The 93918-nt window shown below is 46.7% G+C and carries 78 protein-coding genes and 1 pseudogene; 32 read left to right on the forward strand and 47 right to left on the reverse strand.

Translation table 11 applies throughout. From position 1 onward, the window contains the following. Both ACED36_RS17270 and ACED36_RS17275 read left to right on the forward strand, forming a co-directional pair. Window positions 1-125, forward strand: a pseudogene (locus ACED36_RS17270) (prevent-host-death family protein); the annotation flags it as partial. Next, entirely contained in the window at window positions 113-412 is a 300-nt protein-coding gene (locus ACED36_RS17275) for a type II toxin-antitoxin system RelE/ParE family toxin (protein ID WP_371733575.1), read from the forward strand. The pseudogene ACED36_RS17270 and the gene ACED36_RS17275, both read left to right, overlap by 13 nt. Before the next feature lie 52 nt (window positions 413-464). Here ACED36_RS17275 and ACED36_RS17280 read toward each other — a convergent pair whose 3' ends face one another. Then, window positions 465-740, reverse strand: a complete 276-nt coding sequence (locus ACED36_RS17280; RefSeq protein WP_371733614.1) for a helix-turn-helix transcriptional regulator — start codon at window positions 738-740, stop codon at window positions 465-467. Between the two features lie 213 nt (window positions 741-953). Then, on the reverse strand, window positions 954-1916 hold the full coding sequence (locus tag ACED36_RS17285) for a transposase (RefSeq protein ID WP_029486402.1): 963 nt from the start codon (window positions 1914-1916) through the stop codon (window positions 954-956). 417 nt (window positions 1917-2333) lie between these two features. Between ACED36_RS17285 and ACED36_RS17290 the strand changes: the two genes are divergently transcribed. The 4 genes from ACED36_RS17290 (at window position 2334) to ACED36_RS17305 (ending at window position 4176) form a co-directional block, all read left to right on the forward strand. Further along, the gene (locus ACED36_RS17290; protein ID WP_371733576.1) at window positions 2334-2708 is read left to right on the forward strand and encodes a VOC family protein; all 375 of its coding nucleotides are present in this window, start codon (window positions 2334-2336) and stop codon (window positions 2706-2708) included. Window positions 2709-2816: 108 nt separating this feature from the next. Continuing rightward, a complete protein-coding gene (locus tag ACED36_RS17295; protein WP_371733577.1) occupies window positions 2817-3470 on the forward strand; it encodes a hypothetical protein in 654 nt (217 codons plus the stop codon). Between the two features lie 161 nt (window positions 3471-3631). Then, window positions 3632-3889, forward strand: a complete 258-nt coding sequence (locus ACED36_RS17300; protein WP_016959857.1) for a type II toxin-antitoxin system Phd/YefM family antitoxin — start codon at window positions 3632-3634, stop codon at window positions 3887-3889. Continuing rightward, a complete protein-coding gene (locus tag ACED36_RS17305; protein ID WP_017005568.1) occupies window positions 3877-4176 on the forward strand; it encodes a type II toxin-antitoxin system RelE/ParE family toxin in 300 nt (99 codons plus the stop codon). The genes ACED36_RS17300 and ACED36_RS17305 overlap by 13 nt, the downstream gene beginning before the upstream one ends. Window positions 4177-4223: 47 nt before the next feature. Here the strand turns inward: ACED36_RS17305 and ACED36_RS17310 are convergent, their stop codons facing one another. Next, window positions 4224-5096, reverse strand: a complete 873-nt coding sequence (locus ACED36_RS17310; protein ID WP_241819169.1) for an AraC family transcriptional regulator — start codon at window positions 5094-5096, stop codon at window positions 4224-4226. Between the two features lie 156 nt (window positions 5097-5252). On the opposite strand from ACED36_RS17310, the gene ACED36_RS17315 reads away from it, so the two are divergent. Continuing rightward, window positions 5253-5423, forward strand: a complete 171-nt coding sequence (locus ACED36_RS17315; RefSeq protein ID WP_017005567.1) for a hypothetical protein — start codon at window positions 5253-5255, stop codon at window positions 5421-5423. Window positions 5424-5609: 186 nt separating this feature from the next. On the opposite strand, the gene ACED36_RS17320 is transcribed toward ACED36_RS17315, so the two are convergent. Further along, window positions 5610-6068 (reverse strand): RidA family protein, encoded by a 459-nt coding sequence (locus ACED36_RS17320; protein WP_371733578.1) that lies wholly within the window; start codon window positions 6066-6068, stop codon window positions 5610-5612. A gap of 151 nt (window positions 6069-6219) precedes the next feature. Here ACED36_RS17320 and ACED36_RS17325 point away from each other — a divergent pair, with 151 nt between their 5' ends. After that, window positions 6220-6471, forward strand: a complete 252-nt coding sequence (locus ACED36_RS17325; protein ID WP_371733579.1) for a VOC family protein — start codon at window positions 6220-6222, stop codon at window positions 6469-6471. A gap of 43 nt (window positions 6472-6514) precedes the next feature. Here the strand turns inward: ACED36_RS17325 and ACED36_RS17330 are convergent, their stop codons facing one another. From ACED36_RS17330 to ACED36_RS17345, 4 genes are all read right to left on the reverse strand, one after another. Beyond that, window positions 6515-7819, reverse strand: coding sequence for a hypothetical protein (locus tag ACED36_RS17330; RefSeq protein ID WP_371733580.1), 1305 nt, complete (start codon window positions 7817-7819; stop codon window positions 6515-6517). A gap of 227 nt (window positions 7820-8046) precedes the next feature. Next, complete coding sequence (locus tag ACED36_RS17335; RefSeq protein ID WP_371733581.1) at window positions 8047-8490, reverse strand: DUF3015 family protein; 444 nt, start codon at window positions 8488-8490, stop codon at window positions 8047-8049. Window positions 8491-8495: 5 nt separating this feature from the next. Then, entirely contained in the window at window positions 8496-10319 is a 1824-nt protein-coding gene (locus tag ACED36_RS17340) for a DUF4105 domain-containing protein (RefSeq protein WP_371733582.1), read from the reverse strand. Window positions 10320-10682: 363 nt separating this feature from the next. Then, on the reverse strand, window positions 10683-10856 hold the full coding sequence (locus ACED36_RS17345; RefSeq protein ID WP_198928792.1) for a hypothetical protein: 174 nt from the start codon (window positions 10854-10856) through the stop codon (window positions 10683-10685). A gap of 99 nt (window positions 10857-10955) precedes the next feature. Here ACED36_RS17345 and ACED36_RS17350 point away from each other — a divergent pair, with 99 nt between their 5' ends. After that, complete coding sequence (locus tag ACED36_RS17350) at window positions 10956-11222, forward strand: hypothetical protein (RefSeq protein ID WP_371733583.1); 267 nt, start codon at window positions 10956-10958, stop codon at window positions 11220-11222. Between the two features lie 114 nt (window positions 11223-11336). Here the strand turns inward: ACED36_RS17350 and yghU are convergent, their stop codons facing one another. After that, window positions 11337-12197, reverse strand: a complete 861-nt coding sequence (yghU, locus tag ACED36_RS17355; protein WP_371733584.1) for a glutathione-dependent disulfide-bond oxidoreductase — start codon at window positions 12195-12197, stop codon at window positions 11337-11339. Window positions 12198-12667: 470 nt separating this feature from the next. Here yghU and ACED36_RS17360 point away from each other — a divergent pair, with 470 nt between their 5' ends. Continuing rightward, complete coding sequence (locus ACED36_RS17360; RefSeq protein WP_371733585.1) at window positions 12668-12874, forward strand: hypothetical protein; 207 nt, start codon at window positions 12668-12670, stop codon at window positions 12872-12874. A gap of 174 nt (window positions 12875-13048) precedes the next feature. Then, complete coding sequence (locus ACED36_RS17365) at window positions 13049-13519, forward strand: hypothetical protein (RefSeq protein ID WP_016959845.1); 471 nt, start codon at window positions 13049-13051, stop codon at window positions 13517-13519. Between the two features lie 18 nt (window positions 13520-13537). On the opposite strand, the gene modF is transcribed toward ACED36_RS17365, so the two are convergent. From modF to ACED36_RS17405, 8 genes are all read right to left on the reverse strand, one after another. Continuing rightward, on the reverse strand, window positions 13538-14992 hold the full coding sequence (modF, locus tag ACED36_RS17370) for a molybdate ABC transporter ATP-binding protein ModF (protein WP_371733586.1): 1455 nt from the start codon (window positions 14990-14992) through the stop codon (window positions 13538-13540). A gap of 1009 nt (window positions 14993-16001) precedes the next feature. Then, a complete protein-coding gene (locus ACED36_RS17375; protein ID WP_371733587.1) occupies window positions 16002-18065 on the reverse strand; it encodes an EAL domain-containing protein in 2064 nt (687 codons plus the stop codon). Between the two features lie 11 nt (window positions 18066-18076). Then, complete coding sequence (locus ACED36_RS17380) at window positions 18077-18910, reverse strand: substrate-binding periplasmic protein (protein ID WP_371733588.1); 834 nt, start codon at window positions 18908-18910, stop codon at window positions 18077-18079. Between the two features lie 431 nt (window positions 18911-19341). Then, window positions 19342-19605, reverse strand: a complete 264-nt coding sequence (locus ACED36_RS17385) for a glutathione S-transferase N-terminal domain-containing protein (protein ID WP_016959840.1) — start codon at window positions 19603-19605, stop codon at window positions 19342-19344. 172 nt (window positions 19606-19777) lie between these two features. Further along, window positions 19778-22891 carry a beta-galactosidase gene (locus tag ACED36_RS17390; RefSeq protein WP_371733589.1) on the reverse strand — a complete coding sequence of 1038 codons (3114 nt, stop codon included), beginning with the start codon at window positions 22889-22891 and terminating at the stop codon, window positions 19778-19780. Between the two features lie 44 nt (window positions 22892-22935). Further along, the gene (locus tag ACED36_RS17395) at window positions 22936-25080 is read right to left on the reverse strand and encodes an alpha-galactosidase (RefSeq protein WP_371733590.1); all 2145 of its coding nucleotides are present in this window, start codon (window positions 25078-25080) and stop codon (window positions 22936-22938) included. Window positions 25081-25143: 63 nt separating this feature from the next. Next, window positions 25144-26175, reverse strand: coding sequence for a substrate-binding domain-containing protein (locus ACED36_RS17400; RefSeq protein WP_371733591.1), 1032 nt, complete (start codon window positions 26173-26175; stop codon window positions 25144-25146). A gap of 94 nt (window positions 26176-26269) precedes the next feature. Beyond that, complete coding sequence (locus ACED36_RS17405; RefSeq protein WP_371733592.1) at window positions 26270-27397, reverse strand: ABC transporter ATP-binding protein; 1128 nt, start codon at window positions 27395-27397, stop codon at window positions 26270-26272. A gap of 235 nt (window positions 27398-27632) precedes the next feature. Between ACED36_RS17405 and ACED36_RS17410 the strand changes: the two genes are divergently transcribed. From ACED36_RS17410 to ACED36_RS17425, 4 genes are all read left to right on the forward strand, one after another. Further along, complete coding sequence (locus tag ACED36_RS17410; protein WP_016959835.1) at window positions 27633-28535, forward strand: carbohydrate ABC transporter permease; 903 nt, start codon at window positions 27633-27635, stop codon at window positions 28533-28535. Beyond that, entirely contained in the window at window positions 28535-29386 is an 852-nt protein-coding gene (locus tag ACED36_RS17415) for a carbohydrate ABC transporter permease (RefSeq protein WP_371733593.1), read from the forward strand. Before ACED36_RS17410 ends, ACED36_RS17415 begins: the two co-directional genes overlap by 1 nt. A 31-nt stretch (window positions 29387-29417) precedes the next feature. Beyond that, window positions 29418-30650 (forward strand): ABC transporter substrate-binding protein, encoded by a 1233-nt coding sequence (locus tag ACED36_RS17420; RefSeq protein WP_016959833.1) that lies wholly within the window; start codon window positions 29418-29420, stop codon window positions 30648-30650. 199 nt (window positions 30651-30849) lie between these two features. Further along, window positions 30850-31209 carry a hypothetical protein gene (locus ACED36_RS17425; RefSeq protein WP_371733594.1) on the forward strand — a complete coding sequence of 120 codons (360 nt, stop codon included), beginning with the start codon at window positions 30850-30852 and terminating at the stop codon, window positions 31207-31209. Window positions 31210-31510: 301 nt separating this feature from the next. On the opposite strand, the gene ACED36_RS17430 is transcribed toward ACED36_RS17425, so the two are convergent. Continuing rightward, the gene (locus tag ACED36_RS17430; protein WP_016959831.1) at window positions 31511-32410 is read right to left on the reverse strand and encodes a DMT family transporter; all 900 of its coding nucleotides are present in this window, start codon (window positions 32408-32410) and stop codon (window positions 31511-31513) included. Between the two features lie 188 nt (window positions 32411-32598). On the opposite strand from ACED36_RS17430, the gene ACED36_RS17435 reads away from it, so the two are divergent. The 3 genes from ACED36_RS17435 to hppD all read left to right on the forward strand — a co-directional run bounded on the left by ACED36_RS17435 (window position 32599) and on the right by hppD (window position 35266). Beyond that, entirely contained in the window at window positions 32599-33501 is a 903-nt protein-coding gene (locus tag ACED36_RS17435; protein WP_371733595.1) for a helix-turn-helix domain-containing protein, read from the forward strand. A gap of 113 nt (window positions 33502-33614) precedes the next feature. Further along, window positions 33615-33974: a DUF2750 domain-containing protein gene (locus ACED36_RS17440; RefSeq protein ID WP_371733596.1), complete on the forward strand. Its 360-nt coding sequence runs from the start codon at window positions 33615-33617 to the stop codon at window positions 33972-33974. A 188-nt stretch (window positions 33975-34162) separates the two neighbouring features. Then, complete coding sequence (gene hppD, locus ACED36_RS17445; RefSeq protein WP_371733597.1) at window positions 34163-35266, forward strand: 4-hydroxyphenylpyruvate dioxygenase; 1104 nt, start codon at window positions 34163-34165, stop codon at window positions 35264-35266. Between the two features lie 85 nt (window positions 35267-35351). Here hppD and ACED36_RS17450 read toward each other — a convergent pair whose 3' ends face one another. Next, window positions 35352-36032: a flagellar brake protein gene (locus ACED36_RS17450; protein WP_016959827.1), complete on the reverse strand. Its 681-nt coding sequence runs from the start codon at window positions 36030-36032 to the stop codon at window positions 35352-35354. Between the two features lie 53 nt (window positions 36033-36085). Beyond that, window positions 36086-36868: a hypothetical protein gene (locus ACED36_RS17455; protein WP_016959826.1), complete on the reverse strand. Its 783-nt coding sequence runs from the start codon at window positions 36866-36868 to the stop codon at window positions 36086-36088. 82 nt (window positions 36869-36950) lie between these two features. Between ACED36_RS17455 and ACED36_RS17460 the strand changes: the two genes are divergently transcribed. Further along, the gene (locus ACED36_RS17460) at window positions 36951-39272 is read left to right on the forward strand and encodes a response regulator (RefSeq protein ID WP_371733598.1); all 2322 of its coding nucleotides are present in this window, start codon (window positions 36951-36953) and stop codon (window positions 39270-39272) included. 166 nt (window positions 39273-39438) lie between these two features. Here the strand turns inward: ACED36_RS17460 and ACED36_RS17465 are convergent, their stop codons facing one another. The 6 genes from ACED36_RS17465 to ACED36_RS17490 are packed head-to-tail and all read right to left on the reverse strand — an operon-like array spanning window position 39439 to window position 45396. Then, window positions 39439-41172, reverse strand: a complete 1734-nt coding sequence (locus ACED36_RS17465; RefSeq protein WP_016959824.1) for an ABC transporter substrate-binding protein — start codon at window positions 41170-41172, stop codon at window positions 39439-39441. 25 nt (window positions 41173-41197) lie between these two features. After that, window positions 41198-41470: a DUF2160 domain-containing protein gene (locus ACED36_RS17470; protein ID WP_016959823.1), complete on the reverse strand. Its 273-nt coding sequence runs from the start codon at window positions 41468-41470 to the stop codon at window positions 41198-41200. Window positions 41471-41509: 39 nt separating this feature from the next. Next, window positions 41510-42307: a carbohydrate ABC transporter permease gene (locus ACED36_RS17475; protein WP_016959821.1), complete on the reverse strand. Its 798-nt coding sequence runs from the start codon at window positions 42305-42307 to the stop codon at window positions 41510-41512. Between the two features lie 3 nt (window positions 42308-42310). Next, a complete protein-coding gene (locus ACED36_RS17480) occupies window positions 42311-43180 on the reverse strand; it encodes a carbohydrate ABC transporter permease (RefSeq protein WP_016959820.1) in 870 nt (289 codons plus the stop codon). Next, the gene (locus tag ACED36_RS17485; RefSeq protein WP_017003883.1) at window positions 43170-44306 is read right to left on the reverse strand and encodes an ABC transporter ATP-binding protein; all 1137 of its coding nucleotides are present in this window, start codon (window positions 44304-44306) and stop codon (window positions 43170-43172) included. Before ACED36_RS17485 ends, ACED36_RS17480 begins: the two co-directional genes overlap by 11 nt. Window positions 44307-44316: 10 nt before the next feature. After that, window positions 44317-45396 carry an ABC transporter ATP-binding protein gene (locus ACED36_RS17490; RefSeq protein WP_371733599.1) on the reverse strand — a complete coding sequence of 360 codons (1080 nt, stop codon included), beginning with the start codon at window positions 45394-45396 and terminating at the stop codon, window positions 44317-44319. A 267-nt stretch (window positions 45397-45663) separates the two neighbouring features. On the opposite strand from ACED36_RS17490, the gene ACED36_RS17495 reads away from it, so the two are divergent. The 3 genes from ACED36_RS17495 to cqsA all read left to right on the forward strand — a co-directional run bounded on the left by ACED36_RS17495 (window position 45664) and on the right by cqsA (window position 50824). Further along, a complete protein-coding gene (locus ACED36_RS17495; RefSeq protein WP_017006465.1) occupies window positions 45664-47553 on the forward strand; it encodes a sigma-54-dependent Fis family transcriptional regulator in 1890 nt (629 codons plus the stop codon). A 448-nt stretch (window positions 47554-48001) separates the two neighbouring features. Next, complete coding sequence (locus ACED36_RS17500; protein ID WP_016959816.1) at window positions 48002-49075, forward strand: porin; 1074 nt, start codon at window positions 48002-48004, stop codon at window positions 49073-49075. A 582-nt stretch (window positions 49076-49657) separates the two neighbouring features. Further along, complete coding sequence (gene cqsA, locus ACED36_RS17505) at window positions 49658-50824, forward strand: alpha-hydroxyketone-type quorum-sensing autoinducer synthase (protein ID WP_016959814.1); 1167 nt, start codon at window positions 49658-49660, stop codon at window positions 50822-50824. A 54-nt stretch (window positions 50825-50878) separates the two neighbouring features. Here the strand turns inward: cqsA and ACED36_RS17510 are convergent, their stop codons facing one another. From ACED36_RS17510 to ACED36_RS17520, 3 genes are all read right to left on the reverse strand, one after another. Further along, window positions 50879-52939 (reverse strand): hybrid sensor histidine kinase/response regulator, encoded by a 2061-nt coding sequence (locus ACED36_RS17510; RefSeq protein ID WP_029486394.1) that lies wholly within the window; start codon window positions 52937-52939, stop codon window positions 50879-50881. Window positions 52940-53412: 473 nt separating this feature from the next. After that, window positions 53413-53721 (reverse strand): DUF496 family protein, encoded by a 309-nt coding sequence (locus ACED36_RS17515; protein WP_016959812.1) that lies wholly within the window; start codon window positions 53719-53721, stop codon window positions 53413-53415. Between the two features lie 204 nt (window positions 53722-53925). After that, the gene (locus ACED36_RS17520) at window positions 53926-54849 is read right to left on the reverse strand and encodes a chemotaxis protein (protein ID WP_371733601.1); all 924 of its coding nucleotides are present in this window, start codon (window positions 54847-54849) and stop codon (window positions 53926-53928) included. A gap of 334 nt (window positions 54850-55183) precedes the next feature. Between ACED36_RS17520 and ACED36_RS17525 the strand changes: the two genes are divergently transcribed. Next, window positions 55184-56128, forward strand: a complete 945-nt coding sequence (locus tag ACED36_RS17525) for a chemotaxis protein CheV (RefSeq protein WP_016959810.1) — start codon at window positions 55184-55186, stop codon at window positions 56126-56128. Between the two features lie 391 nt (window positions 56129-56519). After that, a complete protein-coding gene (locus ACED36_RS17530; protein WP_017003876.1) occupies window positions 56520-57878 on the forward strand; it encodes a hypothetical protein in 1359 nt (452 codons plus the stop codon). Between the two features lie 24 nt (window positions 57879-57902). Here the strand turns inward: ACED36_RS17530 and ACED36_RS17535 are convergent, their stop codons facing one another. From ACED36_RS17535 to imuA, 3 genes are read right to left on the reverse strand one after another with little or no spacing between them, the layout of a single operon-like run. Further along, window positions 57903-61007, reverse strand: a complete 3105-nt coding sequence (locus ACED36_RS17535) for an error-prone DNA polymerase (protein WP_371733602.1) — start codon at window positions 61005-61007, stop codon at window positions 57903-57905. Between the two features lie 11 nt (window positions 61008-61018). After that, on the reverse strand, window positions 61019-62425 hold the full coding sequence (locus ACED36_RS17540) for a DNA polymerase Y family protein (protein ID WP_371733603.1): 1407 nt from the start codon (window positions 62423-62425) through the stop codon (window positions 61019-61021). Beyond that, the gene (gene imuA / locus ACED36_RS17545) at window positions 62425-63105 is read right to left on the reverse strand and encodes a translesion DNA synthesis-associated protein ImuA (RefSeq protein ID WP_371733604.1); all 681 of its coding nucleotides are present in this window, start codon (window positions 63103-63105) and stop codon (window positions 62425-62427) included. Before imuA ends, ACED36_RS17540 begins: the two co-directional genes overlap by 1 nt. A 182-nt stretch (window positions 63106-63287) precedes the next feature. Here imuA and ACED36_RS17550 point away from each other — a divergent pair, with 182 nt between their 5' ends. Continuing rightward, on the forward strand, window positions 63288-63611 hold the full coding sequence (locus ACED36_RS17550; protein ID WP_371733605.1) for a DUF4156 domain-containing protein: 324 nt from the start codon (window positions 63288-63290) through the stop codon (window positions 63609-63611). Here ACED36_RS17550 and ACED36_RS17555 read toward each other — a convergent pair. From ACED36_RS17555 to ACED36_RS17595, 9 genes are all read right to left on the reverse strand, one after another. Further along, a complete protein-coding gene (locus ACED36_RS17555) occupies window positions 63602-65110 on the reverse strand; it encodes a glycosyltransferase (RefSeq protein ID WP_371733606.1) in 1509 nt (502 codons plus the stop codon). The genes ACED36_RS17550 and ACED36_RS17555 overlap by 10 nt on opposite strands. Next, entirely contained in the window at window positions 65107-66693 is a 1587-nt protein-coding gene (locus ACED36_RS17560; RefSeq protein ID WP_017003870.1) for an HlyD family efflux transporter periplasmic adaptor subunit, read from the reverse strand. Before ACED36_RS17560 ends, ACED36_RS17555 begins: the two co-directional genes overlap by 4 nt. A gap of 385 nt (window positions 66694-67078) precedes the next feature. Then, window positions 67079-67417 carry a hypothetical protein gene (locus ACED36_RS17565; RefSeq protein WP_016959802.1) on the reverse strand — a complete coding sequence of 113 codons (339 nt, stop codon included), beginning with the start codon at window positions 67415-67417 and terminating at the stop codon, window positions 67079-67081. Between the two features lie 180 nt (window positions 67418-67597). Continuing rightward, a complete protein-coding gene (locus ACED36_RS17570) occupies window positions 67598-71560 on the reverse strand; it encodes a response regulator (protein ID WP_371733607.1) in 3963 nt (1320 codons plus the stop codon). Window positions 71561-71573: 13 nt separating this feature from the next. Beyond that, entirely contained in the window at window positions 71574-72572 is a 999-nt protein-coding gene (locus tag ACED36_RS17575; RefSeq protein ID WP_017003868.1) for a response regulator, read from the reverse strand. Window positions 72573-72699: 127 nt separating this feature from the next. Beyond that, complete coding sequence (locus ACED36_RS17580; protein ID WP_016959799.1) at window positions 72700-73005, reverse strand: AzlD domain-containing protein; 306 nt, start codon at window positions 73003-73005, stop codon at window positions 72700-72702. Next, window positions 73005-73739, reverse strand: a complete 735-nt coding sequence (locus ACED36_RS17585; RefSeq protein ID WP_050979876.1) for an AzlC family ABC transporter permease — start codon at window positions 73737-73739, stop codon at window positions 73005-73007. Before ACED36_RS17585 ends, ACED36_RS17580 begins: the two co-directional genes overlap by 1 nt. Before the next feature lie 14 nt (window positions 73740-73753). Beyond that, window positions 73754-74614, reverse strand: coding sequence for an AraC family transcriptional regulator (locus tag ACED36_RS17590; protein WP_017003867.1), 861 nt, complete (start codon window positions 74612-74614; stop codon window positions 73754-73756). A gap of 148 nt (window positions 74615-74762) precedes the next feature. Continuing rightward, window positions 74763-74969 carry a cold-shock protein gene (locus ACED36_RS17595; RefSeq protein WP_016959796.1) on the reverse strand — a complete coding sequence of 69 codons (207 nt, stop codon included), beginning with the start codon at window positions 74967-74969 and terminating at the stop codon, window positions 74763-74765. A gap of 581 nt (window positions 74970-75550) precedes the next feature. Between ACED36_RS17595 and mak the strand changes: the two genes are divergently transcribed. The 3 genes from mak (at window position 75551) to ACED36_RS17610 (ending at window position 78130) form a co-directional block, all read left to right on the forward strand. Continuing rightward, entirely contained in the window at window positions 75551-76450 is a 900-nt protein-coding gene (mak, locus tag ACED36_RS17600; RefSeq protein ID WP_016959795.1) for a fructokinase, read from the forward strand. A gap of 238 nt (window positions 76451-76688) precedes the next feature. Continuing rightward, window positions 76689-77636, forward strand: a complete 948-nt coding sequence (locus tag ACED36_RS17605) for an SPFH domain-containing protein (protein WP_016959794.1) — start codon at window positions 76689-76691, stop codon at window positions 77634-77636. Further along, the gene (locus ACED36_RS17610) at window positions 77636-78130 is read left to right on the forward strand and encodes an NfeD family protein (RefSeq protein WP_016959793.1); all 495 of its coding nucleotides are present in this window, start codon (window positions 77636-77638) and stop codon (window positions 78128-78130) included. The genes ACED36_RS17605 and ACED36_RS17610 overlap by 1 nt, the downstream gene beginning before the upstream one ends. Before the next feature lie 31 nt (window positions 78131-78161). Here ACED36_RS17610 and ACED36_RS17615 read toward each other — a convergent pair whose 3' ends face one another. Beyond that, window positions 78162-79109, reverse strand: a complete 948-nt coding sequence (locus tag ACED36_RS17615) for a LacI family DNA-binding transcriptional regulator (RefSeq protein WP_241819164.1) — start codon at window positions 79107-79109, stop codon at window positions 78162-78164. Window positions 79110-79335: 226 nt separating this feature from the next. On the opposite strand from ACED36_RS17615, the gene ACED36_RS17620 reads away from it, so the two are divergent. The 3 genes from ACED36_RS17620 to ACED36_RS17630 all read left to right on the forward strand — a co-directional run bounded on the left by ACED36_RS17620 (window position 79336) and on the right by ACED36_RS17630 (window position 83386). After that, entirely contained in the window at window positions 79336-80913 is a 1578-nt protein-coding gene (locus ACED36_RS17620; protein WP_017006973.1) for a sucrose-6-phosphate hydrolase, read from the forward strand. 8 nt (window positions 80914-80921) lie between these two features. After that, a complete protein-coding gene (locus ACED36_RS17625) occupies window positions 80922-82310 on the forward strand; it encodes a PTS transporter subunit EIIC (protein WP_371733608.1) in 1389 nt (462 codons plus the stop codon). A 134-nt stretch (window positions 82311-82444) separates the two neighbouring features. Next, a complete protein-coding gene (locus ACED36_RS17630; protein ID WP_371733609.1) occupies window positions 82445-83386 on the forward strand; it encodes an aminoimidazole riboside kinase in 942 nt (313 codons plus the stop codon). A gap of 122 nt (window positions 83387-83508) precedes the next feature. On the opposite strand, the gene ACED36_RS17635 is transcribed toward ACED36_RS17630, so the two are convergent. Next, window positions 83509-86136: an ATP-binding protein gene (locus ACED36_RS17635; protein WP_371733610.1), complete on the reverse strand. Its 2628-nt coding sequence runs from the start codon at window positions 86134-86136 to the stop codon at window positions 83509-83511. A gap of 21 nt (window positions 86137-86157) precedes the next feature. Continuing rightward, on the reverse strand, window positions 86158-87033 hold the full coding sequence (locus ACED36_RS17640; RefSeq protein WP_371733611.1) for a phosphate/phosphite/phosphonate ABC transporter substrate-binding protein: 876 nt from the start codon (window positions 87031-87033) through the stop codon (window positions 86158-86160). A gap of 279 nt (window positions 87034-87312) precedes the next feature. Between ACED36_RS17640 and metC the strand changes: the two genes are divergently transcribed. After that, window positions 87313-88500 (forward strand): cystathionine beta-lyase, encoded by a 1188-nt coding sequence (gene metC, locus ACED36_RS17645; RefSeq protein WP_016959786.1) that lies wholly within the window; start codon window positions 87313-87315, stop codon window positions 88498-88500. 74 nt (window positions 88501-88574) lie between these two features. Here metC and ACED36_RS17650 read toward each other — a convergent pair whose 3' ends face one another. The 3 genes from ACED36_RS17650 to ACED36_RS17660 form a co-directional block, all read right to left on the reverse strand. Further along, a complete protein-coding gene (locus ACED36_RS17650) occupies window positions 88575-88883 on the reverse strand; it encodes an antibiotic biosynthesis monooxygenase (protein WP_371733612.1) in 309 nt (102 codons plus the stop codon). Between the two features lie 69 nt (window positions 88884-88952). Further along, window positions 88953-89582: a thiol:disulfide interchange protein DsbA/DsbL gene (locus ACED36_RS17655; RefSeq protein WP_017003864.1), complete on the reverse strand. Its 630-nt coding sequence runs from the start codon at window positions 89580-89582 to the stop codon at window positions 88953-88955. Between the two features lie 173 nt (window positions 89583-89755). Beyond that, window positions 89756-93918 (reverse strand): VCBS domain-containing protein (locus tag ACED36_RS17660; RefSeq protein WP_371733613.1); only part of this gene is annotated, 4163 nt, incomplete at its 5' end.

Genomic DNA, 93918 nt, shown 5'->3' on the forward strand with positions numbered 1-93918 from the left:
ACGAGTTCATGCAAAATCGCCTTGCGCTATTGGAAGGTATCGCTCGTGGCGAAAGGGCTGTTACTGAAGGAAAGGTAACCGCACATTCAGAAGCCAAGGATAAAATGTCGAAATGGCTCAAATAGTTTGGACTGATTCAGCGCTTTCCGATCTTAACGATATTGCTGAATATATCGCGCTTGACAACCTTCCTGCTGCAAAGCTAGTTGTTCAGTCCGTTTTTGATAAAGTAGAACGACTAGAAACTTTCCCTGAATCGGGTCGAACTCCCCCTGAACTGCCACATTTGAATTATCGTGAAGTGGTCGTCAGCCCTTGCCGAGTATTTTATAAACAAGAAGCTGAGACTGTATTTATCTTGTATGTCATGCGTGAAGAGCGTGAACTGCGGAAGTTTCTTTTGAGTAAGTAAAGCAGCAGGTGTAGACCTTGAGCATCATCGCTTTAAACATCTGCTTCCTTTGCTAAGACGCTCCCCGCTTAAACTGCCCTCTATATTCTCTCGGGGTCAGTTGCTTGTACTGCTTAAATTGGCGATTAAAATTCGACAGGTTTCTGTACCCAATGCTCTCTGCGATTAACCCAATGGGCTTGGTCGTCATTTGCAATTCACTGCATGCATGCCCTAAACGAAGCTTTTTCAAATACGATGAAAAGCTTTCGCCAAAGTGATCGGTAAAGAGGCGTTGAATACTGCTATCGCTGGCGTGGAACGCCCCGCCGAGATCGGCGAGAGTGATGGTTTTCGCGAACTAACGGGACACACATCCTTAAAATGGCAGAAAACCACATCACTTGTCTTTCTACCATTGTGCCCAAATAACACTTCTCCCCTAGGTTTTAGGCAGGAAAGTAGAAGAACCCGCTGAAATTACTGGGAATGGGTGTTTTGCAGGAAGGCGAAAACCACCAGTAAGGTGGTCATTCAAAAATCGGGAGTGGTTTTGGCGATTCTAGCTGGCTGGGAGTCGAAATCCACAAAGTCGCTTTCTCCCGAGTAAAGATAAAGCGCGCTTAATGGATGACTTTGTGCCAATGAGAGTTCCTTTTTGAGCATGTTTGTAGGCATCAAGCCATTCAGCGGAATCAAACCCTAAGCGGTTGAGTATTGGAGGCGTTCTGCTATCAATTTGACCACGCTTATCCTCTCGGCATTGGCGACCTGTCCAATCGACAAGTTCTAGATAATCCATCAACCGAAAAGGGATGCCCTCTGACATGTTTTCTCTCGGGTTTCCAACAAAGGGGAACAATCCTTTTGTGGCAGTTTTCTCATTTTCAATGGCGTTAATTCGCGCTTTGATACTCGTGAAATCGGACGTTTCTGGTGTGGCTGCAATCGCAGCCCTAACAGGGTTTAAATCCACATAGGCCATCGCCGCCGCAAGGGCTTTTTCATCGAGTAACGCTTGGCTTTTGAACCGCCCCTCCCAGAAATGACCTGTGCATTTGTCTTCTCGGTTGGCTTCAGATGCGATGTGTTGATTCAGTAGACGCATGAACCAACTAATCGACATTAATCGCTCACGCCACGTTTCAATCACCGTATGGCAACGCTCAGTTTCTGAGTCGGTGAGTGTATCTTGCGCCAGAAAACGGTGAATCAATGTTGGACCTTGATGAAAAGCCAACCAACGCTCGGCAACGTCATGTGCTGTCAACTGTTTAGATTTGTCAGCATTAATATGGAGCACCACATGATAGTGATTACTCATGATGGCATAGGCACAAATATCAATACAAAATGCGCCTGCTAGCGCGAGTAGCCGTTCTTCAATCCAACCACGACGATGTTCATAGTTTTGCTTAGCAAGTTCATCATATCCACAAAGGAATGAACGACGCACACAACGCGAGACGCAGTGATAGTAAGGCGTAGCGTCAATACTAATGAGGGATGAGCGAGCTTTAGTCATTGAGATATAAGTGACGAGTCGTTGAACAATACGGGGATCATATCGTTCAGCAACGCGGCATTCATCTTGGAGACCTGCCTTTGAGCCTTGAAGCACTATCGTATGAAATTGACAAATTAAAGCTTTTCTTAAAGTGTGTGTCCTATTTGTTCTATGTCCTATTTGTTCTGCATCAAGTGAGGATTTAGTTGCAAGTATCAGAAAGTGAAGCCGCTTTTTATGAATAGTGGGACACTGACTTTGTAGAGTATCTTGTAGAATTTGAATATCGCGCATCGTTCATTCCTTTTGGTGGAATGTGTTTTTTGGCGAAATTCATTAGTTCAAAAGGGTCGATGTGCGCCCTTCTCATTGTTTAGAAAAGAGATTTTGAGGGGGTCAGCTAGAAGCGGGCGTTAAATGTACAAAGGGAGTCGGATGAAAATATTAACGAATATATGTTCTAATGACCTACAGGAAAGCAAAGATTTCTATGCAAATCTTTTAGGTTTAAAAATAAAGTACGAAAGTGATTGGTATATGCAACTTTGCGTGCCAGAAGATTCAGAAGTTGAATACGGAATTATTCAGTGGGATCATGAGCTTGTACCGAAAGAGTATCAAAATTCTCCAACAGGTATGTACGTCACCTTTGTAGTAAGCGATGTTGATGCGACTTATGAGAAAGCACTAAATATGGGACTATCGATTTTGCAAGCACCCCGTAACGAGTTTTACGGTCAACGCCGTTTTCTGGTAAAAGACCCAAACGGCTGCCTCATTGATATATGTACCCCTTGGGAATCCGAGTAATTGCAGTTAATCAAGGCGCTGTTGTCGGATAATTTTTCCGGCACTTTGTGCCACCAAAATCACCGCAAAGCGCGACGTTAGCATTAGCAGAAACCGGAATTTAGTCGAATGAGAAACCTGCAAAAACTGGCTGGAGTTTCAGCTATTTCTGAAGCTTTTATCTATATTCTTGCTTTTATATACTTCGGTGCTTTTTGGTCATACCCATCCACTGGTAGCCCAACAGAAAAAATGGCTTACCTTGCAGAAAACCAACAAATATTTTCAATCATCTATTTCCTAATGTATGTAATATTCGGCGTTTTCCTTGCGGTGCTGGTTATCGGTTTACACGAAAAGCTAAAAGCTACAAAAGACCCAGCACTCGCAATTGGCTCCCTATTTGGTGTTATCTGGGTAGGCTTAGTGATTGCGAGTGGCATGATCTCAACGATTGGTCTTGATCATGCAATCGATCTAATGGATGCAAACCCACAAAAAGCGTTTGATATATGGTCAATAGTTTTTTTGATTACAGAAAGTCTCGGCGGTGGAAATGAGTTGGTTGGGGGGCTTTGGGTTTTATTACTTAGTGTAGTTGCCTTACAAGCTGGGGAGTTTTCGCGAAATCTAAATTATCTTGGTTTGCTTGTAGGCATAGCGGGTATTACTACAGTTTATCCCGACGAAATATTTACCGAAATATTCGGTGTTGCCCAAATTGGCTGGTTTATTTGGTTGGGTATATGTTTGCTACGCCAAGACAATGCAATCGACCGCTAACGCGTAGGCTGAATGAGGTGTTATCCGTCAGTTCTTTTCAGTGTTTAAAATGGGTTAGAGGGAATGGGTTAGAGGGGACAGGCACTTAAAAATCTCCCAACCTTGCTATACTCAAAGTGATAGAATAGTATCACTTTGAGTATATCTTCGAGGTAACACAGATGAAAGTAGAACTGGTAACGTCGTTGAAACGCCAAGCGACCAAAATCTTGTCGGAACTGCACGATAGCAAAGAGCCTGTACTCATCACTGAGCATGGCAAACCCTCTGCTTATCTGGTGGATGTTGAAGATTACGAGTTCATGCAAAATCGCCTTGCGCTATTGGAAGGTATCGCTCGTGGCGAAAGAGCTGTTACTGAAGGAAAGGTAACCGCACATTCAGATGCCAAGGACAAGATGTCAAAATGGCTCAAGTAGTCTGGACTGATTCGGCGCTTTCCGATCTTAACGATATTGCTGAATACATCGCGCTTGACAACCTTCCTGCTGCAAAGCTAGTTGTTCTGTCCGTTTTTGATAAAGTAGAACGCCTAGAAACTTTCCCTGAATCGGGTCGAACTCCCCCTGAACTGCCACAGTTGAATTATCGTGAAGTGGTCGTCAGCCCTTGCCGAGTATTTTATAAACAAGAAGCTGAGACTGTATTTATCTTGTATGTCATGCGTGAAGAGCGTGAACTGCGGAAGTTTCTTTTGAGTAAGTAATGCAGATGCAGACCTTGAGCTTCGCTTCCAACCTCTGTTTTCTTTGGCTATGACGCTCCCCGCTTAAACTGCCCTCTATATTTTCTCGGGGTCAGTTGCTTGTACTGCTTAAATTGGCGATTAAAATTCGACAGGTTTCTGTACCCAACGCTCTCTGCGATTAACCCAATGGGCTTGGTCGTCATTTGCAATTCACTGCACGCATGTCCTAAGCGAAGCTTTTTCAAATACGATGAAAAGCTTTCACCAAAGTGATCGGTAAAGAGGCGTTGAATGCTGCTATCGCTGGCGTGAAATGCCCTGCCGAGATCGGCGAGAGTGATGGGTTTTGCCATATTACGTGCCAAGTAATCACAGATTTTCTCTATCTTGGCGCGTTCTGCATCATCGATTTTGGTTTGACCCAAAGCGGTCGGCAGCAGCGTTTTACTTTGGCTGTCTTGCGCCAATACCGACAACACTTGAAGAAAGGTCGCTAACTGGTCGATTGGGCTGGTGTTGGGGCAATCATCTAAAAGCTGAAAGACGTCTTCTGCCGTTCGTTCCGAGAATTCAATGCAGAGCTTGGAGCGCTCAAGCAATGGGGTGAGGTTTCTCAGTTCCTCACAGCTAGCCATCAATTGTTTAATCCACGACTCGCGAAACCAAACCACATGAGTTTCACATTGCTGTCCTTCAATGTCTTTTGATGTCACGGCATGGGGCAGATTAGGCCCTATCAACATAAGATGGTTGTGAGCGACGGGAGATTCATGGTGCGATACCGCAGCCGTTCCAACAAAATTTCGGTGCAGAGCAAGCTCGTACTCTTCATGACAGTGCCAGAGTGTCGGCTTTTGTACTTGCTTTATCTTTCTATAGCGCCATGAAAAACCTTCACGTCTTGGTGGCTTTTCTAATGCGGTTTTCTTATGTCTCACGGTGATCACTCGGCCTTATTGCTACTGGCCAATTTTAACAGTCTTTCAGACGAGAAAAACTAAGTTGCGGCAAAAGTACCAGTACCTGCCGTCATCGTATCAATCTGCTTTTTTCATCTCGCTATAGTGTTGTTACTCCCACTAAAACGAGGCGAAATGATGCTTAAAAATATCATTCAACTGATTGAAAAAAATAAAGAATACTGGCTTAAAGACCTCACAGGGTTCTATGGAAAAGAATATGGGCTGGGTTGGACAAGTGTCGGTTTTAGCAACGAGAGTGCATTGAAAAGTGCGTTGTACCAACAAGAAAAACAAGACGCGTAGAGTCAAATTCAACGCATCCGATTCGACGAGAGCTAATCACACCTATGGGGATAGTTCGGAGTATCACTGCTTTAATAGCGACCCGATGGGCGCGTTTACTGGCGCGATGCTAGGTGTCGTACCTTTTGCGTGGGGGCGCAACACCTAGCAAATTACCGTGACGGTCACTTGATAACGTTCTCCCTATCAATCAACCGCTGCAATACATTCCACTTCTACTTTTGCACCCAATGCCAACCCATTGGCACCGATTGCACTTCTCGCTGGGTATCGGTCAGAAAAATACGTTTTGTAGATGCCGTTGAACGTCTGCCATTCAGACATGTCTGCGAGTAAGACGGTGCACTTCACCAGATCGCTCATGGCATAGCCATTTGCGCTGAGCGATGTTTTGATGTTTTCCATCGTCTGCTTTGATTCCGCTTCTATTCCGCCCGGAGCTAAGGTGAGTGTGCCCGGCAAAATACCGATCTGCCCCGACAGGTAGAGGGTTTTACCCACTCTTACGGCCTCTGAAAAAGGAAGTGTCTTAGGAAGCACAGCGCCGGAGTTAAGAAACTCGATACCTTCATGCTGTTTTGCCAATACAGGTTGAACAGTGAGAATGCTGAAACCGACCGTGAATAAGATGAAGAGATGTCGCATGTTAGTTTCCTTACGTTTGACTATCGATGCGCGTCGCGGATTAAGCGAGTAAAAACCGACGCGAGAATGACAGCTATCAGCGAGTAAAGAGATGAGATAGCTGGAAGTGAGACGAAATAAGGCAGGGTTTGGATGCAACAGCAGCGTTGAGATGAAAGCCTTCAAAACTGACATGGAGCACTATGGCGCTGGCGGCGCATTGGTTAAACGCGAAAACGCTAGCCCTGTGACTGGCGGCACTATCGTTTACTTTGGCGTTGAAGATTGTGCTGTCGAAGAATCTCGAATTGAAGCGTCTGGCGGTCAGGTGATTAAACCTAAAATGTCGATCGGTGAGTTTGGCTTTGTCTGTGTATGCATGGATACCGAAGGTAACTTGTTTGGGTTGAGTTCCATGATCTAGGCAGGGTGAAAAAAGCGCACTTAAAGTGCGCTTTTCATGTCTGCTACCGCAAAGGTTTATCTACAGAAAACCAGGTAAATACCTTCAAGGGTGCCAATACCTTGCTCTCGGCTTTCTTCTTCAAAAACTGGAAGCTGATATAAACCGTGATGGGCAAGAGATACATAGCAAACGCCAATGCCACTGTGATGATATTTGGATTCGCTGCACTCGCGCTGAGCAGCAATAGATCTATCAAAAACGCAGCGACAAAACAGTAGTAAGTCAGTTTCGCGACGATGGGGAATAACATGCCCTGCTTCTTACACTTTTTAGCGCCGTAATCGACAAGTTGATAGCCAGCCATAACCATGACAACCAAACCCATGAAGGCATACTTCATGTTCCCCCACAGCGAGAAGTAGTGCTGCAGTATCGATTGCTTCGCGCTAATGAAAGCGTCCATGAATGGCTCGATCGCTGAAAGAAAACCTGCCGATGTTCCGTTGCTTAATATCAGATTAAACATGAAAAATAGCGACACAGACACGGCCAATGCGCTTGGAACGGCCAACAGCATGACGCGTTTTGCTGACACTGCCTCTTTCATTGCTTTTTGAACAAGGTATCGAGACTTGTCGATTTCATTTCTTATTTTTTGAAACGTTAGCGGCGAGAGAAAGGGAAATTGCTTGAACAGCACATCATCGTCTTGCTGCGACTCGACAAGGGCTAAAAACGGCATGTTTTCTAGCGACACACCCGCGTGGGGTTGTTCGCTGTTTTTACTTTGCGCACAGCGTTCACCAAAGCGATGGAGGGCGTTATCGATAGAGCGTGATGCCGTCAATTCCAATTTTTCATGGCCGTTTACATACACCGATAGGTTGCCTTTCTCATCACGCATACCGCAAATATGAAAGACGCGCTCTTCGCCTCCCATCTCTAACACCATCCGATTCACGGGCAACACACCTTGACCAGCATCGCCTAGCGGCGCATCCCAAATGACGTGATCAATAAATGCATCTTGGTCCAAAATCGCCATGGCATCATGTGAATTTCGGCGGGCAAGTGCGATTCTTCGCCCTTTACCGGCCATGTTAATCGCCCAAACGTCAGCGTCTCGCGCGGTGCAGTGAAAATGCTTTTTTGCCGCGGCATCCTCATCGTTGTTTGGCAGCACAACCCAACTTTCTTTGCTTGTTCGCTGGGGAGGTTGAACGCCCATACCAACGCCGACGTATTTCCACGCTTGCAAAGACACGAGACGGATTGACGTTTCAAAGTACGCTTCATGTGTTGCTTTTAGCGCACTAATAAATGCATTGAATGCGTCACTTAACTGAATATCTAAGCCCGATTTCACGACTGCTCCACGCTGTATTCCGGCAATAAAAGTGGGGGCATCATGGGGCAAGGAAGGAGAAAAAACAAAAGCTAAAGGCTGACAATTTGCTGTAAAAGCATAGTGATGAAGAAATACACAGGAAATGGCTATGGTTCAACCGCCAAAAACAAGAAAAGCACGCAGCGTGCAGGTAACCCCACGTGGATGAGAGCAAGCAGGGAACAAAGGCTCCCTGCTGAATGCGACTACAGGCTTGCTACAACAGCATTGTAGTATGACTGAGGTGTTACCTCGTCCACTGCGAGTTGACCTGCAACATTGGCACGAACAGACGTGATTACGCCTTCTTGGTTCGCTGCTTCTACTTCTAGAATTTCCAACATAGCATTAATGTGTTCGCCAGAACCTTTAGAGGTGTCTTCCATCATTTGGTCAAAGTTGTTCTGGATGAACATGGCAGCTTTCACTTCGCTACCTTCACATGTTCCTTGCGAAGAGATATTAGACGATACAGCCGTTGTACCCAAATCCCAGATAACGTTTGAGATACCTGCAGCAGCAGGAATATCGTTAAAAATCATTGCTCCAATACCACATTGTGTCCAAGGGTTAATTCTTTCTTTGTCCTCGGCAGCAACATTACCCGACATAAAAGCAGCAGCGACAGCTAATAGCGCAATTTTTTTCATATTATTCACCAATAAATAGATAAGTTAGCGGCATACTCAAATCCTTCGTCATAACGAACAGTGGTTCTGAGATCAAACGCTTGATGATCAAAGAAACGTTGTTCCCACGCTAAATGATTATTGTATTGCCATTTTTTGTTTATATTAAAATAACCGCCTAATTTCATTGAGGTAACCCAATAAGGAGTCACGGTTAAGACTCCCCCAATTTCTGGTCCGCTAAACAGATTGATATCTTTTAGTGAATTAATTTGTATATCTCCCGCTAACGCCAAATGGCTAACGAGACTGTCAAAGGTTTTCCAGCTTTTACCGACAAAGCCTTTGAATGAGGTATCTGAACAATTTATACAATTTAGTGCCGTGGGCTTGTAGCCAGCGGATATCCCCCAAGCCAATTGACTATCACCAGGTAGCCCAGTTTGGGAGACATTTAAGTTGATAATATCGATGAGAGTAAACTCTCGTAGTCGAACCGAATTATCCTCTTTGGTATAGAGAAATGTCAGGTCAAAGGTATTCAGGGCTGAGTCTGGAATCCTTGCGGAATTCATGTTTAACAGGTCGTAATAGTTGGCGCGGAACCTAAGTGCCAATGCTTCTCCAAACGCCTCGTTGTAGATTGCTGAAGCTTGAAGCATTGTCGTATTCTGGGCGTTGTGAGGTGGCGTTTGTTTGGGTTCAATCCACTCAGTTTCTGATGCAGGCAGGCTAAACCGTAACGCTAGGAGTGCCTTGAGTTTTGCCGTTTGAACATCGTTGAGACCCTCATTTTTTACATCGATAAATGCGTAATAGTCATAGAGCGTATCGACGATCTGTATGACTTCATTGTGTGAATGATCATCAAATTGCTGTTGAATCTCTGATGTCGGAGTGTCAACGATACGAGCGATCGTTTCCTGCTGGTCTTCATTGAGTTGAGCAAAGCGCTGATAGAGTTGCTCTTGGCGTGATTTGTGATAGATAACGTCATCAACAAATGCGTTTGTTTGGGGTTTGTTCAACATCATGACAATATCGAATGGCATTACCCAGAGTTTTCCCTCGGCGATCAATGGTTTCTCCATCACCATCTCTAAAACTTTAGCTAGCTGATACGCACAGTTTTCTGTGAAGAAATAGTACGTCATGCTGCTATTTTCCAACTCCCAGAGATGGGCAAGCAAGAAGTTAACCTTTTGCTGTGAAAGGCGTAGCCGATACTCCCACAAGTCTCTCAGCTCAGATTCGTTGTATGTGAGGTTTTGGTGATGGTATTTCTGGTTAGTAAACTGGCCTGAATAGCCGCCAGTAATGCCCTTGTAGATATAAACAAGCTTGTTATCTTCATCCGGTACACGAGCGCCATAATTGAATGTGTTGTCGAGAAACTCGTGATTTTTAGCGCTGTTAAACTTCAGTAATACGTGCCCGTACATAGAGGCGGGATTGCCGAGATAACCACTGGCATAAACCAAACTGACGCTTTCTGCGGAGAATGCCTGCATATACGTTTCGTATTCACGGCAATCGACCTTTGGGAACGGGATGTTGGGCAATACCTGCTCAAGCCACATTTTTCTCGCGGGAAAGCGGCACTGTGTTTGAGGCTCTAACGTGAAGGCGTCTAACGTCGCGGAAAGTTCCGCTGCTGCATTGTATTTTCCATCAGGTGATAGAAAGAAATCAGCACTGTTTATCAGGCTTTCTGAGCCGAACCAGCTGGGTTCATGATGTAGAAGATTTTGCCATGTCGGATTTTTGTGGAGGTTAAAGATATGACGAGGTTCACGGCCATCTGCACTGGCTGTGAAAGAGGCAAGAAAATGTAACGCAATGAGACTCATATATACAAAATATTGCTTGATATGCTGCTTCTTATTCGTTCGGCAGATTTCTCCTGAGTAAAACACAACACGCATGTTTTTTCGAGGTTTTAACGCTGTTATCACACATTTTTTTACTAAATTTGTCGTCAAAATAGCTATATTTTCGCTTCATACCCAAGGCAGAGTACTGACCCATCTAGGGTAGGATCGTAGAAAGCCCATTGAGGGTAATATGCAGCTTGTTCATTTTACTCGTTATGGGGCTTGATATGCATGGCAGCAAAAGCTCGCTATACCAGCTTGCCTATATGAACCCGACTAACTTGAAATCTACCGCTACCGCAGAGCATGTAGCTGGACCTAACCGTCTCATTGCTCTACTCAGATGGAACAACGGGAACAGCCGCCATTTCCTCGACGCTGATTGAAATTACCTTGCCAGAATGCATCGTCAGTGCGCATCGCTATTTCTACTGTGAACGACAGCACAGCTGAAAACAGTGAGACTTTCACCATCGATGCATGGTCAAAAGAAGACAAGAGTGACCTCAGCACTCTCTCATTCCAAATATCTTTAACTAGATCAATATCTTGGTATTGAAATTTATATTATTTGATAATGAGTCGAACACCTATTAATCATCAGGGAAAAGTATGGTATCGCAAAAAATAGAGTTGTTAGCGCTGTTATCAAAAGAGTGTGAAGCTTACGCATCCATTCCCACCAGTGAGGATCGAAAAAAGCGCGAGAAAAAGTGCTTTATAAATGGCCTAATGACAGCATGCAGATTCGTTGGCATCAGTTTCGAAGAACTAACGACAATCGTCGAATCCATGCCCAAGCAAGCAGAGTTCAATGACCTTGATGAGCAACTGGCTATCCCAACATATGTGCGAAACAAGTTGGACATTAAACTTTAGTCGTCGGCTGCTCCGAGATCGCGGTGTTTAGGTGAGGGTTCTATCTGTCATTTAAGCGTTAGATCAGAAAAAAGCGCACCTAGAGGGTGCGCTTTCACTGTCAATCCACAGAAACTACGGGCGCAGTTTCAGCACCTTATCAATGTCTTCAGCTGAATGACGTTCAGGGACTTGTTCCCATGCTTCACCAAAAGAACGATTCACAACCCGGCCACGCTGCACACCCTCACGGGCATCTAACTGTTTTGCCCAACGGACCACGTTGGTATACGTGTTCGCTTCCAAGAACTCAGCGGCATCATATAAGCGGCCAAGCACGAGGCTGCCATACCAAGGCCAAATAGCCATATCTGCAATCGTGTATTCTTCACCAGAAATATAAGTGTTGTTAGCAAGCTGCTTGTCCAATACATCTAACTGGCGCTTCGCTTCCATCGCAAAGCGATTAATTGGGTACTCTTGTTTCACATCGGCGTACGCATAGAAGTGACCAAAGCCACCACCAAGGAATGGCGCTGAACCTTGCGCCCAGAAGAGCCAGTTCAAGGTTTGCGTTCTTGCAGGGCCACTTGCTGGCAGGAATTGACCGAACTTTTCAGCCAAGTGCACAAGAATAGAAGCGGATTCAAACACGTTGATAGGATCTGTACCTGTTTTATCAACCAGTGCGGGTATTTTTGAATTGGGGTTTACACCGACAAACCCTGATGAGAATTGCTCTGAGTCACCAATGTTGATCAGGTACGCATCATATTCCGCTTCTGTAATGTCAAGTGCTAAAAGCTCTTCAAGCATGATGGTGACTTTCTGACCATTCGGGGTGCCGAGCGAGTAAAGCTGAAATCCATGTTCACCGACAGGTAAATCCCGATCAAACCTTGCGCCTGAAACAGGGCTGTTAATATTTGCGAATTTGTTACCCGTGCTTGCTTCATTTGCCCAAACTTTTGGCGGTGTATATTGGTTATCGCTCATGGTTTTTCCTTAAACATCAATGATAGGCTAGTTAACCGACGAGCCTCAAAGTATGGTTTGGTTACCGAGAAGTTCTCGTTGAACGAGCACTTTGAGGTTGCGCTGGTCTAGTTCTTTAATCTCCAGACAAATCACACTCTAGCATTAGCTTTCCCTCAATAACAAAACGTAAGCGTGATATTACAACGTTAGGTGACTAGGTATCGCAGGGAGAGGAAGTCGGCACGGTTGGACGAACGGGAAGTGCCATCAACAAACTCGCTCACCTCAATGATTCTGTGCTTACTGTCGCGCCTTACCCTTGGCGAATAACCACCGACGCCCAAGGCTGGATGTGGATGTTTTATCTTGATCCTGCAAGTGAATTCAAAGCGTGTCGCGAGCAATGTATGCCTCGACGCGTTAAAAATCTTGGAAATTCGAATGTCGCGGTATGCTTGTGATATCAACCTAACACGGAGTGTTCAGTCATGTTTTTTCGCATTACAAGCCTGTTAGTGGCTGCGGGTGTCATCGCGCTCATTGTTCTCCCCGACGCGCCTGATTCTTTTCGCTGGATGGCATGGGTTTATCTTATGGTGATGTGTGGCATTGGTATGGTTGCCATGAATGCGCCGAGACTCCTTCGCTGGTTAGACGAAAAAAAAGCTGAATTGAAATCGAGGCTTAAACGCTAGCTATTTCACACCATTAGCCATGTTTCGCATTGATGATGCATTCCATGTAGAGAAACAAAGATATCCTATAAATGATTGTCTTAAGGCTTCAACTTGTTGAATATAGACCAATTTATTATTTTTTGTTTGTCACAAAGATCGGCGTGTTATCAACGCGGAAAATGGAGCGATACATTGAGTTTTGCAAAAGTCTTAGCCTTTTTTGGACTGATGTTTTTGAATGGCTGTGTGGGTATCACGGATAACACAGATAAAAAAGTCGATGATTTTTATGGGCGCTTTCACGACAATGACGTGAAAGAAAAGTATCCGTACTTAAAGGATGAACAGCGCAATAAAGTGGGTATAAGAGAAGCATGGGGAGAGCCTTTGTTGATCGCCAAAAATGCGCATGGTGGAGAACGATGGATTTATCCTTACAAAACCTTTTATAAAGGCATTGTTGTTTGGGCGGTTGTCATCCCCATCCCTCTCAAGCTCCCAATGGGGGATCTAAGTGTTCTGGTTGATTTCGAACAAGACAATGTAAAAACGATGAGCAGAGAACGAATAGCGGGTGACACTTATGCTTGCGGTCCCGGTATTTGGATCGCGTCGGCCTTATCACCAAGCCACGATAACAAGTTTTGTTGGTGGGACGAGTAGCCCTATTCATCAAGCCAATTAACACCCTGAAATCTTCGCCCGATAACACTTACTCGCCTCATCAAACACAAACGTTAGCGTGTTTCGAATGCTTGCCAGTTCATCATCCTGATAGTGTGAAACATAGAGCAATTGGCTGAGGTTTTCTTTGGCGATCAATTCCAAGGTGTTTTTCATGAGCCTGCGGCCGAGGTAATCCAAGCCTTGGTAGGGTTCGTCCAAGATCAGCAAGGTGGGGTGTTTTACAATGGCGCGGGCGATGAGTAGCAAGCGTTGTTGACCGTATTCCAATTGGCGAAACGGGGTTTTGACGTACTGGCCCATATGGAGGATATCCAGCCATTCTTTGGCAAGCTCTCGCTCTTTGCGTGTGGGTTGGTTGTACAGGCCGATAGAATCATAGAAACCCGAAATAATCACTTCTAACGCGCTGCAATTAACCCGATATTGCAGGTGCAAGGCTGACGACACCATGCCGATGTGCTTTTTGATTTCCCAGATGGTTTCGCCAGAACCACGCTGCTTACCGAAAATGTGAATGTCATTGCTGTAGCACTGCGGGTGATCACCAAAGATCATGCCGAGCAGGGTACTTTTGCCACAACCATTCGGGCCTTTCACTTGCCAATGTTGGCCTTTATCGATGCGCCAATTCACCTCGGTAAAAATGGTTTTTGCGGTGTATTCCACGTGTCCGTGTTTGAGCTCAAAGATGGGGTTCTCAAAGGGAGAATTGTGCTGATGACGGCGAATCAACGTCATCATGTCATCGCTTTGTTCTTTCGATTGGGCCTTGATTTGCGTGATCACTGGGTGAGTGTTCCACGCGTTCTTGTCCATTAGGCCTTCTAGCTTGCCGTGGTTGAACAGAGCAATGTGGTCGACCCATTCTGGCATGTCTTCTTCGCGTGAAAATGTCACCATCATTGGTACGGTTTGCGACAGGGTTGTGAGGTAGTGTGCTAATGCCGCGCGATGCGCCACATCTAGGCCGCTGAAAGGATTATCCAATACCAGAAAATCAGGTTGGGTTGCCAGTGCACGCGCCAGCATCACGCGTCGGGTTTCTCCGGTCGACAATACCCGAAAGCCGCTGTCTGCAAGATGATAGAGATCCAAATCGTCGATCAGTTGCTGCGTCAGCGCTTTATTATTCAGGCTGTTGGCGTAGATCAGATCGTACACCGTGGTGCCTGTGTCGATGCGGTCCAGGAAATCAGTATCGTCGTGGGCGATCTCGTCATCCAGCAATCGCTGCTGCGTGACTAACGAAACTTGGGCAATGTTGCCTGCGCCTTTTTCTAGCGTGCCGGAAAATGGCAATTCGTCACATAGTAAGCTACCGAGCAGCGATCCAATGTCGCCCTCTGTGCTGAAAACGGCCCAGGATTGCTGATCGTCAATCACCCAACTGCCAATGTTCAATGTCGATGTTGCGCCGCTTGCGTGAACGAGTTCAAACCTGAATTCCATGGTTAACGTGCATCCTTTATAGTGCTTTGTTTTTTGCGTTAAGTAATAGGTGTTGCTCAATACAGACTACAGTAAACATTCTCTGCGCCCATGGCTATGTGCCAGTGTCCTAACATAACAGACGTAACATACAAAGAAGCCATGACGAGGAAGAGTGGATTGTTTGAAAGTGTGTATTAGAGGGTTTATGTAAGAGATTGGGCGTGGCTAGAAACAAAAGACAGGGAAGCGGTGGCGAAAATGACATGAAAGGGGGGAGAGAAAAATAAAAGGACAGGCAAGATAGAGTCCGCATAGAAATAACCCTTACCTGTCCTAAATGCAAAGTGCATTAAAAATGTTTCACTTATTGCAAAGGACTTCCCTGTGGATTTACCAAAATGTCATCAAGGTACAACATGATGTCAGTAAATTCTTTGTGGTAATGAATGGAATCAGTCGATTCATTACTGGTTTAATCGCGCTACGTTACTTATTTATGAGTAAGTGAAAGTTTCTTTCTGTCAATGATATTGATGGAAAGATTACTTTTATGCGTATCGAACAAGCGATTGTTTAATAAAGATTTCATGGTTAATTCCGTTTAACATGAATAGCGATGCTATCGTCCAGTAAATGCACGAAAAAAGTGCGCACTTACGTAATAGGTTGCCAGCGAAGAAATAATACCGATAACTGCAACAACAAACCCGATTAACTGTTACTACAAAATACAGATGATCGGTACAACATATACAGTTAGCTGTTACGACAATTTCTCCGCCAGCGTTTTTCTTTGTGATTAACTCTCGTTGCTATGGGTTAATCTTTATTCAATTCCCGATCTATTAAAAGCGATTTCTATCTCAATATGGCGATAGTGTATTCAGATTGAAACACCACTGTCGGGATATTTAATACATTTATTGGTGTTATACGTTGTATTTCCAAAAGATGTGGGGAGGGGGCTCCCCATTATCTATATGATTTATTTGTAATTAATGGTTCTATCGAGAATGATCAAGTGGTTTCAGGAGGCATCAACACATATTTGGTTGGAAAGCTGGCGTTTCACGAGAAACAACAACAAATCACGAACCGATAGTGGGGTTGAGTAGAAGTAGCCTTGCGCACACTCAAAACCTTGGTTGAGTAAGTAGGCTACTTGCTCATGGGTTTCCACGCCCTCTGCGACAACCGCCATGTTGAGCTTGTCGGCAAGGTACTGCACCACATTGAAAATCGCTTTAGCGTCTTCATCAATGGGTAATGCCTGAGTGAAGTGTTTGTCGATTTTGATTTGGTCAAAGCCATAAGTCATCAAGTATTCAAGCGAAGCAAAGCCAGTGCCGAAATCGTCCAAGGTCACTGTCACACCTGCGTTTTTGAGCCATTGACGGGTTTGGCTGCTCGATGCTGTGTCAAACATCTGGGTGGACTCTGTAATTTCAATATCCAGATATCGCAGCGGCACATTGTATTTTGTCGCCGTGGCCAAAAGATCAACGATAAAGCCTTCGGAAACAAGCTGTCGTGGGGATACGTTGACGCTGAATCTAAAGTCTTCTGGCAGTTTATCGAGCACTTGACTCATGTCAGAAAAAGCGCGATGCATCACTTCTCTTCCCAGTGCCACTATCAAGCCGTTTCGTTCAGCCTCTTCAATGATTTCAACATGTGTGTGTGTTGTATTGTTCAGTCGAAGTAGGGCTTCACAGCCAGTGATGCTTCCTGTTCTCATGTTGACCTTGGGTTGGTAAAGCAGATTGAAATCTTTGTTTTCTATCGTCTGTTGTAGTGCTTTGCGGACGGCTTCTTGCCGAGTTCTGGCTAAATCTGCTTGTTTGTCATAGAAACGAATGCATTTTCGGCCTGCGTCTTTGGCGACATATAACGCGATGTCAGTGGCATGAGAAAGCTGTCGTGGGTTTTGGCCATCAGTGGGGAAGAACGCGACGCCCAATGAGCAAGAGATATGGTGTGTGCCTCCGGGTAACTGCTCGCTCAGTGAAATAGTCAGCAGGGGACTCAAAAGCTTCAGCACAATGTCATGGTCCTTTTTGTTTGGCAAAATAAAGACAAACTCATCGCCCCCTGTTCGGCTAATCGGCGTGCCTTTGGGTAAATGTTCTTTGAGCGTGTTGGCGAGGGTCACCAAAAGGGCATCGCCGGTTTGGTGTCCGTAGGCATCGTTGTAACTGCCAAAGTCGTCAATATCGAGTGACACGATGGCGAATGGCAATGCTTGATCGCATCGCTTGGTCAGTTCAGCAAGAAGAGCGCGACGGTTTGCCACATTGGTTAGGGGGTCAATTTCCGACAGTGACTTCAACTCGGATTTCGCGGCTTCTAGATCTGTCATGTAGCTCGTCGCTTGCATGACAGAGTTGTTGTAGGCATCCACCAAACGACCAAATTCGTCGCGGTCATGGCCTTTTACTTTCTGGATAGTGGTGTTTTTTTGTTGACCAATTCGGGCACTTTCATCGATAGATTCGATAATGCTGGAGAGGGGGCGGCCTATCTGTTTATGGAAGAAAATTGTCAGAATGATCGCGACCAGCAACACTTCGCCCAGCGTCGATAGCCCGATGGTCCACAGCAGTTGAAGAAATTCACGATGCGTTATTTGATAGTTGACGTTGCCGATAAGGTAGCCCACGGGCTCATCGACATATTGATTGTCTCTGTGTATTTGGAAAATCAGAGGATAGGTCACTTCGCCATTCGGCGGCGTTGATAAGAAAACGTCCGTCCATGACGCGTCAGCGGAACTGTTGAGCGGTACTATATCCGTAATGGTATCTTTGTAATTATCGAGTAGCGCAATCCCATGAAACAGTGTGTCATTTTGAAAGCTCTTCAGTAGTGAATAGCCCTGTGCCGAGTCTAAGTTGAATGCGGCATAAGCGGCACTGTCTAGGATGTTTTCAATCCGCAAGCGCGCAGTTTGTTCTTTCTGATCATGGAGTCGATTAAGTTGTACTGAAGCAATAATGACGCTCAATAGAGTACCGCCAATGATGCTTACTAACATCACGGATGTGACAAACCGTCTGAGAAGCGGTGTGCTGGCGTTCGATATTTTCTGCATTATTGCTGCACCTATTTGGACGTGGGTAAGGTCGCTTTACAAGAACGCTCGTAGAGTTTCGCTGAATCGTTACCGATGCAAATGCGATGGAGCTCGCCATTTTCTCTTAGGGTTTTGTATGCCGTTTTCAGATTATCAATGACTGCTTGATCAGAGTTCAGGCTCATCGCCAAATGCAGTACCAAAGGTTTGCTGGGTTGTCCGAGATAGAAAAATGGCTTCAGACTCTGATCGGCATTTTCGCTGTAGGCATAAATCGACCAAAGTCCTGTCACATAGTCACATTTTTTTGCGTTGAGGAGCGTGAGATTGAGAGCCGGACGTGCGATACCGCCATTATCGGTGCGATAAGTCGCCAGCACGCTTCTGACGGATAAAAGATTCTTGTTGGGTTCGTAGCCAAGGCTTTTTAGATATTGATACGAGTGCGTGTCAAGCTCTGAGCAAACTCGAAATTTTTTGGCCTCTTCAAGGGTCGGTACATTCAGATCGTCACGGCGTTTTAGGCCGATTAACGAGGATCGCTCTAACGCATACAATGCGCCAACCCAGTGGAAAAGCGCGGCACGCTCTTCGGAATAGGCCAAAGAGAAAATGGCGACATTCGTTTCTTTCTGTGCTTTTTTGTAAGCACGCGCCCAAGGCATCACTGCAATGGTGGCTTCGTTATAGCCTGCTTTGTCCAAAATGGCGTTAACCATATCAACGGCTTTTCCCTGAAACTCACCGCCGTCATTGATGGTTTGAAAGGGTGGCAGTATTTCGGACACAACACGCAGTGGATGGGGTTCACCGTTCACCAGTGTTGAAATTAAAAACGTTAGCGATAGTAGAAAAATTCTCATAAAAGGTAGCTTGTCTGTCCCCGTAATTTGACGAGCAAAGTCTTGATAATATGGCGTCAAATCTTGCTCGCTGGCTTTCGTATCCCGTAATAGTAAAGATCCATCCCGTTTTGAATTGTCTCGTTTTCGGTAAATACCACAAACTTAATTCACGACGCGATAAAAGCGATTAAGGCAGAGGAATCAATATTGAGACTTCTTTCATTGCTGGCATTTAATATTGATTATGCATCCAAGATTTTGTCGATGAGGGAAGATAGAAATGTGAGATAACAAGGCGAGAGATAGAAGACAAAAGACAGCGAGAAAAAAGAAAGGAAGCCAAAAAGGCGACAAAAAAGATAAGAAAGATAAGAAAGATAAAAGTATGACGATGTGACATTGAAAAAGAAGCAATCAGCGCCACGAGAACGTAGCGCTGGAGGATTGGCTTACTTCGAAAAGTTCTCTTTGAAGTAGTCGATGATGTCGTCTGACTCATACATCCATTCAACTGAACCATCATCATGGGCAATACGAAGGCATGGCACCATGCCTCGTCCACCTTGCGTCACCAGTGTGTTGTGCGCTTCTCTGTCTGCGCCAACATCAACCAGGTCAACGTCTAGGCTCATCATTTTCAGTGCCGCACGTACTTTGACACAGTATGGGCAAAAGGTTTTGTGATAAAGGCTATGAGCGCTTAGGTTTGGCATTCTTGTTCCTTAAGGTTTGATAGAGCAATTTGTGGGTGACTCCGAGTGCCTCGAAGCGATCAAGATATAATCAAGGCGCATTCAAGGCATTGCGGTTTTGTCGTACAAACGTTTATCTTGCCTATGTTTAGACCTGCCATCGAGCACTTTCTTTTCATGCCAATCGTTCACACTATTCCTGCTTCATGGTCAGGGTGAGCGAATATCGATAATGCAGCGCATTGAGTAAGTATTCTGGGTGCACACTGGGGCTCCAAGAGTCGTCCCCGCCTACACCCATATGATGGCCGTCGATACGTAAATACAAGTGGTCATCTTGTACCAATTCATGTTGATGCTTGGCGTCGGCGAGGCTCTCTTGGCTGTAGCGGCTCACCGAGAAATGGAATAAGCCCAGGATGCGCAGGTTGTCGATATCCATTTGGCGTACATCGCATCGCAGTCCGTTTTCCGACGGAAAAATATAGGGGGTGTGCATGTCATCAATATGGGCGAGGTATCGGCTGACCATAGCGGCTGATTTACGGTCAGGGTAATTCTCAAATGGTCCTCGCCCGAACCACGCGACAGAATCGGTGAGCGGCAAGGCAAGTTCTAGTCCAACGCGAGGCAGCGGGGGCATACCTGGTGCGACGTTCACGTCAACGGTCAGCAATATTTCTCCAGACACATTCACTTCATAGCGCCAAAGGGTGGTGATCACCATCGTGTCGCCAGAAAAATAGCCATGATGAGAGCGGATCTGAATTTGGTCGCTGAGGACATCAACGGTGTTAAATAGGTTTTCATGACGCAACGAAAATAGCCCTGCCTCTTTCCACTTATTGAGCCAAGCATGGGGGTCGGGGTTATCGGCTTCACTCGCACCGATATCATTGTCGATAGGTGGACGAATGAAATTGTCTTTGGGCGCATCGAGTAACTGTTCTTCACCATCAATGAGCCATTGCACTAAATGCCCACTTTGTTTGTCGAACCCTAGCTCAAAATGCTCGCCGCGAATCGTCCAATGATCGGTATCTTCGAACACCTCTGGCAGCCGGTCTGGTGAAATGTCGGGTAGCGGTATGCTTGAATTAACCGGTAAGGCGAGTTGAAACCAACCAATCAAAGTGCCTTTGTCCGCCCAAGGTTCTGGTTCTGACAGTACAACCTCGAGATTTACAAAGTAGGCTTTGCCAGGCTTGGCATCGGGCAGGTGTTCTAAAAGTGTGTGTTGGCTGTCTTCACCAAGATGCAGGTGGAGGGCCTCTTCCCCGTTAGCGATCTGCTTGCCATTCTCTTGCAATGTCCAACGAAGGGAGAGTGCTTCCGGTGGATGAAACACGTATTCATGGCGCAAGGTAACGCTCAGAGGCGAAGCGCTGTTGAGCGTGTAGCCAAAGCGTTGCTGATGGTATTTGGCTTCAAAAGCGGACGGATGAGGGGTTCTGTCTGGAAACATGAGTCCGTTGATACAGAACTGCCTGTCGTTGGGTGTGTCGCCAAAATCGCCGCCGTAGGCCCAATGCTCTTGATCATGTTTCTGATTTGAACCTTGATCATCTTTCCGCAAAAGGCCTTGATCGACCCAATCCCAAATAAACCCGCCTTGTAGGCGTGGGTAGCGTCGGAATGCATCCCAATATTTGTCGAAACTGCCAAGGCTGTTTCCCATGGCGTGGGCATATTCGCATAAGATCAACGGGCGATCTTCGTTCGGTAATCCGATCCATTTTGGCAATGCCCACTTGGGCAACGTGATGTTGTCTTGATCTTGTTCGACTCGCGCATACATAGGGCACACAATGTCGGTGGCTTTTGTGTTTGCACCGCCACCTTCATATTGCACGGGTCGACTAGGATCGCGATGTTTTACCCACTGGTACATGGCATGGTGATTGGTACCAATGCCGGACTCATTGCCCAGCGACCAGATAATAATACAGGGGTGGTTTTTGTCACGCTCGACCATGCGAGTCATGCGCTCCATGTAGGCACTCAGCCATTCGGTATTGTCAGACAACTGGCACATGGGCACTAAGCCGTGCGTTTCGATATTGGCTTCGTCGACCACGTACAAACCGTATTTATCACACAGTTGATAAAAAGCGGGGTGATTGGGGTAGTGCGAAGTACGTACAGCGTTGAAGTTGTATTGCTTGATGAGTTTGATGTCGCTTTCGATGTCTTCAACGCGTTGAACGTAGCCGTGTTCGTGATGAAATTCATGACGGTTTACGCCACGAATAAGCGCAGGTTGTCCGTTGATCGTGAGTTGCCCGTTGATGATCTCAACCTGACGGAAGCCAACGTTACACGCTTCAATGTCGATAGCTTCGTCGTTCTCGTCCAGTAAGGTGACAACCAGTCGATACAGGTGCGGATCTTCATCGCTCCAAAGTCGAGGGCAGGAGATGGTGATTTGATGCTCAACGCGGTTAGACCAACTGCCTCGCTCGTCGATCGGGCGCTCGCCACAGCGTGATATGACAGGGCCTGAAATATCAACACCCTCATCAAACAGCTGAATAGCGACGCGATCATGGATACCACGCAAGGTGGTGGTGACTGACAATATGCCGATTTGATGAGTAGGGTCAAGGCGAGTGTTAACGTCGAAATCGACAATTTGATTTAAGGGTTTTAACCGAAGAGTGACATCGCGAAAAATACCACTCAGCCACCACATGTCCTGATCTTCAAGGTAACTGCCGTCGCTCCAACGTAGCACGACAGCGGTAAGTTGGTTTTCTCCGGCGGTGGCATGTGGGCCTAAATCGAATTCTGCGGGTAAACGGCTGTCTTGGCTGTAGCCAACAAAGTGGCCGTTGCACCATAAATAAAAGGCAGCGCCGACACCTTCAAAACACACAATAATCTGAGATGTTAGCCGTGATTCTGCCAGCGAAAACGTGGTGCGATACACCCCTGTCGGGTTGTGCTCTGGCACGATGGGAGGAATGGATTCAAACGGATATTGCACATTGGTGTAGATAGGAATGTCGTCTGTTCCCTGACGTTGCCAATTCGACGGCACGGGCATGTTTCGCCATTCTGAATCATCAAACTCGCGGCACACGGACAACGGTGGCACAGACTCAGGCATATCAAACAGAGCAAATTTCCATTGTCCGTTCAGTGATAGGCGGTTTCGCGAGACAGGAATGGCGTTGCCTTGATCGTCTAATGCGGCCTCTATGCTGGGGTAGGAGGACATCGGGCAATGGGCAGGTAGCCGATTCAGGTGAGTGATCGATGGGTTTTCCCAGTGACGACGGCGTATCAACTCTGTATAGCGGGTCATACTGTGCTTCTCTTTATCTAATGCGTCATGGTTCGTGTTCAAAATCATACCAAGGTGAAGGACAACAGCATGGCACTTTCCGGGTCCATTAATGGCAAGCTTAGTCCAATTTGGATCAGCTGATCACCTTGAATCGTCAATGGTTTATCCATCCAGACAGGCTTATGCTTCATGGTGTGGGAAAATGCGGCAGGTGAATCGAGCACTTCGACACGGTAGCGTTTGTTCGCGCACAACACAGGTAAACGAAGTTGTCCGCTAAGGGCGTATTGCGGCATAGCAAGTTGCGCGACAGCGAGCAGTGTGACGGAATCATCCATCACGCCATAAATGCGGGTGTTGGGATCGTGTGACGGCAGGTTGAAGCATTTACCATGATGCAGTAACGGTCGGTATTGCTTGTGTAAACCTATATAGCGGGCAAAAGCGCGCAATTCGTTGTCTTCCAGCCCGATGGGGTCAAGTTCTGCGCCCATATGACCGAACAAAGCGGTGATACCGCGAAGTGACATATCGTGGCAACGACGTGTGGTGTGACTTTGGCGCGGACCAATGTGACTGCCCATCACTTCTGGCGGGAAGAACAGTTGCATGCCCTGCTGAATACGTTGGCGTTCAAGCGCATCATTGCAATCGGATGTCCAAAATCGGTGGGTGCGCTTTAACACTTCATAGTCAATGCGACCCCCGCCAGATGCGCAGGATTCGATTTCCACATAGGGGTGACGCGCTCTCAAGTCATCGATGAGTTGATAAAGCGCGAGTGTCTGTAAGTGATAGGCTGGACGAGAATCATGGCCTGCCTGCACGAGTTCACGGTTCATGTCCCACTTCAAGTAAGCAATGTTGTGTTCGGTTAGCAGGGCATCGAGCGATGACAAGAGATAGTGGTAGGCGTTCTGATTTTGCAAATCGAGCACAAATTGATAGCGGCCTGAGGGTTGTGTGTACCCCAATGTATCAAGCCCTAGCATCCAATCAGGATGGTTGCGGAACAGTTCGGAGTCTTTGCTGACCATTTCCGGTTCTACCCATAAACCAAACTCCATCCCAAGCTGATTGATGTGATCGATCATGGGCGTAAGACCATCTGGGTATTTACGTTTGTCGACTTGCCAATCACCGAGCGCGCGGGTGTCGTTATCGCGGTTAATAAACCAACCATCATCAAGAATAAAGCGCTCGACGCCGAGACGTGCAACTGCGTCGGCCATTGCCATAATTCGCCTTGGCTGGTGGTCGAAGTAGATACCTTCCCATGTGTTGAAATGCACTGGGCGAGCGCTAGATGGCGGAAATTGCAGCAGCGATGAACGTACATATTGATGGAATTTTTGCATCATGCCGTTTAAGCCATTAGCAGAGAAAACGGCGTACAAGGTGGGCGTATCAAAGGCTTCTCCGGGTGGGAGTATCACTTCGCCGGCGGCTAATAACGCTTCAGCTTGTATGTAACGTCGTCCGTCACTTTTCACTTGGGCTTGAAGGCGATGGTTTCCGCTCCAGCCAAAGTGCATGCCTATCACGTCACCGCTGAGGTCGTTGCTGTTGGGGTGCAACGCAATCATGCCTGGAAAAGACTCGTGTGAGGTGCGACCACGGCGATTTTCTTGAATAAATCCACTGTGCTCGAGCGGGGTGCGCTGCATTTGAAATTCGTGCGACCAGCGACCATGAAAGGAGATGATGTCTGAAAATGTCTCTGCCAGCGGCAAGGTCAAGGCAAAACGATTCACGGTGTAGTCGGCGCTGCCTGTGTTGATTAATCGCTGTTTAAGCGTCAACACATCGCTGTCTTCATCCAAGGCGAGTTCAATCATGATCTCAAGCGAAGCGCGAGGATCAGAGATGGTCAAACGCGCAGAAGATAAGCTTTCGGTAACGGAGATCAGTTCGAATACGGGGGCCCAATCTTTCCCGTTCCTGTGGCCTTCAATACCGGGGCTGCCGAAATCACCGCGCCCTTGTTCGGGGCAAAGTGCCAACGGGATGTGGCTATCTAATCGTGCTTGTCCGACGGGGGCGTCAAACAAGGCGGCTGAAAGCGGCTGTTCACGGCTAAATTTGTTGCCCCAGTAAACAATGGCAGGGGCAGGTTCAAGCTGGACAATCAAACTGTTGTTCGCAGACTGCAGATGCAAGAAACGCTCTGCTGGCGTCTTATTTAATGAAGTTGGGGTTGTCACCATGTTTGTCATCCCTTGAGCGGGCGCACTTTTTCGATGTTTGCGCCACTGCTTGTGAAATATTCATTAAGGCTTTGAGCGATCCACGTTTCGAACAGAATCTCGCTTTATCAATATAGGTTGGTAGCGACCATTTTTGGCTGGCGTTTCACTGTGCAGTAACCGCGAAATGGCAATTTCGGCTGCTTCCGTTGCCATTTCTGCAATGGGGTAGCGCACCGTGGAGAGTTTTGGGTGTAAATAACGAGCAACAAGACTGTCATCAAAACCAATCACAGACACGTCTTCCGGCACGTGATAACCCTTATCCGTCAGTGCGGTGATGACCCCAACCGCCATGCCGTCGTTGTAACAAAAGATGGCACTGACCTTTTGATTGCGGCTTAGCAGTGCGTTGATCGCGGTTTCGCCGCCTTGTTCGTCGGGCGGGGCAAAAGCCATTGAGCTTTGTGTGTCGTCTCCGTTATTTGGTTTTTCCAAATGGTGGACGGTTAAGGCGTCAAGATAGCCCTGTTGACGTTGCCGAGTATCTTCAATGTGATGGTCTGAGCCAATGTAGGCAATATGGTGATGGCCTTGCTGGATAAGATGTTCGGTCGCCAAATAGGCACCTCGATAGTTATCAAGATACACGCACCGATCTTCTAACCCTTCGATGAGACGATTGATAAACACCATGGCGGGGAGTTCTTGTGCGTAAGCGCGAAGGGTGTCGTCGTCCAGTGCTTTGCTGTGGACGATTAGTGCGCCAACCTGGTTCTGGATCAGCGATTCAATGGCTTGTTTTTCTCGTACGGCATCGTGATAACCATTACCAATCAACAGTTGATGCCCGCGATAATGCGCAATGGTATCGACCTGTTTAACCAGCGTACCAAAAAAGGGGTCGGACACATCTGCCACCACAACACCAATGGTGAGGCTTTTTTTACTGACCAAAGTACGGGCAGCTGCATTGGGGCGATAACCCAATGTCACCATGGCCTGTTTAACCAGTGAAACCGTATCTGGTCGCGTCTGCGGTGAACCATTGAGTACCCGTGATACCGTGGCAACAGAAACACCTGCATGTTTGGCTACATCTTTAATGGTTGCCATAGGCTTTGCTCATCATTGATATCTCCGAAATATCGATCACGGTTAGCTTCATGGTGATGAGTGGCTGGTTCATCGCTTATCGGCTATTTACGAGCTACGCATCAGATTCAAGGCTGGCGCTGTTGGTGACCGTTGGCTCACGAAACGTTAAGGCTTGCTCATGGCTATCGAACAGGTGGATATCGGCTGGAGAGCAATGCAAGGATACGGTTTGGAACGCTTTTACCGCGTTGTCGCCAGGAATGTGTACTTTGAAGCTATCTACGCCGCTATATTGCCCAAACAAATAGGTGCTATTGCCGAGTCGTTCAACCACTTCACTGTGAAATTCAACGTTGAATCCGGGGCCTTTGCCAATTTGAATATGCTCGGGGCGGATCCCCACGGTAACGGCTTCACCTTCGTTGACAGGTTTCGCCACCGGCACAGTTAATGATTGGCCGTCAGGCATGGTGATGGTCGCCTCTGAACCATTAGTGACCGAAACCGTACCCGACACAAAGTTCATTCTTGGTGAGCCAATAAACCCAGCGACAAACAGGTTGGCGGGGTTGTGGTAAAGCGCAAGCGGTGAACCGACTTGTTCGATGTTGCCGTCTCTCAACACCACGATTTTGTCGGCGAGCGTCATGGCTTCGACTTGATCGTGGGTGACATACACCATGGTGTTTTTGAGTTCTTGGTGGAGCTTGGCAATTTGCAGTCGCATCTCCACGCGCAATTCGGCGTCAAGGTTGGAAAGGGGTTCATCAAACAAAAACACTTTAGGGTCACGCACAATGGCACGACCAATGGCCACGCGTTGACGCTGACCGCCGGACAAAGCTTTTGGTTTGCGATCGAGCAAAGGGTCGAGTTGCAAGGTCTTCGCAGCGCGATCAACCTGTTTGGCGATGTCATCTTTATCAACGCCATTCATTTTCAAGCCAAAGCCCATGTTTTCACGCACTGTCATATGCGGGTACAAAGCGTAGGATTGAAACACCATCGCCACACCGCGATCAGCCGGATCTACGTCGTTGACTTCGACGCCGTTAATGGAGATCTTTCCGTCTGATATGGTTTCCAATCCAGCGATCAAACGCAGAAGCGTCGACTTGCCGCAGCCGGATGGCCCAACAAAAACCACAAACTCCCCGCCCGAGATATCCAGATCGATGCCGTGAATTGTTTCTACTTTGCCGAAGCGCTTAATAACGTTTCTAAGTGTAATGTCCGCCATGCTGCAAGTCCTATGCTACGAGTTGCTTTTGATGAATTTGGATTTCGTTGTTCACTTCACCCTTTAATTAAAATAGTGCTTTTTTTGTGCAATGGAAACGTTTACATGAGATATTTTTTAAACTAGATTAAATTTAAACACAACAGTGCATTTACATTAAAGCAACAAGTTTCAGGGTGTATCAGCGCTTTCTCTCCCTTTTTCAAAACAAGGGATAAACGGACAGGACGTACTTATGACAGGGCTTTCCTCTACTGCATCTCCTACCGTAAGGCCTAAGCGAAGTCGGCTTATCGCAGCGCCTTGGTTGTTTCTCGCCCCCGCTATTGTGATTTTCTCGCTCTATGTGCTGTATCCCATCATGCAAAGCGTTTGGTTGAGCTTTTTTGAGTGGGACGGCCTTGGCGAAAAAACGTGGGTAGGATGGGGCAATTACATCGAATTGTTTGATTCTGATGCCTTCTACACGGCGTTGGTGAACAACTTCATTTGGATGGTTCTGTTCATGCTCGCTCCGCCTATTGGCTTACTGATTGCGTTGTTTTTGAATCAGAAAGTCAAAGGTATTCGCCTCATCAAGGCATTGTTTTTCTTTCCCTTTGTTATTTCACAAGTGGTCGTCGGTTTGGTGTTTGCGTGGTTCTATGACCCATCATTCGGGTTGTTAACGCAGATGATGGTGGCAATGGGCTTTGATCCTGTTTCCATCTTGGCTGACGAAGATTTGGTGACTTACGGCATTATCGCCGCCGGTCTTTGGCCGCAAGTTGCCTATTGCATGATCTTGTATCTCACGGGATTAAATAACCTCGACCCAGAACAGCTAGAAGCCGCGCGCTTAGATGGTGCGAAAGGCTGGCGGATGCTTTGGTATGTGGTCGTGCCACAACTGAAACCGGCAACCTTTATTGCCGTCGTCGTCACCGTGATTGGCGCACTGCGCTCGTTCGATTTAGTCGCGACCATGACAGCGGGTGGCCCTTGGGGCAGCTCAACAGTCCTTGCATACCTTATGTATGAAGAATCTATTTTTAACTATCGAATGGGCTACGGCGCTGCGGTCGCAGTCGTACTGTTTCTGATTATGCTTGTTTATATCGCCTGGTTCTTATGGCGCATGCTGAAAGGAGAGCGCTAATGTTCCCAAGACCGATAGAGCATCGCGGAGCGGTCGCTAACGTGACGTATCGTATCGCTCTGTATGTTGCGGTTTGCTTGTGGTTGATCCCACTTGCCGCCGTGCTGATGACCTCAGTGCGATCGATTGCCGACATTAATGCTGGCAACTACTGGGGCATGCCCGATGAGCTGCAACTGGTGGAAAACTATACTCAAGTGTTTATCGCCACCCCAATGGGGCGTTATCTGCTCAACAGTTTACTGATCAGCATTCCTGCTGTGGCGGGTGCTGTGGCGCTTTCTACGTTGGCGGGTTTCGCGTTGGCGAAGTATAAATTTCGCGCCAATGTGTGGCTGTTTGCCCTGTTCATTGGCGGTAACTTTGTCCCCTTCCAAATTCTAATGATCCCTGTTCGCGACCTCACCATTGACCTCGGTCTGTATGACACACATTGGGCGTTGATATTTTTCCATGTTGCTTTTCAGGCGGGTTTTTGCACCTTATTTATGCGCAATTTCATCGTCGGCATTCCGGATGCGCTCATTGAAGCGGCACGTGTTGAAGGGGTGAGTGAGTGGCGAATTTTTTGGTATGTGGTTCTCCCTTTAGTGAGGCCCGCACTGGCCGCTTTGTCCGTTTTGGTCTTTACCTTTATATGGAACGACTTTTTCTGGGCGTTAGTGCTGGTGCAAAGCGATGAGGTTCGCCCAGTTACGGCAGGGCTGAATGCATTGCAAGGACAGTGGTTAGCATCGTGGCAGTACATGTCTGCAGGGGCGGTGATTGCCGCACTTCCTCCTGTGGCTTTGTTTTTCACCATGCAGCGACATTTTATTGCCGGGTTAACGCTGGGCGCGACAAAAGGCTGATCTCGGTTTGACGACAATAAGGAAGACGAAAATGAGAACACTTGCGAAAAAAGGGTTGGGCGCACTTTGCTCCCTATTGCTTGTGCTAAGTGGCTCGGTTGCGGCTGGGACGCTGGTGATTAACTCAGATGCCTCTGATCCTGCGCCGAAAAAAGCGTGGGCAGAAGTGATCGCCAAGTTTGAGCAGGAAAACCCTGACATTGAGGTGAAATATAACCTTTATGATCATGAAGCCTACAAAACAACGATTCGTAACTGGCTGGTGACCTCTCCGCCGGATGTGGTTTTTTGGTACGCAGGCAATCGCATGAAAACCTTTGTCGATCGCGGTTTGTTTGAAGATGTCAGCGACATTTGGACAGCTAACGGCATGGTCGAAGATTTCGCCAGCGCAGCCCCAGCCATGACCATCAAGGGCAAGCAATATGGGGTGCCTTACACCTATTACCAATGGGGTATTTACTACCGTAAAGATTTGTTCGACAAATACGGTATTGCCGTACCGAAGACGTGGGAAGATCTGGTTGCCGCATCGAAGACACTGAGTGACAACGGTGTGACGCCATTTACCATTGGTACCAAGTACCTTTGGACAGCAGCGGGCTGGTTTGATTACTTGAACATGCGCGTGAACGGGCTCGATTTTCATATCGACTTGATGGACGGCAAAATCCCTTACACGGATCCGCGCGTCAAAGCCGTGTTTGAGAAGTGGAATGATCTGGTTGAGCCGGGTTACTACCTCAAAAATCACGCGTCTTACTCTTGGCAAGAAGCACAACCTTTCCTCTACAACGGCGAAGCGGCCATGTACCTGATGGGTAATTTCTTGGCAGCGAACTTCACCGATGAAGTGCGTCCGAATATGGGTTTCTTCCAATTCCCAGTGATCGATTCGACGGTGCCAATGGCAGAAGATGCGCCAATGGATACCTTGCATATTCCAAGCAAAGCTAAAAACAAAGAAGATGCGCGTAAGTTCCTCGCGTTTGTGGCTCAACCTGAAATCCAGACCATGATTAACGCAGCGATGCTGCAAATTCCCACCAACAACAAAGCAACGCCGAAAGATGATGAATACCTTAATGCAGGTGTTGTGATGCTGGGTGAAGCTGAGGGGACAGCGCAGTTTTATGACCGCGATACTGACCCTGCGATGGCGAAAGAAGGGATGAAGGGTTTCCAACAATATATGGTGCACCCTGATCGCATTGATGCCATTTTGAAGAAGTTAGAGAAAACGCGTCAACGGACGTTTAAATAGTATTATTTCAAAGAGTTAAACGCTTCTGTATCTCTATAAGCAAGCATCATTCATTTGATGCTTGCTTATTTTTTGTGATATTGAGCAGAAAAACGCTTCGGATAAGAGGGGGCTGTACTAGAGTTAGGAGTACGTTGGCAAGAATGCTGACAGGTGATATTCATCGACATAGCCTGCAACATAGAAAGTGGGAAATGCAATGCCAAACCTGATTAACACCAGTTATTCGACCAATAGCTTGATGACATCTCGCCAGAAAGAACGCGAAGATGCCAATGCTGTGCGTAATGACGGTGTGACATCAGCGAAAGAGCAATCAATCAGCGAACGCGCTGAGGTTTTGCGTAAAGAGCGTGAAGAGAAAAAGCAGGCAGAAGCGGCTCAAGAAGAGGCACCACAACGCGGTGATTATCGTGGTTTGATTGACCGTGTTGCCGAGCAAGAAGCTAAAATGGCGAAGTATTCCGCCTACAGCCAGGGTCAGCAGCAACTGTTGCAACAAGTAGAAAAAACCATTACCCCGCAAAATGGCGAACGCAGCTACGATTTCAAGGTGTAGTCATCACACCACCACACGCGCTAGATTAAGTGCTTTGCCAGATTTCCGCCACCATTGCTCGCCACATTGCCATTTGTCTTCCCCGCTAGCGCCCATTTGATGGGGTTTAATTGTCCTTAGTGAACAGAGCGAGGACAAACTCATGGACAACAATAATAAACAAAATCCCCACGCGATGAATCGATTTTCACTCGGCATACCCAGTTGGTTATGGCCGGTGTTGGTCTGCATTGTGTGGGTGATTCAACTTGCGGCGGAGTAGCTCGCTCTGTGCGAGCTACGTGAGATTATTAAGGAATCGTTATCGGTGCGCGAGATACCAGCGCTTAACGGGTTCGGGTACGCCAAACACACGAAGGTTTCCGGCAATCACTAACATTACGCCAAGGGCAGACATCCACGTCCATTCGTAGCCTTCAAACACGGTGGAAAGTGATAGGGCAACCAAAGGGAACAGCACGGTACAGTAAGCCGCTTTGGCCGCCCCTATGCGGCCGACTAAGGCAAGGTAGGTGTTGAAGCCAACCACAGAGCCAATAATCGCGAGATAGACCAGTGCAGAAACGTACAAAGGTGTGGTAGAAATGGCGAATGAATGCCCCATGAACAGTGCGATAGCAAATAGGTAGATTGCGCCGTATCCCATTGCCCACGCCGTGGTCGGCAACAGCGGCATGTTTTTTTTCTGAGCGCGGGCTGAGACCAAATTGCCCATCGAAAAGAAGTAAGTGCCCACCAAAGACAAGCCAAGGCCAAGGAAAATGGTGATATCCATATCGGCATTTAAGAACTGCGAGCCGAAAAGAAAGACAACCCCGGTAAAACCCATCAATGCGCCTTGGACGAAGGTGCCTGTCGGGCGACGTTTATCAAGCCACCAAAGATTCAATGCGTTCAAGATGGGAGCAAGTGAAAACACCACGGCGTTTAGCCCACTGGGCAGGTATTGTGTTGCGGCGTAAAAGCACAGAAAATTGTTGGAAAACAGACACAAGGCCAGCAGCGCTGCCATTTTGTGGTTTTCACGGGTTAATTTGGGCAGCGCGTTACGCGCTATTAATATGAAAAATAGGGCGAGGGATGCCAACCCAAAGCGCCAGCCAACAGAGACGACAACAGGTGTGTCGCCGATCTGATATGCGATAGCCAGCCAAGTTGACCCCCAAATAAACACAGTTACTGCATATAATATTGCATTCATTTGCCACTACTCCTTTTTCTTACTAGCCAGATGACATTGTTGTTTTTATGCCCACACCTTATTCCGAAGATTGTCGGCTGACTTTCATATTCCTGCTGATTTTATAGATTCTTGCGCTTTTCTCCTGCACCTAGTACCCACAACCTCTCACTCGGGATATATTGAAAAGAGACAGGAGTAGGAGTGGTATGGACAAGGATTCACCTCAGGGGATGAAAAGGCAGCGTGTTTACAACGTATTGCGAGAGAATACGGCAAAGCTGCATGGCGATATCTGGCTAGACAATGGCATGGGTGCGGCGGTGTGGAGCAACAGCCACGGCAGCGCGAGCTATGACAAGCCGGGTCATCACACCCTGAGTTTTTATGTCGCGGGTGGACAAAACACCAAACGATGTTCAGGCGCAGGTGACTTGTATGGCGGTGAAGACAAGCTTTGTTTGATGCCGAAAGATCATCGTTCCGACTGGGCGTTTTCTGACCCTTTCCGTTTCTTTCATTTCTATTTTGAGCAAGCGCACCTGCAGCGCTTTGCTGAGCAGGTGTTCGATAAAGAAGGCCGTCATATTGAGCTGAAAGAATGTACCTTTGTTGATGATCCGTTTGTCAGTCAACTGGTGCGTCAAACCATGTTGAAACTGGATTGGTCGCAAAGCACCGACAGGCTCATGTTGTCTCACGCACAGCAAATGTTGCTGCTACACATGGTCAGACAATATTGTCATCAACCGTTGAAACTTACGGTCGCTTCAGGGGGCTTGTCGCCACAAAACCAGCGGCGAGTGATTGAATATGTAGAAGAAAGCTTATCCGTGTCTTTTTCGCTCAGTGATTTGGCGACCTTGACGCAGTTGAGTGAATTCCATTTTGCTCGTATGTTCAAAACCAGTTTCGGCTGTACCCCGCATCAATACGTGCTGTTTCGACGTGTGGAACTGGCGAAAATTCTGCTTACCCAAAATAGCCTGTCATTGGTCGATGTCGCTTCTGCATGTGGTTTTTCATCTCAACAACACCTCTCTCAACAATTCAAATTGAGAGTGGGCGCTACGCCTGCCGCGTTCCGTCGAGAGCAAGCCAGCGGTCACTAATACCAAATCCTCAATCTTGATACACAACGCCCCATTTCTACTGCATAAATTGAAGTGTTAGCTTGCCATATGTTGGCGTCATAGAAGACTTTGCGCAAATCAGGAGAAAGGGCATGACAACCATTGAAGCGACACCCGTAGAGCGGTTCGTTGCCAATTCCCGCCATCACGGTGAGGTATGGGGTTTACAATGTAAAACAGGGTGGGTGATCTGTGATTCATCCATTTATGAAGATACTGATGTCATGCCGTTTTGGTCTTCAAGAGATGCGGCGGCCATTCATTGTGTTGACGAGTGGGAAGATTTTGCGCCAATGGCCATTACCATTCCCGAATTTGTTGACGAATGGCTGGTGGATCTCGCGAAAGATGCAGTAATGTTGGGGCCAGATTGGGGGGCTGATCTTTGTGGAGAAGAAGTTGAAGCCGCTGAAATGGTTGCACGATATTTACAGGTCAGCTTGCCCAATTAACAGCGCGCCATCACGTACTGTCAATCTCCTTGTACACAACTTCCTTTACAGTGTGCTTCCTTGTGAAGGCACGCTTGCGTTGCTGTTTGTGCTTACAGACTGCTATCCCTTTAAAGGCATATCCCAGACTAAGCATCATTGATTTGGGATGATCTGCACATGGTTCGGTGCATTTAAGAGGGACGCCAATGGCTGATGGCTTGGCAGGAGGAATGAAGATGGCAAAGACAACAATCAATCCAATGGGGACAGATGGCTTCGAGTTTGTTGAATACACGGCGCCCAATGCAAAAGGCATTGCCGATCTGAAAAACCTTTTTTCGCTGATGGGCTTCGCGGAGATCGCCAAACACAAACATAAAGACGTGTGGCTTTATCGTCAGGGCGACATCAATTTCATCGTTAACGGCGAACATGATTCACAAGCGGAAGGTTTTGCGAAGCAACATGGCGCCAGCGTGAATGCCATGGCGTTTCGGGTCAATGATTCTAGCCACGCTATGAGCTATGCGGTGAAGCAAGGCGCAGAAGCTTGTGAACCTCGCATCGGTTTGATGGAGCTGAACATCCCAGCCATTCATGGTATTGGCGGTTCGTATCTCTATCTTGTTGATCGATACGGTGACAGTGAGATATACGACATTGATTTTACTTACTACCCTAATTGGCAGGAAACGCTTAAGGCAGCGGATGCGGGGTTGAAGGTGATTGATCATCTCACGCACAATGTCGAAAAAGGTAACATGGATGTGTGGTCGGATTTTTACGATCGTATCGCCAATTTTAAAGAAATCCGCTTTTTTGATATCGAAGGGAAGCTGACGGGATTGAAATCTCGCGCGTTAACCGCCCCTTGTGGAAAAATCCGTATCCCCATTAACGAATCGAGTGATGATAAATCGCAGATTGCGGAATACCTTGATGCCTATAATGGCGAAGGTATTCAACATATCGCATTGAGCACTGATGACATATACCAAACCGTTCACACTTTGCGCTCGCGCGGCATGCGTTTTATGGATACGCCTGACACCTATTACGAGAACGTCAATGGGCGAGTAGAAGGACACGATGAAAGCCTGAATCAACTTCGCGAACTGCGTGTATTGATTGATGGCAATGAGAGTACCGGTATTCTGTTACAGATATTTACCGACACCGTCATTGGTCCTGTGTTCTTTGAAATTATTCAGCGTAAAGGTAACCAAGGGTTTGGCGAAGGGAATTTTCAGGCATTGTTTGAATCGATTGAAATGGACCAGATACGTCGAGGCGTGTTGGACGCAGGATGATGACGAGATAATAGAGATCGAACCAGGCAGTCGTTCTTGCTGAGAGTGACAGCCTGTTGGACGGTATTTGTTTGCAAGTGCTTAGTCAGACGTCCAGCGATTTGTCGTTTTTACGGATATCAAACAGCAGTTGATAGAAAAACTCTTTTCGCAGTGAGGCGCCGCTTTCGTCAAACCGAAGACCTGCCGTGGGTGGGTCTTTCTCGTTATTGACTGCTACAACAGTGCCTTTGATTTTACCGCTCAAATCACTACCGTAATCAATGATGATTTCTAACGTTTCATCTTCAAACAGCAAATGCTCATCGGCAGTGATTTCTAAGCAGCACCCTGACACTGAATAGTCAGTCATTCTTCCGCTAAAGATACCTTCACCGCCTTGGATGCGAATAGACATGTTTGTGTCTATGCGGGGCTCTTGGCGGATTTGTCGGTGTGCAATGTTCTCAGGAATGGAAACGATAAGCAGCCGGATGGGCTTTTGTATGACGCCCATGACTAAACAACGAAACGCGATGACATCCCGAAATTCACTATCCGTGATAGCACGAACGATGATTTCGTTGTTGGGAATATAGAATCGTTCGATAAAAGGGTCTTTTCCCGTTGGGCAGTCAATCAAAAGAAACTGCTCTTTTCGATAACCCACTAGCCGAGAAGCAACCTGCATTTTCTTTGGATCATCAGAAAGCTCAATATTGAGTCGGGCACCGATCTCCATCAGTTTGTAGAAGCTATCGGAACCCTCAGTTTTTAGTGATTGCATAGCCATTTTCCATTACTTGTTGGGTTATGCGATAAACCAGTGCATGAATATCTCTACTGATATTTGTCTACAATCATGCTGATCTCATTGTTTTCAACCAATTGCGTTAGACGCATGTCGAGGAAGCGTTGTATCTCGGGATCAATGCCTGGCGAATAGGCCAAATGAATAGAGTAGTTGGGGATCAAGTTACTAATTTTACGAAGATCGTAATCGTCAGGTGTAAACCCGAGGCGCTTCAAATGATATTTGAGGCGAATATCCATTTCGACAAAACCCCCTGTGCCTTTAAGGCGATCGACTACTCGAAATGCTGCGTCATAGTTTTTTACTCGCACTTCGCTTACCACCCCTTTGTGTATTTTTGCATCGAGCCCAGGGTAATCAAACCCAAACAGCAACACCGCTATTTTTCCATCGAGATCGTCAGGGTTGTCATAAGGCAAAACGTTGTTGGCGTTGCTGAGAATACTGTGTTCAACCTCAAATAGAGGCAGTGACGAAAGGTTTGCTGCTTGCATTCCGCCCCATAGCGGACTGCCATAGGTAACCCAATTCTGTTTTTGAGATTCTGTGAGTTCAGCGAGCATGCGGTTAAATGGATAGGTATGGATTCGGACCTGATGCGACGTTCCTTCCAGCGCCTTGTAGAGTACGTCCGTTATAATGCCACGGTGATTTTGGCCTTCCTCTTGAATTTGCAGAGGTTCTGATTGGTCTTGAACAACATAGTAATCAAGTGTCCAAGCGGTGGCGTTGGTACTGAAAAAAAATCCAGCCAAAATCAACAAAGGTATTGTGGGCAGAGAAGAGAAAAATGGTTTTTTTCTGGACATGGTAATCGTCATCCAAGTTTGTGTTTTATGACTATTATTAGAGAAAGATGATCCATATATAAGACACCCATAAGCCTAGACTATGTTGAATCAAAAAGAGAATCTTCGTCAGCCTTCCAGCATGGCCGCCAGATTGGTGGGGCGCATTTTGTTCGTCTGCAGTTTATTGGCATTTCTAGTCGCGGCCTTTGCGTTGTATTTGGATTATCAGGCACGCACTGAACTGTTACGAGAAAATACGTTGCTGATCCAAGAAACGGATTTACCAAGTATTACGAACAGTTTGTGGCAAGAGGATGTGGACCAAGTGGGCGTGATTACGAAGGGGATCTACCAACACCCCGCCGTTAGCTATATTCGCGTTTTCGATGCAAGTCGACTGGTTGCTGAAGAAGGTAAAAGCCCGCCTGAACCCAAAATTTCCTATCAATGGCCCTTGATTCAGAACCAATTTGGCAAAGAGTATGAACTTGGTTTTGTGCAAATTGAGGTCAGTCTACAAGATGTCTACAACGCGCTGACTGAGCGATTTGTGATGCTGTTGCTGTTTTTAGGTGGCGCCACATTGATTTTGGGTGGCTTGGTGTTTTTCATTGTTTACATGGATGTTGTGAGGCCATTGATTTGGATTTCTCAGCGTGTGACCAAATTTGATGTTGATAATTTGCCATTAACCATTGACCCGCCAAAAAGTAAAATGGGCGAAGAGCTGGTGACGCTTTACACCCAGTACAACACCACGGTGGAAAAAATGCGTGAGTACAGCGCAGATCTTCATGAAGCCAAGGCGCATGCTGAAGGTGCCAATCTTAAGAAAAGTGAGTTTCTGGCTAACATGAGTCATGAAATCCGCACGCCGATGAACGGCATTATTGGCATGGCGTCACTGCTTAAAGGCACCAAACTGGATGATGAGCAGCAAGAATTCATCGATATGCTCGAGACGTCATCGCTATCGTTGCTAGACATTATTAATGACATTCTGGATTTCTCAAAAATTGAAGCAGGCAAGTTCGAACTTGAAGTGCTGGAGCTGAATCTGTTTGAGCTCAATCGAGACATAGAACATCTTTTCCGCCTAAGAACCAAAGAAAAAGACCTCGAGTTTAAGTGCGAGGTAGAGGATAGCTTGGCACCTATTTTGATGGGCGACGCAGCTAGGTTGCGTCAGGTGATGATCAATTTGGTAGGGAATGCAGTGAAATTCACTCAGCATGGCAGTATTCATGTTGGCATCAGGCAGCTCGAAGATGTTGGTGAACAGTGCACGGTATTGTTCGAAGTCCGTGATACCGGAATTGGTATCCCGGCGGATAAGCAAGATACAATTTTCGAAAAATTTGAACAGGCTGATGGCAGCATGAGCCGCAACTTTGGTGGCACAGGTTTAGGGCTGGCTATTTCCAGCCAAATTGTTGACCTGATGGGTGGACGCTTGCTGTTAGAAAGTACCGAAGGGGAGGGCAGCCGCTTTTACTTCGTTTTGACTTTCGACCGTGCGTCGATCCCTGAAGGTATACCCGTTGATTCTCAATTATTTGCTGACGCAGCCATGCTGTTGGTGGATGACAGCAGATTGAACATGCGCATTACCAGCGCGCAGCTTGGCAATATGGGGTCTCAGATTTCTTGTTGTGTGCATCCCGAAGATGCAGAAGACATGATTGCCGAGCGTATTGATACCGCGAGACCGTATAAGATAGTGATTCTCGATAAATTGATGCCGAATACAGATGGATTTTCAATTGCATCAAAATTGCGTAACCGCTTTGGTAAGCGGTGCCCAAGTTTAATTATGATCACCGCAGCCCCAGAAATGCATGACAGCGTAAAATTGGAGAGTTTTCATATTGAAGGCTATCTATCTCGCCCTTACAAGTTCAATGATCTTCGGAATATCTTAGCGAAAATCCTGCGAAGTCACCAAGCACAGCTAGGGGTGATCTCGATGACTGGAGAAAAAACGGAAAAGACACTTCCTGTTCGACATGCAGAAGAATCTGATTCTTATGAAGGACGCGTGTTAGTCGTCGAAGATACCTTGGTTAATCAGCGCGTGGTACAGGCGATGTTGGCGCGCTTAGGGGTTGAAGTTGTTGTGGCTGAAAATGGTAAAATCGCGTTAGATATGTGTGAAGACGAATGCTTTGATTTGATCTTTATGGACTGTCAAATGCCGATAATGGATGGTTATCAAGCGTCAAGATTGCTTCGAGAACACGGCTATGCACAGCACACACCCATCGTGGCATTGACCGCAAATGCGACGGCTCAAGACAGAGATGATTGCTTAAAAGCGGGTATGGATGACTATATTGCTAAGCCAGTGAGAAAAGATGACTTGGAGCGCATGATAAAAATGTACATGCCAGGTTCTGCGCAGGAAAAAGCCAAGACTAGCTAACACAGAGCCTTGTGTGCTGGAGAATCACGAGCACTGATGATGGGTCAATCATTGATGATGAATAAAAAACGCCTGCGGATCTCTCGCAGGCGTTTTGCGTCATGTCGTCCAACGAGAAACGCTGGGTTAACACTTCCGGTATGAATAGGAAGTGGCCGTCATGTCGTTAAAGTGCCGATTTCCACTCTTCAAGCAGCGCATCGTAATTGATGGTTTGCCCTTTTGGTTTTTCGTTCTGCAGTTTCGCTTTCGGTGCACCTGGCAGGTTTAGCCAGTATTCAGCATCACGCGGTTTGTTCAGCTTAGGACCACACTCGCCTTGCACGTTGGCACGCTCAAGACGTTGTAATACTTTGTCTTGTGCCGCTGCCAATCCGTTTAACGCTTCTTGTGGTGTTTTCTCACCGTTTGCTGCTTCAGCAATGTATTGCCACCAAAGCTGTGCCAGTTTTGGATAATCAGGCACATTGGTACCGGTCGGTGTCCACTGCACGCGCGCGGGGCTACGGTAGAACTCCACAAGACCGCCAAGGGTAGGTGCAACGTCTGTCATTGCCTGAGAGTTAATGTCAGACTCACGAATTGGCGTTAAACCGACCAGTGTTTTCTTCAGTGACACGGTTTTGGCAACCGTGAACTGTGCATACAACCATGCTGCCATACGACGCTTAGGCTCGGTGGACTTCATCAGTGTCCATGAACCTGTGTCTTGGTAGCCAAGCTTCATGCCTTCTTCCCAGTAAGGGCCGCGTGGCGATGGTGCCATGCGCCATTTCGGGGTGCCGTCAGGATTAACGACGGCCAAACCTGGCTTGGTCATGTCTGCCGTAAATGCGGTGTACCAGAAGATTTGCTGTGCAATTGACCCTTGCGCTGGCACAGGTCCCGCTTCAGAGAAGGTCATGCCTTGTGCTTCTGGTGGCGCATATTTTTGCAGCCAGTCCACGTATTTGGTGGTCGCAAACACGGCAGCTGGGCCGTTTGTGGCACCGCCACGTTCAACGCTTGAACCGACTGGCGAGCAACCATCGACACGGATGCCCCACTCATCGACAGGGATCCCGTTTGGAATGCCTTTGTCACCTGCACCTGCCATGGAGAACCATGCATCGGTGAAGCGCCAGCCAAGTGATGGGTCTTTCTTACCGTAATCCATATGGCCGTAAACGCGTTCACCATCGATGTCTTTAACATGAACGGTAAAGAACTCAGCGATGTCTTCATAGGCTGACCAGTTGACGGGCACACCTAACTCATAGCCGTATATTTCTTTGAACTTGGCTTTGAGATCAGCACGAGCAAACCAATCGGCGCGGAACCAGTAAAGGTTGGCAAACTGCTGATCAGGCAGTTGGTAAAGTTTTCCGTCTGGGCCAGTGGTAAAACTGAGGCCGATGAAGTCATTAAGGTCCAGCGTTGGCAGCGTGACATCTTTGCCTTCACTTTCCATGTAGTCACTGATTGGGAACACTTTACCGTAACGGAAGTGAGTACCAATCAAGTCAGAATCATTGATGTAGGCATCATAGATACTGCGGTTTGACTGCATTTCAGTTTGTAGCTTTTCTACCACATCACCTTCTTGTATAAGATCGTGCGTGACCTTAATGCCCGTGATTTGCTCGAAAGCCTTTGCCAGCACTTTTGATTCATATTCATGGGTCGTGATGGTTTCGGATACGACCTTGATTTCCATACCGCGGAAAGGTTTGGCAGCGTTAGTGAACCACGCCATTTCCTTCAGCTGTTCATCTTTGTTAAGCGTTGAAGGGGTAAATTCATCATCGACCCACTTCGTTGCCGCATCGCTGTACTGGTCGGCGAGCGCCGCCGGTGCCAGTAACAGCCCGATCATGAACCCGAGAGGGGTCCACTTGGGTACAGCAGACAATTGCTTCATAGTTTCGCTCCTTTGTCGTTTTTCCCTAACCCCAGCGAATAACGGCCACTAACCACACGATTGACATCCCGAAGGGATACCAGATGGGTAGATCTGTCATTCCGATGAAGAAAAGGTGGATATAAGCGCTGCTAAGCAGGCCTATAAATAATCGATCACCTCGGGTTGTGCTGATAGGCAAAAATCCTTTCCTTTCTACACAAGGCCGAAGTACTTCGAGTACGGTCATTGCTGTCAACATGCAGCCAATAGTGATAAAAAACAGTGTGCTTGGGAGTGTCCAGGCCATCCAACTCATCGTATTTCTCCTTAAACCAATTACTTACGCCGATTGGTATTACACACGTCCTAATGCAAAACCTTTCGCGACATGGTTTCGAACAAACCAAATCACCAATAATCCGGGAACAATGGTTAACACGCCCGCGGCTGCCAGCACGCCCCAATCGATACCAGACGCACTCACGGTACGGGTCATGGTGGCAACGATGGGCTTGGCGTTCACTGACGTGAGCGTTCGTGCCAAGAGCAGTTCCACCCAACTAAACATAAAGCAGAAGAATGCGGTGACGCCGATACCCGAGCGGATCATGGGAAGAAAAATCCGAACAAAGAAGCGGGGAAAGCTATAACCATCAATGTGTGCGGTTTCGTCGATTTCTTTCGGTACGCCGGACATAAAGCCCTCCAATATCCATACCGCCAATGGCACGTTGAACAAGCAGTGCGCGAGGGCGACAGCAATGTGGGTATCAAAGAGACCGACAGAGCTATAGAGCTGGAAAAATGGCAACAGAAACACAGCAGGAGGCGCCATGCGGTTGGTGAGCAACCAAAAGAACAGGTGCTTGTCGCCAATGAACCGATAGCGTGAAAATGCGTAAGCGGCAGGCAAAGCGACGGAAAGCGACAACAAGGTATTGATGGTGACGTAAGTCAGTGAATTCAGGTAACCGTTATACCAACTCGGATCAGAGAAGATAACGATGTAATTATCCAAGGTAAAAGAATGTGGCCAGAAGGTGAGGCCACCCAATATTTCCTCATTAGTTTTGAACGACATCATTAGCAACCAATAAATCGGTAGCATCAAGAAGAGGATGTAGGCAGATAGGCCAATCGATTTTTTTGTCATGGCTTAGTTCCTCGCGTCCATGCGGGTCATGGCGGTGTAGAACACCCAACAAACCAGCAAAATGATCAAAAAGTAGATAATGGAGAAAGCGGCTGCGGGGCCGATATCAAACTGACCGACTGCCATTTTTGTGAGTGCTTGTGACAAGAAGGTGGTGGAGTTTCCGGGGCCCCCACCCGTAAGCACAAACGGCTCGGTGTAGATCATGAAGCTGTCCATAAAACGCAGCAGGACGCCGAGCAACAGTACGCTTTTAAGCTTGGGTAACTGGATATATCGGAACACTGCCCAGTTAGATGCGCGGTCGATTTTCGCCGCTTGGTAATACACATCGGGAATAGCGCGTAAGCCTGAGTAACACAAAAGTGCGACCAGTGAGGTCCAGTGCCACACGTCCATGACGAGCACAGTGATCCACGCATCAACGGGATCGGACGCATAGTTGTAACTGACGCCAATGTTGTTGAGAAACCAGCCCAGTAAGCCAATGTCGGCACGCCCGAAAATCTGCCAAATAGTGCCCACTACGTTCCAAGGGATCAGCAGCGGTACAGCCAACACAATCAACACAATGGAGGCTTTTAAGCCTTTTGCTGGCATGGTCAACGCCACGGCGATACCCAGTGGGATTTCTATCGCCAATACGCAGAAGGAGTAGATAAACTGGCGTACTAACGAATCGTGGAGGCGGGGGTCATTAAGAATTTCGCGATACCATTCGGTGCCGACAAAATAGCGGGTGTTTTGGTCGAAAATGTCCTGAATCGAGTAGTTCACCACCGTCATCAGCGGAATGATGGCGGAGAAGGCAACCAGCAGGAACACGGGCATCACCAGCAACCATGCGCGATTGTTTTCAGTTTTAGTCTGCATCCTGATCTCCCGTTTCCAGTGCGGTGTGTTGCGGTTCACCGGTCAGGTATTCATCCACATACAGTTTTAACCATTGCGCGGGAAAACTGATGTAGGCGTGGTCTTTTGGCTCGGGTGCTTCTTCTGCGATACGCAGCTTTAACGTTTGGCTACCAAACCGAACGGTCACGATTTTGTATGTCCCAAGATCTTCGATGTATTGCACGGGCACTTGCCACGCGTGATCGCGCTTTTCCTGCCACAGATGAACAAATTCGGGTCGTATGCCGACTTTGATGTTGTCGCTTTCTGTCGCGGCTAATACCTCGCGCTGTTCAGGGGTCAGCGGAAGCGCAATGTCTTCAAAACTGACATTGCCATCATCGGTTCTTTGCACGGTGAGAAGATTCATGCCGGGACTGCCGATAAAAAAGCCGACAAAGGTATGATTGGGGGATTCAAACAACTCGCGAGGCGTACCAAATTGCACGATGGTACCGTCATACATCACGGCAATTTCTTCTGCGAAAGTGGCGGCTTCTAGCTGATCGTGCGTCACGTAAATCATGGTGATATGAAACTGTTCGTGAATTTGACGGAGCTTGCGGCGAAGTTTCCATTTCAGATGTGGGTCGATCACCGTCAGGGGTTCATCAAACAAAATCGCCGAGACATCTTCACGCACTAACCCGCGTCCCATGGAGACTTTTTGTTTTTCATCCGCGGTAAGGTTGCTGGCCCGTTTGTCCAGCACGGACGTGAGTTCGAGAAGTTCTGCGACCTCACTGACTCGCGATCGGACTTTGGCTTCAGGGGTTTTCATGTTGCGAAGTGGAAAGGCGAGGTTGTCGTACACCGTCATGGTGTCGTACACCACAGGAAACTGGAAAACCTGCGCGATGTTTCTTTCTTGCGGCGCAAGTTGGCTGACATCCTGATTGTCGAACACGACTTTGCCTTCAGAAGGCGTTAGCAAGCCGGAAATGATATTCAGCATGGTGCTTTTACCGCAGCCTGATGGGCCCAGCAGGGCATAGGCTCCGCCGTTGCGCCAAGTGTGTGTCATTTTTCTGATGGCGTAGTCGCTTCGTCCCTGTGGTGAGGGCGAGTAAGAATGCGCCAGCGAATCGAGAATAATTTCTGCCATGCTTATTTCCTCACAAACGGCGCGCAGATTGAATGAGCTGCTCTGACTGATCAAAAACATAGAGCTTATGCGTGGGCACATAGATGCTGATTTTTGCGTCTACGGCGTAGTCGTGAACACCAGGTAGGTGCAGCACCATGTTGATGTCACGATTGCGTACGTGAAGGAACGTTTCGCTGCCACTGATCTCTGCTAGCTCAACGTCGACGGAAAGTTCAAGATCGTCATCGTTGTTGGGGACCAGACTGAGATGGTTTGGTCGAATACCGAATTGGTATTGACCGTCTTCTAACTCGCCGAGATTCGTGTTGAGCGGGAAATGGATATGTTCGTCAAAAGAGACATTGCCTTCGCCGACGCTACCACGAATAAGGTTAATTGGCGGCTCACCAAAAAGTTCGGCACTGGTGACAGACGCGGGGTGGTGGTACACCTCTGCCGTGGGGCCAGATTGGATCACTTGACCTTCATGCATGAGCAATATGTTGCCACCCAGCGCCAAGGCTTCATTCGGTTCGGTGGTGGCATACACTGCGATCGTATTACGTTCGGCAAACAGTTCGCGCATCTCCTGTCTTAGCTCTTCGCGCAGTTTGTAATCAAGGTTCACTAAGGGTTCATCGAACAAAATCAAATCGGCATTTTTCACTAGCGCTCTTGCCATGGCAGTGCGCTGTTGTTGCCCACCTGACAATTCAAGAGGAAGCCGATTCAGAAAAGATTCAATGTGCAGCATTTCAGCTATTTCCTGCACGCGCTCTTTGATGATGTGCTTAGGGTGTTTTTCTAATCGCAGTGGTGAAGCGATGTTTTCATACACCGTCATGTTGGGGTAGTTGATAAACTGCTGATACACCATGGACACGTTTCGTTCGCGAACTGGCACGCCAGTGACATCTTGCCCATTGAACAAGACCGTTCCAGAGGAAGGCTTATCGAGCCCTGCCATCAGCCGCATTAGGCTGGTTTTCCCTGCCAATGTTCGACCAAGTAATACGTTGAAAGAACCGGGCTCAATACGAAGGTCTATGTTGTCTAGCCACACTTCGTTGTTACTTACCCTTGTGACATTTTTCAATTCAAGTGACATGAAGGCTCCCTGATAAGTGTTGGGGTCGATGCAGCGGTGCAACAATACGTTTGGCGAAAACGCGCATCGTCATCACATTCCGAATGACATACGCTAGAACCGTGCCAATAGTTAATAAAATGTTAACCTTCTGATTTGTTGATATTTTATGTGAGGATGAACAGTAATGGTGTGAAAAAAGTGTCACCCATTTTGTTGACTGTTAACAAAATGTGAACAATGCTTAACGCTCATTTTCTGTTCGAATGCGCATGGAAGGGATTCACAATGAGCGATATAGCTCACACTCATGATGAGATTATTCAGGCCTCTTGGCGTCGATGTCAGTCCCTTGGGCTGTCACCAAAGGCCACGCCTGAAATCGTGCAGTTGAATCAAGGTCAATGGCATGATGCCCGCGATCGGTCTAATGACCTCATTGCGACCACTCAGGAGCAAGTCCTGCCTTTTTACGAAAATATATTGGTCAACAGCAACAGCCTTGTGCTGCTGGCAGACAATGATGGCAATTTGCTAAGTCGCTGGGGGAGACCGGGTTTTGTTAGCCAAATGGAAAAGCATTTGTTTGACCAAGGGACAAGCTGGCTAGAAAAATACAATGGCACTAATGCAGTCGGAACGGCTTTGCAAACAGGTGAAGCTGTTGCGGTGGGACGCGATGAACATTACTTGATCGCCAACCGTTATATGACGGCGTCTGCAGCGCCAATTTATAACAGTGATCGTCATCTTGTGGGTGTGTTGAACATATCGTCGGATGCGTATCTGCCCACCTCACATGTGAACGGCATGGTGAAGGTAATGACGCAGGCGGTAGAGAACCAACTGATCATCGCAACCTATCGTCATCATCACCACATGCTTATTTTCAATACCAGCAGTGATAACCTTACGAGCCAATGGGCGGGGTTGTTGGTGTTTAATGAAAGCGGAGACATTGTTGCTGCAAATCGACGTGCCGATCTATTAGTGGGCCAGACCTTGGCGGGATTAAGCATAGAATATGTAACGGGTATATCAGCGCTAAAGCTTTCTGCACATCCTGAAAATCATTCTCTTTCCTTTATTGGTCTGTCTAAATATCGTTTGTTTGGCGCGATCAAGCAGCCTATGACGCGGACAATTCGCTCCCCCTTTTCAACGCAGACGCCTGCATTCTCGCCCAACTCATCTGCGCCAATGCCAAAAAAAGTGGCTATTGCGCCGAGCGATCGCCAGTTGCCACATCTCGACCTTGGTGATCTGAAAATGCAAAAGGCAATACGCCAAGCGTTAAGTGTGGTTAACAGCGATATCCCTTTGGTTATACAAGGCGAAACGGGAGTAGGCAAAGAGGTGTTTGCGAAGGCGGTACATGCTTCGTCAAACCGCGCTAAGAAAAAAATGGTGGCGGTGAACTGTGCCGCGATCCCTGCTGAGCTGGTGGAATCAGAACTGTTTGGTTACGTAAAAGGCGCGTTTACGGGGGCCAATGCAAAAGGCAGCATGGGCTATATTCGTCAAGCAGACGGCGGCACCTTGATGCTGGATGAAATTGGCGATATGCCACTGCATGTTCAAGCGCGATTGTTGCGGGTGCTACAAGAGAAAGCGGTGACACCGCTAGGCAGTACGGAAAGCTACCCTGTCGATTTTCGCGTGATTTGCGCAACGCATCAGTCATTGAGGTCGGCGGTTGCTGAGAAGCGGTTCAGAGATGACCTTTACTATCGTATCAACGGATTAACGCTGTTTTTACCCGCATTGTGCGAACGATCAGATATAGAACCCTTAGTCAGTGCGTTGTTACCTGAACTTGCAGCCGATCAAAATGTGGTTATCGACCGAGAAGTATTTCACTTATTTGCCCAGCACCCATGGCCGGGAAATATTCGTCAGTTGGTCAATACCCTCCGTGTGGCATTGGCGTTGTCACAGGGGGAGCGGATACAGACTCATCATTTGCCCGATGATTTTTTCTTGGATGTGCAATCGCCTTCTATTTCCACCCTGCCAGAAAATGACGTAGTAAGTCCGGTTGCACAGTCTGCGAGCTGGCGCGATACCCTTCCCGCGCTTTATGCGTCGTCCGATGGAAACATTACCCGCTTAGCGCAACTCACTGGTGTGAGTCGTAACACTATCTATAAGCGACTGCGTTCACTCGGTCTGAAATAGGGCGATTTACGCGATAATGGCAGCGATTTTTGTGCGTTGTCAGTGTTCTGTTGCACGTTTTATTTGCGCGCTCTCGAGCATCTTAGTAAAAAGTTCCATTGATAAAGTTATAAATATTAGATGTGGCTCGCAAATGGTCGGATGAGTGTTTTTACAAAATACGTTCATTTATTGAACGTTTTAGGTGCCCCTTGATACCGAATAAAGTCATTCTTCGCGTGAATTAAATCCCCATTTAATGCAACAAAAGCATCATAAATGCGACTTTTTATGCGCTATCTATCACCTACATAAATCACCTTGTGTTGGTTGTAAATCAGCCAATTTATTCATTAATCGTTGTAATTGTTAGAAAATGTATCGTTGATCCCTGTGTTTCTTGGATGTTAATTTTATTTCGCAGCATCGTTGCAAATGGAATGATGATAAGAATTACAGGACGTAGTATATGAATAAGAAATTTTTGGCAGTAGTCATCCCAGCAGTACTTTTCGCTGGCAATGTCAGTGCAGCAGAAATCTATAGTGGTGAAAACGGTTCAGCAGAATTTAGCGGCTCTCTTCGCGCAAAACTGACCAAATCTCCTGACTCTGATGTCAAGCTTGATGACGGTAGCTCTCGCGCAGCCGTATCTGCTTTGTATAAAGTGAACGATAATTTTGATGTACTAGCAGCATTGGAATTTAGTGTAGCGAGCGAATTCAAAAACCGTTACAGCTACATCGGCGCAACCGGTGATTGGGGTAAGGTTACTATTGGTAAGCAATACCTGACAGCTGATGACCTTTGGGGTGTTGATAATTCTTATTTCTTCGGTGGTAGCCACATTGTTGAGGGCGCGGTTTCGGGTGGTAAGCACGATAGTTCTGTTCGTTATTCATATGAAGGTAATTCTTTCTATGTCGATGCGAGCTACGCATTACCAGAAGATGGCGATAATGCGGAAGTTGCAGAATTGTTTGGTCGTGTAAGCGTTGCTGGTTTCGACATTACAGCGGGTGTTTCTAAAGCAGAGAAAAACAACCCAGAGCAAAAAGATGTTGAATCTCGAGATGATACGGGCAAATTAGTTAAAACAACGTATCCAGAGTCGAAGTTTGAAGACCTTTACCGTTCAATTTGGGTAGAAAGAACATTCGGAGACCTATATGTTGGTGCCCAGTACTCAGCAAGTGATATTGAACGCAACAATGGTACCGAAGAGCTGAACCGCACCGGTTACGCGTTAGCATTTAGCTATGGTCTAAATGACAAAGCGAGCGTGTATGGTGCATACGAATACTCTGATTTCGAAACCAAAGGTTTCAAAATCAGCGATAAAACCGAAGGTGAAGCTGACGTTCTTTACGTAGGTAGCGTGTATAAGTTCAATAGTTATTTCCGTGTATATGGCGAAGTGGCGTATGTTGACGGTACGACTTCACTTGGCGTAAGCAATGATAAGAATGACCTACAAGTTGCTCCAGCCACAAGTTTTGACAGCGAAATGATGTACGCCATCGGTGCACGCGTTTACTGGTAATCACTTCCACTAAATACGCTTAAACTTCACACTGCTTTGAAAGCCCAGCCTCGCGCTGGGCTTTTTTCGTTGCACCAAAATAGCATCATATTTCGGTTTTCTATTGCAAAAACACAGGGCATTAAAAAAAAGGAGGGCTAAGACGATTTTTGATCCGCTAAGTGCAAAATGATTGGCTTTGAAAGCACAAGGTTGGCTTCTAAAAGATCAACGTCTCAATACCGGACTTAACGCTAAGTTTTATATAAGGAAATAGGTAAGTGATCTGATCGTTTTTAGTCAGTACGAAAGGTGAATGTCGGGGTTTTAATTATAAATACAAGGAAGGTTTTTTAATAATTACAGCCATTTTTATACCCATACCCGTATTAACAAAGTTTCATATAGTAGGTGTGAATATTCGCAAACTTAAAAATAATCGGAAAACAAGTTTCATTCATAATATGCCATATATTCAGGCAATATATAGATGCCTCTTATTTCTCTCTGCGGTATCTCTAAGTTGCTCTTGATAAAAAACGCGCCGAATTCGGCGTTTTTCTTTAACAGGACGAGGCTAGGCACATGGAACATCAACCTACAATGAGAAAAAAGCTTCCTTCTTTCGTCGATGCGCGTTTGAATTCGTTTCTACGTGATATGACTGAACCATATGAAAATGGTCGGCCATTACCCGTCAGCAGTCGACCGGGAAAAGATGCGGTGATCATGCAAAGTAATGACTACTTGTCGTTGAGTCTTGATAGCCATATTCAGAAAGCACATGTGGACGCCATTATTGCGTCGAATGAAAATGTGGTGATGTCTGCTGTTTTTCTTCAGGATGAGGATCATAAACCGGACTTTGAAAAGCGTCTGGCAGAGTTTGTGGGGTTGGAAGGTTGTGTACTCTCTCAATCTGGATGGTCGGCGAATATCGGCTTATTGCAAACCATCTGTGAGCCGAAAAAGTGCGTATATATCGATTTCTTTGCGCACATGTCACTATGGGAAGGCGCCCGGATTGCGGGTGCACGGATTATTCCTTTTATTCATAACAGCGTATCAAACCTTAAACGACAAATTAAAAAATACGGCCCTGGTATTATATTGATTGACTCGGTTTACAGCACGATAGGTACCATCGCACCGCTTCGCGCCATCTACGAAGTGGCTCAGGAGTTTGATTGTGCGTTGGTGGTTGATGAATCGCATTCGCTTGGCACGCATGGGCCAGACGGCTCGGGCCTAATTAATGAAATGGAAGTGCGGGATCAAGTGGACTTTGTTACGACCAGTCTTGCAAAGGCGTTTGCTTATCGAGCTGGGGCAGTACTTGGTCCAGCGAGTCTTATCAAAGCGTTACCGTTTGTGTCGTTCCCTGCGATATTCAGTTCTACTGTATTACCGCAGGAGGTCGCAAGGCTTGATGCGACATTGGACGTGATAAAAAAGGGCGATGAGAAGCGAAAGCGCTTGTTTGAAATATCGGATGTGCTGCGCATGGGTCTTCGTGATATCGGCTTTAAAATCCGTAGTGAATCCCAAATTATTTCTCTGGAGTGTGGTGATGAGAAAAACACAGAACATGTAAGGGACTTTTTGGAAAGCAACGGTGTGTTCGGTGCGGTTTTCTGTGCACCGGCAACGGCAAAGAACAAAGCATTGATCCGGTTCTCCTTGAATGCAGATATGAGCTATCGGGAAGTGGATCATGTGCTGACAGTTTGTCAGGCTGCTTATGAAAATTCTGATCTCACCATCCATTGAAGTAATGCTTGGTAAATCATGTATGGATAAGAAGCTCTGCAATGGCAGAGTTTTTTATGAAAGCCAGGTCGTTATTTTGTCTCTCAATTGCTGCTGCTCGGAGGGTTTGATAATGAAGTCTGTCATGCCTGAGGATGTAATTCTTTCAAGAGTGGGTCGAGAATTGTCACCTGTGTGAGCAATAATAGGGACATCAGCATAAGCTTGGAGTGAAGAGCGAATACGACGCGATGTTTCCACCCCATCCATCACAGGCATTTCGATATCCATCAGGATCAAATCCACATGCTGTTTATCTTGTTTAAGCATCGCTATTGCATTGTGACCATTGGCGCATTGAATAACGTTAAACCCCTGTTTTTCTAAAACGATAGAAGTCATTTGGCGGAGTGACTCACTGTCATCCACTACCATAATGGTTTGTGTCTCGGTATTGCTTGGGGTTTGTGAACGCTTGTTGGGTATTGAAGCATCTACGGTGTCGAAAAATAACTGCTCAATCACCATTGGGGTATTCAAGCGCCATGCTAGCCCCTCAATCCAGGTTGGGTTGTACACAGCATGCGATTGATGGCCGGTCGATGAACTGTTGTGCAGGTATACGATTTTTGCCTCAGTGAACGAAAGTAAAGGTTCTATATGGCCAAGCACATCACCATTTGTTCCTACACTCTCCAAATCGACAATGATGACATCGTATTCAAAATCAAACTCGGGCTTCTTCAGAACGTGTAGCACATCGATAGTTTGCAGGTTGAAGCCCATTTTTTTACTGATTTTCGCCGTACGCCGGACTAAATCAGCGTCATTGGTCACCATCAGCATCGATTTAAGTTTGATCAGGTTGTGCTTGATATCTTGAGCAATCGAGGAGTCTAATGTGGGGAAGGTGAGAGTGAACGCAGTCCACTCCCCGGCCTTAGAATCGCAACTGATTTCGCCACCAAAGGAACGCATGACTTTTCGGCAAAATGGCAATCCCAGTCCGTAATTTCCGGTTCTTCCTGTGGTGTAAAAGTCCTCGAAAATCAGGTCAAGAATATCACTGGATATTCCCTGACCATTGTCACGAACAATGATTCGATTTTCCCTATCACCGACTCCCACCATCAGATCTATCGCAAAGTCTTCTCCGATTCGATGATGAAAAGCGTTTTTAAACAGGTTATAGATAACGTACTTCAGCAGGGTATCGCTGCCAAGAAAATCAAAGGTATCGGTGTTTCTAATGGTTATCGCCGTTTTGTCTGTAGCGCTCCTGAAACCAAAACTATCGACAGCATGTTGAAGCACATTTTTGACAGCGTGCTTTTTAAATGTTGAGCGGGAAACGCGGTTTTCATCAATGGACGTCAGCAGAAGATCGATGGTTTCATTACCGGCACGAATGATGTTCATCGCGTCGTCACTGATCTCACGGAGTAACAAGACGTCTTCTTCGCGGAGTTGATAAACCCGATTGTTGCTGTCCTTAGGATCCGGAATCGTCAAACGTATTAAATCAATGGAAGAGCAAAGACCACTGAGCGGGTTTCGCATTTCGTGAGCAATACCTGCACCAAACACTTTGGCAATCGACACTTTGGTTTCATGCTCTTGTTGATTGCGGAAGAAAAATAAATTGCCGAAAAGGTAGATGAAAAGGAACACTGGCATGTAGGTCCAATCCATCGAGAATGCGAGGTGATACCCCTTCTCAGCCCAGGCACAGATCGTTGCCATGGTAATACCTGCCAATGTTTGAGCAAACATGACCCAAGTAATATGTACCAGCAATATGTGAAGGAAAATTGCGGCCATAAAGGAAAGTAGCCAAACGGTGGACCAATTGTTCATCAATAGCATATAGAAGAAAAAGAAGGGAAGAACAATGGAAATGGCGATTTGATAGAACCAGTGCATACGTTCTTTCAGTACGGGACTTAGCTTGTTTCTTACTAATACAATGACAAAAAACAAGCAACAAAACAGTCGAAGAGGCAAGTTTTCATAAGCTTGAGGATATATATATTGCCAAATGAAATAGTAAGCCGGAAAGCCAATTAATCCCATCCAGCTCACGAGTGTCAGGTTTGGTTCAGCGTATTGATAAACTTTGCGAAATGCCGCTTCCATGCTTTTGATAAAATTCTGCCATAGTTCAATGTTAATAGCCAAAAGGTCTATCTTGGGTATTTTTCCCATCAAAGTGAAGGGTGCTAGCCAAAATTAATATATTGGTTAATGCTCTGGCGTGTATCTCATGGGACTCCAGTTTCGAACGCACATATTATCATTGATAAACTAAGAAAAATGAGTGTTCATATTCATATTGATGATGAAAATGACTATGCCTACAATCGATTCATAGGACTGACTTTATACAAACAGTAGCGATAGTGATGTCTTATTATTTGTACAAGTATCACGTTTGTATCTGAGTAAACGAAGATGAGTATCGCGGGGGATGAGAGCAGAAAAATGAAGCGCAGACCACTCTGGGTTAAGGTGTTAATAAATTGCGTAACAATGGCCTATTTCGAAGCCATAAATGACAACTAAGAAATAGACCATAACAACGATTGGCTCCAATCACATGCGTGAAAGGATTATTTCTTGCCTTCTTTTTCCTGACGAGTCAGTTCTTTGATTTGGCGGCTGATTTCACGACGTTCTTTAGAGATTTCCGCGCTGTTGATGATGTGGTCATCGACGCGATCTTCATAGTCTGCTTTCATGTTCTTGACGATTTCAACGATTTCGTCGTGAGTCATGTCTGGCTGAATGTAATCAAGCAGGTTCTCAAGCAAAGTAACGCGCTTTTGGTTGTCGCGGATTTTTTTCTCGTTGTCCTGAATTTCCCGCTTCAGTTTATTTTTGCGACGAGAGAACTTAACGATCTCGAATACATTGTTCATAGGTCTTTAACCTTCTATGTGTGATCCTGACGAAATTAAACCACATCGAGGGAGCGGGAAACAGTCTTTTGATCAAGGAAAAGCGAGTAATTGCTAAAGATGTAATGGACGTGGAGTGCAGATGTGTATTGGGATGCATTTGTCATCATGCAAGGTGTACATTGTACGGTATGTTTACGCTACATGATGACAAATGAAAGTAAATTACTCGATCGTGCCCTCTAGGCAAACATGCTCATTCTCCGTCTTCAAGTTGGCTCCTCGAAGCATGGCATTAACCAGTTCAGTCGCATCGAACTTCTCCAGTGCTTCATGCGCGCCAACTTGCTTCGCGCGGTCAACACTGATTTCACTTGATAATGAGGTATGAAGAATCAGATAAGCCTCTGAAATTGAACTATTACTCCGGATCTCAAACGCCAACTCATATCCGTCGATACCCGGCATTTCAATATCGCTGACAACAATATCGAATGGTCTGCCTTCTAAGGCGGAACTCTTCAACTTTTCGAGCGCATCAAGCCCGTTGGCACTTACGACATAGGGGATATTAATGCTGTCGAGCGCTTCTGAAAGCTGACGTCGAGCTAAGCTACTATCATCCACCAAGAGGATATGCATGGGTTTAAGTTTTTCTCGGTCCACATCAGCAAGGATCGGATGCAGCTTATCGTAAGAGGTCGGAAATACTTTCGACATAATGAGTTCTACGTCGAGCAGTTGGACAATTTTTTCATCCACATGCATTACCCCGGTCAGGAATGCGTGCAATCCCAATGTGTTTGGTGGAGGGGTGATATTTCGCCAGTCACATTCGCTGATCTTTTCAATGCCTCGCACGAGAAACCCAACTACACGACGTTGGCAGTCTGTAATAATGATAAAGCAGTCTTTGTAATCTTCTTTGTTTACGGGTGGATAGCCAATCGCTTTCGCCATATCAATGACAGGGGTAGTGATGCCCCGCATGTTGGCAGTGCCAATGACTGTGTGGTGAGAGCCAGGAAGTGCTGTCAGTGGGCAGAAGGGAACGATTTCTCTCACTTTAAGCGTGCCAATAGCAAATGTCTGCATGGCAGAAAGTTTAAAGAGCAACATTCCCTGAGATTCATTGGCCTTGCTTTTCATATGAGCGCCTGTCAGTAAACAGATGTGTTTTAATGCTTGTTCCTTAATTGTAGCTTTTCATCGTCATGATAACACCTAGGTTCTTCTGATTTATCAGTGAAGATTAGCAAAAAATTCTGTGATAGTGATTTGATTTGTAAGGATCTGTTATGTGGCTTGGCGATTGAGGTTTCGCTTTGTTCAAGGATTTTTTCTATTATTAAGGGTAATTGATAGGTTACGCGCTAAATAATAACGCGATGATGAGCCGTGCCATGAAATGTGTTTTACTGGTCATCTGAATTAGACACTAGTATCCACATAGTGAAGTGATCAAAGAGCGGTTAGTAGACCCATGACGAGTATTTTAGATTCCGTAGATTCCCGCACCCGCCTCGTTGGTGAAAATAGACTCGAGTTATTGATTTTTCAACTTGGTACGCGACAGCTTTTTGCTATCAACGTCTTCAAAGTTCGTGAAGTCCTTAAAGTGCCGCATCTTAATCAGATGCCAGGTTCCCACCCTAAAATTTGTGGTGTGGCGACCATTCGTGGTAACGCGATTCCTGTGATTGATATGCGCCAGTCAGTAGGGATGCGCCCACTTGAAAAAGATCAGGATGCGAACCTGATCGTGACCGAATATAACCGCTCCATTCAGGCATTTTTGGTAGGTAAAGTGGTTTATATCAAGAATATGGGCTGGAATGAAATCATGGAGCCGCCGAGTACTGGGCGCGGTAACTACTTGACGGCGATCGCCAAGCTAGAGCATGAAAATGAGCATAAGCTGGTTGAAATCATCGATGTTGAAAAAGTGTTGGCTGAGATTGTTTCCTATGACATCGGTATTTCTGAGGAAGTGCTTGATCAGGACTTGTCACATCACTTAATGGGCAGAAAAGTCTTGGTGGTCGATGATTCGTCCACCGCCAGAAAACAAGTAACAGAAACATTGAAACAACTTGGCATTGAATGCATTGAGATGAAAAATGGCGCGCATGCATTGAATTTGCTCAAGTCATGGTGTGATGAAGGCAAAAAAGTCACTGACGAAATCTTGTTGATGATCACCGATGCTGAGATGCCAGAAATGGACGGATACAAGCTGACGTCCGAAGTTCGTGCCGATAGCAGAATGAGCAATCTCTATGTTGCGTTGAATACGTCGCTAAGTGGCAGCTTTAATGAAGCCATGGTTGAAAAAGTAGGCTGTGATCGTTTTGTGTCTAAGTTTCAACCTGATCTCTTGGTGGATGTGGTGCAAACGCGTATGCGAGAAGCGCTGGAGCAAAAGTGAATTATTAGAAAAAGCGAAGAAGAGAGAACAGATCCACGGCAAGCCATTGCCCGCTTTTCACCGATATTGCGCATTTACCCCATCGTTGCTTTTTCGCAAGGTCACCCAAACCATTGCGTGGCAACGGCGAGTCCCTTTCTGTGACTATGTATGCCTGAGATTTTATTCACTTTTTCTGTGGATAACCCAGTGAGTGTTACGTGTCGTTTTTGCTTTTACCCTTGAAAGACGCGGACTGTGGTGCGACATGGGCTGGGTGGTCATAAATTGCACGCTCTTTGTTATTTTGTAAGACTCTTCACTTTTACTTCGGTTTTGAAAAGCAAATTCGTTAAACTGTACAACAAGTGGCAAAATACCCGTTAAAAAATGAAAAATTTGGAGTACCTAATTGATCTCTGTTGAAAAATATGAGGGATTGACCGCACGGATCGCGATACTAAATGAAGAGATAAAACGACAGGATGTCGAATTCTACCTTTTCGTTCCTGGAGAACTCGATTTTTCCAAGAACGTATTGAGCGAAGACGATTTTTATAACACGGTGCTTTCTAACACCCGTACGTATTTTACGTCTCAATATCATCTTCCTCTTGTACACTCACGCTTGGCTAGCCGGGACAAGCTCCCATCGGATAAATATCGCGTCAGCTTGAGTTTGTATGCTTACCAGTATTCATTGTCTTTAGAGAAAACGACCCACCGTTTTTTTGATTCTCTTAAAGATCTTGAAGAAGAGGATGCGGTTGAGCAGCTTGAAGTGATCACGGACATGGCGGTGGAAATTTTGCGTCGTCTGCGCCGTTATAAGCCAAAAGATGACAGCCTGATCAAGTACTTCAATAATATCGATAATTACTTATCATGGCTCACCGAGCAGCGTTTTCTGTCTCTTGTGGCTCACATGCCAAGAAGCGCAGCGTTCAAGCCTATCCGCGAGCAGTTGATTAAATTCTGTGAATCAGAAGCGGCTTATCGCCTTGCTCAAAATTATAATTCGCTAAAAGCGCAAAATGACCCAACTCGCATGGTGAACAAAATGCGGCTTGCGCGACGTTTGATTGAATACCCGGTAACGATTCGTCAAAACGACGTGGTACTGGGACAAACGCTGAATAAGATTGCGAAGGGTACAGCAACTGGGCTTGTGATGATTTTCGTGACTATCGCGATTATCCGTATGCGAAGTTTCCTTGGCGAAATCACCTTGTCGTTTGTTCTCGCGATGGCAGGTTTATATGCATTACGTGAAATCTTTAAAGATGATCTTCGTGATGTATTGTGGCGCTGGATTCGTAAAGGCCGCCCCAAATGGCGCAAGTTGTTTACGGACCCAACGTCGGGGCAGCGAATCGGTAATCAGCTTGAATGGCTCGATTATATTCCGTTCGACAAGATCCCTGAAGATGTGCGAAAAGTGCGTCGTGGGAAGCTTCGTCAACGAGAAGAGTCCGTTGTTCGCATTAAAATGGTGACGCAAATGTCGACCACGAAATTCCTCAGTGGGTATGACATGACACGAGAAGTGTGGAAAGTCGATTTTCGTCCGTTTTCTCGTCTGATGGCGCGTGGTAAGCAGCGTTTTTATACCCTTAATGAAGGGAAAGTGACGCAGGAATCTATCGATAAACGCCACCAGTTTAATCTGATTTCCAAACAGAAAAACCAAGATGGCAGCATGACGCTACAACGTTGGAAGATAACAGTGAATCGCTCAAAAGTTGTTGATGTAGAAGAAGTTTTTGGTTGATTTCTTGTTGCTCAAAGCATATGGTCAGTGAAAATCTCGAGCTTGGATAAGTAGCTGATCAAGCGTTGATGTCATGTCAATCAAGCGACCCGCAATAATATGCACCACGTCGCCTTCTCGTTCTAATATGCCTTTTATCTTCAAAATCTTTGACGCGACAAACGGTGTATTTTGCGCCCGCGCTGTGGCTAACCAAACCACCACGTTGATATTTCCGGTTTGATCTTCCAACGTCATGAAAGTGACGCCGCTTGCGGTGCCGGGGCGTTGTCGTCCTGTGACTACCCCAGCCACCGTAACCGCAGTGCCGGATCGAATGGTGGTTAACTCGTTGGCAAGGCGGTGCTTTCCTAGCACTCCACTTTCATCCAGCAAGGCTATTGGGTGCTTGCCAAGCGTCAACCCTGTTGCGGCGTAGTCTTCAATCACATCTTCTATCGCGGTGGGTGAAATAATGGCTTGGGTGTCATCGGCTGTCGGTGTGGTGTTTTCCAGTAGTGGTAGCGTGTGTGTGTCATCCATCATTTGCCAGCGCGCAGAAAAACGGTTGTTGGCGAGTATCTGCGTAGCGTTGGCACTGGCGAGTGCTTGCAGATCACCGCGACTGAGGCCGCTTTGACGCAGGGCATTCAAGTGCTGGAATCCGTGCTGGGGACGACGAGACACTAACAACTCGCCACCTTGAGCGGAAAAGCCTTTTATGAGACGAAAACCCAAGCGTAAAACGGGTAGGTCGTTTTCCAGTATTTGCTGGTGATCCCATTGGCTGTGATTCACACACACAGGTAAGATTTTGACACCGTGACGTGTTGCGTCTTGCAATAGTTGTGACGGGCTGTAAAACCCCATGGGTTGGCTATTTAGCAAAGAACAATAAAAGGCGACTGGGTAGTAATGTTTTAACCACGCCGATGTGTACGCCAACACGGCGAACGAAGCACTGTGCGATTCAGGAAAACCGTATTCTCCGAACCCTTGTATTTGCCTGAAAATTTGCTCGGCAAAGGCGAGTTCATAGCCGCGCTCCTGCATTCCATTGATCAGCTTCTCTCTGAACGGCGCCAATTTTCCACTGCGTTTCCATGCCGCCATGGCTCGGCGAAGTTGATCGGCTTCACCGCCGGTAAACCCTGCTGCGACCATCGCCAGTTGAATAACTTGTTCCTGAAAAATCGGCACGCCCATGGTTCGCGACAATACAGATTCCACCGCTTTTGATGGGTATGAAACGGCTTCTTGTCCCCACCGACGCTTGAGATAGGGATGCACCATATCCCCTTGTATGGGGCCTGGACGTACAATGGCGATTTGGATGACTAAATCATAGTAACAAGAGGGTCTTAGCCTTGGCAGCATGTTGATTTGTGCGCGAGATTCGACCTGAAATAGACCCACAGAATCGCCTTTTTGTAGCTGTTGGTAAACCACGGGGTCATCGCCCATTGCGGTTATGTCTGCGATAGATAGTGATCGTTGATGATGCTGACTGATCATTGCGAAGGCTTTACGAATAGCGCTTAGCATCCCAAGTGCAAGAATGTCGACTTTCAGTAAGCCGAGGGACGCCAGATCATCCTTGTCCCATTGGATCACACTGCGTTCTGCCATGGCCGCGTTTTCGACTGGAACCAATTCATACAATGGTCCTGCAGATATAATAAATCCGCCCACGTGTTGGCTTAAATGGCGAGGGAAACCACGGATTTCTTCTACTAGCTCCAATAGCCAGCGACCAATATGAGACTCTGTATCAAGCCCTAATGCATTCAGTTGTTCGGCTTTGTTTAGAGCCTTGTCTCTGTGGTTGAGATTTTTGATGTAGTAATCCAGTTGCGTTTCATTGATGCCGAGTGCTTTGCCAACATCTCTAAAGGCACTTTTAAACCGATAGGTGATCACAGTTGCCGCTAATGCGGCACGCTCACGGCCATATTTTTGGTAAATATAGCGGAATATTTCCTCACGGCGTTCGTGCTCAAAATCCACATCAATATCAGGCGGCTCGTCGCGTTCTTTGGAAATAAAGCGTTCGAAGAGTACGTTAATTTTTTCTGGGTTGACCGCTGTTATTTCAAGGCAATAGCAGACAACAGAGTTAGCGGCAGATCCCCGCCCTTGATATAAAATCCCTTGTGATTTCGCAAATTGAACGATGTCGTAAATCGTCAGGAAAAAGTACTCGTACTTCTGCTCGGCAATCAGCACCAATTCTTTTTCGATAATAGCGCGAACCTCCGGTTTTATGCCGTAAGGAAAACGGAGAATGATGCCTTTTTCGACAAGGTGACGAAGGTAGTGGCTAATGGTAAATCCGTCAGGAACCAATTCGGCAGGGTATTCATAACGTAATTCACTTAGACAGAAATCGCATCGACTCGTAATGCGCGCGGTTTCTTGTATCCATGTGTCAGGATAGAGTTTGGCGATTTTATCGAGAGGCTTAAGCGCTTGCTCACCATTGCGTGGCAGTGATAATCCGCATTCATTTAGCGGCTTGCGAAGGCGAATTGCGGTGAGCACGTCAAGTAAGGGCTGGCGTCGCGGGTGGTGCATTAATACGTCGTTGGTACAGACAACAGGTAAATCTAAGGTATTGGCAAGGGTATCTATCAGAGTGAGGTACCGAGCTTCATCGGGCAAAAGAAGGCGCTCAGCACCAATCCATAGTCGACCATCGAAGGTTTGCTTAACCCAATACTGGAAATGTACAGAATCACTTTTTTCTTCATGCTCCAATGTCGGGAGCCAAATGCACAGGCAATGTTTGATGTGACTAAAATCCTCGCTGAAGACTTGATAGTGACCTTTCTCGCTACGCATTCGCGCTTGGGTGATTAATCGCGCTAGTTCACCATAAGCGATGCGGTTGGGGCAGAGCAGTACCAATTTTTCTCCTTTAAAGAGCATCTCTGAACCTATGATCAGTGTCAGATCTAGCTGTTGCTCTCTAATTGCGGTGTAAGCACGCACTACGCCAGCAAGTGAGCATTCATCCGTAATGGCGAGTGCGTTATAGCCTAAGGTGGCCGCGCGTACGACCAGCTCTTCGGGGTGTGAAGCGCCAACCAGAAAGCTGTAGTTGCTTTTACAGTGAAACTCGCTAAACCAAGGCGAATGTTTATGCGACATGTTGTGTCCTCTCAACAAAACAAACCATGTTCAAACCATTCTCCCGTTGCAGTGCGAAACACCCAACACAGCTGCCCTTGTTTATTGCGTGCAACAAAGTAATCGCGCTGTATGGGGGCTTTGTCCCACCATCCCCCGCTGATACGCTCTGGCCCTGCAAGCGTGTCTGGGCGCGAAAGCAATGGACGTGGAGTGACATGCAGTAATGAGGGGCGAGGAGGAAGGTGAGCAGGCAATGTTTGCGCACACGGTTGTAAGGGGTTTTGGCGACGAAATGCGCGCTCAGGTCGATGATCATTTTCTAGCGTTAAACTGTATACCGCCTGTTTTCCGGCTTTGGCCTGCATCAGGCTGATCAGCTCCCCTGGTGTAAGCTGTCCGCGTTTTCCTGCAAAGAGATCCTGTGTGGGGGATTGTTTGGCGAGCAAGGTGTTAGCGTCGATGCGAATATGCGTGACGGGCGCATCGAGCTTTAGCTTTTCCAAGTGCAGTTGCAGCAGAGGCATCCAACGGCTTGCTGCTGATTCAGGTGTGGCTGCCGAGAGAGTGATTACCTTATCGTCGTCATGTTCACGCTGCCTGAAAGTAAGCGTGATATTGGGTACAACAGCCTCCCTTGCGAAAAGGAATTTCTCCATTTCCCTTAACATGCGCTGAAGTGGAAAGCTGAGGGTTTGGTTGTTGGCAATCTCATGCAGAAGCTCGAGCGATTGATGAAAATATTCCGGAGGTGAAAAGAACGCCTGCTGTGCAATGTGGCTCTGTGTCAGGGCGCGAAGTTGCGCAGAAAAGGTTTTCCCAAAGCGTTGGACGAGAGAAGCAATAGGCAAATTAAACAACTGCTTGGCGTGGCGGATCCCCATTCGTTCTAGTTGAACTGCTTGCTTGTGGGTGAATCCTAATTGATGCACGCTCAGGGTTGTTAATGCACTTTCTGTGATTTCTTTGGTGAGAAAGCCTTTGTCAGCGCTTGCTTGTGCCAGATATCTTGCCGCTTCAGGGTAAGGGCTTAACGCAAAGTGGAAGGTGATTTTCTCGTTCTTTAAGACGGGCAATAATGCCTGCCAGTAATGATCGAGCGAACCATAAAGCTTGAGCATCGGACTCACTTTCATCAATAACCCATTGGGCTTATAAAGCACAATGTCTGCGTTGACGTGATAAATCAAAGCTGCCAGTTGCAATAGGCGTTCAGCTTCTTGTTTTTCATCGTAATCCATCACATGAAGCCCATGGCAAAGTGCACTCGCGGTACCCAAATCGTTGCTAGGAACAATGCCATGTTCGCGGGCTGCAAGATTTGCCTGACACACTTCACCGTTAGTGCGAGAAAGCACAATCAGGGGTGACTCAGAGCCGTTATCACGTTCTATGGTATTGAGCAGCAATGCAGGAAAATACAAATAGAGCCACAGCATCAGCGAAACAGTGGAACGACATTGATGCAGGCAGTGTCAGAGTCATGTCGATAGTGATGGTGAGAATAGGTGCTGTAAATGGCTGGAAGTGACAATGAGAAGGGTGGAACTGGAAGCCCGCGACGTTTAACCACGTTGATCGTGAGTCCATCTGCGGATGGTGTGACGGACAATCGACAGCTGACAGGCAAGCCTTGGGTACTTTTTTGGTGCGTGAACATAAACAGCAAACAATCATTCTCAGCTGCTGCCAATTGCAAGCGCCTTGCTTGTGTAACCGACAATGATTTTCCCCACAAAACAGCTGTGCGACAACAACCACTTTTTAGTGCTTGTTCGACACACCACAATGTTGATGGTAAAGACGCATCCAAGATAATCACTTTGTCCAAATCGAGGTCAGCTTGGCGAAGTGCAAGGGGGTTGAGTTCTCCTGGAGGCGTAGCAAACAAGATGAGTTCACTGTCTTTCATTCCACGTGCGATGGCAGGTAAAGCCAATCTCAGTTCACCAATGCCAAAGCAAGGGAGCTGCAGTTCAACCACGCCAGATTCAGGCCAACCACCATCGAGCTTTTCATCAATAATGGCATGGCCACTGGGTCGGCAATGTGTGTTGGGTTGGTAGAGGCGATTCGCCGTCCAGATCCCAGAATGCAGAGCAAGAATGTTATCAAGCATAATTAATAATACTGTATATATGTACAGTATTATTCTAGGAGGATCTTAGTGAGAGAGCAAGTGTGATTGACTGCATTTCTGTCTGTGCTAATCGAGATAGTCGCAGGCTGAAAGCGTCGCAAGCGGGTTAAGAAACACATATACTCACAGGGATTAAGACAATAATAAACGTAGAGAAAAGCATGAAAAAATGGCTACCATTTTTTGTTCCATTTGTGCTCTCAGCTTGTGTGACTACGGCAGAGCCAGAAAGTGAAAATATTAATGTTTTGTGGGGCGACGCACTTGAAATGACCGATTGCGAAGATAAGGGTGTGGTCGTTGGCTCTCAGGGGCATTGGTATGATTTTTGGTTGATTGGTGACGGTGTGTTGACGGAAGGAGCGGTGAACCAGTTACGTAATAAGGCCTTAGAACGGGGAGCAGATACGATTTTGCTTTATTCCCCGAAGCCGTTTTCTACGTCAGTGACCTTTTTGGCAAAGGCGTATATTTGTCATCCATAAAGCCACATCACGAAAATGAGTAGTGAACAAAATGCAGCCAGTGTTTCTAGGTGGGGCAACCATCGTTTTATTTCTTGAGATATCGAGTGGTCCTCAACCTTGCTATTAATATCCTGACGCGTCCAGCGTTGAATGTTGGGATGGAAAAACAGGTAGACCTTGACCAAGGAGCCAATCAATTGTTCGTACCACAATAGGGGGACGAAAATAGGATGGAACTGTCCTGACTGTATCGAGATAAGAAGCACATTTGCACTTCGTGTGGCGACGACCCAAAACAGGTAAGCAATAACCACTTTGGCGCCCATATAGGTTGCTACGACCAATGCCAATGCTGGCCCTATCAAGGTTGTCCACATGCTAATACGTTGATCAAGCAAGCAAATCCACAGAAACCACCCCGCTTTTTTGGGGCCAAGCTGTATTGCGCGAATGTTACTTCTCAGCATATTACCGTACCAACGTGTCATCAATGACAAGCTAGTTTTGACGAAGCTACCTGATGGGGCATCTTCTAAACAGGTGACAGCAACATCTGGGATATAGAGCATTTTCCAACGTTCTTTTAATATAAAGAACCAAGTACTCTTATCATCGCCAGTTAACATGCGTATACGACCATAACGCCAGTGTTTAACATGGTCATATCGAAGGCTATCAATAAAATCGGGGGATAAAGCCAGAGATGCGCGGTATGCAGAAAAGCGACCTGTTAACACCAGTACACGGTAAGTCAGGCTTAGGGAACTCATATAAAAGTGTCGTTGTGCCATGCGCTGACGGTACCATTGACGCGTTAGAGAGTTCCCTTTCACTATCGGTTTATTGTGCGTTGTTAATGCACCTAGATCGTGATAACGCATTAAAAAACCAGACACTTTAGTCAAAATACCTTCGGGTAAAACCGTATCGCCATCCATTAAAATTAAGACGCTGTCTTTTGATACCGGACGTTCCTCCGCGAGCAAAGTGAGTGCATCAGCCATGGTATTGCGTTTACCTGTGCCATCCTGATCGATAATGTAGAGGCTGACCGGAACACGTTGCTTGAGTTTATCGAACTGAGATTCGATGATGTTGATGTCAGCTTCATCGGTCACACATGCGACAGCGCGACATGCAACGCCAAAGTTTCCAATTTCGTCAATCAGCGCTTTAAATACCGGTGCACTGATCTCTGGCGTGGTGCGATAACAAGGGATTACCACGAGAATTTCGCTCGGCTTTTGTGTCATTTCCGCCAAGCTAGATAACGCAGGGTAGCGCACATACTGATAATAAAGCCCGCGAATAAGGTGAATACTTTTCCAGCCATAGCGCCAGGTACCAATAATGCCAAGTGTGTAAAGTACTTCGGGTTGTATTTGATCGGTCGGTAAGATGGTATAGAGCGCCCATAATCCCAAGAGGAAAGCGCCAAAGAACAACCACCATAAGATCGTGACATGACTGGGGTCATCACGGTGGAAGTTCTTAACAACCAACTTGTCGACATTCATAGATTAAACCAATGTTTGAAGATGTCTTTCCAGCTCACTGTTGCAATCACAGTCGCGGGCTCGTTAACGATAGAGTCGCGGTCTGAATCTGAGGGCAACACTTTAATCAAGGTGTACTGTTGCAACCTGGGTAGAGTCTTAGGTAAGCCGCTTAGTGACTCACCTTCTTCATTATAAATATCGCTGTTTGATGCACTGTAGTATTGAATATGGTCGATAGTGCCCACTAACTTCTCATCTCGACTCGCGAGTCGATATTCTACGGGCATGCCAATATGCAGAAGTTCTGCACCTTCAAGAGGCATCAGTGCCAAAATAGATCGCGCGGTACGGTTTTGTTGAGCGACAGGAGACAGTTCAAATATCGAGGTGCCTGTTTGAACGACCTGACCGTCAGAGGCATTGATGGTCACGATATAGCAATTACAAGGAGCGTAAGCAAGACCACGGGTTTTGAGCCTTTCGATCTCTTCGAGTACTCTGTCTTTCTTAATCACTAACATGTCGAGCTTACTTTGTACTTCAAAGGGAGAGTTCAAGCTGCCTTGTGCTTCTCGTGGGGGAACCCCAATCAATATCTGATCAAGCTGGGATTCGATTTCTTCAATTTGAGTATCCATCGAAAGCAGAGCCCGCTTAATTTCGAATACCTCGATACGTTCAAGCTCACGAGAAATAGTATCGACAGTGCCTCTTTTCACACCATTTGCATAAAGCGATAAAATTCGCTCGCGCGTTGATAGCTCTTGTTCGAGTAATTTTCGCTTGTCCGTCATGACTTGAAGTTCGGTGAAAAGGCGGGAATTGTAACGAGCGACAGACTCCTTGCTTTGACGCAGCAGTGTTTGCAGATAATTGATTTCACTGTTGATGCCACTGAGCACCTGCGTGTCTTTGGCGAGAAGGTCTGTGCCCTCTTCTGTAAATACGGTAAACAGAAGTTCCCCTTTCTCAACCAGCTGGCCGGGTTTGTAGTCACCGAGCCTAAGTACACCATTGTTGTAGCTGCGTTGAGTGAGCACAGGCTGACTAACCGCCGCATGCGCGGAAGCGATGGACAAGATACGAGACTGGATCATTAGTGCTGCAGTGATAACCAAGGCGACAGACACCAAGGCGACAATGGCAAAACGCCACCAGTTTTGCTGCATGCGCTTTACTTCTTCTTCATGAAGCTGCGCTTTCACACCGTAAGAGGTTACGCTCTCCAGAGAGATGGTTTCGCCCGTCAGGTAGGTATCAACAATGCTTTGTAGCGTTTTTTGGTGACCGGAGTTGAGAGAGTAGAATTGGCAGCCCAGCGCGTAGCCATTTTCGCTAGCTCGCATCACCTCGAATTGAACAGGTGTAGAGAAACGCCCAACCGGAAGCTCGAAACAGAGATGTCCGTGGTGCTTATCTCCTTTCTTACCGGCATATTTTTCATCGCCAATCGAAAAACCACCAACACTCCATTCTTTCGTCGGATAGAGAATGCCATCAATTTCGATTTGTGCGGAAAATTCGATTCGTGGAAACTTTCGAGCACCGGATCGGGACTGAAAAGTATGAATCGAACCTGTGCTAATCGCTGCTACTCCCATAATGCCTCCAGACATAATGACTTCTGATTCGTAAATGCAATAGTCACGCCAAGAGTGCACCCATTTATGTTGTAAGATTTAATTCTCACTTTTGATATTAATAATGAGTATATAAGTAAATGGGCATTTCCACCTGAATTGTCGCGGAAAACGTAGCATGTAGGCTGGTCGTGATCGTTTCTCGTGAACATTGGCGATAAAACACGCGCTAGCAATCACCCAAAGGAGATGGGGGAGGGTCCACGTGTAAAGCGTCGCAAGCTGCAAATTGCTAGGTATTGAGGTGAGGTTTTCGCAAAATGACTTTAAAAAAGAAACAGAAACAAAAAAGGAGCATCACGCTCCTTCAATGTTTTTTATTGAGTTTTTATCTCTGAGCATACAATCAGAGTTTTGATGCGCGTTCGATGTGAAACAGATGAATTTCATGCAGTATGCGCTCAGAGATGATTTCAGAAATGATGCCATCAAAACGTGTTTGTAGTGCTTGCACTGAAGGTATCATTTGCAGCACGCCTTCTTCATTTTCTGGGGTGATTTCTACATCTAATTCCAAATCACAATCTAATGTCGCGATAAAGGGCTTCATCCTTTCAAGAATACAGTTCACCATATATTCATTTGAGCTCAGATGAAAAAGTTCATCGCGGATCAGGTCTGTCAATGCGCATGGCTCCGGCGCAAGTGGCACATTTTCGGTTGGAAAATGGATAACAGTCGGCATAGCGTACTCTCTAAAAATCTTGAATTTATTGAAATTATGTTTTTATTATTTGTAGTAAAATTAATTAAAAAATGCCTATTTGCCTAGGCTTAGCTGAAGATAGTGGAGCTTAGTTAGCAATCTTTAAAAAAAGGACTCAAAAAGCAACCTTTTCAAGGTTGCATAATTTCTGATGTTCTACTAGGGCTTTGATTCGCGCATCTTTTGGCACAATAAATCAGATTTTCTTTGTGATTTTTCAAGTAAATATTCCGGTAACTCATTGTTTTCAAAATCATATTGTTCGATATCTTTACAGAGGCTACCAAAGTCAACTGCACCAACCATTAACGCTGCGCCCTTCATTTTGTGAGCGATTTTTTTCACTTCAGTGTATTGACCGCCATTCCATGACTTTTCTAACGCTGCCATGTCTTTCTCTTGGGATTCTAAATAGCGGTCGATTAACATGCCGATCAGCGCTGGATCATCGCCTGTTGTATCTTTTAGCGTGGTTAAATCAAATAGCGGAGGGGCGTCTTCTTTTTGCGCCGTCACTGTCGAGACGTGCACCTCTTTCACGTTAAGTAATGATTGGCTTGTGGATAGCTTTGAGGTGGTCGCCATCTTGTCTGATAGGGTCATGCCTCCTCCATCAATAGCGACATTGGCTTGCCCGTCACTGACTTCGCTACCAGGCTCTTCAATCGCAGGCATCAGGCTGTTAATCATTGAAATTAAGGTTTGCTGTTTGAACGGCTTCGATATGTATTCGGTCATGCCTTCTTCTAAGCATCGCTCTTTGTCTCCGACCAGTGCATTTGCAGTCATTGCAATGATAGGCACGGGGGGCAGGTGATGCTCTGCTTCTAATTGACGTATTTTCCGCGTCGCTTCATAACCATCCATGACAGGCATCTGACAATCCATAAAGACCATGTCATAGCGGCTAGCCATGAAACGATCGAAGGCAATCGCTCCGTTATCAGCAATGGTTGTGTTGCACCCAAGATTTTTAAGTACCGTCTTAATCAATTCCTGATTAACAGGATGGTCTTCCGCTACCAAAATTGAGAGACCTGTTCTCAGTAGGGCATCATCTGGACGGCTCAAAGCTCGTTCTCGATGCGTTATATGACGATAGATGTCGTCGCGTTGATACCCTTGTTCGTCAAGAGACAGGATGCTCTCTAATGCATGGGTGATGTTGAAAATATTGAATGGGGCCGTGATAGCCGCTGAAATGGACAACTTCTCTTGGGTTATTAATCCCTTGATGTCGGCCAAATAAAGGATGTGTTTGGTTTGACTTGTTGATGTCAGTGATTCTCTAAGCGCATCAATTGAAATGGTGTGGTCAATAATTGTCACACTAAAGCCCGTTGATTGTTCTAGGGCGCGTATTGCTGTGTTTTCATCACGAGCAATGACGGTGTGTGTCTCATGAAAGTGGAGATATTTTTGGATGTTAGTGATTTGACTGACACAGCGAGACACCAAAAGTACGTTGCTTTGCTTTATTCGCTCAGAAGGAATCAGAGTGACTTGTTTAGTGTCAGGAATGCTGACTGTCAGGTATGTGGTGAAGGCAGAACCTCGACCGATCTCGCTTTTAGCGCTGATTTTTCCACCAAGTAGATCGACAAACTTGCTGCAAATAGGTAGCCCAAGCCCTGTTCCCTGATAGCGTCGTTTACTGGAGTTGTCAATTTGGGAAAAGTTATCGAACACCTTGCTGAGGTTGTCCTGTTTAATACCAATACCGGTGTCTGTCACTGTGATTTCAATATCGCAATGATTGGCAGAGCGGTGCAGTTGAACGATGGAAACATCGACGAAGCCAGTATCGGTGAATTTAGCGGCATTACCAGCAATATTGACCAATATCTGTCGGAGTTTGCCAAAATCTGATGTGATTTCGGCGGGTAATTCAGGGTCGGTAAACGACGTAAAGCTGACTCTATCTTTCACTCTAGGTGCAACGATGTTGGTCACGTTTTCCATCAATTCATTGACTGAAAAAGACTCCTCTCTGAGCGTCATTTTTCCTGCTTCGATTTTAGACAGGTCGAGGACATCATTGATGATATCGAGCAGCGCATTCGCAGAGATAGAAATGGTGTCGTTGTAATGACGTTGTTCGTAAGATAATTGCGTATGTTCGAGTACCTCTGACATACCAATGATGCCATTGATAGGCGTGCGTATTTCATGGCTCATCATGGCAAGGAAGTTTGATTTTGCCTCATTGGCTTGTTCCGCTTCTTCCTTTGTTTTTATCAGTGCGTCATTCACTTCTTGGTTAAGCTGCGTTTGCTTGTCTGAATAAAACATACTGCAAATGCTTTTAACCACTGGGGCTATCCAGTTGATTTGCTCGTCTGAATACGGCTGTTCTCGCCCCGCGAGAACGATGACGCCAATTGCTTCGCCTTTTGTGATCAAAGGAAGTAGCGCGTAGTGAGTGAAAAAGTTCTGGATATCGCTTTCATCATGCTTTTGCAGTGAAGAGTATTCAGTGCGCCTAAGGTTGATGGCGGACTGTGCAATGGGAATGAGATGCGTTGGGAGCGTATCAAATGTTTCGGCGAGACCAACAGTTTGATGTTTGAATAACAGGGTTTGACGGCCATTTTTGACTTCTAACATGGCCGTCATTTGACTTTCGGTGAACGTCGCGAGAACGACTAACGCTTTTTTGAAAGATCGTTCCGAATTCCCCGTTGTCATGTACATATCTTGTACGGTGTTGAAGACGGAGTATAAGGCATTGCTTCGGCTCAGTTTTGCTTCAACATTAGATTGCTGCGTGATATCTCGAATGTTTACCACAACGTAATAGCTGTCGCCTATATGCTGCTTGTTGGCTTTAATATTCAAGTAGACCGCATCTGAGTCTTGACCTTGTTGTTGAATTTTACTGAATTCCCCTTGCTCTAATGCGCGTTCTTTTGCATCTTTTAGTACTTCGATCAGCACGGTGTTATTGTTGGTTTTTAGATCATGTAAAAGCACATTACGTGGCATGTTCTCTGGTAGACCGATGAGTGTTTTCGCGCATTCATTAACGGAAACGGTATGACCGAACTCATCTAGCACAATGACGCCATCAGCGTAATTACGAAGAATGGATTCCAAGTAACTTTGGCTGAAACCAATTTTTAGGACAGATTTGGCGTGTCGCCATAAAAATATGGCAAACGCGAGAGAGACGACCAGAAATGCGAACGCTAAATATGTGCGCGTATAGGCAACCACACTAAGGGCTTTATCGGCGCTAAATTCAATCACCAGCCCCACAGGGTAGGTGGTGTGCCATTGCCAAATACCAATAGACTGATCGGGCAAATGACCATTGAACCCAGATGTATTCAACATGAACGTGTTTGAAACCGTTTCTAATAAGTCTAATGGGGTGGGAACGTCACTGGGTTGAGGCGAAGATTCGAGAGTTGAGGGCAGTGAAAAAGTATCGTTAGGTGAAGAGACGACCTTCCCCAGTTTGTTGACGGCGAATGCCAAACGTGTCGGTGCGGTTTCTTGAGTGACAAACAACTTGTCGAAGTCATGTGTGTCTCGTATCACCAACAGTATCGGTGATGTGCTTTGGCTTTCATCTTTCGACAACACGGCTCCCATTGTGATAGAGGCTGTTTTAGTGCCATTCGGTGATTCTGGGGCTGATATAAATGTTTTTTGGGATTGAATAGAATTTGCATGACGCTTGTAGGCTTGCGTCATCAGAGCGAGGTTTTCAGATTTCAGGCTTAAAACTAACTCTCCCTTTGGCGAAAACACAGCAACATTATCAAATTGAAAACTGTCTGCATAAAGCTCAAAGGCGGTGTATATAGAATCCGTACTATGCAGTTCTCTGCCGTCATAGACGCCACTTTCCGACAGTATTCTCTTTACTTGTTTATCATGAGCGATGATTTGTAATTCTCTCTGTCTATGCTCCTGCCAATCTCTGACCGCTCCATTCAAACTGGCTATTTCAGCCTGTAAGAAGTAATTCATTTTCAACTCAGTATCTTGATAGATAGCACGGAAAAACCACAGAAAGGTTAGCAATAAGAGAATGATCACCGCACTGCCACTTAAAAAAAGCTGGGCTAAAGTGTGGCGAGATTCAGGGCTGGAAAGAAGCAGATGTTTACGCATTGGGTTCTCGTTATCATTCACCAGAGAAAATGGACCTGTATTTCGTGTCTTCTTGAATCACATGCTTTACCCACCAAAAGCGCAGAAATTTGAAAAAATCAGTTTTATAAAAGCTTGGATCTGCTTGGCATTTCAGTACCACGAAGTCGGCTTGTTTCACCAGCCTTAAATGGATGTCTCGGTGGATTTTTAAACGCGCATAGCCATGTTCTTCAAGCAAGGCTTCTTCACGAAAAATATGCTGTTTCACATAGTGCTGAAAACGATTGGATACGCCTTCAAAAGCTTGGTCTTCTCTATGTTCAAGAATGAGATCGTAGGTATCATTGATGATATTGAGTAGTTCTTTGTTGCTTGTATCTAACTCTTCGTTGTCGACGGTGAACCGATCTTGCCATTTGATGAATTTATTGCGGTCATCGGGCTTTGTCACTTCCGTGTTTTGTGCATACTGCAGTGGGTTTTGAACAGATGATGGGGGAGGCGTTTTGGCTTTCTCTCCATGCAAAAGCATGTCGAATTCTCTTAGGTCCTCGTCATTAAAGGCCACCGTTCCATTGACTTGGAACGCTGTCGATTTCGCGGGGTCTTGTTGGTACATCGAGAAATAATGCTCAATGGTTTTTTTAGGTTTGGCTTGTTGAGAAAGCTGGGTAATGCGATCTTGCAATGACTTTCGGTTGACCGGCTTGACCAGGAAAGCATCAACATCAAATGCGATACATTGTGCGATGACTTGTTCGGACGCATTCGCGGTGAGAATGATGATCGGAATGTCATGAGGTAGCCCATACCTTCCGCTGCGAATCAGGCGCAACATTTCGAGCCCATCAATAGGCTCCATTTGTAAGTCAGTAATGATTAACGAAGGACGATGATGATAAAGCTTAGAGATCGCATCTGCGCCATCAACCGCGGTAATCGACTCTTTAAAGCCGAGCGATTTGGCCATGATAGCAATCGTTTCACGAATCATTTCATGATCATCAACGACCAAGCATTTCTCTAACATCCAGACTCTCCAATGACTTACAAACCCCTATTTAAGAGATAGTCTATATTGCTGATTTTTCAACAAAAGAGACGCTTGTATCACGAATGAAATTTAGGTGTCAGAGATAGATCCCGTTCTTGTGAAATTATCGAATAAACCAAAAGAAAATCATTGAGATCAGAACGGTAGATAAAGTGCCCAATCGCAGCAGGCTAAGAGCACATACAAAGATACCTGCAATCAAGAAAGGGTTTTGAACAGAAATATCCAATTCACCCTGAGGGAAAACCAAAAATGGAACAGCGAGAGCGGTTAGTACTGCAGGCGCACTGAACTTCAATATACGCTGCATCACAGGCGTGACTCGAAATGGAATACTCTTAGCAAGGAAGAAATAACGCACAGAAAAAGTGATGCATGCCATGCCGAGAATCATGAGCCATGTGTTCATTATTTATCCTCCTTGTTGGCGTTTTTTATGGGAGTCAGACTTTCGCAGAAAAACCCCGCAATCATGCCAATAAGAGCCGCGGCGATCAGTGCGTTACTCATACCCGCCAGCGTCAATAACACCATGGCAACAGCAGAGACAATCACGCTGACGAGAATAGGCAGTTCTTTGATGGTAGGGATAACCAACGCAATGAAGGTGGCGGCGATGGCGAACTCAAGGCCAAGCTCTTCGATGTTGTCAAACTGCGTACCGCCAAGTACACCAACCAAAGTGGCAAGGTTCCAGCACAGATAAAAGAAAGTGCCCGTGATCAATGCATAATGACGATCAAAGTGGCCGGTACGCTCAGTGTGAGCTGCGCTAACAGCATACATTTCATCGGTGAGAACAAAGCCCAATGCCAACCGCCATCGCAATGGCAGGATACGGATATGCTGACGCAAGTTAACCGAGTACAGCAGGTGCCGTGCACTAATCACAAAAGTCGTGCCAAATAAGGTACTGGCGGGTGCCCCCGCAGCCATCATGGCGACGCCCGAAAGCTGTGCTGCACCAGCGAAAACGAACAACGACATGGCTTGTGCCTGAAAGGGGGTAAATCCAGCCTGAATACCCAGTGAACCACAAAGCACGCCCCATGGAAGTACGGCAAGACTAAGAGGAAGCATATCAGCACAAGGGTTGAGCCAAGAACGGGTGTTAGGGCGAGACACGGGAGATTCCTTTTGCATGTTTTAATCTTTTGTTATGACGACATGTCAGCCGTTGTATCAATGCGAGGTTTTGAAAGCTTGCATGAAATTGCGCGCTGATATTGTTTGGGTGTGACACCGATGGCGCGTCTGAAATGGCGATGCAAGTGGCTTTGGTCGTGAAACCCACTGGCGATAGCGCAATCAACGAGAGAGAGGCCATTTTTCAACATCGATTGCGCGAGACGAATACGCTGTTGTATTTGATACGCATGAGGCGGAAGCCCAAAGCGAGCCTTGAACTGGCGAACAAGATGATACGGGCTGATACCGGATAGAACACTTAAGGTGTCAAGATTTACAGTGTCAGTGACATGCTGATGGAGATACTCTCTAACAACATCCAACTGTGGTCCAATTTTCGCGATATCAACGGGTTGCTGAGGATGCTTATTGAAACGACAGGTTAACGTTAGCAGTAAGTGGTGTGTGAAGGTTTCCGTGAGTAAGGTGTCTTCATTGTTTCGCAGCAAGGCAAAAAGTGTCAGGAGTTGGTTCGCCAGTTTCGGGTCTTGTTCTACCGCAAAAGGGAAATAGGGGACATCTGATGCCAGCCCAAGATCTTTTGTCACTGCTTGAAACTGCGCGTTAGTGGGATACATAGCTTCATAGGCCCAGCCGCCTTCACTGGCAGAATGGCCATCATGAATTTGGTCCGCATTGACCATGATAATGCTACTTGTTGGCGCAACGTGATAGCTGCCATTTCGCCAAAAACGCTGCGCGCCATGGCGGATCACACCGACTGTATAACCTTCATGTGTATGGCGTGAAAACGCCTGCTTTTCATACGTTGCTTGCAGGAGTTCTAGCCCACCAAGCAAAGGAGAAGCATCAAATTTTGCATGTTCCATTGCAGACCTTCATTGCCTTAGCCGCTTAGTATAGGGCAAAACAGGGATGAAAATTTGTACGAAATTGCGGGAATTGGTCACATGAAAGAGGGAAAACGAAGAAAGGACGCCCGAAAGCGTCCTTTTAAATTCTCTGCGGGTAGAAAAATTATGCTTTTTCTACGTTTGCAGCCTGTGGGCCTTTTTGGCCTTGCTCGATTTCAAATGTTACTTGCTGGCCTTCAGCCAGCGTTTTGAAACCGTCGCCAGTGATAGCACGGAAGTGAACGAATACGTCTGGGCCATTTTCCTGTTGAATGAAACCAAAACCTTTTTCTTCGTTAAACCACTTCACAGTACCGGTAGATTTAGACATGTTGTCTCCTGAATATATTTCTATCTGTTACTTTGCAAATAAGTATGTGGACCTACTAATGGATCTTTTATGGTGACAAATTTAACGAATATCTTCAGGACAACTTACTTATGCGAAGGTAGTGTGTAACGAAGTGAGTATTCAATTGCAGCATAAAACGCTCTATTAACCAGGCCGAACAATATTACTGCGGAGAAACCGACGGTAAACCATTTGTCGGTTGGCTCTGCATTACCTTGTGCGTTTTGTCACCTAAATCGCTGTATAGAGAACGACCCAAACGACATTGTGCACTTAGTAAAAATAGTCGGAAATTAGAGAAAAGAAAGTGAGTTATATCTCGAAATATGAAAAAAAATCTTTATTTAAGCTATTAATCAAGTGGTTATGGCAAAATCTGGTTTTGTATTTATATCGTAAATTCAACACCTTTAGTCACTGATTATCAGGTATGTTAAGTTTTGATTGGTGTTGAGCTGTACTAATTTTTTGAAAGGACTTGATATGATTCGAGTCTCTGCAAGCAAAACTACAGCCTGTTTGGGTTCATATTTGTCGCTTTGTGCGCGTGGAGTAACACAGTGAAAATTGGGATAGATTTAGGTGGTACCAAGATTGAGGTGATGGCTATCACTGAGAGTGGTGAAGAAGTTTTTCGCAAACGTGTTCCAACGCCTCAGCATGACTATCAGGCAACGTTACGAGCAATTAAAGGTTTAGTCGATGACGCAGAAAAAGCCGTCGGTAAAACCTGTAGCGTTGGCTTGGGAATACCGGGTACCTTATCCCCGGTATCTGGCTTGGTGAAGAATGCCAACTCAGTGTGGCTAAATGGTCAGCCTCTCGACAAAGATCTTGGGCAATTACTCAACCGGGAAGTTCGTATTGCCAACGATGCTAACTGTTTAGCGGTGTCAGAAGCGGTCGATGGGTCTGGCGCAGGAAAACACATGGTTTTCGGTGTGATCATTGGTACGGGTTGTGGTGGGGGTATCGCGATCGATGGTCATGTTCACGCAGGTGGAAATGGTGTGGCTGGTGAATGGGGACACAATCCCTTGCCTTGGCAGAGTGAAACCGACACTAAGCACGCCGAAGACATTCCGTGCTATTGCGGCAAACCAGGTTGCTTAGAAGTGTTTATTTCAGGGACTGGCTTTTGGAAAGACTTTGAACTGACAACAAACCAAACACTTCGTGGCCCTGAAATTATTCAAATGGCTGAAAAAGGCGATGCGGACGCCGAAGCCTGTATTCAACGCTATGAAGATCGATTGGCCCGCGCGTTGGCATCTGTTGTCAATGTGATTGACCCAGACGTAATTGTTTTGGGTGGCGGTATGTCTAACGTCGAGCGCCTTTACACCAATGTCCCTAAGCGAATGGCGAAATGGGTGCTGGGTGGCGAATGCGCGACACCCGTGGTGAAAGCCAAATATGGCGACTCAAGTGGTGTGCGTGGCGCAGCGTGGCTTTGGTAAGCCCTCTCATTGTGAACCAACGAGTCACGAACTGAGTCACTAGAAGGTAAGGTAATCCATCACCTTACCTTTTTCTTCTTTTCTTTTAGATTCACGTTTATTCACCGCACATTCTCTAGCCAAGAAATTCTTTCCGTTAATAATCCTAGTCCAGTCCCAATTTCCATCCTTTGATGCATTTTTAGTCAGCGCCTTTCGTTATGATGGGCCAAGATTTCAAATAGTTAAGGGAACAAGAATGGATTTTATTGCGCTGTTACCAGCACTGCTAAATACGTGGGTCATTTTGGCCATTTTGGTGGTCATCTTCTTGCGTTCAGCAGTGAAGTTTGTGCCGCAAAACACGGCTTATGTTATTGAACGATTTGGTAAATATCACAAAACAATGGAAGCGGGCTTGAACATCCTTGTTCCGTTTATCGACCGTTTGGCCTACGTTCGCACATTGAAAGAGCAAGCGTTTGATGTGCCAAGCCAATCGGCAATTACTCGAGACAATATTTCATTGATTGTCGATGGTGTGCTTTATATCAAAGTTGTTGATCCCGTTAAGGCGTGTTACGGCGTAGATGACTATATTTTCTCTGTCACTCAACTGGCGCAAACCTCTATGCGTTCAGAAATTGGCCGTATGGAATTGGATAAAACGTTTGAAGAACGTGAAAGCTTAAATACTGCCATTGTCTCTGCCATCAATGAAGCGGCACTGCCTTGGGGTGTGCAAGTGTTGCGTTATGAAATTAAAGACATTGATCCGCCGCGTTCTGTTTTGGATGCGATGGAGCGCCAGATGAAAGCGGAACGTGAAAAACGTGCTGTTATTCTTGAATCGGAAGGTGCACGTCAGTCTGAAATTAACGTGGCGGAAGGTAATAAACAGGCTCGCGTATTAGCGGCAGAAGCAGAAAGATCTGAACAAATTCTGCAAGCTGAAGGTGAAGCTCAAGCGATTCTGGCTGTTGCACAAGCGCAAGCTGAGGCACTTGAAGTCATTGGTCGTACGGCGTCAACGGAAGAAGGGCAGAAAGCGATTCAATTGGATCTTGCTGTTAAAGCAATTGAAGCTAAAAAAGCCATCGCTAAGGAATCTTCAGTGGTGCTGCTTCCAGACAGTCAATCGAGCGCTGCAGGCGTTGTGGCAGAGGCAATGAGTATTATTAACACCTTGAATGCAGGCAAAAAATAATGGATTTGATGGCGTATATTCAAGACAATTTGGCTGAAGTCACTGTGATCACTGGCTTGGTGTTTTTGATCGTGGAAGTCTGGTTACTTGGGTTGTCGACCATTGTTTTGCTGGCGTTAGGGTTATCAACAATTACCACTGGTGCATTGGTGTGGTTTGGCGTTGTGCCGGCCACGTTGACAGCGGTAATTGCAGGGTCAGGCATTGGTGCTGGTGTGCTAACCGTCTTGCTGTGGTGGCCGATGAAGAACATGCAAAAAACGGTACGCCGCGAATACAATATTCACAGCGATCTGATGGGTTTGAACTTTGTTTTAGAAGCGCAGTTAGATGCAGCGAATCCGGCAACAGTGAGGTATTCCGGCGTGAATTGGAAACTTGTACTTGGCCCGAAACATCGTGATGCCATTCTGCCTTCGGGTGCTTCTGTGAAGGTGGTGGCAGTTGATGTCGGTAAGTTTACCGTCGAGCCTGTGGAAACTGCAGCCGAATAGCCATTACCATGTTCAGCCGCAATAAAAGTGATCACCGCACAACTAACTTGGGTGGGAAGAGCAAAGACGTATACGTTTCGCTTTTCTCACCTTTGTTTTTGACGAGCACCAACATTTCTTCAAATCCTCGATAAGCCATCTCACGAATGGGCTGAGCGACACTGCTAAACGCCATCAGCCTCGCGGTCATGCTGTCATCAAACCCAACGACATCCACCTCTTCGATTCCGTGTTTTTGCAAAGTAATAAGCAATTTTTCTGCAGTAACATCATTCATGCAGAAAAAGGCAGTGGGTGGTTTTTTCTCTTGGTAGCAACGCACGACAAAGGCATTTAAGTCACCATCCGCTTTTATATCGAAGCAGCATTCGTCTGGCAGTATGAAATGACGTTCCGTTAAGTAATCGGAAAAGCCATTCAACTTGGCTTCAAGGCCGGCTCGCACGCCCACGTAGCCGAATCGTCGATGCCCTTTTTTAATCAGATGCTCTGCGGCAAGTCGTCCGCCCTTTTCATGATCGACCGCGAAGCTGGTAATAAGTGAAGAGGTACGAGTCAGCATCACAACCGGGTATGGCAATGCCTGTAGATGTTCGAGGAACCCTGTCTCGCAAGTTAACGGAAGCAAGAACACCCCATCAACGTTGTGTCGTGCGCACTCTTCAAGGTAAATGCGTTCTTGGTGGCGATCGTGTCGACTGTTAAAAAACAAAATGCTGCGTCCGTGTAGATAAGCCTCCTTTTCTAGAACATCAAGAAACTGGCTGAAAAATGGGTTCGTAATATCCGGCACTATTACGCCAAATAAATTGGTGGGTTTGGGGCGCTTGCGTTGATGAGGTTGATAGCTAAATGCTGTCATGACAGCTTCCACTTTTTCCCGGCGCTCGGGTGAGACAGTGTCTGGGTTGTTCATCACGCGGGAAACTGTTGCGGTGGAAACACCCGCTAGTTTGGCGATTTCTCTCACTGTACTCATTCTTGTTATCCGCTCTAAAATATTGAACTGTTCTGATGAAAAAACGCCGCCATTGTAGAACATAATGTAACAAAAATTATTTGTTACATCACAGTTCCAATTCTCTCTTAGCGAAACCAAATCAAAGAACCCTCTGAATGCTGCGGTTACTGATGCTGTTAGTAAGAACCTGCCGTAAGCTTGCGATCTGCTCCGCTAAGGAGACAACATTTTTGGAGACCTTGTTTTGAGATTACTGTCCGACCCGAAGTATGTTGCGCTGACTGAAGCGACATGGTCGATATTCGATGATTACCAGCATCAAGTGGCATCAAGCCACTGGCGTCCCAGCTACCATATTTCTCCGGTGGCTGGGCTATTGAACGACCCGAATGGATTTTGTTTTTTCAACAATGAGTACCACCTGTTTTACCAATGGTATCCGTTTGGTATTGCTCACGGAATGAAGCATTGGGCACATGTGAAATCTGACGATTTAGTGAACTGGTCTTCACCCACACTCGCAATGACCCCAGATACCGCTTACGACGCTCGCGGTGTGTACTCGGGTGCGGCTTACTGTGTAACGCAAGAAAACGGTGAGCAAGAATGCTTGCTCTATTTCACGGGCAACCTGAAATACGAAAACGATATTCGTGACGCGACACAGTGTGTGGCAACCTTGTCCAAAGATGGCGTGGTGACTAAAAGCGTTCAGAACCCGCTGATCCCAACGGTGCCTGCGGGTTACAGCGGCCATGTTCGCGACCCGAAAGTCTTCGCAGTTGGCAATGAATATCGCATGTTGCTTGGCGCACAGACCGAGCAAGAAAAAGGCTGTGTGTTGGTTTATCGCAGTGATGATGCGATGGCATGGGAGCTGATGGGAGAGTTGGACGTTCGTTTTACAAACGACGATGACACCATTGGCGGCTACATGTGGGAATGCCCAGATTTCTTCGAACTGGATGGCTGTGACGTGCTGGTGTTTTCACCACAAGGCATCACGCCAAAAGGGGATCACTTCCATAACGAATTCAACGTGGTGTATTGCTTGGGTCGAGCAGATTGGCGCACGCTAACTTTTGATGTGGAGGTGATGCAAGAGCTGGACCGCGGCTTTGATTTCTATGCGCCGCAAACCATGGACAACCATCCAACAGGGGAACGTATTCTGTCTGCATGGGCGGGATGTGGTGACCCCGATTACCCGAGTGATCGTGAGGGTTGGAGTAACTGCTTAACGTTCCCAAGAGCACTGACTATTCAGGATAATCAGCTTTGCCAGCGGCCCGTTGACGCCATTCAAGCACTTTACGCTGAACATCAGCAAGGTGAAGGCATGGGTTCAGGCATAAAGGTATTAGCAGCAGGTATCCCAAACCGTTATCGCTTCACATTAACGCTAGATGGCGTGAAGTGCCTTACCACACTGAGTTTGCTGGCGACTGAAAACGAATCCCTTGATTTGATCATTGATGCCGATGAAAAACGCATCACGCTTGATCGCAGCAATATGTCCTCACGATTTGCAAAACAGTGGGGCGAGCAGCGCCGCGCGTCGTATCCGGTGGGTGAGACGTTGGAAATTGACGTGCTAATCGATGGCAGTATTGCTGAGATTTTCATTGATGGTGGACGTCTTGCGTTTACTGCTCGTGTTTTTCCGCACTCGCCTCATAGCAAGATTGAACTGAATTCGACGTCAGAGATTCACTACCACTTCGATGCGTACGAGATTTCTCCTTCAGTGAACACTTCCCCGATCACGTCAGAAGCACTTGTTCCTCAGGAACTACATACAGAATTAACCAAGGAATCATAGGAATAATCATGGACTATACCTCCGTAGCCAAGAAGATCATTGCTTTTGTCGGCGGCAAAGAAAACATCAGAAATGCTGAGCATTGCGCCACGCGTTTACGCATTGTGTTGGTTGACGCTGAGAAGGTGGATGTGGATGCTGCCAAAGACATCACAGAAATTAGCGGCTATTTTGCGCAGTCAGGCCAACACCAATTTATTATTGGTACAGGCAAGGTGAGCCACGTTTATGCAGAAGTTAGCAAGCTTCTGGGTAAAAGCGCCGACGCGGGCGAATCATCTGGCGACTTCAAACAAGATGCGTACGCAAACATGACGGTGACGCAGAAAGTGGTGCGTACCTTTGCCGACATTCTCATCCCGTTAATCCCTGTGCTTGTTACCACAGGATTATTGATGGGGCTTCGTGGATTATTGCTTCAGCTCGACGTGCCGTTTACGAGTAACGGTTTAGCGTTGTTCAGCATGCTCACTGATACGGCGTTTGCATTCTTGCCCGTGCTGATTGCTTATTCTGCGGTCAAACGATTTGGTGGCAATCCGGTACTCGGTATTGTGGTCGGCTTGATGATGGTCGCACCTCAATTACCCAACGCTTGGGCGGTGGCGGGTGGTAGTGCCGATCCGATGTCTGTCAGCGTATTTGGCTTCACGATTCCACTGGTGGGGTATCAGGGTACGGTATTGCCGGCGATTTTTGCAGGTTGGTTTGTCGCGTGGCTAGAACAGCGTTTACGCCGCGTCGTACCTGCTGTCATGGATCTGGTTATCACGCCGTTTCTGACCATTTTGATCGCTATCAGTGTCATTTTATTTATCGTTGGGCCCATGCTTCAGGTCGTGGAGCATCAGTCCACGCAGTTGGTCGTGCTTGGTCTAGATTTGCCATTTGGTATTGGCTACATGCTGGTGGGCGCATTGCAACAAGTCATCACTATCTCTGGCTTACATCATGCATTGGGTGTGGTTGAAATCGGTTTGCTGAATGAAACCGGTTCAAACCCGCTTAACCCATTGATCACCGCCTCAATGGCCGGTCAGTTTGGTGCCGCCATTGCGATTGCGACGCTGCTTAAAAACAAAGTGAAAAAAGCGAATGCCTACAGTGCGTCGGTTTCAACCTTGTTTGGTATTACTGAACCGTTGCTCTTCGGTGTGAATCTGCAATACGGCAAAGCCTTTCTTATGGGGATGATCGGCGGTTCTGTTGGCGGCATGGTGGCGTATGTTTTCAACGTGAGTGCGTCGGGTATGGGGATTACTTTCATTCCAGGTATGTTGCTTTACACCAGTTCACTCATGGATCTTATGATGTATCTAGCGGTAATTGCTTCGGCGTTCTGTACGTCGTTTGTTCTTACACGCATCAACAATCCTGTGCAGACTACACAAGGTTAAGTCCTCGGTTTATTGCCAGAAAAACTCTTGTTTTTAATAAAACCGCTTTTTTACGAAAAGGCAGAGTAGCACTTCAATAGACCGCTTGATTGCGGTCTATGATTTTAAAACATGTTTTTATAGGAATGCATTGAATGAGCAAAGTGTGGTTGACCGGTGATGCGGTGGTGGATTTGATTCCTGATACAGAGATGACATACTTAAAATGTCCCGGTGGTGCGCCAGCGAATGTGGCTGTAGCGGTATCACGCCTTGGTGGTGATGTTGGCTTCTTTGGACGTGTTGGCGATGACCCGTTTGGTCGTTTTCTTGCTGCCACGCTAAAACATGAAAACGTGAATATTGATCATCTTGTGCTCGATCAGGACAAGCGCACTTCGACTGTGGTGGTGGATCTGGATGCCAATGGCGAGCGCAGTTTTACCTTTATGGTTAAACCCAGCGCTGACCAATATATGATGCCGGAAGATATCCCGACGTTTTCTGCTGGAGAATGGCTGCATACTTGCTCGATTTCATTGGCGAATGAACCAAGCCGAAGCAGCACGTTTATGGCAATGGAAGCGATCAAAGCGGCGGGAGGCTTTGTTAGCTTTGACCCCAACCTTCGTGAAGAAGTGTGGCAAGACCAGAGCGATATCATCCCGACAGTGATGCGTGCAGTTGCCATGGCTGATGTGGTGAAGTTTTCGGATGACGAGCTGCTATTTTTGACCCAAAAGCCAGATTTGCAATCCGCGTTGGAAGACATGATTGCATTGGGTATGCCGTTAATTTTGGTGACGCAGGGCGCGAAAGGGGCATTGTTGGTGCAAGGTAACCAACAAACACTGATCACAGGTAAAGCGGTGAAACCTATCGATACCACAGGTGCAGGGGATGCTTTTGTGGGAGGATTGCTCGCTAACCTATCGAAAGAACGCATTTCAGAAACATCGCTTCTGACTAGCCCTGAAGCAGCGAAAAAAGCGGTGATTTGGGCAAATGCTTGTGGCGCGTTGGCGACAACACAAAAAGGGGCGATGACAGCATTACCAGATTTAGCCAGTTTAGAAGCCTTCATTAATAACGGCTAAATCACCATACTGCTTTGCGAGTTCAACGTTGATGACTCATCGCTCAGCGTTGAGAAAAGTGTTTAAAGATACGCGCAGGAGATCAACGAGCTTCCTGCGCTTTTTTGACGTTTGTGTATGTGTTAATGGTGAGCTGTTGATGTTCTTTGTTTAGCAGCATCACTGAGTGTCTGGACGAGATCTGCCCGATTGACGGGCTTGGTTAAGTACGAATCCATCCCCGCATTGAGCGCACGGGTGGCATCTTCGGTGCTGGCATGTGCTGACAGACCAATAACGAACACGGGTGGCACATTGTGTTCTTGTTCGAACATACGAATCTGGTGGGTGATTTCATAGCCGTCAATGTGAGGCATGGAAACGTCGGTGATCAAGATATCAAATAGGTTTTGTTTGTAGTGTGCAATGGCGTCTCTGCCATCGGCAAAAAATTCAATATTAACTGCAATGTCAGCAAGGTAGAGACGCAGCACATCTCGGTTGTACTCAATATCATCCACCACAACAATCGATAATGTCTGCAGCGACACCGGCAGCGTTGGTAGTGTAACGCTGTGTGATGCGTTTGATGGCTCAGGCAGCACCTCTTTCATGGCGTGTTGTAGTTCAGACAATAGCTGCAACATACGTATTGGCTTAGCGATGAAATGCGTATCGGAATGATTCGCCGATATCTCAAGTTGTTTGACTTCGGGTACGACGCCAATGGCAGGGCAGACCTGAGTCGTTTGCCATTCACTGTTCATGGACATCAAGACCACCGCGGCGTCATAGTGCTTTTTCGACTGGGCAATGTGCTCGACAGCGGTAAGATACGTGGTCTCTGCCTGCCAAAATGCAAAGTACCTGTTCAAAATAGAGCGGTGGAGTGGGTCGGCATTAACGATGGCAATCTGCTTACCTGATAGTACACCGCTGTCAGAACTAGCTTTGTTAACAGAAGGCAGGGCGATAGTGAACGAAAACTGACTGCCTTTGCCTTCTTGTGACGTAATTTTCAAACTGCTATCAAACAGATCGAGGAGGCTTTGGGTGATAGAAAGTCCGAGACCTGTCCCCTCATAACGTCGTGTGGTGGAACCATCGACTTGTTCAAATGCTTTAGTCACGTCGCTCAGTTTGTCTTGAGGGATGCCAATGCCAGTATCTTCAATGCTGAAAACGTAATTGATATAACCATTTCGCTTTGAGGGTTCGCCACGGATGATGACTTTGATGTAACCGTTATCGGTAAACTTGATCGCGTTTCCGAGCAGATTGTTGACAATTTGACGTAGTCGGAGTTCGTCCCCTATCGCGTCAGTGTTGAGTTCAGGGGGGATATCAATCACCAATAACAGTTCTTTCTTCGTTGCGGTAACAGAGCATAGAGTGGCACAACTTTCTACCAAATCTCGAAGAGAAAAGGGGGTGTTGTTTAGGGAAAGCTTATTCGCTTCTAACTTTGAAAAATCCAAAATATCATTGATAAGTTGCAGCAAGTCATTTGCCGAGCCGTTGATGATATTGGTAAAGCTGCGTTGCTCGCGCGACAACGATGACTCTTTTAGCATTTCAGACATGCCGATAATGCCGTTCATAGGCGTGCGAATTTCATGGCTCATATTGGCGAGAAATTCGGATTTTGACTTGTTGGCTTGTTCCGCGGAGGTGACCGCTTGTTTGAGCTTTTGCTCAAAGTGATAACGCTCGCTAATATCACGAACAATAAATGCGTAACGGTCGATTTTTCCAACGCTGTCGAGAATCGGAAAGGCACTTATTTCTGTCCATATCTTTTTGTGAGTCTTGGTGAGGCATTCCACTGTGACGATTGTTGTTGCGCCAATCTCCATGGTATCAGCGATGTCATAAGCCTCGGGACTCTCACCAAACAGCAGTGTTTGCACGTGTTTATTAACGATTTCTTCTTCTTGATAGCCAATTAATTCGTTCAATGCATTGTTGGTTCGCGAAATATATCCTTGTAAATCCGTGATCAAATAGGCTTCGTGCGATTGTTCAACAATGTCTGCGAGCAACTTGTTTTGCACGGCCAATTGTTTATATCGGTTCTTTTCAACAGAGAGTTCTTCATAGGTATGCGCCAAAGTGACAGACATTTTATTAAACGCTCTGGCAACTTGTGCCACTTCGTCATTGCCTTTTACAGGGACTGAAATACCGGGACCTTTTTGTTGGATCTCTAAGGCACCATGTTGGAGTTGCAAGAGTTGTTTGGTAAGCAGTGAGCCAAGTCCAAATGAGAACAATGCAACAAGGACCATTTCGAGCAATGCCAACGAAACAGCATATTTCTGTGCATCTTGGATCAGTTGACTAAACGCACTGACGTCCAGCCCCAACTCAATGTGCCCCACTTTCCATTCGTCAATCTTAATCTCAGCGCGAATATCATAGATGCCGTCTTTTGATTCAGAAGGAAGCTGGTTGTAGTTCGGAATATGGCGTTCATCTGACACGCTTGATGATTGTGCTAGCAACTGGGTCTGATCGTTGAAGATACGAATGTAGGCAATATCGTCGTTGCGCACGGCCTCTTTGCTAAAAGCACGCAGGTTTGCAAGATCGGTTGAAATAATGGCATCACGAACAGCAATGGCGAATGTGTCAGATAAGCGTTCACCGTTGGCGATAATTTGCTGTTCATTGGAGTCTCGAAGCCAGCCAATTCCCGAGGCAATGAGAATGGCAAGCAGCACCACCTCGATTAGAGCGATGCCTAGTATGGTTTTTAGGCGAAAAGTCATTGATGTGGTGCCCTATCAACATTAGCCAGGGTTAATGACCGAAATGTTTAGCGCTCGGACATCATCCCAATCTGCGTCGATCGCGGATTGAAATCCTTTCATATTGAGGGCTTTAAGTGCTTCCAAGCCTTCTGGCGTTTCTGCGAGGGCAACAAATGCGGCTTGTAAGCGTTGTTGGGTTTCATCTGGAAGTGAAGGATGGGTAGCAATCGCGTGCGGTGTGAATCCCTCTGTGGTGAAAAGTACATTGAGGTTTTTCTTTGTATTGTCAGGTGTCGCGCCCAATGTGCGAACAATGCCGCCGCCCGCATCAAACAGACCATCCGCAACGGCCAAATAGGCTGAATCGTGAGAGCCGACATAATGGGGTTTAAATGTGACCCCTTCGTTTTTTAAGGCTGCTTGTGTCAGTAAGGTGGCTGCAAACGCGGCAGGGGCGGGAAAGGCAACGTTTTTTCCATCCAAGTCTTTTAACGAAGTGACCTTTGCATCTTTGCCAACCACTAATATGCCTTTGATACGTTTGCCCTTTGCATGGGCAATCGCCTGATAGCCAGGGGATTGGTTGAACACCGTAAAATGGTAAGGATTCATATAGGCGATATGGTAATCCCCGGCGGCGAGTCTTTTTTCAAACTCAGGAATATTGGGGGCGGTTGCGAAGCGAATTTTCAAGCCAGATAGCTCACTGACTTGCCGCATTACAGGACTCCAGTCGCGAATAAGCTTGGCGGAAGATTGTTGCGGCACAACACCAAATACCAGCGGGTTTGACGCGTTCCCTTGCTCAGCCGAATGTGCTGATGTTGTCATTGCAATCCAGACGATCACCGCTGACAGCAAGACAATATGCCATCGCGTTGTTGAAATATGCTGATGTTTACTGATTGATCTCATTGCAAATATCATCCCAAAATAGACGTATCTTAAATGTAGTACAGTGTCTCTTTTTTGCGCCTTTTGGTGTGTGAATTATAGGGCTAATGGCTCAGTGTGTGATTTGAACAGTATTGTGACTTTTTTGCCGCCCACATCGCATGAGTTATCCTTTTTTTCACGCGTGATGATTAGGCGCTGCAAAACGTAAAGTTCTGCGGTAACCTTTGGGGCTAGCAGGAAAATTGGTCGTACTGAGCTTGCTAAACGAAGGTAGGCTTGGTTGAAAAAGGAAATTTCATGTCATCAGAAAAACTGAACACAAAGTTAGTGTCGGCAGGTCGAAAAAAAGAATATTGCCATGGCAGCGTTAACAGCGTGATTCAACGCGCATCGTCAATTGTTTTTGATTCCGTCGAGCAGAAGAAATTGGCGACTAAGCAACGGGGTGAACGAGGGTTATTTTATGGTCGTCGCGGCACGCTGACTCACTTTGCCTTCCAAGATGCTATGACAGAGCTAGAAGGCGGTGCGGGCTGTGTATTGTACCCTTGTGGTGCCGCGGCCATTGCTAACAGCATGCTGTCGTTTGTGAAATCTGGCGATCACGTATTGATGACAGGTGGCGCTTATGAGCCAACTCAGGGTTTTTGCAACACGATACTAGCCGACATGGGTATATCGACCACTTATTATGATCCAATGCGTGGCGCGGATGTGGCAACGCTGATGACGCCAAACACCTCGGTGGTGTTTTTAGAAGTGCCGAATTCCATTACCATGGAAGTGCCAAATATCCCTGCGATCGTCAATGCTGTTCGGGCGGTTAACGCAGACGTTGTGATCATGATTGATAACACCTGGGCTGCTGGTGTGTTGTTCAATGCGTTTGAGCATGACATTGATATTTCGATTCAAGCGGGCACCAAATATATCGTCGGTCATTCTGATGCCATGATTGGAACCGCGGTGGCCAATTCACGTTGTTGGGAGCGTCTTCGTGAACGTTCCTACTTGATGGGACAAATGGTTGATGCCGATACAGCTTACATGGCATCTCGTGGCCTTCGCACCTTAGGTATTCGTCTTAAACAACATCACGAAAGCAGCACAGCCGTTGCAGCGTGGTTGAGTGAACGCCCTGAAGTGGCGCGAGTCAATCATCCTGCATTGCCTGAAGCAATCGGGCATGAAAACTATCTGCGCGATTTTTCTGGAAGCTGTGGTTTGTTCTCGTTCGTGTTGAACAAGAAGCTGACTGATGAACAAATCGCTGAGTATTTGGATAACTTCACGCATTTCAGCATGGCGTATTCATGGGGCGGGTATGAGTCTTTGATTCTGGCAAACCAACCCGAAGAGCTCAATGCCATTCGCCCAGCTGGGCCTGTTGATTTTGAAGGTACGTTAGTACGCGTGCATATTGGTCTGGAAGACATTGACGATTTGATTGCCGATCTGCAAGCAGGTTTTGAACGCATTGCCTGATTGAGGCATGCGGTAAACGAACGAAGCGTAACGCATTCCGAGAAAACACAAAAACGGCGCAATGCGCCGTTTTTTTATGGGATAGATTGTAGGGTTTTTACTGATTCGTAGTGTTCGACCGTCGGAAACGGGTCATAGAAATGATGAAGCAAGGCTTTCCATTCCAAATAGCCTTCTGATTGCCTAAAGCCCTCAGTATGGTCTTCCAGTGTTTCCCAATTCACCAACAGCACATAGCGATTCATCTGTTCCATACAGCGTCGTACATCATGGCTGATATAACCGCGTTGTGACGCGATAATGGCTTGTGCCTTGGCAAAAGCTGCTTCAAAGTCGGCTTCTTGTCCGGGTATGACATTGAGTATGGCGACTTCTAGAATCATCTTCTCTCCTTGAAAATTATCTACTTTGCATAACCTAGCCTCTGATCGTCAGAGGCTAGGCTCGCTGGTTCAATTCGTTTGGTTATCTTTTTTCATTAGCATTTTCAATGTTGCAGCCAAATCCTCAGCGCTATCATGAGCACTGGTATTGACGATGTATTTGCCGTTAACAAGGAAAGTGGGTACTGACACAATGCCAGCTTCTGTTGTGATTTCATCAGCACGTTCTAGCGCGCTAAAAAGCTCGGCTTGTTGTGTTTCATTCAGATCATATGGGCTAGTCAGACCAAACTCTTTAAACACCTTGCCCAACTGCGCTTTGTTTTCTTCAGCGTCATCTGTTTGCCCTTCTTGGACATACTTAAACAATGCTTCAACCAGCTCTTCAGATGGTTTGCCTTCCGTTTGAGTGACGGCGGCGTAATAGATAAGAGCCGAGAAAGTGGCACTTTCATTGAAGGTAACATGCGCTTTACCAATATTCACATCGGCAGCCGCTTCAATGGCGGGGATAGCACTTTCCATAGAGCGGCAATGACCGCATGAGAGGCTAAATACTTCAGTCACAACCGGTAAGTTTGCCACTTGAACAGGCACATCTAACGTGGAGTATTTTTCAGAAGTAGACGGCGAGTCATCGCTGCAAGCAGTCAAGGCAATAGCGGCAAAAAGAGGCAAAAGAAATCGTGTTAGTTTCATGTTTGTTCATCACTTTTTGTCAGCGAGCTTCGGCTCAGCTGGAAAATTAAGGAGTGAGATTATAGCGCAATTTTTGCGAGCGGTAGGTTAGGATAATGCAATAAAAAATGCCAGTCAGCGAACTGACTGGCAAAGGCTTAGCGCAAGGCTCTTGGGCTTATTGTTATTTTAGGCTAATCAATGATCATCTTGCTTTGCATGATCATCGCATCAATGACCGAGGTGCTGACTTGCTCTGATGTCATGCCGGATATGTCGACGCTATAGGCGGATGCCATGTCTTCCACACTCATGTTATCGAATACAACTTGTTGGTCGACGTTGCCGTCTCCTTGGCTAGCGATGTTCAACATTGCGTTACCCTCGCCATCATCAATTAATGACAAAAAGCTTTCGAGGGTATCAGATGGTTCAGTTTGCATTAAGTCAGACAGGTTAATGGCATCTTGTGAGGTGTCGAAGTCAGCAATATGATCGACAGTTGGGGTGCTGGATGTGCTTTGGTCACCATTGAGAAATGCAAACGTATCAGACCCTGCGCCACCCGCCATCAAATCATTGCCTTGCCCGCCAAGAATGAGATCATCGCCTAATCCTCCATCAATGAAGTCATTGCCGCTGCCGCCTAAAATAACATCGTGCCCAGCATTACCGAGCAGAACATCAGCACTGTCGCTTCCTGCGATGCGGTCATTGCTGTCACTGCCCGAGAAGGTGACATCATCGAGTGAAATGACATCCGACAGCGATTGGCTAAGCCCACTCAGGGAGGCGTTAGCAATCGCGTTCTCTGAACCTCCAATCGTCACATTGACTTCTGTTTGTGCTCCGTTGGTTGCAGTAAGTGTAATGACTTCGGTGATAGCATCGTTGTCGCCCAATGCCGGTGTTGAGCGTGGGTCGAGAGTGTAGGTCCAATTTCCATCAACCAATTCCAGTGAGCCGTATTGTCCAGTGACGGTCGTATCGGCAAATACAGCTTGGCTATCATTGGCGTCGACATCTAGCACTGATAATGTGCCATGGGCCTCTAGCGAAGCAACGTCACCATCGACAAAGTCGGAATATGACATTGAGCTTGGTTGGTTGGGTGTATCACGAATGTACTCCATTGAAATACCCGGTGTGATAGTTGGCCCATCAATCTGGATAATCACTTTTCCTTGTTCGTTGGCATCGTATTCGTAGCCGCCGTCCCGATCTAAGTCCACATCGAGAACGGCGAAAGAATAAATGTTGCCGCTGCTGTCTTGGTAATCAAGCTGATAATCATAGGTGGCGGTGTATAGCACGCCGTTGATTTCCACTTTTTGTGATGAGTCTTGAACGTACTCGTTTGAATAGGCATCACCATCCATTCGGCTGTCGGTATCATAAATTCGGATGGTCGAGCCTGAGTCATTAAACGTTAGTGTCGGTTCATTGCCGTAGTACTGCATGTCGCCACCGGAGAACGAATAGCCATCGCCGAGCACAAAGCCATTGTTGATGTCTATGTAATCCTGCGTTGCTGAGTCAGGTGCGATAATGGTGGCGGAATTTGTTCCCACCACAAACGGCGCATCATCAGTGCCTGTCACCGAAATAACCACATTTTGCGTTGTGCCATCGGTCGCGGTAAGGGTAATCGTGTCCTGTACAAAGTCGGTTTCAGACAGTACTTGAGATTTGACTGGATCCAGCGTGTAAGTCCATTCGCCATCTGCCAGCGTTAACGAACCGTATTGACCGTCAATCGTCGTGTTCTCAAAGTCTGGTGAGTCGTCCGCATCAGCGTCAGAAATTGAAATTGTCCCACTAACCGTAATCACATCATCGGCATCGCCTTCGGTCACGGCGCCTGAGAATACGCCGGTCACAATCGGCGCATCGTCAGTACCTTGAATAGCAATCACGATTTCATGTTTGCCACCTTCGGAATCTGTGATGACGATGGTTTCCAATGTTTCTTCGTCTATCGCTGACGCTTTGTCTGGGTCAAAGGTATACGTCCAGTTGCCATTGGTCATGGTTAACGAACCAAACTCGCCTTGAACGGTGGTGTTTGGCAACGTTGGCGTGTCGCCGGAATCCACGTCCGAGACAGACACTGAACCACTGGCGGTGATAGGACTTTCTTGCTGCTGTGTAGCGGAGACATAAAAGGTGACATCGTTATGATCTCTGTCCCCACCCCCAGCAATGTCTTCCCACGCTGAATAAGTGCCTGAATTGTATTCGTTGTCGTAACCGCTATTTTTCGAGGAGTCAGAGACAAAAGTGGTACTTGATGCGCCGCCTTGATAGGCCGTTACACTGCTACCACCAAAACTAAGGCTGACGCTGCCGACATTGAAGCCTTTGCTGTCGCCATCTGGGATCATAAACAGCCCGACTTTCTCGCCGCCAGACGTGTTGATGTTGACGCTGGTGCCGTTGGTGGAATGCGCATTATCAAAGATGATGGCTGCGCGAACGACATTACCGCCTGCATCCAGCACGTAGTAACCCACACTGTTGCTATAAGCAGCGTCGGAATTCACATTATTTAAATTGAGGTATAAGTTATCGCCATTACTGGCATCCCACGTACCGTCACTTCCTCGACCAACCGTGACGTTCTGAGAAGAAGCGCTCGTATCGGTGATGGAGGCTGTTGATGTACCGGAAAGCACTGCAGCATCGTTAGACCCAGTGATATTGATGTTAATGTCTTGTGTGGTACCGTCAGACGTGGTGACGGTGAAGGTGTCATTGGCGCTCTGGTCTTCGTTAAGCGTGTCTGCCTTTTCATTATTGAGTGTGTATGTCCATTCGCCATTCACTATTGACAGCGTGCCAAACTGTCCAGTTTGTGTGCCGTCTGGAATAGTGGCAGCGTCGTTATCAATGTCAGACACTGTCAACGTGCCGGAGGTAGTAATAACATCACCGACATTACCTTCGATGACTTCTCCAGTCGTATTGCCTATGATGCTCGATACATCGTTATCGCCTAAAACGGTAATGATGATGTCTTGAGTTGTGCCATCACTGGCCGTGAGTGTGATAACGTCTTGCGCGGTTTCTCCTTCGGAAAGTTCAGCAGATTTTTGAGGATCGAGTGTGTAGGTCCACTGTCCGTCCACCAAGACCAATGTGCCATAGGTGCCTGTGATGGATGTGTTTTCAAATTCTGGCGAGTCACCCTCATCAACGTCAGAGATAGTGATGCTGCCGGATGTTGTCAGCAAGGCGTTGTCAAAGGTCACTGGATTTAGTGACACGTTGTCAATGAGGGCGCCAATACTGTCCGATTCACCTTGGCCTGAAATGCTGAGCGTGACCGAATCTGTGCCACTGGGCAGCGAGAAATCCGCCTGGACATTCTCGTAATGATCATTGGCCTGTTGATTGTCAAAGAACTGAGTAAACAGCACCTTGCCATCTTGATCGAACACCGTCACTTCAAACTGACTGGTGTTAGAAAGGCGACTGGCATAGTCAAAACTAAGAGACAGTGTCGAGTCGCCATTTTGAGCCAGTGCCGAGACATTCACGTCTTGTTGCACTGTGGTGTTGTGATAGGCATCTAACTCCATCACGGAGTTATTATTCGCGTTAGTCGGTGCGCCATCCATCGTTCCCTGCTGCACTTCTATGACGGCGCCATCTGGCGTATACCAGCCAGGGATTTGTTCAGATGTCAGGGTTGTCCATTCTACAGATTCGTTATTGCCGAAACTTTCAAAGTTGCCGTTTACTAGCAGGTTTTCTCCCACTTCTCGGGTGTTGGTCAATGACTCTGCGTCAATCGTGCCCACTACAGTGCCAGATATTTCTGCCGCATCATCAGTTCCTGTTAATGAAATTACAATGTCTTGTGTTGAGCCATCGCTGGCGGTTACCGTGATGGTGTCAGTGGCTGAATCACCGTCTCCGAGGGATTGCACCGCATCAGTATCAACGGTGTAAGTCCATGCGCCATCGACTAAGGTGAGCGAGCCATATTCACCCGCCAACGTGCCATTTGGAATGGTTGGGGTGTCACCCGTATCAGCATCGGTGATCGTGATGGTACCTGACGCGGTTTGTGCCCCGACATCTTCGGTGATGCTTGCGGTGCTATCACCGGTGATAACCGCCGCGTCATCTGCGCCAGTCACATCGACGGTAATTTGCTGCACCGTGCCGTCCGAGGCGGTCAGGGTGAACACTTCTTGCTCGGTTTGGTTATCGTTAAGTGCGTTGGCTTTAGCTGGATCGATGGTGTAGGTCCATGCGCCATCAGTGAGCGTAAAGGTACCGTAGTCACCGTCGATCGTGGTGTTGGTAAAGCTTGGCGAGTCACCGTCGTCCACGTCAGAAATTGACAGGG

Source organism: Enterovibrio sp. FF113 (genome assembly GCF_041439165.1).
Classification (GTDB): domain Bacteria; phylum Pseudomonadota; class Gammaproteobacteria; order Enterobacterales; family Vibrionaceae; genus Enterovibrio; species Enterovibrio norvegicus_A.

Excerpts from the sequence above, each read along its gene's own strand:
- imuA (WP_371733604.1), bottom strand. The coding sequence starts at position 63,105 with ATGCTTGATAACATTCTTGCTCTGCATTCTGGGATCTGGACGGCGAAT.
- ACED36_RS17340 (WP_371733582.1), bottom strand. The coding sequence starts at position 10,319 with ATGAGTCTCATTGCGTTACATTTTCTTGCCTCTTTCACAGCCAGTGCA.
- ACED36_RS17380 (WP_371733588.1), bottom strand. The coding sequence starts at position 18,910 with ATGAGAATTTTTCTACTATCGCTAACGTTTTTAATTTCAACACTGGTG.
- ACED36_RS17305 (WP_017005568.1), top strand. The coding sequence starts at position 3,877 with ATGGCTCAAGTAGTCTGGACTGATTCGGCGCTTTCCGATCTTAACGAT.
- ACED36_RS17585 (WP_050979876.1), bottom strand. The coding sequence starts at position 73,739 with ATGCAAAAGGAATCTCCCGTGTCTCGCCCTAACACCCGTTCTTGGCTC.
- ACED36_RS17605 (WP_016959794.1), top strand. The coding sequence starts at position 76,689 with ATGGATTTTATTGCGCTGTTACCAGCACTGCTAAATACGTGGGTCATT.
- ACED36_RS17455 (WP_016959826.1), bottom strand. The coding sequence starts at position 36,868 with ATGTCCAGAAAAAAACCATTTTTCTCTTCTCTGCCCACAATACCTTTG.
- ACED36_RS17420 (WP_016959833.1), top strand. The coding sequence starts at position 29,418 with ATGAGAACACTTGCGAAAAAAGGGTTGGGCGCACTTTGCTCCCTATTG.
- ACED36_RS17375 (WP_371733587.1), bottom strand. The coding sequence starts at position 18,065 with ATGCAGAAAATATCGAACGCCAGCACACCGCTTCTCAGACGGTTTGTC.
- ACED36_RS17500 (WP_016959816.1), top strand. The coding sequence starts at position 48,002 with ATGAATAAGAAATTTTTGGCAGTAGTCATCCCAGCAGTACTTTTCGCT.
- ACED36_RS17525 (WP_016959810.1), top strand. The coding sequence starts at position 55,184 with ATGACGAGTATTTTAGATTCCGTAGATTCCCGCACCCGCCTCGTTGGT.
- ACED36_RS17410 (WP_016959835.1), top strand. The coding sequence starts at position 27,633 with ATGACAGGGCTTTCCTCTACTGCATCTCCTACCGTAAGGCCTAAGCGA.
- ACED36_RS17515 (WP_016959812.1), bottom strand. The coding sequence starts at position 53,721 with ATGAACAATGTATTCGAGATCGTTAAGTTCTCTCGTCGCAAAAATAAA.
- ACED36_RS17655 (WP_017003864.1), bottom strand. The coding sequence starts at position 89,582 with ATGAAACTAACACGATTTCTTTTGCCTCTTTTTGCCGCTATTGCCTTG.
- ACED36_RS17440 (WP_371733596.1), top strand. The coding sequence starts at position 33,615 with ATGACAACCATTGAAGCGACACCCGTAGAGCGGTTCGTTGCCAATTCC.
- ACED36_RS17495 (WP_017006465.1), top strand. The coding sequence starts at position 45,664 with ATGAGCGATATAGCTCACACTCATGATGAGATTATTCAGGCCTCTTGG.
- ACED36_RS17635 (WP_371733610.1), bottom strand. The coding sequence starts at position 86,136 with ATGACTTTTCGCCTAAAAACCATACTAGGCATCGCTCTAATCGAGGTG.
- ACED36_RS17460 (WP_371733598.1), top strand. The coding sequence starts at position 36,951 with ATGTTGAATCAAAAAGAGAATCTTCGTCAGCCTTCCAGCATGGCCGCC.
- ACED36_RS17395 (WP_371733590.1), bottom strand. The coding sequence starts at position 25,080 with ATGGTGACAACCCCAACTTCATTAAATAAGACGCCAGCAGAGCGTTTC.
- ACED36_RS17650 (WP_371733612.1), bottom strand. The coding sequence starts at position 88,883 with ATGATTCTAGAAGTCGCCATACTCAATGTCATACCCGGACAAGAAGCC.
- ACED36_RS17490 (WP_371733599.1), bottom strand. The coding sequence starts at position 45,396 with ATGTCACTTGAATTGAAAAATGTCACAAGGGTAAGTAACAACGAAGTG.
- ACED36_RS17475 (WP_016959821.1), bottom strand. The coding sequence starts at position 42,307 with ATGACAAAAAAATCGATTGGCCTATCTGCCTACATCCTCTTCTTGATG.
- ACED36_RS17400 (WP_371733591.1), bottom strand. The coding sequence starts at position 26,175 with ATGGCAACCATTAAAGATGTAGCCAAACATGCAGGTGTTTCTGTTGCC.
- ACED36_RS17640 (WP_371733611.1), bottom strand. The coding sequence starts at position 87,033 with ATGAGATCAATCAGTAAACATCAGCATATTTCAACAACGCGATGGCAT.
- ACED36_RS17630 (WP_371733609.1), top strand. The coding sequence starts at position 82,445 with ATGAGCAAAGTGTGGTTGACCGGTGATGCGGTGGTGGATTTGATTCCT.
- ACED36_RS17540 (WP_371733603.1), bottom strand. The coding sequence starts at position 62,425 with ATGCTGTGGCTCTATTTGTATTTTCCTGCATTGCTGCTCAATACCATA.
- ACED36_RS17465 (WP_016959824.1), bottom strand. The coding sequence starts at position 41,172 with ATGAAGCAATTGTCTGCTGTACCCAAGTGGACCCCTCTCGGGTTCATG.
- ACED36_RS17385 (WP_016959840.1), bottom strand. The coding sequence starts at position 19,605 with ATGCCAAACCTAAGCGCTCATAGCCTTTATCACAAAACCTTTTGCCCA.
- ACED36_RS17300 (WP_016959857.1), top strand. The coding sequence starts at position 3,632 with ATGAAAGTAGAACTGGTAACGTCGTTGAAACGCCAAGCGACCAAAATC.
- ACED36_RS17580 (WP_016959799.1), bottom strand. The coding sequence starts at position 73,005 with ATGAACACATGGCTCATGATTCTCGGCATGGCATGCATCACTTTTTCT.
- hppD (WP_371733597.1), top strand. The coding sequence starts at position 34,163 with ATGGCTGATGGCTTGGCAGGAGGAATGAAGATGGCAAAGACAACAATC.
- ACED36_RS17415 (WP_371733593.1), top strand. The coding sequence starts at position 28,535 with ATGTTCCCAAGACCGATAGAGCATCGCGGAGCGGTCGCTAACGTGACG.
- ACED36_RS17430 (WP_016959831.1), bottom strand. The coding sequence starts at position 32,410 with ATGAATGCAATATTATATGCAGTAACTGTGTTTATTTGGGGGTCAACT.
- ACED36_RS17425 (WP_371733594.1), top strand. The coding sequence starts at position 30,850 with ATGCCAAACCTGATTAACACCAGTTATTCGACCAATAGCTTGATGACA.
- ACED36_RS17485 (WP_017003883.1), bottom strand. The coding sequence starts at position 44,306 with ATGGCAGAAATTATTCTCGATTCGCTGGCGCATTCTTACTCGCCCTCA.
- ACED36_RS17320 (WP_371733578.1), bottom strand. The coding sequence starts at position 6,068 with ATGCGACATCTCTTCATCTTATTCACGGTCGGTTTCAGCATTCTCACT.
- ACED36_RS17590 (WP_017003867.1), bottom strand. The coding sequence starts at position 74,614 with ATGGAACATGCAAAATTTGATGCTTCTCCTTTGCTTGGTGGGCTAGAA.
- ACED36_RS17335 (WP_371733581.1), bottom strand. The coding sequence starts at position 8,490 with ATGAAAAAAATTGCGCTATTAGCTGTCGCTGCTGCTTTTATGTCGGGT.
- ACED36_RS17435 (WP_371733595.1), top strand. The coding sequence starts at position 32,599 with ATGGACAAGGATTCACCTCAGGGGATGAAAAGGCAGCGTGTTTACAAC.
- ACED36_RS17295 (WP_371733577.1), top strand. The coding sequence starts at position 2,817 with ATGAGAAACCTGCAAAAACTGGCTGGAGTTTCAGCTATTTCTGAAGCT.
- ACED36_RS17510 (WP_029486394.1), bottom strand. The coding sequence starts at position 52,939 with ATGGAAGCGGCATTTCGCAAAGTTTATCAATACGCTGAACCAAACCTG.
- ACED36_RS17315 (WP_017005567.1), top strand. The coding sequence starts at position 5,253 with ATGATGCTTAAAAATATCATTCAACTGATTGAAAAAAATAAAGAATAC.
- ACED36_RS17570 (WP_371733607.1), bottom strand. The coding sequence starts at position 71,560 with ATGCGTAAACATCTGCTTCTTTCCAGCCCTGAATCTCGCCACACTTTA.
- metC (WP_016959786.1), top strand. The coding sequence starts at position 87,313 with ATGTCATCAGAAAAACTGAACACAAAGTTAGTGTCGGCAGGTCGAAAA.
- ACED36_RS17360 (WP_371733585.1), top strand. The coding sequence starts at position 12,668 with ATGTTTTTTCGCATTACAAGCCTGTTAGTGGCTGCGGGTGTCATCGCG.
- ACED36_RS17290 (WP_371733576.1), top strand. The coding sequence starts at position 2,334 with ATGAAAATATTAACGAATATATGTTCTAATGACCTACAGGAAAGCAAA.
- ACED36_RS17470 (WP_016959823.1), bottom strand. The coding sequence starts at position 41,470 with ATGAGTTGGATGGCCTGGACACTCCCAAGCACACTGTTTTTTATCACT.
- ACED36_RS17535 (WP_371733602.1), bottom strand. The coding sequence starts at position 61,007 with ATGTCGCATAAACATTCGCCTTGGTTTAGCGAGTTTCACTGTAAAAGC.
- ACED36_RS17615 (WP_241819164.1), bottom strand. The coding sequence starts at position 79,109 with ATGAGTACAGTGAGAGAAATCGCCAAACTAGCGGGTGTTTCCACCGCA.
- ACED36_RS17595 (WP_016959796.1), bottom strand. The coding sequence starts at position 74,969 with ATGTCTAAATCTACCGGTACTGTGAAGTGGTTTAACGAAGAAAAAGGT.
- modF (WP_371733586.1), bottom strand. The coding sequence starts at position 14,992 with ATGGAATTCAGGTTTGAACTCGTTCACGCAAGCGGCGCAACATCGACA.
- ACED36_RS17350 (WP_371733583.1), top strand. The coding sequence starts at position 10,956 with ATGGTATCGCAAAAAATAGAGTTGTTAGCGCTGTTATCAAAAGAGTGT.
- ACED36_RS17285 (WP_029486402.1), bottom strand. The coding sequence starts at position 1,916 with ATGACTAAAGCTCGCTCATCCCTCATTAGTATTGACGCTACGCCTTAC.
- ACED36_RS17275 (WP_371733575.1), top strand. The coding sequence starts at position 113 with ATGGCTCAAATAGTTTGGACTGATTCAGCGCTTTCCGATCTTAACGAT.
- yghU (WP_371733584.1), bottom strand. The coding sequence starts at position 12,197 with ATGAGCGATAACCAATATACACCGCCAAAAGTTTGGGCAAATGAAGCA.
- ACED36_RS17450 (WP_016959827.1), bottom strand. The coding sequence starts at position 36,032 with ATGCAATCACTAAAAACTGAGGGTTCCGATAGCTTCTACAAACTGATG.
- ACED36_RS17560 (WP_017003870.1), bottom strand. The coding sequence starts at position 66,693 with ATGGGAGTAGCAGCGATTAGCACAGGTTCGATTCATACTTTTCAGTCC.
- ACED36_RS17610 (WP_016959793.1), top strand. The coding sequence starts at position 77,636 with ATGGATTTGATGGCGTATATTCAAGACAATTTGGCTGAAGTCACTGTG.
- ACED36_RS17575 (WP_017003868.1), bottom strand. The coding sequence starts at position 72,572 with ATGTTAGAGAAATGCTTGGTCGTTGATGATCATGAAATGATTCGTGAA.
- ACED36_RS17565 (WP_016959802.1), bottom strand. The coding sequence starts at position 67,417 with ATGCCGACTGTTATCCATTTTCCAACCGAAAATGTGCCACTTGCGCCG.
- ACED36_RS17390 (WP_371733589.1), bottom strand. The coding sequence starts at position 22,891 with ATGACCCGCTATACAGAGTTGATACGCCGTCGTCACTGGGAAAACCCA.
- ACED36_RS17520 (WP_371733601.1), bottom strand. The coding sequence starts at position 54,849 with ATGAAAAGCAAGGCCAATGAATCTCAGGGAATGTTGCTCTTTAAACTT.
- ACED36_RS17325 (WP_371733579.1), top strand. The coding sequence starts at position 6,220 with ATGAAAGCCTTCAAAACTGACATGGAGCACTATGGCGCTGGCGGCGCA.
- ACED36_RS17550 (WP_371733605.1), top strand. The coding sequence starts at position 63,288 with ATGAAAAAATGGCTACCATTTTTTGTTCCATTTGTGCTCTCAGCTTGT.
- ACED36_RS17480 (WP_016959820.1), bottom strand. The coding sequence starts at position 43,180 with ATGCAGACTAAAACTGAAAACAATCGCGCATGGTTGCTGGTGATGCCC.
- cqsA (WP_016959814.1), top strand. The coding sequence starts at position 49,658 with ATGAGAAAAAAGCTTCCTTCTTTCGTCGATGCGCGTTTGAATTCGTTT.
- ACED36_RS17555 (WP_371733606.1), bottom strand. The coding sequence starts at position 65,110 with ATGAATGTCGACAAGTTGGTTGTTAAGAACTTCCACCGTGATGACCCC.
- ACED36_RS17405 (WP_371733592.1), bottom strand. The coding sequence starts at position 27,397 with ATGGCGGACATTACACTTAGAAACGTTATTAAGCGCTTCGGCAAAGTA.
- ACED36_RS17625 (WP_371733608.1), top strand. The coding sequence starts at position 80,922 with ATGGACTATACCTCCGTAGCCAAGAAGATCATTGCTTTTGTCGGCGGC.